This window comes from Streptomyces sparsogenes subsp. cuspidosporus (genome assembly GCF_039532705.1).
Classification (GTDB): domain Bacteria; phylum Actinomycetota; class Actinomycetes; order Streptomycetales; family Streptomycetaceae; genus Streptomyces; species Streptomyces sparsogenes.
Map to the genome: position 1 here is coordinate 1 of NZ_BAAASD010000031.1, position 108946 is coordinate 108946.

The window sequence follows — 108946 nt, forward strand, 5'->3', positions numbered from 1 at the left end:
ACCACTGCATCGAACACGTACAGCGATACGCCGACATGGGCGTCGACGCCCTCGTCCTACGCGTCGACAGCCTCCCCCACCACCAACTCATGCGCTCCATCGAACTCTTCGGCAAGTACGTGATCCCCCACTTCAAAAACCCCCGCAACGTCGTCCGCCCCGCCGACGACGTACTCGCCGACATCCGAGCCGCACGCCCCGCCCACCAAGAAGCACTCCGCCAGTTCAACGACACGCACAACCTCGCGCAGAAGGAGACGGTTCGATGAGCGACCTCTACCAGCACGGCACGGGTGACATCCTCGTCGAACGCAAGGACAACGGCGTCCTCCTGATCACGATCAACCGGCCCGACCGGTACAACTCGCTCACCCTGCCGATGTTCGAGGAGATGAACCAGATCTGGGCCGACGTGGAGCGCGACGACCAGACCCGGGTCGTCGTCATCACCGGGGCCGGCAAAGCCTTCTGTACCGGGATGGACGTCGCTCAGCCCGATCCCACGCCCCAGGACGCGCTCGCGATGCTGGAGACCGAACGCAAGCGAGTGGCGACGATGTTGCGCATCGAGAAGCCGATCATCTCCGCGATCAACGGTCCCGCGGTCGGCTACGGGCTGTCGACCGCGCTTCTCGCCGACATCAGCATCGCCGCGGACGACGCGGTGCTGATAGAAGGCCACACCAAGGTCGGCGTGACCGCCGGCGACCACGCGGCCCTCATCTGGCCGTTGCTTGTCGGCATGGCCAAGACCAAGTACTACGTGCTCACCTCCGAGAAGCTGACGGGTGCCGAGGCCGAGCGGATCGGGCTCGTGAGCCTGTCCGTTCCCCGCGAGCAGGTGCTGCCCCGCGCCCTGGAGGTCGCCTCCCAGCTGGCCCGCGGTCCCCAGCAGGCGCTCCGTTTCACCAAGCGTGCGCTCAACGCCTGGCTCACCAACGCGGTGCCTCAGCACGAGCTGTCCGCGGCACTCGAGATCCTCGACTTCGCCGGTGCCGACTACGCCGAAGCACGCCAGGCATTCCGGGAGAAGCGCCCCGTGGACTTCCCCTCCGCCCGCGCCGCCGGCGGACCGGCGAACTGAGGGAAGGCGAGCATGAGCATTGCCTCGCACAGCACAGCGCCCAGCGCTGTGCAGGTGTCCGACGAGGTGGACGGCGTGGTGGTACTCACCCTGAACCACCCGCCGGCGAACGCGCTCAGCAACTCGCTCGTCAGCGAGCTGACAATGACGCTGGAAACCCTTGCCGGCGGCCCCCGCACCCCCGCGGTGGTCTTGACGGGAGCTGGTGAGCGCTTCTTCTGCGCCGGTGGCGACATCAAGGAAGCCGTCGGCTTCGGGGCCGATTCGATGGTCGAGCGGATGGCGTCGTTTCACGCGCTGCTCTGCGCGCTGGAGGACTTCGCCCGGCCGCTGGTGTGTGCGGTCAACGGCTGGTGCGTCGGTGGTGGCATCGAAATGGCGCTGTTCGCCGACAGGGTGTACGCGTCGACCGAGGCACGTTTCGTCTTCCCCGAGATCAACCACGGGATGCTGCCGGCCGTGAAGGGGATCACTCGAGTGCGCGAGGTCCTGGGCGACCGCGCGGCCCGGCGCCTCCTGCTGAGCGGAGAGCCCCTCGACGCGTTCGACGCAAAGACGATGGGCATCGTCGACCAGGTGGTCGAGCAGGACGACCTGCTCGCGATCGCGATGGCGGACGCGCGGGCGGCAGCGGCGAAACCACCTGCCGTGTTCGCGGCGCTGAAACGGGCCCTTCACTCAGGAACTTCCAGTTGGCCGGTCGAAGAGCAGCTCCGCGTCACGGTCGCCGACGCGCGCACAGTCTTCCTCGACCCTGCCGCCCGAGCCGCCCGCGAGGGATTTCATGGTTGATCGACTTCAGGGGCTGGACCCGGCCGCCTTCCGCTCGGCGTTGGCGCGCTTCCCTTCAGGCGTGACGATCGTGACGACGCGAAGCGCGTCAGGGACGCTGCACGGGTTCACCGCGAGTTCCTTCGCGGCGCTGTCGCTCGATCCGCCGCTCGTCCTGGTGTGCCTGGACCGAGGAGCGGACTGCTCGCCCGTCTTCATGGCGGCCGAGCGGTTCATCGTCAACATCGTGACTCCCGCGCACGCCGAGTTGGCGATCAAGTTCGCGACAAAAGGTGAAGACAAGTTCGCGTACGGATCCTTCGAATTCAACGAGAGCGGTCACCCACTACTGCCCGATGCTGCGGCAGTCATCCATTGCGAACTGGAGCAAGCCGTACCCGGCGGAGATCACGTCATCCTCATCGGCCGCGTACACGACGCGCGGACAGGCAGCGGCAAGCCGGTGACGTGGTACCGAGGTGACTTCCTGCACCTCGGGGAGAGCGCCGCATGAATCTCATCGGGCCTGGGCTGGTCGGCTCTGGAAGAGAGGCCTTGTCATGGATCTGACCAATTTCGAGCCGACCCGGACGCTACCGGGGCTGCTGCTCGATCGCGCGAACAGGGAACCCGACGCCGTCGCGCTGCGCTACTGGCGTGACGGGGTGATGCAGACGATCACGTGGCGGACGTACCGGGATCGGGTGCGAGATCTCGCGCTCGGCCTTGTCGCGCACGGTGTGCGGCACGGCGATCGCGTGGCGGTGATGAGCAGCGCACGCCCGGAGTGGGTGTTCGCCGCGCTGGCCGTGCAGAGCGTCGGCGGGGCCGTGATCGGCGTCTATCCGACCAACTCACCTGCCGAGATCGAGCAACTCCTCGAACACAGCGAGGCCGTCGCCTTCATCGGCGAGACGACGACGGAACTCGGCAAGGTGGCGGAGGTCGCCGCACACACACCGAAGCTGCGGCTCGTGGTCGGAATCGAGGCCCCTCCGCCGGAGCTACCCGAGGTGATCAAAGGGACCACGTGGGAAGCGCTGTGCGAAGAAGGAACACAGTACGCCGACGACAGCGCCGATCCTCTGTCCGCGTTGGTCGCCGGCGGATCCCTCGACGATGCCGCCGTGCTGTTCTACACGTCGGGTTCCACGGGAGTCCCGAAAGGCGTCACGCACTCGCACCGCACGCTGCAGCACTCGGTTCAGACGTTCATCGGCCTCTACCCGCAGATCCTCAGCCACGAGCACGACGTCGTGGGCTTCCTGCCGCTGGCCCACGTGGCGCCGGCGCTGGTGTCGGTGTTCGCGCCGCTGCTCTCACGGCTGGTGGTCACGTACTGCCGCATTGGTGACTACGAAGATGTGCTGCGCTTGGTGCGGCCGACGGCAGTGCTCTGGCCGCCGCGGTTCTACGAGAAGATCGCCGGCGAACTGATCTCACAGACGGAGGCCTGGCCGCGACTTCGGCGCTACGCCTATGACGCCGCCATGTGGGCCGGCCGCAGGGTGGCCGAACGCCGCTGGTCCCGTCGCCGGCCCTCGGTACTGTTGCGGATCGCGTACGCTGCCGCGCTTCGTTGGGTGTTCTTGCCACTGCGGGCAACCGCCGGAATGGATCGCATCCGGGTTGCCTACACCGCGTCTGCCGCGATGCCCGAAAGCGTCATCGCGATTTGGCAGATCTGGGGGCTCGATCTTCGCGAGAACTACGGTCTCACCGAGACCGCCGGGTGTCCCATAGCCCATTTCGACCAGCCGTTCCCTCGTCCGGGCTTCATCGGCAGGGAATTCCCGGACCCACGGTTCCAGGTGAAAGTCGCGGACGACGGCGAAATGCTGCTCCGCGCGCCGTTGCTCTTCGCCGGATACTGGCGCAACCCGGCGGAGACCGAGGCTGTTTTCGAGGATGGCTGGTTCCGCACCGGTGACCTGATGGAGCGCACACCCCAGGGGGACATCCGGCTCATCGGCCGGAAGAAGGACGTGATCATCACCCGAGGCGGCAAAACGATCCATCCTCAGCCCATCGAAACCCGACTGAAGGAGAGTTCGCTGATCAACGAAGCGATCGTCGTCGGCGACGCCCGCAAGTACCTCACCGTCCTGCTCGAGCCGAGCACAACCGCAGGCGCTCGGTCGGCAGAGGTGCTGGCCGAACGCCTGCGAGCGGAGGTCGCACGGGTCAACGCGGACCTCGCGCGGGTAGAGCAGTTGAAGGACTTTCGCGTTCTGCCGCGGTCCCTGGAAGCCGAGCGCGGCGAGCGGACTGCGAACGGCAAGATCAAGCGCAATGCCGTCGTGAGTTCGTTCGCAGCGTTGATCGACGACATGTACGGCGCGAACGACGACGTGGCGATCGCGAACCATGTGCGCTCGAGGCCGAACTAGGTGGTTGATCACGTGGAGATCGCGTGAGGTGAGATCGGTCCGCAGGCGTGGGAGGAGGGCGTTCAGCTTGATGTGTGAGCGAAGAACCGAACACCCTTCTGATGGCACTCCACGTGTTGATCAGCGACCAGGTGGTCGTATCCCGTGCCTGCCGTGGCCGTCAGCCGTTGTTGCGTCCACCCGAATGTACGGCAAAAGGTGGAGCCATGCCGGTGCCTGACCTGACGCTGCAGCAGCTTCGCGCAGTCCGGACACTCGCCGCATCCGGCAGTTTCACGAAGGCAGCCGCAGCAGAGCACATCTCCCAGTCGGTCCTCAGCAGAAGGATCAAGGAAGTCGAGCGTCTCCTGCGGGTGCGGTTGTTCGACCGAACCACTCGGCAGCTCGACATGACGGCCGCGGGGCATGCCTTTCTCCTCATGACGGGCGCCGTCCTCGACGACATCGACATGCGACTGAGCCGCTTCATGTCCTACGTAGCGGCCCAGTCCGGAACCATCGCTGTAGCCGCGCTTCCATCGCTCGCAGCGGCTGTGCTGCCGGACATGATGCGCGGCTTCATGCTGGATCACCCCGAGGTGGAGTTCGACATCATCGACGGGGCCGCGGATGAAGTTGCCGAACGCCTCGTAGGTGGGACTGTCGAACTCGGCCTGACCGCCCACGGTGACCTGCCGGACGGCTTGTGCTTCACACCACTCCTGCGGGAACAGTTCTACGGCGTCGCGCACCACAGCCATCCTTGGTCGGCGCGGAGTTCCATCTCGTGGGCGGACTTCAACGGTGAGACCGTGGTCGCAACGCGGCCCGGAACCAGCATCCGAGCGATCACCGACGCTGCGTTCAACAGGTACTCGGTCTCGGTGAGCCCCCACTTCAATGCCTGTAGCGCGGCGACAATCCGCGGGCTGCTGAGGGCCGGCGTGGGCGTGGCAGCTCTGCCGGCCTTTGAGTTGCAGGGTTTCGCTCTGGATGATCTCGTCGCGGTGCCCGTGGACTCTCCGGGAGCAACCAGGGTCACCGGCGTGATGTACCGCTGCTCTCAGGATCTCTCGCCCGTAGCGGCTCGATTTTTGGATTTCATGCACACGACCGAGATCAATACCCCGCGAGGAGTGTCCCGCGTCCCCGAAGGCCACACCGGCGGACTGCCGGGTGGCCTTCGGCGGGCATGAAGGGTGCCGGTCTCCCGATCAGGCTGCTGAGCTGGGCGTTTCCTGTCGATGGTGCATACTCATCTGGCTCACGACATGATCTTTCGGCTTGCTCCAGGGCACCATGGTGCTCAGCGCGTGCCTGTGCATCGCAATTCGGTAACAGAGGCTCTTTCGTCTGTGTCCGCCCGTAGGGTGATCAGCCTCGCCGGGACCAATAGGGGGGTGCCCGGCACGAATCATGGGGGGCTCATGACCCACGCCCGTACTTTCGCCTGCGCTGTCGCCGTCGCCGCGGCCGCCGGCCTCGCTCTGCTGCCGGCCCAGGCTCAGGCCGCCGGCTCGGTGCACCTCTACAAGATCTATTATGACTCGCCCGGCTCGGACACCCGCTCCAACGCGAGCCTGAACGCGGAGTACGTCCAGATCAAGAACAGCACCTCGCGTGGTGTCAGCCTCAAGGGCTGGACCGTCTCGGATGCCGGCAACCACCGGTACACCTTCGGCTCCTACACCCTCGGTGCCGGGAAGACCGTGACCGTGCGGACCGGCAGCGGATCCGACACCACCTACACGAAGTACCAGGACCGCCGCGCCTACGTGTGGAACAACACCGCCGACACCGCCACCCTGCGCAAAGCGAGCGGCACCAAGGTCGACACCTGCTCCTACAACAGCAGCCGGTACGACTACAAAATATGCTGACACCGTCGAAAGCGCGCGGCGCGGCGCCCAGCCCGGCACAGGGCCAGAACACCGCGCCGCCTGCTGAGCCTTCTGCCACGGAGCGCCCGGCGCCGCCGGCAGCGTGTCTTGGTGTAGGCCCAGGCGTTGTCGGTCAGGACCCGCTCGATGACGATGCCTTGCTGGGCGAACCAGGCGGTTGCCCGTCGTAGGAAGGCTGCGCAGGTGGCGGCCTTCTCGTCGGGCAGGTCCTCGGTGTAGGCCAGGCGGGAGTGGTCGTCCAGGGCGGTGTGCAGGTAGGCGTATCCGGTGCCGTTGCGGCGGTCTTGGTTGGCCCGGCCGGCCGCGCGGCCCAGGACCTTGTGACCGCCGCCGTCGGGGATGCGGCCGAGCTTCTTGACGTCGACGTGGACCAGCTCGCCGGGCCGGGAGCGTTCGTAGCGGCGGACGGGCTCGCCGGTGGCCCGGTCTGTGGAGGCCAGAGCGGGCAGGCCGTGCCGGACGAGGATGCGGTGGGCGGTGGAGGCGGCGATGCCGGTGCGGGTGGCCAGCCGCACCGGACCGATCCGGTGCTCGCGCCGCAGCCGCACGACCTGCTGTTCGACCCTGGTGGGCGTCTGGCGCGGGCTGTGGTGCGGGCGGCTGGAGCGGTCGTGCATGCCCTCGGTGCCCAGCCGCCGGTAGCGCCCGGCCCAGCGTGCGGCAGTGGTGTGGCTGACCTGGAAGCGTTCCGCGGCCCGCCGCAGCGGCCAGCCGTCATCCACGACACACCGGGCCAGACGCAGCCTCCCGGTCGGTGTCAGCGGGGCATTACGGTGGGACGCGAGGGCCTCCTGCGGTCGGGCGTAGATGTCGCAATCCACACCGAACCCAGAAGGCCCTCACCTGTTCAAGCACCCAGCACGCGTGTCACCAACGTCCCGGGACAGCACACCTAGCCAGCTCGGGAGTCCCGAGGGTCTGCGCCGCGGCGCCGGGCGATGAGTTCGTGCTCGATGCGCCGGAGTGTGGCGTTGACGGTCTCGATGGTGGCGGGGTCGTCGACGATGCCCCGGAGGGCCTGGGCCCAGTTGTCGCGGAGGTATTGCAGATTCTGGTGGGCCTTTTCCGTGGGGTACAGGCACACGCCTCGCGCGTTGCTGCTGTCCACCACGCGGTCCACCAGGCCCCTTTTCTCCAAGCCGCGCAGTACGCGGCTGAAGTTGCTCGACGGCAGCAGGGCCGCCTCCGCCGCGGCACGCGCCGAGGTGCCGGGGTGGTGGTGGATGTACCGCATGACGCTGATCTCGATCGGCGTGCACGGCTCGAACGAGGGATCGGTCGGGGGCCGCAGCTGTCGCCCCACGGCGAAGATCAGGTCGGCCAGCTCGTGGAGGCCGGCGGCTTCGACATCGCTCATACCGTGACGACGCCCTCCCTATTGCGTGATAGCTATCGCATGATAGTGTCGATTCGACGGTGAGTTTACCGAACGATCTGGTGCCATAGCCATCGCTTCTTCCGGGAACCCCCGGTCCACAGAGGAGCAACCGTTCATGGACATCAACGGAGCCGTCGTGCTGGCGACCGGAGCGTCGTCGGGCATCGGGGCGGCCACCGCCCGAGCCGCCTCCCTGGCCGGGGCGCGAGTGGTGCTCATCGCACGTCGCGAGGAGCGCATCCGGCAGCTCGCTGCGGAACTGGGCGAGGACGTGGCCCTGGCGGTGCCGTGCGATGCGACGGACCGAACTCAGGTCGAGGCGGCCGTACGCGCAGCGACCGGGAAGTTCGGGCGGATCGATGCGCTGGTGAACAATGCCGGCCAGGGGCTGCAGGCCACTGTTGACGCCATCGACCCCGTCGACTTCCGGGCTCTCCTCGAGCTCAATCTCATCGCGCCCCTGGTGTTGATGCAGGCGGTCCTTCCGCGGATGCGCGAGCGGGAAAGGGGAGCCATCGTCAACGTGAGCTCTGGCATCACCTGGTCGACACTGCCCGGATCCGGTGCGTATGCCGCATCCAAGGCGGCTCTGCAGAAGCTCTCGGCCATCGCCCGCGCCGAGGTCGCAGACGCCGGCGTCGCCGTGTCGTTGATGTTCCCGTCGATCACCAAGACCGAGTTCGTCGGGACGGTCCGCGGCGGCGTCGAGGACGCGCTGCAGATGGAAGCCTCCAGTGGACTGCAACCGCAGTCGCCCGAGGGTGTTGCCGACGCGATCCTCGACCTGATCGGAAGCGGCGACGAGCAGGCCGACTTGGTTCCGGAGGAGTTCGGCGGCACGGTCAACAGCTGACCCGTCGCGAGCCGGAAGCACCCTCAGCGGACGACAGAGGCGCGGTGGGCCGCGCCCGCGGCCAGGCGGATCGTCCGCCTCGCCTGCTGCTGACGCAGCGCGCCTGTCAGCAGGGGCGGGCGGCATCACATCCACATCACGTTGGCCGCGGCAGCCGGGGCCACCGGACGCATCCGGTTGGTCACCAGCGTGCTCGGCGACCACGCCCACACATCGCTCGCTCGCGCCGTCAGCGACTACTACGCCTTCGCCGGCCCCGACTGCGTCCGGCACGTCATCGACACGGCGGCCACCACCCCCGACCAGATCCGCGCGACCATCGCCGCCTACGACGCAGCCGGACTCGACGAACTCGTCTTCGTGGGCAACGACGTCAACCCCCCGGCAGATCGACCTGCTCGCCGCCCTCCTCGGCGACGAACGCACATCCCGGATCCCCCCAGTGCACACAGGCTGACCCCCGGCACCCCAGAGGCCCTCGGCCCTCGCTCACCCCGCGTCGCGACTGTTGACGTACCCAGGGCGTAGCCGGTAACTGTTTACGGGTCACTTTCAAACCGGTTTAGGAATCGGTGTGCACCAAGCCGAAGCCATGACCGAATCGGCACCCGGAAGGCCTCGTCAACCGACGCACGCCCCCACGGCAACGTTGTCAGGATCTGGGTGCGCCCAAAGGAGTCCGCATGACGGAAAATGGAGTGGCCCCCATGCCCGATCGACGTCGCGTCCTACTCGGGGGCCTCGGGCTCGCCGCCGGTGTCGCCGGACTGACGCTGTCAGTGCCGGCTCTCGCTCGGGCTGCCGAAGCCAGTGGGAGTCAAGCGGCGACGGATGACATTCAGCTCATCATCGGACGCCTGCAACAGCGGTTTCTTGCCCAAGGTGACCAGGTGAGAATCGCCAACGGCATCTTCCTCGCCCGTACGTCCGAGGCCCTGGCCTATGTCGAGTCCCTGCGCGCCGACGGCTCGTGGCCCAATGTGGACTACGGTGACACCACCAGTTCCGCCAACGGCCGGGTCTGGTCGCCCTACCACGCGCTGTACCGCATGATCGCGATGGCTCATGCCTACCGTGACCCGAATGCCGCGGGCTACGGCAAGCCAGAGCTGATCGAGGCTCTGAACCGCGCGCTTCTCTACTGGGACAGTGTCAAACCGACCAGCACGAACTGGTGGGAAGTCGAGATCGGCAAGTCGATGGCCATGGGCCGAGTGTCGATCTTCGTCGGTGACGAGCTCAGCAGCGAGGCGCGGGAGGTGACGTACGCCCACAACACCGGCCGCCTGGACCCGGTCGGGGCGAACGGCTCCTGGAGGACCGAGAACTACCTCTATGAGGTCGTCGCGAAGCACGCGACCGCCGACATCGAGCAGGGTTACGCCACCATGTCGCAGACGGTCGCCGTCGACAGCAGCGGTAAGGTCACCGAGGCCGTGCAGGTGGACTCGTCCTTCTGGGCGCATGGGGCGCAGCTCTACAGCGAGGGCTACGGCATGGCCCTGTTCACCATCGTCGCGGCCTGGGCCGATGTCGCGCGCGGCACCAGCTTCGCCTTCTCGCCCGAGGACATCGACGCCATCGCCTTCTACATCCTCGACGGGACCCGCTGGCTGATCCGCGGGGAGATCGGGATGATGTACCTCGGGTACCGTCCCCCCAACACCATTGACGGCATCACGAGTTACGCGGCCGACTTCCTCGAGCCGCTCGACCGGATGGTTCGGGCCGATGAGAGAAACTCGGCGGCATATCAGCGGCTTGCCGACAATATCCGCGGGAAGCGCCGGGGGAACGGCGTCATCGGGCATAAGTATTTCTGGCGCTCGGAGTTCTCCTCGCATCTGCGGGAGGCGTATGGAATCTTCACCAGGGTCAATTCCCCCCGTATGAAGGGCAGCGAGTACCGCTCCACCTTCCGGCCCCAAGTCGGCAACGAGATCGACTGGAACGCGGCGGGAGCCACCTCGATCCAGGTCACGAACCGGGAGTACGACGACCTCGTACCCGCCTTCGACTGGTTCCACTACCCGGGTGTCACCGCGCCTTACACCAAGGTGACGACGCAGTCGAGCCCCGCCAACCGCGGCAGTTTCACCGGCGGCGTCTCCGACGGGCGCTACGGGGCGAGCGTCTTCACCCTGGACCGGTTCTCGACCACCGGGCGCAAGAGCTACTTCTACTTCGACGACGAGATGGTCGCGCTCGGCGCCGGGATCAGTTCCACCTCGCAGTACGCCGTCCATACGACCGTCAATCAGGGAGCTGCCCGGTCCAATGCCTCCGTCGGCGGCAAGGCCGTACGCCCGGGGACCGATTCGGCTGCCACCGGCGCCTCATGGGCGTACAACGACGAGATCGGCTACGTCTTCCCGGAGGGCGGGCCGTTGAAGGTCTCGAACAAGGAGCAGACCGGGAGCTGGCTCGACCGTGATCCAGTGAAGCGGAATGCCTTCACCCTCTTCTTTGACCACGGAATCAGCCCGGACGGAGCCACGTACGCCTACGTCCTCCTGCCCGGCGCGACACCCGAAAAGGTCCGCTCCTATGCGGCCAGGCCGGTCGTCAAGATCCTGCGCAACGACGAGCAGGTCCAAGCAGTCCGCCACCCGCGGCTGCGGCTGACGATGGCGACCTTCCATGCCGCGGGCTCCCTCGACCTGGGATCAGGTCGCACGCTGCGGGTCGATCAGCCGGCCATCATCATGCTCAACGAGGACGGTGGCTCCGCCGTGGTGAGCGTCGCCAACCCCGACCAGCCCGGCCTGACGGTCTCCGTCACCCTTGCCGCACCCGGCCGCACCCGTCGCGCCGCCTTCCCGCTGGGCGCCGGCCCGAACCTCGGCAAGACGGTGACACAGCCCCTCAGGTGACGCGAAGCGCAGACGTAGACCGGCTTGCGGCCGACGGCTTCTCGCCGTCGCCCGCAAGCCGGTTCAGGTCAGAGGCGTCAGTCGGCGGTCCGCTCCAGGGCGGCTACGCCGATCGCGCTGTCCGCCATCCCGTAGAACACATAGACGGTCCCCGCGATGCGCTCGACCGCCGTCGGGAAGACAACGTTGCCAAGCGTTCCTACCGTCTCCTCACGGGTCTCCGGAGACAGCCACGGCTCCTGCGAGCGTGCCAGCACCCGCGCCGGATTGTCCGGGTCCAGCAGCATGCCCCCGGCCCGGTAGACCGCGCCATGGCTGAGCTCGAAGCCCCTCGCGACCGGGCCGGTCACCCCGTGGTGGATGAGCAGCCAGCCCTCGGGCACCCGCAGCGGCGGCGGACCCGCACCGATCTTCGCCACCTCGAACGGCATCTCCGGAGCGGCCACCGGAGCGGAGTGCCGCAGCGAGGTCAGCGCCGACAGATCGCGGCGGGCCGCCTCGGCGTCCACGTACGCGATCCAGATCGACGGGCGGCCGTCGGCCACCCCGGCCGGGGCCGGGGCGCCCTCCCCCGGGCGCAGCCAGTCCAGGTCCCACATCGGCCGGTGCAGCATCGCGAAGCTCGCACGGCCGTCGGGGCCGGGCACGATCTCGGGGAAGAAGACGAGGTCCTTATTGGGGAAGAAGTTCAAGTCGGTGGACAGGTGCGGCTGATACGTGAAATGCAGGGGGCCCAGACGGCGCCAGCTGATCGTGTCCGTGGACACGGCCAGCGCGGGCCGCGGGCCGAGCGGCCCGTAGGCGACGTACGTCATGACGTGCACGCCCAGGTCGCGGATGAAGGTGATGCGGGGGTCCTCCACACCGGCATTGTGCGCACCCCGCTCGAAGCCTTCGTCCGGGGACAGCACCACGCCCTGGCGCTCGACGCCGACCGGTACGCCGTCTTGGATCACGACACGGGCGCGGCCGATCCGGGAGACATTGCCTGCCGCGACCATGCGGGGGAAAAGATAGAGCTCGCCGTCGGGTCCCCAGGCGGTGGCCGGATTGAGGACGCCCTCGGCCTCCAGGGGGTCGCTGGGGTCGGCGTTCATGAGCACGCCGACCCGGCTCAGTGCGTACGGGAGCGCGCTTTCGGTGTTGAGCTGGGTCATACCTAGCCTTTGATCGCGGATCCGAGGTTGGCGGAGGTGAAGTGGCGCTGGAAGAGCAGAAAGAGGACGGCGGCCGGCACCGCCAGCACGCAGGCACCGGCGAGCACAGCACCCATGGGATTGGCCTGGAAGGTGGAATTGGCCTGCGAGAAGTTCGCCAGGCTGACCGCGAGGGGCTGCATCCCCTGGTCCTTGGTCACCAGGAACGGCCAGAGGAACTCGTTCCACGGGCCGATGAAGGTCACCAGCATGGCTGTGAGAATCGCCGGGCGCACCAGTGGCACCGCCACAGAGCGCAGGATGCGCAGCTCACTCGCTCCGTCCATACGCGCCGCGTCGAAGATCTCGCGCGGGATCTGGAGGAAGTACTGGCGGAAGATGAGCACGGCGACGGAGTTGATGGCGAACGGCAGGATCATTCCGGCGTAGCTGTCGGCGAGGCCGAAGTAACGCACCACCATCACGTACAGCGGGATCATCAGCAGCTGGAACGGGATCGCCTGGACCAGCAGGACGAGCGCGAACACCAGGCCGCGGCCGCGGAAGCGCAGGATCGCCAGGGCGTAGCCGGCCAGCAGGCCGAAGACCAGCGTGCAGGCCACCACCCCGGCCGTCATGATCAGCGAGTTGGCCAGGGCGCCCAGCAGGCTGAACGAGTCGTCGATACCGGCGAGGTTGTCCAGGGTCAGGTTGCCGGGCTTCGGCAGCAGGCCGCCGAGGCCGGTGTCGCGCTTCTTCTGCAGCGCCCCGATGAGCATGTAGTAGAACGGCAGCAGCGCGGCGACGGCGCCGAGGCCGAGCGTGGCGTAGCGCAGGATGCGGGCGATGCGCGGGATGCGGGCCATATCAGTCCCTCTCCATGACGCGCCGGGCGACGGTCGCGATGATGAGCACGCCGGTGACGAGAATCAGTCCGATGGCTGCCGCGGCATCCGGCTCGCCCTCCTCGATGCCCCGCTGGTAGACCAGCAGCGCGGGGGTGAGCGAGGCGCCGCTCGGGCCGCCGCCGGTGAGCAGGAACGGCTCGGTGAAGATCTGCCCGGCAGTGATGATCGACAGCAGGATGACGAGCGAGGTAACGGGCCGGACGGCCGGCAGGGTGACGGCCCGGAACGCCTGCCGGCGCCCGGCTCCGTCGGTCAGTGCCGCCTCGTGCAGCTCCTTGGGCACGTTCTGTAGCGCGGCAAGGTAGAGCAGGATGTAGAACCCGAGCTGCTTCCAGGTGACGTAGACGGCGATGAGCGGCATCACCAGGTGCTTGTTCGCCAGCCAGGACGGGTCCGGGGCCCAGGGGCCGAGGACGTTGTTGACGGCACCGGAGCCATTGAACAGAAACAGCCAGACCGCCAGCGTGGCGACCGAGGCCGTCACGTACGGCACGTAGTACGCCACCCGGAAGAATCCGCGCCAGTGAGTCGCGGCATTCAGTGCCGACGCCAGCGCGAGCGCCAGCACCACGGTCAGCGGAATGTTGATCGCCATGAACAACCCGAGGTTGGCGAAGGCGCGCTGGGTCTTCTCCTCGCCGAGGACCTCGGTGAAGTTGTCGAATCCGACGAACGGGTGCGGCACGGAGACGCCGGGCGCGGTGAAGAAGTAGTCGTGGAAGGCCATCCATACGCCGACCCCGAACGGGATGATGAACACGACCAGGACGTAGGCGGTGTACGGCGCGGTCAGGACGAGCCCGAGCGGGTTGTTGCCCAGCCAGCGCTCGAGCCGCGAGGCGCCGGGCCGGCGACCCGGGACACGGCGTTCGGGCGCGGCTGCCCGCGGTGCGTGGCCGGGCGATGGCCGGGGGTGCCCGCCGCGGGGCGGATCACCTGCGGCCTGGGTTCCGTCGCGGCTGTCGCGGAGTGATTTCATGGTGTGCCTCGTCAGCCGGCGATCTGGTCGTCGATCTGCTGCGCGGCCTTGTCGAAGGTCGACTTCACATCGCCCTTCCCGGGCAGCACCGCGTCTTCCCAGGCTGTGCGGAACGTCTTCCACACCTGGGTCGAGCCGGCGATGTTCGGCACGTCCACCGCCCGCGGCACCGCGTCGGCGAAGGGCTGGTAGAAGGGATTGTCCTTGAGGTAGCCGCCCGCGATGGCGGCCACGTCACCGCGAGTGGGGAACTGCCCCGTCTTCTCCAGCAGTGCCGCGTCGTTCTTCGCGCTCATCGAGAACTTGGTGAATTCCCAGGCGGTCCGCTTGTGCTTGCACGAGGTGAACAGACCGACGTTCTTGGAGTCCGCGAACGTCGATGTCCTGTCGGCGGGTATCCCCTCGGCCGTGGGCAGCGGCACCACGCCGTACTTCACCTTGCCGTCGAACTGTCCCTTGCCCCACGGCCCGGCGATGCCCATGGCGGCCACCCCGTCGGCGAACGGGCCCGCCCACATGTCGCCGCTGTACGCCTCCGGGGACGAGTAGCCGTTGGCGTACATCTGCTGCCAGAAGCCGAGGGTCTGCCGTCCGGCATCGGACGTGAAGGTGGCCTTCTTGTCCTTCACCAGTTGCGTGCCGCCGGAGTTGGCCAGGTACAGCGGATAGAAGTCGAACAGCGCATTGGTGTAGTCACTGGTCGCCGGCGGATACAGGGTGAACTTCGCCGCCTTACTGCTCTTGATCTTCTTCGCCGCGGCCAGCACATCGTCGTACGTGCTCAGCTTTGGATTCTCGGCGTCCAGGCCGGCCTTTTTGAAGACGTCCTTGTTGTAATAGAGCATGAACGGGTTTGTTTTCCAGGGCACTTGATACAGCTTGCCGTCCGGGGAACGGAAGCCGTCCGCGGCACCGCCGGAGCGCTTCTTGATGAAGGACTCGGCATCGCCGAAGGTGTCCGAGAGATTCACCAGGCCGCCCTGCTTCTGGAATGCGGCGACCGCCGCCGGAGCGGTGTTGTAGACGAGGCACGGGGTGTTGCCCGCGGTGATCGCGGCCCCGATGACGTCTTCGGTGGACTTGCCCGACGGAACCGCTTTGGCGGTGACCTTCTCCTTGGGGTGATCGGCGTTCCAGGCAGCCACTGTGGCCTTGGCCCAGACCTGCTCCTGCTCGTTCGTCGAGTACCAGATGTCGATCGGTCCCGAGGTCGGCTTGCCGCTGTCGGCGTCGCCCGAACCGCAGGCGGACAATGGCAGGACAAGCGCTGCGGCGGCGGCCAGCACCGATACGCGCGGCAAACACCTCATTGCGCCCAACTCCCTTCCATGCGGGTGGTTGAGGGTCCGAAGCGACTCCCTTCCCGTCGCTGCCGGCCCGCCCCGTCAGAATGATCACCGCGGGGTTACGAGCGTCATCAAACCGGTTTAATATCTAAGCGTCAAGGACGGGTGCGAAAGGTTTCGGTGACCCGGGTGGCCCAGTTCTGCCACCCAGGAGCCGTACGTCCCGAATCACTGGAAGGCGAGGCGGTATGGTGCGGGGCCAGGACAAACCGGGTGGATCGGCGGACGCTTCCCGCCGGGCGACGTCTCGCCCGCCACGCCGGGGCGGGGGCAGTCGGCCGACGATCGGTGATGTCGCCGCGCTGGCCCAGGTGTCCAAGGCGACGGTCTCCTTCGTCATCAACGACCGCCCCGGGGTCAGCCCGCAGGCGCGCCGGCGGGTCCTGGAGGCGATCGACCAGCTGGGCTGGCAGCCCAACGCCGGCGCCCGAGCGCTCTCCACCAAGCGGTCCCAGACCCTCGGCCTGGTGATGCGCCGACCGCCGGAACTGCTGAGTACCGACCCGTTCTTCCCCCAGTTCGTCGCCGGCATCGAGACCGGCCTCGCGCCGCTCGGCTACGCGCTCGTGCTGCAGGTCGTCCCCGATGAGGAAACCGAACGGCAAGCGTATGAGCGGCTGGCCCGTGACGGTCGGGTCGACGGCGTGTTCCTCACCGATCTGCGCACCGACGACCCGCGGCCCGCACTCATGACGGAGCTGGGCATCAGCGCACTGATCGTGGGACCACCGCAGCACGGCGGCCGGGTGCCGGCCATCGGGGTCGACGACGGCAGCGGGGTGCGGCGTGCGGTCAGCCATCTGCGCTCGCTCGGCCACCGGTGGATCGGACACGTCTGCGGCGCCGCGGGGTATGTGCACACCGAGGCCCGGTGCGACGCCTGGCGCGGTGCCCTGGCGGATGCCGGTCTGCCCGAGATCCCGCCCGTGGCGGCGGACTTCACCGGTGCGGCCGGCGCCCAGGCCACGCATCGGCTGCTGGACCTGGACCGGCCACCGACCGCCATCGTGTACGCCAACGACCTGATGGCCATCGCCGGGATCACCGCCGCGACCAGCCGCGGGCTGCGGGTCCCCGAGGACCTGTCGGTGGTGGGCTTCGACGACATCCCGCTGGCCGACTGCATCGCGCCGCCGCTGACGACGGTGCGCCAGGATGTGCTGACCTGGGGGCGCATCGCCGCGCAGGCACTGGTTTCGCTCACCGAGGGAGGAAAGTTCCAGGCTGCCGAGCTCCCGCCGGTGGAATTCGTGGTGCGGGCGAGCACCGCGCCACCGCGGACTTGAGCGCGGGGCGGGAAGCGGGGCCGCAGTCGCGTCCCGCGCCCCGCCCCGCGCCCGAGCGCGGGCGCGGGGCGGGGCGGGGCGGGCAGCACCTCTCAGCTTCGGCCGGCCGGTCCCGTCGACGTACGCACTACGAGCGAGGCGGCCAGAACCCAGCTCATGGGAGACCAACTCGGCCCAAAAGGGCACTGCTCTCTTCGCGGGCAGTGCCTCATGCGACACCTTCTGCCACATTACGCCCCCGGAATCGCCACTCCGACGCCCCTGTCGCGACCCCGGCCGAGGCGACCCAGCCCCCTGCTCTGTATCCAACCCTGTCAGGTCGACGCTCTGGCTTTATCGTGCCCCGCATGAGCAAAGGATTCACCGGCTGGCCAGAGCGAGCCATGGACGTGTTGCTGCACCTGCAGGGCGAGCCCTCACACGCAGTGCGTGAGCAGTACCGCGCGGATCGCGAACGTCTGGTCCGGCAGCCGATGATCGCACTGCTGAATGATGTGGCAGACGCCGATCCCCGGTACGAGGACTTCTCCGTTTGGCACTACCGCACGAACTCCTGGTGGTGGCAGCATCAGGGCGCGGTGATCCGTCTCGGCCGCAAGATCGAGATCGGTCTGCGGTTCGACCTGGACGGCCTGCGGGTCCAGGGCGCCTGGTGGTATCCGGACCCCGGCCAGGTCGCCACGTTCCGCAAAGGCGTCGCCGCCGAGGGCAGCGGCCGCGAGCTCGCCGCCATCATCGAGGACTTGAGAAAGAAGGGCTACGACATCTCCGGGGACGTGATGAAACGGGTCCCGCGGGGATATCCGTCCGGCCACTCTCGTACGGACTTGCTGCGCCACCGCTCACTGATCGCTGCCCGCCCCCTCGGCTGCGACGACTGGCTGCACACCCCGGAAGCCGTCGGCAAGGTCCTCTCGGCCGCCCATGACCTCGACGCCATGCTCACGTGGCTGGTCCGTTACGTGGGGCGCTCCGCGTGACTCAGGCAAGAGGAGCCGGCGTCGACGGGGTTGCCGCGTCCAGGCAGGAGCGATCCGGTGAGGCCGGAGAGGAGCTGCGACACCTGGCGCGCGGTCGACTCGCCGACCGCTGGGTCGCCGATGCCGGCCCGACCGGCCCTTGACCTTGCCCCCGGGGGCAAGGTTTGGCGTCGGCCACCTCGCCACCCGCCGGGCTTCGGCGGCCTGCCCGGCCGGGTACGCGGGCCGGCAGGCCGCTCGGCTCCGCAGCAACCGGTTGAAGAAGGACCGGCCTGGCGTTCCTCCACTTCCTTCTCCCCCCAGGAGCGGCTCTCCCGCCTCCGCGGCGGCCTTCCCCGCAGCGCCCTGCTCGCCCCCGTCCCGGCGTCCGGCACGGTGGTGGTGGTTTCCCGCACCGGCTCGCGCTGCCGCATCCTCCTCACCGCCGGGGGCGGTCAGGGACGTCGCTTCTTCCTGTTCCGTGGTGGACGCCGCCTCGCCGCCCGGGGGCCCCGGCTCGGCGGCCTCCGGCGCTGCCTTCGGCCCCCTCTCCCCTCGCGCCCTCCTGAGCATGCCTGAGGAATCGACGTGCCTTACTGGACCGCAGGCACGCACCGGCGGCGATGACGATCGCCGCGGTGCCGTAGGCCCATGCCTGGAGGGGGAAGCCGGGCAGGAGCCGGTCGCCCAGGTAGAGGGTGGTGCCGGCGAGGGTCACGGTCAGCCATTCCCAGCGGCCGTCCATGGCGACGAAGGCGACCACGAGCAGGGAGTACCAGGGATAGCTCGGGGAGAAGAGAAGCAGGGCCGTGCCGGTGAGCAGCAGGGCGCCGCGCCACGGGCGGGCCGGATCGCCGCGCCACCATACGGCCAGACCGATCAACGCGAGCAGTACGGCCGCGGTCGCGCCCGCGGCGGCATCCGGCAACAGCAGGCGCAGCAGGGCGAAGCGGCGCACGTGGCCGGTGTCGTAGCCCTCCTCCCGGAGATAGCCGGGCAGGTAGCCCAGCACCTTCGCGCCGGAGGCGACGACGTAGGGCAGGTAGGCGAGAGCGACGGCGGCGACGCTGCCCGTGACAACGCGCAGGACGCGGGCCGGGCCGCGCTGCCCGGCCAGGGCTCCCGGCAGGGCCAGGACCGGAAGGACCTTGACGGCGATCGCGGCACCGAGCAGCGCGCCACGTCGGGTCCCCGCGGCGGCGGTGCCGAGCGCGAGCACGGTGAACAGGACGCCGAGCGTGTCGATGTGCGCGTTGTTGACCGCTTCGAGGGCGACGGCCGGGCACCAGGCCCACAGGGCGGCCCTGGCGGGGGCCTGCCGCGGATCACCGCGCCGACGCAGAACGCGGAGCAGGGCGGCGGTGGTGCCGAAGGCCAGGACGGCGCCGCCGATCTGGAGCGGCTTGTGGCGGCTGTCCGGAGGGGACACCGCATGAACGGCGAGATACCAGCCCTCGGCGAGAGGGGGGTAGATCGTGGGTACGGTAGGCCGGTTGATGCGGGCGCAGAGGCCGTTGCCGGGGCGGGCGATCCCCCATCCCTTACAGGCTTCTCGTGGGGGGAACAGCCAGTCGTCGCGCAGGCGGGTCAGTCGGGGCGCGGCGGGTGGGTAGGCGTAGGGGGAGATTCCGGCGGCCTGGACGCGGCCGTCCCAGGCGTAGCGGTACATGTCGGTGCTGGTGCGCGGCTGCGTGGTGAGCCCCGCCAGGGCGATGACGGCCGAACCTGTCAGCACGAGGGCGGTCGCTGCGCGGGCGGGGACTTTCCGCACGGTCCACACGGCGGCGGCGAACAGGGTCCACGCGACGGCGTATCCCGCCAGCAGCCGGCCGGGGGCGCTGTGGTCGTCGCCTGCCCGGAGGGTGCCCGCGACGACCGCCGCGAGGGCGGCCAGGAGGAGGGCGGTGACAGCGACGCGGGTTCGGGCCCCGTGTCCCGTCGGTTGTGTGGAACGGACCGAGGACGGGGGCGCGGGGGAGGTTTCGGGGTCCTGCCGGTGCGGGGCGGCGGTGCCGGTCATGAGCGGTCCGCCCGTCCGTCAGGCGTGGGGTTCGTGGCGCCGGGCCCGGTGGTCGGACGGTGAAGTCGCAGGAAGGGCCGGTCGTCGGCGGTCCACCGGCCGGTGGGGATCCAGCCCGTGGCGCGGGCGGCGCGCAGCAGGGCGGTGGTGCCGGCGCGGGCCCAGGGGAAAGGGCGGCCGTGGCTGCCTTCCGCGTCCTCGACGCGAGCCATGAGGCGTTCGTCCACCTCCTGGGGGGAGGCTTCGGCCAGCAGACACCCGCCGGGTCGCAGAAGGTCACGCAGGCGGGCGAGCAGGGCCGCCGGGTCGCCGCCGATGCCGATGTTGCCGTCCATCAGCAGGGCCGTCTCCCAGCGGCCCTCGCTCGGCAGCCGGTCGAAGACGGACCGCCGCAGGGCGGTTCCGCCCAGGCGGCGTGTCCGGGCGACAGCGGCAGGGCTGAGGTCCACTCCGAGCGCCGGTATCCCCCGGGCGGCCAGGGCGGCCACCATTCGTCCTGGTCCGCAGCCGATGTCCAGGACGGGCCCGGTGCAGCGGCTCAGTATGCCCGTGTCGGCGGCGTCGGGCGCGGCGCAGAAGCGTTCCACGTCCAGGGGCAGCAGTTCGGCCGCGCCGTGGGCGTGGGGTGTCAGTCGGCGCAGGTACAGCGGGCCGCGGCCGGCGCGCAGGGCACGATCGTACGGGTCGTTCGTCCAGGGCTCCCCGGGCTCGACGGCGGTGGACCGGTCGGCGCGACGCACCGGTGCGCGGGACGGGGAAGCGAGCGTGACGGGCGGGAAGTTCTCTTCCGCCGGAGGTCGCTCCGCCGGCTCGGTCCGTCCGGCGACGGCGGTGCGCGTCCCGTGTGCCGCGCCGCTCACCGGACCGTCTCCGCGAGCGAGGCCACGGTGGCGGCGAAGCGGGACCGGGGCGGGCAGCAGGCGGCCACCGAGGCGGCGTCCGCCGCGGTGTCCACGTCGCGCAGCAGCGCCAGGTCACCGACCGTGAGGCCGGCCTCGGCAAGTCTTCGGCGCTGGACGTTCCCGGTGTGGTCGGTGGACATCGGGACACCCCGGACGAGCGACCCGGCACCGGCCGGGTCGGCGAAGCCCAGGGCCCAGAAGCCGCCGTCGGCCGCGGGGCCGAACCAGGCGTCACTCCCGTCGCGGCCGACACCGACCAGGAGGTCCGGGGTGACCTGCGGAGTGTCCATGCCGAGCAGCAGCGCCGGACCGTCACAGAGCTCGAAGGCGGCGGCGATCCGCTCGTCGAGGCCGCCGGACACCTGGGGCACGACCTCGAAGCCGTGCGGCAGCCAGGGACCCGGGTTTCCGTCGAGCACCAGCGTCCGGCGCCGCGCGGGGGTCCGGAGCATCGCGTGGAGCGTGTCGGTCAGAGCGGCGTCGGCCAGGGCCGCCGCCTCCTGCGGGGTGTAGGGCGGGGTGAGCCGGGTCTTGACCCGCCCGGGGACCGGCTCCTTCGCGATGACCAGGAGGGTGACCGCGTCCGCCGCCGTGGCGGGGACGCTCATCGGCCGTCTCCCGCGAGGCTCGCGCCGACGGCCGCGGCAGCGGTCGGCTGCTCGGCGAGGACGGCCCGCATGTCCCGCACGGCCTGCCAGGTGCCGCGCCAGGTGCCGGTGACCTTCGAGCGGCCCGTACGAGGGTGGTAGGGCACGTCGGTCTCCGCCACCCGCCAGCCGGCGTCGGCGGCGCGGACCACCATCTGCAGCGGATAGCCGGAGCGCCGGTCGGTCAGGCCGAGGGTCAGCAGCGCTTCCCTGCGGGCGGCGCGCATGGGGCCCAGGTCGCGCAGGCGTACGCCGGTGCGGCGACGGACGAGACGGGCGAGCTCCAGATTGGCCAGCCGGGCGTGAGCGGGCCAGGCTCCGCGGGCGGTGGGCCTGCGGCGGCCCAGGACCAGATCCGCGACGCCGTCGAGGACGGGTCCGGAAACGGTCGGCAGCGTCCCGGGGTCGAGGGAGGCGTCGCAGTCGCAGAAGCAGACCACGTCGGCCGTGGCGACGGCGAGACCCGCGTGGCACGCGGCGCCGAAGCCGCGCCGCGGCTCCAGGACCACGTACGCGCCCAGATCGCGGGCGATGTCGGCGGAACCGTCGGTGGAGCCGTTGTCGACGACGATCGCGCGCCAGCCGGGTGGGATCCGTTCCAGCACCCAGGGCAGGGCCTCGGCTTCGTCGAGGCAGGGCAGCACGACGTCCACGGAAGAAGGGGGTGTCTTGGTCACCTCCCTCACCCTACGAACACATAACAGACATAAGGGATATCGCATCCTTACGGATCGCTGACGTCGTTCGCCACCTCCGTCAGCGGCGGGATCCGGTGCAAGACTCGGTCATGTGAAACGCGTACTCGTCGTGGACGACGACCCGACCGTCTCCGAGGTCGTCGCGGGGTATCTGGACCGGGCGGGCTTCGTCGTCGACGTGGCCGCCGACGGCCCCACCGCCGTGGCCCGGGCCTCGGCCCGGCCACCCGACCTGGTGGTGCTGGACCTGATGCTGCCCGGCATGGACGGCCTGGAGGTCTGCCGCCGCCTCCGGGCGGCCGGACCACTCCCGGTCATCATGCTCACCGCGCGCGGCGACGAGGAGGACCGCGTTCTCGGCCTCGAGGTCGGTGCGGACGACTACGTCACCAAGCCCTTCAGCCCCCGCGAACTGGTGCTGCGCGTGGAGTCCGTGCTCCGCCGGACCGGCGCGCCACCAGCCGCCCTCGCCGAAGTGGCCCAGCCGTGGCTGCGGGCCGGCCCGCTCGCCCTGGACCCCACCGCCCGGCGCGCCACCCGGGACGGCACCGAACTGGCCCTCACCATACGGGAGTTCGACCTGCTGGAGTACTTCATGCGACATCCCGGGCAGGCCACGAGCCGGGAACAGTTGATGCGGCGGGTCTGGGGCTGGGAGTTCGGCGACCTGTCGACCGTCACCGTGCATGTGCGGCGCCTGCGCGGGAAGGTCGAGGAAGACCCGGCCCGCCCGCGCCTGATCAGCACGGTGTGGGGTCTCGGCTACCGTTTCGACGCTCCCTCCGGACAGGAAACCGCGGTCGGCCGTGATCGGTGACATGTTCCTCATCGCGCTCTACGCGGCGATGGGCGCGGCAGGCGCCGGGCTGCTGGGGGCCGTGGCCCTGCGGGCCCTGCGGAAGCGGTCCGTCGCCGCGTCCCTGGCCGTGGTCGCCGCCGTCACCGTGGCGGCGATGCTCGCCGGGACACTGCTGGTGTCCTGGGCGATGTTCCTGTCCGACCACGACCTGTGGGTGGTGACGATGGTGTGCGCCATGGCCACCGTCGTCTCGCTCGTCGTGGCGCTCCTGCTGGGCCGCAGCGTCGTGAAAGGAAGCCGGGAGTTGGCCGAGGCCACCCGCGCCCTCGGCGACGACGGCAGCTTCATCCCGCCCGCCGCCGCCCCGACGGCCGAACTTGCCGAGCTGAGCCGTCAGTTGGCCGCCACCAGCGCCAAGCTCGCCGCCTCCCGGGAACGCGAGCGGACCCTGGAAGCCTCGCGACGGGAACTGGTCGCCTGGATCTCCCACGATCTGCGCACCCCGCTGGCCGGCCTCCAGGCCATGACCGAAGCCCTCGAGGACGGCATGGTCGACGACCCCCGCGACTACCACGCCCGCATCCGTGCGGAAGTCGGGCGGATGAGCGCCATGGTGAGCGACCTGTTCGAACTCTCCCGCATCCAGGCCGGCGTGCTCGCCCTGTCCCCTGCCCGGATGTCGGTCTACGACCTCGTCGGCGACGCCATCGCCGGCGTCGACGCCTTGGCCCAAGAACACGGCGTACAGCTCGTGGGCGATGGGGTCGAACCCCTGCCGGTGGAGGTCGACGGCCGCGAGATGTCCCGCGTCCTGGCCAACCTGCTGGTCAACGCGATCCGCCGCACACCCGCCGACGGCACCGTCGCCGTCTCGGCCCACCGCGAGGCGGACCGGGTGGTGCTGTCGGTGACCGACGGCTGCGGTGGGATTCCGCCGGAGGACCTGCCCCGGGTCTTCGACACCGGCTGGCGCGGCACCCACGCCCGCACCCCACCGGCCGGGGCGGGGCTCGGTCTGGCCATCGTGCGCGGCATCGTAGAGGCCCACCAAGGGCGCGCGGCGGTGCACAACGTCCCGGGCGGCTGCCGGTTCGAGGTGCACCTGCCCGCGGCGGTCTGAGACGGCCGGCGATCCCGGAAGCCGAGGGCTCGGGACCGGGTCGGCGACAGAAGACCGGGCCGGCCCTGGCGCTGTCGCAGCGGGACCGGACGGGATCACCCCGCCCGCAGCGGCGCCGCCGCGAACTCCGCCATCCCTTCGGCGAAGGCGACCTGCGGCTTCCAGCCCAGCTCGGCGCGCAGCCGCTGCGAGGAGGCGGTGATGTGGCGTACGTCGCCCAGCCGGTACTCCCCCGTGACGACCGGCGCCGGCCCGCCGTACGCCGCGGCCAGCCCGGCGGCCATCTCGCCCACGGTGTGCGGCTCTCCACTGCCGACGTTGTACGCCCGCGAGCCGCCCTCCGGCAGACCCTCCAGGCCGTCCAGCGCCGCGAGGTTGGCGTCGGCGACGTCCCGGACATGAACGAAGTCCCGCCGTTGCCCACCGTCCTCGAAGACACGCGGCGCCTCGCCGCGCGCGAGCGCGGACCGGAAGAGGGAGGCGACACCCGCGTAGGGGGTGTCCCGCGGCATCCCGGGGCCGTACACGTTGTGATACCGCAGGGCGGCGACCCGCCCGCCGGCAGCCCGCGCCCACGCGGCGGCCAGGTGCTCCTGTGCCAGCTTGGTGGCCGCGTACACGTTGCGCGGATCGGCCGGGGCGCCCTCCCCCACCAGGGCGGCGGTCAGCGGCTCACCGCAGCCGGGGCACGGAGGCTCGAAGTGTCCCGCCTCCAGGTCCGCCACGCGGCGCGGCCCGGGCCGTACGGTGCCGTGGCGCGAGCACTCGTACCGCCCCTCGCCGTAGACCACCATCGAACTCGCCAGCACCAGACGGCGCACCCCGGATCCGGCCATACCGGCCAGCAGCACGGCGGTGCCGAGGTCGTTGCAGCTCACGTAGTCCGGCGCGTCGGTCAGGTCCTTGCCGAGACCGACCATCGCGGCCTGGTGGCAGACGGCATCGGCGCCCCGCAGGGCATCGGCCACGGCTTCCCCATCGCGGACATCGGCGTGCCGCCAGTCCACCCCGTCGGGGACCGGCGGGGCAGTGCGGTGTGCGGCGGGAAGCAGCGCGTCGAGGACGCGCACCTCGTGCCCCGCGGCGATGAAGGCGGTAACGATGTGCGAGCCGATGAAACCCGCACCCCCAGTGACCAGAATCAACATGCCACCGACCGTAGAAGCGCGCACCCGGTGGCGGATCTCTCGGCGCGAGGACGTCAGGGGTTCGTAAGCCCCTGTGCCCCCGGGACACCACCAGGCGGTACCCCTCGGCGGTGATCCCGTCGGCCGCCGCCGCGGCAGCGGTCGTGTTGACCGGCAGCGCCTGCGGGCCCTTGTCCGGGTGACGCGGCGCGAACACCAGGAACTCCTTCAGCGGAGTGAAGGACTGGCCCACGGTGGTCAGCGTGACAACGAAAACGGCCAGGGATCCCACTGAGCCGTGTTCAGCAGCCCGGTCGCCCCAACTCGAAAAGGGCACCGGCCACCAGCACCGCCACCGACAGCCGCTCCAGGGCGTGCCTGAGCGACCGCAACGGCGGCCACTCGAACAACCGCGGATACGCCACCCACAGTTTCGCCGGCGGCAACGGGACCGCCGCGCTGCCGGAGGCGACGTAAAGCCCCTGGGTGAGCCGACAACCCCACGCCGGACGGGCCGGGGCGGTGGCGGAGTCGGCGGGATCAGCATCGTGTGCTGACCGGTGGCGCGGCCGGGGACCGGGCCGCCGCCGAGGACCGCTCGCTGCGGAACGGCCGCCCGGCACCACCCGCCCCGCTGACCTCGCAGCAGATGTACGTCGTGATGGGCAGGCTCACCGGCACGCCATAACGGGTGCGGACGCCTCAGGGAGCGGAAGGACTGAAGGGTGTCAATAGGCCGTTCGCCGGTGGCGAGGAGGCGATCGGTGCATTCCGCGCGGGTGCGTATCCCTCGTTCGGCGAACGCGTTGGACCGCGGGCTCTGCGGCGGAGTCGGTATGACGACTGTGCCGTTGCCCGCGAAGACGGCGTCGAACGCGGCGGGGAACTTGCGTGTGGGCCTGAGCGCGGAGGAACGAGCGCCAGGTCTGCCGGGATGCACGCCGAGGCCGACGACCGCCAGCCCAGGTGCAGGCTTCCGACCAGGGCGGATGACATTCTCGGCAAGCGCGACTACGGGTACGTCACCCCGCTCGAAACGAGATCGATGCTCGGGCAGAACCTCGTCCCGGCAGCGTAAACACCCGCTGCCCAGTTCGCGGGGGGGAACTTCACTCGTGTGACATGTGGCTACACGGTATTTGCACAGTGACAAGAAGGCCGCCGGCTGGTCGCGCGGTCACGCCCAGGGGCCAGCTGTGTCGCTCCGCAATGTGGGCGACCAGCGCGGCGCCCAGCCCGCGTCCAGTTCTGCCGGTGACACTGACCGTACGGCCCTCGACTCGGTAGAACGGCTGGGTGACCTGGGCGGCCTGTTCGGGAGAGAGGGCGGGTCCGGAGTTGCTGATGCTGAAGAGGGCCTGCTCGGCGTCGACCGTGAGACTGACGTCTACCGTTCCCGGCTTCGTGTTGTGCTGGATGGCGTTGCTGACGAGATTGTCCAGCATCAGTCGCAGGAGTACCGGGTCGGCCTTGACCGGGGCCGGAGGGGTTGGGGTAAGTCGTAGCTCGACGTCCACGACAGCCGCTTGGGGCCGTTGTTCACTCAGCACCTGCTGGATCACGGCGTCCAGCGCGACCGTCTGCCGGTTGAGTTCGCCGTCTTCCGCTGCTGCAAGATCGAGGAGTGCCGTCACTGTCCGTGTGCTGCGGGTGCTGAGCTGGCGGAGATCAGTGAGCAGGTCGTGCATATGGCCCAGATTCGGGTCTCCCAGCGCGACGTCAATAAGCGCCTGGCTGGCCGCGAGCGGTGTCTGGAGCTCGTGCGAGGCGTTGGCGGCGAACTGGCGCTGGGTGTCGAAAGACCGCTGCAGTCGGGCCAGCATCCCGTTGAACGTGCGGGCCAGGCTGGTGACCTCGTCGGGCGGGCCCTCCACGTCCACGCGGGAACTGAGGTCGCCCGCGACCGCGCTGCGTGCCGCGGCGTCGATTTCGGCGAGGGGTGCCAGAGCACGGCCGACCGCTACGCGCATGAGCAGGGCACCGATCACGATGACGACGAGAAAGGCGAGAGAGGAGAGGATGGCCAGGAGGCGCAGGAAATCAGCGGGGCTCGACACGGTGGTTGGAACACTGGAGGACCTGGCCGAACTCGGTGCCTGACCCGGGACGAGCGTCACATCGACCGGGGTGAGGGTGTACCGCGGCACGTAGGCCATAAGAACCACCACCAGCACGATGAGCAGGGCGGCGCTGATGGTAAGCAACGCACCGAACACGATAGTGACCCGCGCCTTCACCGAGAATCGCCGAGAGGTCACCGGGCGGAGTCCTGATCTTTCTGAGGACACGAGGCCTGCTCGGTGATGATGCGGTACCCAGCGCCGGCGATGGTCTCGATGGGCCAGGGGTGGCCGAGCTTGCGACGCAAGGTGGAGATCACCACCCGGGGAGAGTTGGTGAACGGATCGGCGTTCCGGTCCCATGCCTTGGCAAGAAGTTCCTCGGCACTCAGCACTCCGCCGCCTGCGCGCAGGAGCTGCTCGAGGACGGCGAATTCCTTGTTGGTCAGGCTCAGCGGGACGCCGGAGCGAGAGACCTGGCGGGTGAAGGGGTCAAGGCTCAGGTCACCGGCCCGGAGCAGCGTAGGGAGTCGAGGCCCCGTACGTCGCGAGATCGCCCGGAGCCGGGCAATGAGCTCAGGAAACTCGAAAGGCTTGGCCAGGTAGTCATCAGCACCGAGTCGCAGACCCTCCACGCGGTCATCCAGCCGACCAGCGGCGGTCAGCATCAGCACCCCTACCTGCGGGTACGCATGAACGGCGCGACGGCACACCTCATCACCATGCACGACCGGGATATCACGATCGAGAACCATGGCGTCATAGTCGTTGAGCTCCAGCATCTCCAGAGCTGATCCGCCGTCACCGGTCGCGTCGACCGTCATCGAGTCTCGTCGCAGACAGATCTGCAGCGCCTTCGCGAGCAGAGGCTCGTCCTCGACCACAAGGACTTTCACGTCCCTGCTCCTCTCGTCCCCCGCACCACTTCCGGGCTCTCCCCTTCGTAACGGGCCCCAGCAATAGCTTCGCAGACCGTCATACCCAGTGCCGGGGCGGCCGCCCCGGCACCGAGCTACCTCAAGCAACGCAAGATCAGGGGCGGTACGTCTCGTCTCCCGCAGGCGTACCGGGGCGGTCCCCCTCGGGCAGCGGGTACGCCTGGGAGTCACCCGCCGGGACGCCTGGGCCGTCACCCTCAGGCAGAACTACCGCAGGCTCGTCCCCGCCGTTGTGGGAGGAGGCGCCGGACGCAGCACTGGCAATCGTCGCCCCGCCGCCGATCAGCACTGCGGCGGTGACCAGACCGATGCCCCAGCTTCGCCTGAATTGCATGATGATTCCTCTCTGCGGACCCCGGGTGGGCCAGCTCCTGCAGTCAAGCCGGAGGGATGTTGCGAGAGTTTAAAGAGGTAGCCGCGCCTCTCCGTTGCGAAGGACGCCCCGCTGACCTGGGCAGGACACGCGGCAAGCCCCGTCGGCCCCTCCGGCTCCGCGTCGAGGATTCCACCGCCCACAGGACGTCGGCGGGGACGGCCGTGTCGCCCCGCCACCACGCGAGGGAGTACGGACGCCTCATCCAGCACTCCGAAACCCTCATCACCTGGGTTGCCATTAGTGACGGAGGGCCTGGGGCAGCGAACGAGAGGTCTTGTCCCTGTCGGGTCTCCTGGAAATGCCGGAATGCCCGGGGCACGTGACCTGCCCAGGCGGCGCCATGCCGCGACCCGCGTACCCAGACGACGCGGACGCCCACGCACGATCCGCTCGATCCGCTCGATCCCCGCCCTGGTCCCGCGCCTGGCCGGGGAGAATGCCTCGTAGGGGTATCGCAGGATCCACGGCGAACTCGCGGCGCCGGGTATCAAGGTTGCCGCCTCCACCGTCTGGGAGATCCTCCGCGAGCACGGCATCCCACCCGCACCCGAACGGCAGAGCACCACCTGGACAGACTTCCTCCGCAGCCAGGCCGAGGCCCTCCTCGCCTGCCACCTCTTCGAAGTCCGCACGCTGACCGGGGCGCGCCTGTACGTCTTCGCCGTCATGGCCCTGTCCTCCCGAAGCTACGGCAAAGTGACAAGTAGCTCTCTGTAGCGGATCCAGGTTCGAGCTGGACATGAACTCCCACCTCGCCCTCGCCGCGGCGTCCATGGTGCCCGGACCCCGAACCCCGCCCGAGACGGGAACCGCCCGATCGGCGGCGGGCGGCTCGGCAAGGTCGGCAACCTGAAATCCGGTATCCCCGACGTCGCCCCAGAGGGCTGGATCCGGTGGGGTGCATTGCCACGCCATCCGGTCCCGCGGGTCGGACTGGGAGAGGTCGGCTGCGCTGTCGGCGCATGTCCCTGGCGGGCTGCCCGGCAGCGCGGCACGGATCAGCCGGATGCCGTCAGTGCCGCGCGCGCGGTGGTGAGGATCTCCTCGGAGAGCGGGGAACCGTTGGTGGCCCGGGCCAGGACGAGTGCGCCGAGCATGGTGCACAGCCGGGTGATGCCGTCCTGGTCCTCAGTGGTGAGCCACTCGGCGAAGTCGCCCACGCCTTCGGTGTAGATCCGGCGGGCTTCCTGGACTTCGCCCTCGCGCGCCATGTCGGTGACGAGTGCGGCGACGGGACACCCGTCCGCCGGGCTGTCGCGGTGTCCAGGGGAGAGGTAGGCGTCGATCAGTGCCCGCTGGGCGGCGCCTCGCTGCCCGTCGTGCTGCTCGAGTCCGTCCTTGTGGCGTCGGGTGAGTTCGTTGAATGCGTGGGCGGTGGCTTCGTCGATGAGTGCCTCTTTGGAGGCGAACTGCTTGTAGAAGCCGCCGTGGGTCAGTCCGGCCGCCTTCATGATGTCGGCGACGCTGGCGTGAGTCCCCTGTTCCCGGAACAGGCGAGACGCGGTTTCCACGACCCGTCGGCGGTTCTCCTCGGCCTGCGCCTGCGATACGCGGCCCATCGGCCACCTCCTGCTTGGATGTCGACTGGCATCTATCCTAAATCAGTGTTTAGATTGTGGTTGTCATCTAATTTAGTGCCGCCGGCCGCTCGCCGACGGCCGTAACGCTGGAGTGGGCATGGAACTGAAGGACGCGGTCGCGGTGGTCACCGGCGCCAACCGGGGGCTCGGACGGCATCTGGCCGCCCAGCTCGTGGAGCGTGGCGCGAAGGTGTACGCGGCGGCCCGGCGCCCCGAGACGGTCGACGTGCCGGGTGTCGTCCCGCTGCGGCTGGACGTCACGGACGAGACGTCGGTGCAGGAGGCCGCCCGGATGGCGTCCGACGCGACACTGTTGATCAACAACGCGGGCGTCTCCACCGGCGCGGCACTCATCGGAGGCGACCTGGCCGAGGTGCGCCGGGAGATGGAGACCAACTTCTTCGGCCCGCTCGCCGCGACCCGCGCCTTCGCCCCCGTGATCGAGGGCAACGGCGGCGGCGCCGTGCTCAACGTCCTGTCCGTCCTGTCCTGGTTCCACCCGGCCGCCCTCGGCTCCTACGCCGCGTCCAAGGCCGCCGCCTGGGCTCTGAGTGACGCGATCCGTGAGGAATTGGCACCGCGCGGGATCGCCGTCTCGGCTCTGCACGTCGGCTACATGGACACCGACATGGCCGCCGGCGTGCCCGCCGATCAGAAGGTCGCCGCCGACGACGTCGCGGCCCAGGCCCTTCACGGCATCGAGACCGGCCTGCCCGAGATCCTCGCGGACGAGGCCAGCCGGTACGTCAAGCAGAGCCTGTCCGCGGCACCCCAGCCGAACGCAGGCTGACGCCGCTCCCCCCCACCCCGGCGCGACCATCTCCACACCCCTCAGACAAGGACATCTCATGCGCTACACGACCTTCGGCCACCGGACCGGACTGCGCGTCTCCGAGTACGCGCTCGGCACCGCGAACTTCGGCACCGGCTGGGGCGCGGGCGCCGAGCCCGACGAGGCCCGGCGGATCTTCGACCGGTTCGCCGAGGCCGGCGGCACCTTTCTCGACAGCGCGGACGGCTACCAGTTCGGCGAGTCGGAGGAGCTGACCGGAAAGCTGATCTCCGCCGACCGCGACCACTTCGTCCTGGCCACGAAGTTCGCCCTCGGCGCCGCCCCGCAGCCGGACATCTCCAGGACCGGCAACAGCCGCAAGAACATGGTCGCCTCGGTCGAGGCCAGCCTGAAGCGCCTGGGCACCGACTACATCGACCTGCTGTGGGTGCACTTCCCCGACGAGCTCACTCCGATGGAGGAACTCCTGCGCGGACTCGACGACCTGGTGAGCGCCGGCAAGATCCACCACGCCGCGCTGTCCAACTTCCCCGCCTGGCGCGTCTCGCGCGCGGTCACCCTCTCGGACCTCAAGAACTGGGCCCCGATCGTGGGCGTCCAGCACGAGTACAGCCTCGTCGAGCGCACCGCCGACCGTGAGCTCCTGCCCATGGCCGAGAGCCTCGGGCTCGGCGCAGCCCTGTGGTCCCCGCTCGGCGGCGGACTGCTCACCGGCAAGTACCGCAGCTCCGCCGAGGGACGCCTGAGCGACCTGGGCGCGGTCGTCCACACCGAGAGCACCGGCCAGAAGACCGCCGTCGTCGACACCGTCCTGGCCGTCGCCGAGGAGACCGGCGTGACGCCCGCCCAGGTCGCGGTGGCGTGGGTGCGCGAGCGCGCCGCCCGCTCCGTGGCCGCGCTCGTCCCGATCATCGGCCCGCGCAGTCTCTCCCAGCTCGACAGCTACCTCGGCGCCCTCGACGTCCAGCTGACCGACGAGCACTACACCCGCCTGGCCGAGGTCAGCGCGGTGCCGCTCGGCGTGCCCCACGAGGGGATCGCCGCCTCCCTGGACCGCCTCCAGGGAGGCGCCGCCGACCACGTCACCGCCCCGGTCGTGCCGGTGGCCTGACAGGTGAACGCGGCCGAGGACGCGGTACGCCCGCGCCGCACCCAGAAAGACACCACAAACTAGTTCGCACTGGGACAAGCCCGGGCGAGCGGAGACCCCGACCTTCCACGGACGGGACACGGAACGGAGACGACGGTGAAGGCTTTCATGGTCGAGAAGTACGGCGACCAGGCCGGGATGCGCGCCGCCGAAGCGCCCGACCCCCAGGTGGGCGCCGACGACGTCCTGGTCAAGATCCACGCGGCGGGCGTCAACCCGCTGGACCTCAGGATCCGCAACGGAGACTTCAAGACCTTCCTGCCCTACCGCCTCCCGCTCATTCTGGGCAACGACCTCGCCGGGACGGTCGTCCGCGTCGGCCCGTCCGTCACCCGCTTCGCGGTGGGCGACGAGGTCTACGCCCGGCCCGACAAGGACCGCATCGGCACCTTCGCCGAACTCATCGCCGTTCACCAGGACGACCTGGCGCCCAAACCGGCCACCCTCACCATGCCCGAGGCCGCCTCCCTGCCCCTGGTCGCCCTCACCGCATGGCAGGCACTGGTCGAGCGCGCCCGCGTGCAACCGGGCCAGAAGGTCCTCATCCACGCGGGCGCCGGCGGCCTCGGCTCCATCGCCGTCCAGCTGGCGAAGGCGCTCGGCGCACACGTCGCCACCACCGTGAGCACCGCCAAGGTCGACCTGGCCAGGGACCTCGGCGCGGACGTCGTCATCGACTACCGCACCCAGGACTTCGAAGAGGTACTCGACGGCTACGACGTCGTCCTCGACAGCCTCGGCGGCGAGAACCTCGCCAAATCCCTGCGCGTACTCAAGCCCGGCGGCACGGCCATCAGCGTCGCGGGCCCGCCCGACCCCGCCTTCGCCCGCGAACTCGGCGCGAACCCGGTCCTCCGCCTGGCCATGACCGCCCTCAGTTCCAAGACCCGCCGCCAGGCCAAGCGCCTGGGCGTGACGTACTCCTTCCTGTTCATGAAGGCCAGCGGAGACCAACTGCGCGAACTCACCCCTCTGATCGACACCGGGAAGGTCCGACCCGTCGTCGACCGCGTCTTCCCGTTCGACGAAACCCTTCAGGCCATGGAGTACGTCGAGAAGGGACGCGCGAAGGCCGGGAAAGTCGTCGTCTCCATGACATGAGCGCGGGCACAGCCCAGCCGGACGCCGAGGCAGCCCGTCACAACGAGAAGCCCAACCCCTCACCCCCCACCGCACACCAGGACCCGGCCATGAGCGCATCGTCCAGCTCCCCCACACCCACCCCGTCGTCGTACAAGAACGCGCCGACCCGCTCCGTTTCCGTACAGGGCATCAACTTCGCCTACCGGCAGCTCGGCCCGGACGACGGCGTACCGCTGATCCTCCTCAACCACCTGTCCGCGGTTCTGGACAACTGGGATCCACGGGTCGTCGACGGACTGGCCGACCGACGCCGCGTGATCACCTACGACAACCGGGGCGTCGGCGCGTCCGGCGGCTCCACACCCGACACCATCGAGGCGATGGCCCGCGACACCGTGCTGTTCATCCGAGCCCTCGGGCTCGACCGGGTCGACCTGCTCGGCCTGTCGATGGGCGGCTTCATCGCCCAGGTCATCGCGGCACAGGAACCCGCCCTCGTACGCAAACTCATCCTCGCGGGCACCGGCCCCGCCGGCGGACCCGGCATCGACAAGGTCACGTCCCTCACCGTCCAGGACATGCTGAAGGCGACGCTGCGGCGCAAGGACCCGAAGCACTACCTCTTCTTCACCCAGACCGAGGGGGGCCAACGGGCGGCGCGCGAATTTCTGGCGCGGCTGAAGGAGCGCACGGACGACCGCGACAAGGCGATCTCGGTGCAGTCGTTCCGCGCCCAGCTGAAGGCCATCAAACGCTGGGGCCGCACAGCACCGCAGGACCTGTCGCGCATCCAGCAGCCGGTCCTGGTGGCCAACGGCGAGAGCGACCGGATGGTCCCGAGCGAGAACACACTCGACCTGGCCGCGCGGCTACCCCGAGGTGAACTCGTCCCCCTCTACCCGGATGCCGGACACGGGGGCATCTTCCAGTACCACGACGAATTCGTCGCACGGGCGCTTGGGTTCCTGGAATCGTAGCCTCCCCAATCGACCGGTCGGACGCGGACGACGTCGAACAGCACGCCTGTCCGAAGTGTGACGCGCAACCCGGCTCGCCCTGCCGCTCGCGCGGCGGCGCGGTCGCCTCCGCCTACCACACCCGCCGCTTCACCATCGTGCCCCGGCTGAAGAAAACGCTGCGGGTGCCGACCCCAGCCGACCGCGGCCCGGGCCGGCCGTGGCGGCCGGGCACCCCGCCGCCGGCGCCAATCGACCCGGACCTGCCGAGCGCGGACATCCGCATCGGCTACGCCCGCTGCTCGACCCTCGGCCAGGAACTCGACTCCCAGCTCGACGCGCTCAGCAAGCACGGCATCCCCCGGGACAAGATCTTCAGCGAGAAGATCGGCACCCGAGTACGGGTCCGCCCCCGGTTCGAGGAGGCCCTCCGTACGGCGCGGGAGGTCAAGACGCACGCCCCGCACTGCCGGGTCATCTTCACCGTGTACGAGATGAAGCGCCTCGGCCGCCACGCCGCCGAGCTGACCGCACTCGCCGACCACCTCACCGCCCACGGCCTGGTCCTGGAGATGCTCGCCGGGCCCCTGCCCGGCATCTACGACCCCACCGGCCCCGGGAAGCTGCTGTTCGCGTTCTTCGCGGCGATGGCGGAGACGGAGCGGGAGAACATCCGCGAGTCGACGCTGGAGGGGCTGGCCACCGCGGCCCGCAAGGGCAAGCACGGCGGCCGACCGCCGGTCATCACCGACGACATGCTGCACACCGTGCTGCGGCGCCGCGCGCTCGGCGAGTCCGTCGAGCAGATCCAGCCCGACCTGTTCATCCCCACGGGCAAGCGCAAGGGACAGAACCCGTCCGTCGCCAGCTAGTCGGTTTGATCGCGATCGGCGTCCGTCCCGCTGCGCCGGGCTATGAGTTCGTCCTCGATACGCCGGAGCGTGGCATTGACGATCTCGATGGTGGCGGGGTCGTCGATGATGCCCCGGAGGGTCCGGTCCCAGTTGTCCCGGAGGATCTGGTGATTCCGGCGGGCCTTGTCGGTGGGGTACAGGCGCACGCCTCGGGCGTTGCGGTCGTCCACGACGCGATCCACGAGCCCTCTCTTCTCCAGGCCGCGCAGTACCCGGCTGAAGTTGCTCGACGGAAGCAGGGTCGCCTCCGACGCGGCTCGCGCGGACGTGCCGGGGTGGTGGTGGATGAACCGCATGACGCTGATCTCGATCGGCGTGCACGGCTCGAAGGCGGGGTCCGCCGGGGGCCGAAGCTGCCGCCCCACGGCGAAGACCAGGTCGGCCAGCTCGTGGAGACTGGCGGATTTGACGTCGCTCATGCCACGAGAGTACCTTCCTATCACTCGATAGCTATTAGTTGATAGTATTTAATCGTGGGCGCCCCCGCGCCTCGAAGGCCGTGGCGCCGCTCAGACAATCCACCGACTCATGAATGAGGAATCCCCCATGGACATCAGCGGAGCCGTAGTACTCGTGACCGGAGCGTCGTCAGGCATCGGAGCTGCCACCGCACGCGCCGCCTCCCGCGCCGGAGCGCGTGTGGTGCTCCTCGCCCGCCGCGAGGAACGCATCCGACAGCTCGCCAAGGAACTCGGCGAGTCCGTGGCCCTGGCCGTGCCATGCGACGTGACGGACCGGGCCCAGGTCACGGCGGCCGCAGAAGCCGCGATCGAGAAGTTCGGGCGGATCGACGTCCTGGTGAACAACGCAGGCCAGGGGCTACAGGCGACCGTCGACGCCATCGACCCCGAGGACTTCCGCGCCGTCCTCGAACTCAACCTCCTCGCACCCCTGACCGCGACGCAGGCCGTCCTTCCGCAGATGCGCAAGCAGGGAGCCGGGGCCATCGTGAACGTGGGCTCCGGGATCATCTGGTCGTCGCTGCCCGGATCCGGCGCGTACTCCGCCTCCAAGGCCGCCCTCGCCAAGCTCTCGGCCATCGCCCGCGTCGAGCTCGCCGACGACAACATCGCCGTGTCGATGATGTTCCCGTCGATCACCGAGACCGAGTTCGTCAGGACGGTTCGCGGCGACGTCGCAGGCGCGCTGAAAATGGAGGGCTCCAGCGGCCTGGTACCCCAGTCGCCCGAGCGCGCCGCCGACACCATCCTCGATCTGATCAGGAGCGGCGCCGAGCAGGCCGACCTCGTCCCGGAGGAGTACGGCGGCACGCTCAAAAGCTGAGCCACCGAGAAGGAAAATACCCCGACGCACGTCATGAGGCCGGGCGGGCAACGCCTCCCGCTGCTGTCGACGAAGCACAGGCGGCAGCGGTGGAAGGACACGCACCACCCGGTCCGTTACCGAAGGAAGAGACACGGCACATGGAGATAGGCGTAGGGCTGCCGGGCCATGTCACCGGAGTTGAGGAGCGTACGTTGGTGACGTGGGCGCGGCGGGCCGAGGAGCGGGGATTCGCCTCGCTGATCGCCAGCGACCGCCTGGCCTGGTCCACTCCGGACCCCCTGATCACACTGGCCGCGGCGGCCGGGGCCACCGAACGCATCCGGTTGGTCACCAGCGTGCTGCTGGCCCCGCTGCACACCAACCCCGCATTGTTCGCCAAGGCCGCGGCGACCTTGGACCGGATCGCGGGCGCCGGACGGCTGCATCTCGGTCTCGCTCCCGGAGCCCGCGAAGACGACTACCGGGCGAGCCACCTGGACTTCAGCACCCGAGGGCGTGCCCTGGACACACTGGTGGAACGCGTCACCGCCATCTGGCGGGGTGAAGAGGAGGTGGGTCCGGCCCCGGCCACCCCCGGAGGGCCGCCACTGTGGTTCGGCGGCGCATCGCAGGCGACGCTGCGGCGTATCGCCTCCCACGGCACCGGGTGGATCGCCGGAACCGGCGGAGACATCGACGAGTTCCTCACATTCACCACCCGCCTCCACAGCCGCTGGAAGGAGGCCGGCAGGCAAGGACGTCCGCGCACCAGGGCCACGGCGATGTTCGCCCTCGGCGGCCACGCACACCGATCCCTCGCCCGCGCCGTCAACGACTACTACGCCTTCGCCGGCCCCGACTACGTCCGGACCGTCATCGACACGGCGGCCACCACCGCCGACATGATCCACGCAACCGTCACCGCCCACGAAGCAGCCGGACTCGACGAACTCGTCTTCGTGGCCAACGACACCGACCCGAACCAGATCGACCTGCTCGCCGACATCCTCGGGGACACACTCACCTGAGGTGACCCCGGTGGTGTGGACACTCTGACAATGGATCTCGCAGATCCCAGGAAGGGTGGCCTGGTGGGACGTAGGTCTCCGGATCCGGAGGAGTTCAGGAACGATGCCGTCGCGTCACAGGGGCAGCCTTGCTGTCACCCGGACCCTCGCCCCGCGACCAGCGAAGTACGTGCGAGAGTGGGGCGATGAAGACCATCGGATTGATTGGCGGCATGAGCTGGGAGTCGACGGCCGAGTACTACCGGCTGCTCAATGAGGGGGTCCGGGAGCGATTGGGCGGCCTCCACTCCGCCAAGTGCGTGCTGTATTCGGTCGACTTCGCCGAGATCGAGCGGCTGCAGGTGGCCGGGCTCTGGGATGAGGCCGGCGAAGTACTCGCCGACGCCGCCCGGTCCCTGCAGGCGGCTGGTGCGGGCCTGCTGCTGATCTGCACCAACACGATGCACAAGGTCGCCGACCAGGTGGTGGCGGCGGTAGACATTCCGCTGCTGCATCTGGCCGACGCGACAGCATCTGCGGTGCGGACCGCAGGTCTGCGCCGAGTGGGGCTCTTGGGCACCGCGTTCACCATGGAGCAGGACTTCTACCGCGACCGTGTGGCCGGGCACGGCCTGGAGGTCCTGGTGCCTGACGCGGACGGCCGGGCCGTCGTCCACAGAGTGATCTACGAAGAGCTCTGCCTCGGCATCATCCGGGAGGAGTCCCGAGCGGCCTACGGTGAGGTGATCAGCCGGCTTGTGGCTTCTGGCGCGGAGGGCATCATCCTCGGCTGCACCGAGATCGAGCTTCTCATCAGCCCGGAGCACAGTCCGGTTCCTGTCTTCGCCACCACCCGCCTGCACGCCGAGGCCGCCGTTAACGCGGCATTCGCGTCCGGACGGTAACCCAGGCCGCTGGTCATCAGCCCGGCGACCACCGCCAAGACCCACATCAACCAGGCCGTGGCCGAGCTCCACGCCCGCGTGCCCCGACCTGTCCGCCGTCCCCGTGAATGCCCAGGCCCGCAGCGGCGGGGCGGCTGTCGTGTTCGCGCTCGAGCCCGCCGCATGATGGCGATGAACTGCGATGCCACCGGCTAGTACCACCGACGCCCGCCTTGCGCGGGACGTGTACGGGTGCGGCGGCGTTCGCCGTGCCGTCACCCCGGTGACGTGCATGAGCCTGTGCTCCATGCGGGCGGGCTCCTTCAGCTGCGCGTGCCTTCTCGCCCGTCAGGGGGCTGATGCGCTGCCGGATGGCAGCGAGCACACCTGACCGGCCCCGGCGGCCCGGCGTCAGCCAAGGACTGTGCCCGTGGATGCGGCCGGCCGGCGTCGGCGTGAGAAAGCACCGAGGTCGATGGGCTGGCCGGTGTGTTCGCAGGTGTGCGTGAGCGCACTGCGGTCGTGGTCGTGCCCGCCTTCGACACCCTGGATCAGGGTGGTCATGAGGCGGCCCACCAGAGGGGCGTTTTTGAACTGATTGCCGCTGGTGCCGATGGCTACGTAGAAGCCGGCGAGTTCGGTTCGGTCGTATACGGGGGTCCAGTCGTCGGTCACGTCGTACACGCCTGCCACCCCTTTGGGCTTGTTGGGAACGCGCAGACCGGGCAGTCGGCGAGCCGCCCGCGTCACCTGCGTTCTGAACTGCGACACGGTCGGGAGGGGGCTCCCGTCGTCCGGATCGTCGAGCCATTCCAGCGGGTCGCACTCGGGTTCCGTGCCGCCGACGAGCAGGAACTCCCTGCCCTCGGGCCGTATGTATGTGCCGAGGTCCATATCGACCAGCACCGGTGCCTGACGGTCGCCGCCGACGTCGTGGTAGCCGGCGGGGGCCGCTACATGGTGCACCTCCTGGCGAAGCGGCCGCAGACCGACCGTGAAGTCGCCGCCCACTCCGGCGAGCCGGTTCAGCTGTCCCGACCATGGGCCGGCCGAGTTGACGACCACCCCGGCGGACAGTTCGGTTCCCTCCTCGAGGCGCACCCCGCGCACGCGTCCCCCGCGCCGCATCACCGCGGTGACCTCGGTCTTCCAGCGGAAGGTGGCTCCGTGCCGCTGGGCGGCCGCGGCAAGGTTGCGCGCGGCGAGTTGCGGGTCGTCGACAAAGCCCCCGTCGGGTGTGTGGAGAGCACCGAGCCGAGCGGACGCGTCGGCGAAGAACTCGTCGTCATCCACGGGGCGGGGCGGGAAGTACCGGCCGGTGTCCACGGCGGGCAACCGCTCGGACAGCTCCTGTGCATCCCATTCCTCGTACGGGACACCGACCTTGTCGAAGTGGCGCGTGAACAGGCTGCAGGGTGCGAAGTCCACGTCCAGCAGGGTGACGCCGCAGCGGTTGAACGCTGCGAGGGGTTCACCGGCGGGTGCTTGGAGATGGTCGCGCCATGCTTCCCAGCAGTGAAGGGACTCCCACGCGGCCTTGACGCCCGCGATCGTGGGATAGGTGAAGCGGACCACGGCGCTCGAGGCGCTGGTGGAGCCGTTGCCCGCGCCGCCGAACTTGTCGACGACGACCACCCGCAGGCCGCTTCGCGCCAGTTCGAGAGCGATGGAGGATCCGATGACCCCGGCCCCGACGACGACCACGTCTGTGCTCTCAGTCACGTTTCAGCTCACCTTCTTATCGCCGGACCAGACGGTTCCTGCGGGGGCGCGGCGGGGCGCCGCTCCGCCGTTGTCCGCGCCGTACGCGGGTAAGAGGCCATGCTCCGGCGACCGTTGTCGTCACCTTCCGTCGCCATACCCCACCGCTGTCGCACAGGTGCGCCGGTGCTCAGCTGTGGGGGCCGAAGGCCGCTCAACGTTCCGGACATGATCGTGGAGCGGGTCGGCCCTCGCGCATGCGCAGGATCAAGGTGACCGCGTCCTCCCGGCGGGTTCCGGGAGTGAGGAGTTCCTGCAGGAGGAGGCCGCGAATCGCGGCAACGGTGACGGTGGCCACATCCCGCGCTTCCCTCGCCTCGAGCCCTTCGCGTTCCGCGAGTGAGGACAGCATCGCGGTCAGGTCGCCGAGCGACTCCACGAACTCACGGAAGTCCTCGGGGCCGTACGCGGCCAGTCCGACGACGTAGAAGAAGCCGCGGACACGCGACAGCTGCTCCGGCCGGGTGTAAGTACGCCAGATCGCCCTGACGAAATCGTCGAAGGTGCCCTGCTGGGCGGCCTCCAGAAGTGCCTCGTTGTCACGGGATCGCTGCGCCTTGAGCATGGCGGCCAAGACGCCCCAGAGTGACCCGAAGTGGTAGCGCAGCAGGGCGTGGCTGGTCTCGATTCGGGCGGCGATCTCACGGAGCGACATCTCCGGCGGGGGCAGGGTCTCGCCGAAGGCGTCGAGAAGCCGTGCCAGGAGTCGCTCGCGCGCGCTGCCGTTGCGTTGCGAGGTTGACAGGATCACTCCCACAGTTTATCCATTGGAAAAGAAGATTCGCAACGGCGAAGGATCGACGATGAGACCTGCTCATGTGGCCGGCGCGACGGTCATCGACGGAACGGGGCGCGACCCCTGCAAGCTCGGCCTCACGATCGAGAACGGCCGCATCACCCGTCTCGGGGCCTCCAGCGCGCACGGCGAGCGTCTCGATGCCGAGGGATTGACGATGACGCCCGGCCTGATCGACGCTCACGTCCACCTGGGCCTGTCGAGCCCGATCCAGCCGCACTTCTCGTTTCGGATCAGCGCCGCCGAGATCGCGGCGGACATCTTCGCCACGGCCGGCGCGGCGCTCGACGCCGGCTTCACCACCGTTCGCGACACCGGCGGGATCGACGGCGGTGTCGTCACCGCGATCGCGAAGGGCAAGGTCAGAGGGCCGCGCGTCCTGTCGTGCGGACCTGTTCAGTGCCAGATCGGCGGGCACGGCTACTACGGAGCCGAATGGGAACCCACCGAGCTGTGGAACAGCCACCACATCGCGGGCCTGTGCGCCCTCTCCATGATGGCGGGCAACGCGGACGAGCTGCGGCACAACGTCCGCGAAGCCTTCCGTCGCGGAGCCTCCTTCCTGAAGCTCTGCGTGACCGGCGGAGTGGTGGGCGCACATGATCGACTGAGCGACACCCAGTTCACCGTCGAAGAGATCGCTGTCGCAGTTCAAGAAGCTGCGGCACGGAACACCTATGTGACCGTTCACGCCCACAACAACGAAGGCATACGAAACGCGGTCGAGGCCGGGGTGCGCTGTGTCGAGCACGGCACCAGCCTCGACGAATCCACAGCGGCCCTGATGGCCGCTCGCGAGGTCGCCCTCGTGCCCACGTTCGCTGTCGTCGAGCAACTGCTGCACGACACCGCCGGAGCCGGTCTCGCCGAGTCGACCCGCGACCGGGCCAAGGGCGTACGCGAGCAGATGACACAGGCGCTCGCTGCCGCCAAGCACGCCGGAGTACGGATCGGGCTGGGTTCCGACCTCATCGGTCCGGCCCAGGACCGTCGTGGCAAAGAACTCAGCCTGCGCGCGGCCCTCGAGACGCCGATGGAAGCGCTCGTGGCGGCGACCCGGACCAACGCCGAGATCCTCGGCCTGTCCGGCCAGGTGGGTGTCATCACTCCCGGCGCGCAGGCAGACCTCGTTCTGTGGAACGGCAACCCGCTCGAAGACCCGGAACTGTTCTCCGACCCCGCCAACGCCGTCCTCGTGATCCAGGCCGGCCGAATCGTAAAGGACCTCAGATGAGCACCATGTGGCAGGGCTGCCTCCCCCACACCGACTACTTCGAGATGCGCTCCAGCGGGGGGCACGACTACGGCGTCTGGGTCACCACGCCACCGGGCTACGACCCTGCCGCGGCGCAAGCGCCTGTCGTGTACGTGCTCGACGGCAACTGGGCCGTGGGCATGACCGCCCCACTCATCGTCACGCAGCTGGACCCCATGCAGTCGATTCAGCCCTACGTCCAAGTCAGCGTGGGTTACGCGGGCGAGGAAGCGGAGCACTGGTCGCGGTTGCGCAACCGCGACCTCGTGCCCCCCGGCGAACCCATCGCGCAGGAGTACATCGACGCGGTGGAGATGGGGATCGAAGCGGGGACGATGACTCGCGAGCAAGCCGACGCCTACCTCGCTGAATTGAGCGACAGCCGCGGGGACGTGTTCCTGGAGTTCCTCACCGACGACCTGCACCCGCGGATCGAACGCGACTACGGCACAGCCCCGAGCGGTCACGGCCTCTTCGGCTATTCGTACGGCGGACTCTTCAGTCTCTACGCCTGGCTCACCAAGAGCACGTTCTTCGAGAGCATCGGCGCGGGCAGCCCCGGCATTGTCAATGCAGACAGTCAGGTCTTCGCTCGTCTTCAAGCAATGGGTGACACCCTGCCCGCCACCAAGCTTCACGTGACCTTCAACGACCGCGAGCTGCTCGGAGAGCTGGCGGTCTACCAGAGTCTCGCGAAGAACGCGGCCACGTTCCTTCACCGCCTCACCTCACGCGGCGGATCCGTCACCAGCGCACTCATGCACGAAACGCACGTGACCGGGTTGCAGGCATCGTTCCTCAGCTACCTCAGGACCTGCCGCGCCCAGTGAGCCTGGATGCCGCAGCTCTCGTTGCGTCCCATGTGACCGGCGTCGGTGACGCAGGATGTCCGGGACCATGCTCACGCATGTAGGGGATGGCAGGTCGCGGATCGCAGGCGCCCCGTGCGGCGCTGCCCGACGACGTATCGGAGAGCGATCAGTGGCACTGGCTTGATCACGTCGCTCGCCCGCTCTCGGCATCTCCTCACGGACAACCCACAGACACCTCTCCCCCGTCCTAGGTGGCGCGAGAGGCGCCCGGGACGGACGGGACGTCTGCGCACGGGGTTTTGAGGAGAGGATCATTGATCCGTGCCCGGCGAATAGGTGTGACCGCCTTGGCGGTGCTGGCGGCCCTGGCGGGCTCACCCGGACTGGCACAGGCCGGACAGCCGCGCCCATCCGGGCAGTTGAGCGCGACGGCCGACAACCAACTCCCGCCGGGGTGGCGGATCGACGGGGAGGGCGGGGCGCGTGAGCTGGTCTGGCGCGCGCCGAAGGCCGTGCCCATGGGGGATGCGCGGGTCGAGTTCCGTACCGGGGGCCGGCTGCTCGGAGTGCCGAAACCGGCGAGGGATGGGCGGACCTTCCGGCTCGTACTCGGCACGACGCGGCCCGAGCGGCTGACGGCCCTGCGCGTGACGGCCGCGGGGCGCCGGCTGGACGCGGCGGCCGACGACACGCACAGGTCCGGGCCGCGCGTGGCACGGAGGCCCGCGCAGGCGCCGGCGAACGGAGTCGATCCGGGCAAACCCGGCTCGTACCGCACGGTCACCGGGGAGTACGACCTCGCCCCGGTGCGCCTGCCCGGGTTCGACACCCCGGTGGAGATGACCGCCGAGGTGGTGGCGCCGAAGGGGGCCACCGGCAGCCGGCCGCTCGCGCTGTTCCTGCACGGCCGCCACGAAACCTGCTACAAGCCGGGCTCCGAGGACGGCGTGACCGGCGACTGGCCCTGTGCGGACGGTTTCAAGCCGATCCCGAGCCACCTGGGCTATCTGCGCGACCAGCGACTGCTGGCCTCACAGGGCTATGTGACGGTGTCGATCTCGGCGAACGGCATCAACGCCCAGGACTGGCAGGCCGAGGACTCCGGCGCGCAGGCGCGTTCCTCGCTGGTACGGCAGCACCTCGCCCACTGGGCCGACTGGACCGCCCATCGCTCCTCCGCCCCGGCCGTCGTACGCAAGGCGGCGAAGGCCGACCTCTCCCGTGTCCTGCTCGTCGGCCACTCGCGCGGTGGCGAGGGCGTCAACCGGGCCGCCATGGACAGTCTCTACCCGCCGCCGGCCGCCGAGGACGGCTACCGGGGTCCGGTGCGCTGGAAGGTGCGCGGGACTGTGCTCATCGGACCGACGATCTTCGGCCAGAATCCAGTCGCCGACGTGCCGTCCGTGACGCTGCTGCCGGGCTGTGACGGCGACGTGTCGGACCTGCAGGGCGAGAACTTCGTCGACGGGACGCGCGGGATCAGCCGGGGTACGGCACTGCACAGCGCGGTCTACCTGGTCGGCGCCAACCACAACTACTTCAACAGCGAGTGGACCCCGGGCGAGGCCGCCGCACCGGCCATGGACGACTTCGGGACCGACCCGGAGCAGCCGGATCCGGTGTGCACGCCGGGTGCCGCGACCCGGCTGACCGCCGCCCAGCAGCACAAGGCGGGCGCCACATACATCGCCGCCGCGGCCCGGCTCTTCCTCGTCGGGGACGATCGGGTGCGTCCGCTGCTCGACGGGTCCGGCAAGCGGGCCCCGTCCGCGGACCCGGCCCGGGTGCTGACCCACGCGGTCGGCGGCCGTCGCAGCGGTGGTTTCCTGCCGGACGGCGGGGTAAAGGTGACCGGTGCCCGGCGGTGTTCGGCGGTCGACCCCGACCCGGCAGTGGCCTGTCTGAACCCGGAGGCCCCCGGATCGTCACCGCACTTCGCGTGGTGGGAGGCGGAACCGGAGACCGGCCGCGGCGCGGTGGCCCTGAAGTGGTCCGCGCCGGGCACGGCCGCGCATATCACTCCGGCCAAGCCGCTCTCCCTCCGCGACTCCCAGAAGCTCGCGCTCCGGGTCTTCGTACCGCCGAACACGACCGGCACGAAGTTCGACGTGTCCGTCACCGACTCCTCCCACCGTCGGGCGACACTGGGCTCGGTCCAGGTGGACGGGCTCCCGGGCTCCGCGAACACCGCCTCCTACTGGGCTCAGGAGCTGCGGGTCCCGCTGTCGGCCGCGACCCGGGCCGGGCTCGATCTCCGGCATGTCACGTCCCTTGAGCTGACGCCCCGTTCGCAGTCCGGGCAGGCCTGGCTGATGGACGCCTGGGGCTGGGCGCCCGGCACGTGGCCGGTGAAGGCCGCCGCGCTGCCGCGCGTCGACGTGGGCCGCACGGTCGTCAAGGAGGGCGACTCGGGCACCCGCACCTACCGGATTCCGGTCGAGATCTCCGGGCACGGCAGCGGGCAGGTCCGCGTGTACGTCCTCGACCCGGACGGTGGCCGGGCCGAGAACCGGCTCGTGACCGTACGGCCCGGCAGCGACGCGATCGACGTGCCGGTCGAGGTGAACGGCGACACGGTCTACGGTGACGACGTGGCCCACGACATCGCCGTGAAGGCCGTCCACAACGCCGTCGTCGGCAAGCACCGGGGCGGGCTCACCGTCGAGAATGACGACCCCGCGCCGGTGATCACCCTCTCTCCGGTCGCGGACCGGGTGCCCGAGGGAGAGACGCTGACCTGGCGGTTGTCCCTGGACGCGCCCACGGCGGTGGACATCTGGCAGCCGGTGCGGGTACTTCCGGTCGCCGAGGGCGCCGAGCTGTCCACCAAGGACGTGGACCCGCAGTGGCTCAAGGACTGGTCCGGTGACGCGCCCGACCCCGAGCGGCCGCTGTCCGACGCGGACCTGTGGGTATGGCTGAACATCCCGCCCGGGAGCACCAGCGTGGACTTCGCCGTACCGACCGTGCGGGACCACGTGGCCGAGCCGACCGAGTCGATGCGCCTCGAGCTGACCGACGACAACGCCGAGCCGCTGCCCGGCAAGCCGGTGCTGACGGGGACGGTGCTCGACAAGCCGTAAGCACCAGGTACGACGGATCGTGAGCACCCTCTTGCGCGGGGTCCGGCCTGTCCGGGCCCCGCGCTTCACAGGGCCGCGCGGATCCCGACCGCCCCGTCCCGCCCCCGTCGGGGCGGGAGTGGATGTCCACCGCCCGGCCGGCCCTGCCGATCGGGGCGAACGCGCTGCGCGTCGCCCCGGCTCTCGAGCGGGCGGCCAAGGACGGCTGAACCGCCGGGGGCACGGCCGGGCCGGTCACCACGCCGAACGCTGCCGGCCGGCCAGGGCGCGGACGCGTTCGGCCGCGCCGTGAAGGGTGCGGGCGAAGACGGTGTCGCCTTCGGCGGTCTCGATCAGGGCGGCGGCGACGTCACCGAGGTGTCCGTCCTCGGGCGCGAGCAGGAGGTGCACACCGGCGCGGACGGCGGCCACCGCGGTCCGGGGGGCGGTACGCCCCCCGGAGCGTGGCAGGGGCATCGAGGTCGTCGCTGACGATCAGGCCCTCGAAGCCCAGGTCCCGAAGGAGCGCGACCGTGGCGGGGGCTCCTCACCCCTGAGCAGCGGAGTGGCGTGGCCTGGCACCGCTTCCTCGCCTTCCCGAACATCTGGTACAAGCACGACGCCCGGTGGGGCAACCCCGACGTGCCCGACCTCGACGCCAGCGGCGAAGCGTGGTCCACATCGCTTCGATCGACAACCTCGCCAAGCGGGTAACGGACCAGACCGTACCCGCCTGGCGAGGGACCGCCGGCATTTAAGCCGACAAGATTCTAAAGAAAGGACCTAGCCTGCGAGCGGCCCGGGGTTGAGGCGGAGATCCGATTCTGCAACGGCTCCCACGACGATGGGGACATCGCCGAGGCGGGCACTTGGCGGGATGGGAGATCCTTTGCCGAGCCCGCCAGGAATGTCGTTTTCATCGAGAACCACAACGTCCGCGATGACTGCAGTGACGTTATCAGGGCCACCACCGCGCAGTGCCAGTTGTATCAGTTCCTGAATCGCCTCTTGCGGAACCTGCCGATCAGCCAGCACCTCAAAAATAGACTGGGGGCCAACAACGTTCGACAACCCATCCGAGCAGAGGAGGTAGCGGTCCCCGGGATGGCATTTACGGATGGAGGCATCAGGCACCATGTCGACACCATGTTCGGGCTGCTGTCGCAGCGTCGAGCGGAAGAACTGCTGGCAGCCGGCCGAACAGGTCGGCCGTGCCCGGCCCGAGCCGATGCAGCGTCTGCTGTGCTACGTCCGCTGGGACGCCGAGTCGGTCCGCGACGAGGTGCGTGCCTACGCCGCCGAACACCTCGGCGCCGACGGAAGCGTTCTCGTGGTCGACGCAACCGGTCCACCGGCGAACTCGCCTTCTACCTGTGCGGGTCACCCACCGAGGGGCCCCTGTCCGCACTGGTCCACGTCGCCGGTTTTCGGTGGAGCGTCGAGGGGTGCTTCCAGGCCGCCAAGGGCCAAGTCGGGCTCGACCACTACGAGGTCCGCAACTGGGCCTCCTGGCACCGGCACATCACGCTCGCCATGCTCGCCTGGCCTTTCTGACCGCCCTCGCCGCCGAAGGGGCCCCGAACGGCCCGTCGATGCGTACCACCCCGTCCGGGCGGCGCGGCGGGACGTGTGGCAACCGCGGCCCGACCCTTCTCGGCAGCTACCGGCGCATCGGCGAAGGCCCGTACGCCGGGTCTGGTCAGCCCGGCGGACGGGTGTACCGGTTGCGCAGGTTCGTGATCAACCCATCGGTGTCGACGGTCGCGTGCTCGACCCCGGCCGCGGTCATCAGGCTGCCGTCGGCCCGGCGCGCCGCGACGACCCAGTGTGACTCGATCGTGCCGTCCTCGAGAATCGTGGTTGTCCAGTAGTGCTTGCTCTCGGCCACCGCCGCCACGAACACCCGGTAGAACTCCATGATGGCGGGCATGCCGGTCACCGGCTCGTCGCGCAGCCTCACGGTGGCGTCCGGCGCGAAGATCGTGGGGAGCTCCGCCAGCGCCGAGGGGTCCCGCACGGCGCGGTCGGCGAGCTCCATGTAGCGGTCGAGTGCTGTGTGCGTCATCTGGCCCGTCACGTCGTCTCCGTCATCGTGTACTCCTGCCGGATCCGCTCCTCCGGCACACCGTTGACCCGCGCCGCGCGAAGCACCAACGCCGGTGCCATCAGCGACGCCGGATGGGCGGTCATGAACCCCACCGCCCGCAGGGCCGTGCCGACCTGCTCGTCCCGGCCCGCTGCCTCCCGCACCTGTCGCAGGGCCCACGCCTGCCGCCGCCCCTGATCGGTGGCCGGTGGCGTTGCCAGGCCCAGCCGGATGGCGTCGCCGGCCGTGGACGTCTGCCACGCGGCTTCGACGACGACCTTTTCCAGCTCGAGGAAGTGCCGGGCCGGGGCGTCCAGGTCGGGGCCGGAGCGCAGGTACTCCGACAGGCAGGAGGCGTGGAGCGCGGCCGAGGACATACCTTGCCCGTACAGGGGGTTGAACGAGGCGACGGCGTCGCCGAGGACCGCCAGGCGGGCGGGGAAGCGGTCGAGCGCCTCGAAGTGGCGCCACCTGCTGTCGGGGTGGCGGTACGGGACGACCTCGCCGACGATTTCGCCCTTGACGGCTTCCTGGAAGATCGGTGGCAGCTCACGGCACCGGGCGACGAACTCGTCGGCCGTGCGGCTCTCGGCGCCGTTGCCGAAGTGGGCGAGCATCACCGCCCACTGCTGGTTCTCGATCGGGTTGACCGCCGCTCCGGCGATGTCCTTCGGGAAGTGCGGGCTGTAGCGGGAGATGCCGCTGAGGGGGCCGTCCCAGTCGGCCGAGCGCGTGAAGCGGGCAGACAGGTAGCGGATGTCGGCCTGGAGCCGTTGCGTCTCCGGTCGGGGCCAGCCGCCCTGCTCCAGCCAGTCACTCAGCCTGCTGCCGCGGCCGGAGGCGTCGACGACGAAGTCGGCTGGGACGACGACGTGGTCGCCGCCGACCGCGTAGCGCACCGACTCGACGGCGCCGCGCGCGTACCGCAGCCCAATGACGCGTCCACTCACCAGCTCGACGTTGGGCAGTGCGAGCGTGCGCCGACGGATCAGCGACTCCAGGAAGGGGCGACTGCTCCCCACGAACTGCGCGTTGGGCGTGGCGATCTGCTCGACGTCGTCGAGGTAGGTGGCGGTGCGCTCCGGACCGCACGAGACAGCACCCCCGGCAAGGGCCTGTGTCACGACACCGGGGAAGAAGCGTTCGAGCTGCGCGCGACCGCCGGGCAGCAGGAGGTGCACCTGGGAGCCCTGCGGGACGCCGGGACGAGCCGCGCCGCTGGGCGCGGCTTCCGGCTGGTCGGGCTCGATGATCACGACACGGTTGGCGTGGTCCGCGAGCACGCGGGCCGCGACCAGGCCGGCGACGCCGCCGCCGAGCACGCAGGCGGTGCCGAGACGAACCTCGGTGCGGACCGGCGGGACGGTGGTGGTGAGCCGCTCGAAGACCGCGGCGGGAGAGTTCGGCATGGGATCCCTCATGCGTCGTGGACGGCGTCTCGATCGAGGAGACTTGGCAGGAAAGCCTCCCGCACGAGACTGACGGGCACGGTTCCACGGCACAGCAGTGCGGTGACGGTCAGCACGGGAGCGTCGGCGTCGCAGGGCGGTCGCACGGCGGGTTCGAGGCTGGTCGGTTCGGACGTGACCATCACGCGCCGCACTCCACCGCCCGCCGCCAGCACGGGCCCCAGCGGTGCGTTGGTGGTGCTGAGCACGGCGCGTTCCTCGGGGCTTATGCGGTCGAGCGCCACGACGGCGCTCGCGGTGACGACCTTTTCGGTCCCGGCGCGCAGGTGAACGGTGCGGAACTGCACACGGGCACCCGTCGAGAGCCGCATCAGTTCGGCCACCCGCTCCGGCGGCAAGAAGGGGTCTCCCTCCGCCTGCGCCGAACCCCCGCCGAATGTCCGCCCGGCAGGCGGGACGGGTAATTGGCCATCCGCGCGGTGGCGGATCTCCGCGGTGACCGGAGCACCGCACCACTCCTCCAGCACCTCGGTGGCCAAACTCGCCGGCTCCCGCAGGAGCGCCACGAACTGGGCCAGGCTCCGCGACTCCGTGCGCACGGACCAGGGGCCTGCAGACATGTGTTTCCTCCGCCGTCACTCCGGTGCGACCGCGTGGCCGCGCCTCAAAAAACGCTCCCCGCAACGATGGCGACGAGCACGAGCCACCCGAAGAAACGGTTTGCCATGAACTTGTCCCGGCAGTCGGCAGGGTTGTCGATGTCCACCGTCACCACCTGCCAGGCCAGGTGCGCCACGCCCGGCAGAAACAGCGCGTAGAACGTCCAGTGCAGACCGGCGACGGCTCCGGCGGCCACGATCCCGACCACGGTCGCCCCGTAGAACCCGGCGACCCAGGGCCGGGTCGCCCTGCCGAGGCGCAGCGCGAGGGACTTCACCCCCACCTGCACGTCGTCCGCCTTGTCCTGGTGGGCGTAGATCGTGTCGTACCCCAGCGTCCAGAAGACACCGGCGACGAAGAGCAGGAGCGCGGGAGTCTCGATCCTTCCGGCCACCGCGAGCCAACCCGCGAGGATGTAGCAGCCGAACACCATCCCCAGCCAGGCCTGCGGCCAGTAGGTGATCCGCTTCATGAACGGGTACGCGACCACCAGCGGATAGGAGGCGGCCACGAACACCGCCGCCGGAACGCTGGCCACAGCCAGCACGAGCAGCCCCGCCACCGCCTGCACCACGGCGAAGACAAGGGCTCCCGTGACCGTGACCGTACCGGCCGCGAGCGGCCTCGCGACGGTACGTGCCACCCGGGCGTCGAACTCGCGGTCGGCAAGGTCGTTGACGACGCAGCCGAAGCCGCGCACCAGCACCCCACCGACCGTGAACAACAGCACCTGCCGCCAGTCGGGCAGCCCCGCCGAGGCGAGCGCGATCCCCCACAGGCCGGGGAGGAGGTACAGCCAACTGCCTATGGGCGCGTGCATACGCGCCAGTTGCAGATAGGGGAGGACGGCCTTCGGCGCACGCGGCACGACTGACGCCGCGATGCTCGGCACGACAAACCGGTATGGCGTGCCCTGCTGTGAGGGTTGAGCGGAAATATCCATCACCTGACCGTGCGAGGACTATTTTCGTGACTCTCGCAGAAAGCCCACCTCGGCTGAACACGGCTTCCCCGTGATCTCGGACACTGGTGATTTCCTTATGGGCCATCGATTCGTTGGCGGCGCAGTGAGCCGTTGCGTGAACCCCGCCTTGTCCTCACGGTGTTGGCCGAACCGAGTGTTCACGTTCGAGGCGCATTCGACTCCGGACAGTGACGATGGGGCTGGACGAACTCGTCGCCCTGTGCGCGGAGTACCCTGCGCAGCACTTTGCCGTTGCCGTTGCGGGGCAGTGTGTCCAGCCATACGACGTCCTGCGGAACCTTGTACCAGGACAGGGTGGATCGGGCGAGCTCGACCAACTCGGCGGCGAGCGCGTCGTCACCCCGCACCGGCCCTTCGTCGGGCGAACCGGGTGCCGCGGCGGCGACGACGTAGGCGCGCAGGCTCGTGTCCCCGGCCGGGCGCCGCACGGAGCTGACCGCCGCCTCCAGCACGCGCGGGTGGCTCTCCAGCAGGCGTTCGACCTCGCTCGGCACCACGTTCTGTCCGCCGATCACCTCGACGTCGTCGAGCCGGCCGTGCGCGTGCACGACACCGTTCTCGTCGATGGAGGCGAGGTCGCCGGTCGGCCACCACACGTCGGTCAGGATGTCGGGTCCGAGGCTGCCGCGGGCGACGCCGCGGGTGGCGACGGGGACGCGGATGTGCAGCTCGCCCCTGCCGCCCGTGGGCAGCTCCTGTCCGTCGGCGTCGACGACACGCACCGGCCTGCCGGGCAGGGGCGGACCGACCGCCGACGGCACGTCGTAGACCGCGGGCGGGCCGACGGCGACGCCACCGGCTTCCGTCGTGCCGTAGGTATTGAGCAGCCGGGGGCCCATGATCGGGACCAGTTGCTCGCGCAGTCGCGCGGTGAGCACTTCCCCGGCGCAGAAGGCCTGACGGACGTTGCCCAGTACCTCGGCATGGCCGGGTTCGAGCAGCAGCCGCGCCAGGAAGCTCGGCTGCGCGAACAGGACGGTGACGTTGTGGCGGCGCATGAGTTCGACCGCGGCGGCCGGGGTCGCGCGGGGCCGCGACAGCACGGCCACCTGTCCGGTTTCGAGGGTGGTGAACACCGACGCGCTCAGCCCGCCCACGAAGTACATGCGCGACACCGAGAGCCCGACGGTGTCGGGTCCGCTCACCAGGCCGGGCGCGCGTGGGGCGCCGAGGTCGCGATGGCGGAAGAAGCACAACTTCGGCGCCCCGGTGGTGCCGGAGGTGAACACGGCCAGCGCGGCGGCGTCCCCGCCCGCGGCGAACACCTCCTCCGGCTCTGCCGCCACGAGCGGACCGACCTCGCTGGTGGGAGCCGGCCCGCTGTCCCGGAGCCACCCGGCGGTCTCCGGGTCGACCACGACAAGCGCCGGTTCAGCCGTGACCACGTCGCGCGTCAGATCCTCCCGGCTCATCTGGACGTTCACCGGCACCGCGACGAGACCCGCCTGCCACGCGCCGAGCAGACACCACACCATCTCCACACTGTCGGGCAAGGCGAGCAGCACCCGGTCACCGGTGCGCAGACCGTGCGACCGGTATCCGGCCGCCACCCTCGCCGCCCCGTCGAACACCTCCGCGAAGGTCCACGCCCGGCCGTCGGCATGGAACGCGGTCCGTTCGCTCCACCCCTTCTCGCGCACATGATTCGCCCAACGGCGCGTCAAGTTCTCGGGTATGTCCACCCGATGCTCCTGTCTCATCCGGGAAACGTCGCCCCATTATGGCTGGCGCGAATTGGCCGGTCTCCGGCGTCTCAGGGGGGTTCGGGCGGCGTCAGACCGTTTCCGCCGGCTCTTGGACCGTGTCGCGGGCCCGATGACGATCAGGGTGCCGCGCTGCGGCGGGGTGTCCGGTACCAGGCGGGGCATGCGGGACTCCACGTCACAGGTGGAGAAGCGGGGGCCCGGCAAACCTGTGACACGCCACTCGCATTATCAAGAGTGTCGCCCCGGCCGCCCGGCCGCCCGGCCGCCCCGGCTGATCAGTCGATGGGCTCGGCCACGATGAGCTGGAACCGCTCGAAGGACAGCTTCACGGTGTTGTGCTGAGCAGTGGCAGTTCCGAGTGACTTGCCGGTGAACGGGTCGGTCAGGCGGTACCGCGTGCGGTCCAGACCGCGCAGCTCGACCGTCCCGTCCCACTGGTCGGCGTAGAAGGCGTAGTGGAGGGTCCGCTTCTTGGCCACGACATGCGCCTCGGGCTTGTCGAAACCGATGTCGTACAGCTCACCGCGGTACTCGCCGGTGGACAGCATGTTCTTCTCGTACAGGGACACCCACTTGCGCCAGAGGACCTCCTTCTCCGGGGTGAGGTCGGTCGCCTTGTCCGGGGCTCCGGTCCCGGGGAGGGTGAACTTGGTCGACAGGACGGCTCCGACCCCGTAAGAGGACGCGAAGTCGTTCCCGCCGTCGCTCAGTTCGACGTGGTCGCCGGCGTAGCTGCTGCCCGCGCCCATCAGCGCCTTCATCGACTTGCCCTTGCTCCGGACCTGGTAGGAGGACTCCGGGTCCGAGCTGGGGTACTGGTCGACGTAGGGCAGGTTGTGGAAGGCGAAGGCGGTGCCGCAGGGGCATAGCTCGACGAGGGCGTCGGGGTTCGCCTCGTGCGCGGCTTCGTGGATCGCCTTCCAGAACAGGGCCACGCCCTCGGTGGATTCCTCGGGGCGGGCGTGCCGGTGCTTCGGGTTGTAGCAGGGCGCGACGCTGTTGAGGTGCTGGCCGTCGATCTTGAGCCCCTCGTAACCCCAGTCGCCGATGAACCTCTTCGCCTGCTCGACGAAATAGTCCACCGTCGGCTGGTAGGCCGGACAGAGGGTGTAGGCGTCCCACCAGGTGACGTCCTGCTTGTTGCCGTCGCGGTCCAGCAGCAGCATGTCGGGCCGGTCCCGGAACAGGTTGCTGTCGGGGTCCGCCGCCAGCGGGGCCCACCACAGGCGCGGCCGCAGACCGGCGTCCCGTATCTCCTTGGTGAAGGCCCGCATGTCCGCTTCGCCGCGCGGGAACTTCGCCGTGTTGATGTCCCAGTCGCCCTCGTTGCTCTGCCAGCCGTCGTCGAGCACGGCCCAGCGCAGACCGACCTCGTGCGCCTTCGGCAGCGCTCCGGTGATCTGCTCGATGGCGAAGTCGCGCTCGTAGCCCCAGGCACACCAGATGGGCTCGAAGGCCGAGGCGGGGACCTTGGGGGCGCGCTGGCCGATGTCGCTCATGTAGTCGCGGTACCGCTGGAGCGGCACGAAGTGGTCGCCCGGGAGGGCGGTCAGGAACGTGGTGTCGGTGCTGAGCCGACGGCCCGGCTTCAGGGTGCGGGCGGTGTCGTCCTGGATGGCGATGCTCGCTCCGGCGTCCGTCTTGCGGACCGGCATGCGCAGGACCGTCGCCACGGGCTCGACATGTCCGACGGAGAGACCCGCGCCCCGGCGCCAGACGGTTGCCAGCGGGGTGCCGCCGCCGTAGTCGGAGGAGTCCATCCCCAACGAGTTCTCCTGGACAAAGCCGTCATTCACCGGCATCACCCAGTCGCGGCGGTCCGTGTACGTGGTACCGGAGAAGGTGTAGAAGCCGTCCGGAGTCTCCAGGAGTTCGTGGGCTCCGTTGCGCCACCCGGTCACCTTCAGCGCGGTGGAGGACCTGTTGGTGTAGGTCACCTTCATCACGATCATGCCGGTAAGACGCTCGAAGGAGGTCAGCACGACCGTCTTCTGTACGCCTTCCTTGGACGTGCCCTCGATGGTCACCCGGACGCCCGCGCCGTGGCGGGGGTGCCGGATGCCGCGGGTCCGGTGCCCGCGGTAGGCGAACGCCTCGATGGCCTTGCCGCCCACCAGCAGGGCTTCGCCGGCGTCGAAGCGGGTGAGGTCGACGCCCTCGAGCGCCACCCGGCTTCGCAGTTGGTCGTCGAACTCCAGGGTGATGGAGGTGTCGCCGACTCCGACGAGGTCAGGATCCGAGTTCGGTGCGGCGGCCGCGGGTGAGGCGCCCATGGCCACGGCGGGGAGGGCGGCCAGGCCGGCACCCCCCAGCGCCACCTTCAGTACGCTTCGCCGGTTCATGTCCGTCATGTCGAACTCTCTTTCGGTCGTGCGTGCCCGACTGGGGCAGCCGCCTTTTGTCCGTCGTTGTGGATCGTCGAAGTCGAGCCGCACGCTCGCGACGAAGCGACCGTCCGTAAGGCTGGTCGATGCCTGGTCTACTACCGGTTTTCGCAGGGGGTCGGCTGGGGTCGGGGGAACGGCTTATCGTCCGAACGGGTGCCCCAGCGCGAGGTCGCCTCCGGCGGCAGCGGGCGGGCACCCGCGGTGAGCTGCGACAACGCTGCGTCGATCACCGGCGGGTGCCCGGGGCACGGCGAAACGGAAGGTCGCTCACGGGCGACTTCTTCATCTCGTGTGGTCTGCTTCGAGAACGTAAGCGGTATGCGAGTGGCATGTCAACGGGTGGGGCCTCCTCGACGAGCGTTCGGGCTATCGATCGGATTGGTATGCTTCTGGTATGACAGATGCGAGACCGTCGATGCCCAGAGGCCTGTTCGGTGACGACGTCCTCCCGTTGTACGAGCGCACAGCCACGCAGTTGCTCGACGACCTGCGCGCCGCTGCCGCCCGCCCCGGTGACCGGCTGCCCTCCGAGCGGGCTCTGGCCGACCGGTACGCCGTGTCGCGCGTGACGCTGCGAGCGGCCCTCGCGCAATTGGAGTCGCGGGGCATCGTGCGGCCGTCGTCGTCGCGCGGGTGGTTCGTCGCCGAGCTCGGCCTGCCCCCCGAGGCGACGACGACGTCCGCCTCGGCGGCCCCGCAGGTCCAGGGATTCGCCGACTATGCGCAGGTCAACGGCTTGACCGCGGCCGGCAAGGTGCTCTCCGCCACCGTTCGCCCGGCCACGGTGTCCGAGGCCGAGCAGCTCCGGATCGCTCCGGGCGCCGACCTCTTCGACCTCCACCGACTACGCTTCCTCGACGGTCTGCTCGTCGCGCTCGAGCACAACCGGCTTCCGTTGGCGGCCTGCCCTGCCCTGGCCGAGACCGACTTCAATACGGCCTCGCTCTACGCCACCCTGCGCGCCGCCGACCCGCCGCAGCTGCCCCGCATCGCCGACTATTCGGTCGAGGCCCGCCACCCGACGCCACGGGAGATCGAGCTGTTCGAGATCGAGGAGACCATGCCGATGCTCGTCGCGACCCAGCTGACGTCGAACCAGGAATCACGCCCGATCGAACTGACCGTCCAGGTCTACCGGGGGGACCGCTACCGGTTCCGGGCCTCCATCACCAACCAGACTTAAACGGTCACCAGCCGGACTTGGACGATCGCCGCGGATCTACCGGCTCGACTGGGCAATACCAGTTGCATGCCAGAATAAGACTATTGACGACCCCAAATAAGACCAGTACTGTCCGAAATGAGCCGCGGGCCATGACGGCACATTGGCTTGAGATGCACATTGAGTAAGGGGTTGGCAATGCAGAGCCCATTGAGCGAGGTGGTCCGGCGTCAGAAGGCCGGACAGCCGCAGGGCATCACCTCGGTGTGTTCGGCTCATCCGCTGGTCATCGAGGCAGCCGTGGTGCAAGCACGGGAGACCGGCGGTCATGTACTGGTGGAGGCGACCTCGAACCAGGTCGACCAGTACGGCGGTTACACGGGCATGCGGCCCGCGGACTTCCGCGACCTCGTGTACGGCATCGCCGCCGAAAGTGGTCTGCCACTGGACCGCCTGATTCTCGGCGGCGACCACCTCGGACCGAACCGGTGGCAGTCCCTGACGCCCGACGAGGCGATGGAGCGGGCCGACGCCCTGGTCGCCGCCTACGTGGCGGCGGACTTCACCAAGATCCACCTGGACTGCAGCTTCGCCTGCGCCGGTGACCCCGTGCCGCTGACCGACGACGTGGTCGCCGAACGCGCCGCGCGGCTGATCCGGGTGGCCGAGGAGACGGCCGGTCCCGAGCGGGCCGAGCGGATCCGGTACGTGATCGGTACCGAGGTGCCCACACCCGGCGGCGCGCACGAGACGCTCGCCGCGCTCGCCCCGACCACGCCCGAGGCGGCACGCACCACTCTGGAGCAGCACCGCAAGGCGTTCGCCCAGCACGGCATCGACGAGGTCTGGCCGCGTGTCATGGCCCTCGTGGTCCAGCCGGCCGTCGAGTTCGACCATGCGCAGGTCGTCGACTACCGGCGCGAGCTGACCGAGGAGCTGCGCAAGGTCCTCGACGACGAGCCCACCATGGTCTACGAGGCCCACTCGACCGACTACCAGACCGCCGAGACGCTCACCGCGCTGGTCGAGGACCACTGGGCGGTCCTCAAGGTGGGCCCCGGGCTGACCTTCGCCCTGCGCGAGGCGCTGTTCGCCCTCGCCGCGATCGAGGACGAGCTGGTCCCGGCCGCCGAGCGGTCACGCCTTCCCGAGGTCGTCGAGGAGCGGATGCTCGCCGAGCCCGCCAAGTGGGAGGGCTACTACCCGGGCAGCGCTGCCGAGCAGCGCCTCGCACGCCGCTACAGCTACAGCGACCGGATGCGTTACTACTGGCCCGACCCTGAGATCGAAAAGGCCCAGGCCCGGCTGATGGACAACCTCTCGGCCGTGGACGTCCCCCTGCCGCTGCTCAGCGCCCACCTCCCACTCCAGTACGCCCGCGTCCGCCACGGCGAGCTCGCCGCCCGGCCGCGCGACCTGGCCGTGGACCACGTCCGCGACGTTCTGCGCGACTACGACCGCGCCTCCCACCCCCACCTGATGGAGCACGTGTGACCACGCCCTCCGGCACCCTGTCCCTGGACGACGGCGCCGCCCACACCGCCCGCGAGATCGCCCAGCAGCCCGCCCTGTGGCGGGAGGTCGACCGGATCGTCGCGGGCTCCCGGGAGTCGCTGGACGCCTTCGTGCGTCCGCTCGTCGCCCGCGGTGACCTGCGCGTCGTACTCACCGGTGCCGGCACCTCCGCGTTCGCCGGCCAGGTGCTCCAGCCCGCCCTGGCCCGGCGCCTGGGACGCCGCGTCGACGCGGTCCCCACCACGGATATCGTCGCCGACCCCCGCGGCTGTCTCGCCGAGGACGTTCCCACGCTGCTGGTCTCCTTCGCGCGCTCGGGTGACAGCCCGGAGTCCGTGGCCGCCACCGCCCTGGCCGACCAGGTCCTCTCCGAGGTGCACCACCTCGTGATCACCTGCAACGAGCAGGGCCGCCTGGCCCGCGAGCACGCGGAGCTGCCGAAGTCCCACGTGCTGCTGATGCCGGCCGCGTCCAACGACCGCGGTTTCGCCATGACGTCGAGCTTCACGTGCATGACGCTCGCGGCACTGCTCGCTCTCGGCGGCAGCGCCTACGACGGGGTCGCCGAACGCCTCGCCGAGGCGGTCGAGTCGATCTGCGAGAGCGACGCCGTGGACCGCACCGTCGGCGCCCTCGTGGCCCGCGTGCCCGAGCGCATCGTCTTCCTGGGCAGCGGCCCGCTGAAGGGCCTCGCCGAGGAGTCGGCGCTGAAGGTGCTCGAACTCACCGGTGGGAGGCTCATGGCCGTCTCGGAGACCTCGCTGGGATTCCGGCACGGCCCCAAGGCGGTGCTCAACGACCGTTCGGCCGCCGTGGTGTACATGTCGAACGACCCCTACACCCGCAAGTACGACCAGGACATCGCCGCGGAGCTGCGCGGAAATCTTCCCGCCGGCAGCGTCGTCACAGTCTCCGCGGGCCCCGACGCGGAAGCGGACGGCAACGACGCCTGGCCGCTGCCGGGCCTCGATGGCGTCGAGGACGTCGCGCTGGCGCTGTCCGCTGTGGTGTACGCCCAGCTCATCGCCCTGCGCGCCTCCCAGGCCCAGGGCCTGCGGGCCGACAACCCGTTCCCCTCGGGTGAGGTCAACCGCGTCGTGCAGGGCGTGACCCTGCACTCCTTGCACCACTGATCAAAGGCATCAACGGCGCGGATCCAGGGCGCCTGACGGAGGTACAACGATGTTCCTAGGTGTCGACGGTGGCGGTACGAAAACCGCATTCTGCCTGGTCGACCGCGGCGGACAAGTCGTGGCGCGAGCGCAGGCGGCAAGTTCGTACTACTTCTCCCACGGCATCGAGCTCGTCGAGCGTGTGCTGGGGGAAGGCGTCGACGCTGTCTGTGCGGCGGCCGAGCTGACCCCCGCCGACATCGAGTACGCCTTTTTCGGCTTGCCCGGTTACGGGGAGGCGGCCCGCGATCTGCCCGTCCTGAACGCGATCCCGCGAGCCGTGCTCGGGCACGACCGCTACGCCTGCGACAACGACATGGTCTGCGGCTGGGCTGGTTCACTGGGCGCGGTCGACGGCATCAACGTCATCAGCGGCACCGGCTCCATGACCTACGGCGAGCGGCTGGGCCGGAGCGTGCGCGTCGGTGGCTGGAGCGAGATGTTCGGCGATGAGGGATCGGCGCACTGGATCGCGGTCCGCGGCCTCAACGCCTTCTCGCGGATGGGCGACGGACGGCTCCCCGAGGGCCCCCTGGCCGAGGTGTTCCGGCGCCACCTGGATCTCGCGTCCGACCTCGACGTGATCGACGTCGTCCACAACCAGTGGCAGGGCGACCGCGGCCGGATCGCCGCGCTCAGCCGCTCGGTGGCCGAGGCGGCCGGTCTGGGCGACGAGGCCGCCTCGGCGATCCTCGCCGAGGCCGGCCGGGAACTCGCCCTGCTCGTCGAAGTCACCCGCGAGCGGCTGGAGTTCGGCCCGGACGAGACCGTACCGGTCTCCTGCTCGGGCGGCACCTTCGGCGCGGAGGCGGTTCTGGAGGCGTTCGCCACCGGACTGAAGAGTCGTTTCGCCCACTACGACCTGCGACACCCTCTGTACGAGCCCGTCGTAGGTGCCGCCCTGTACGCGGCGAAAATCGCCGGGATTCCGCTCGGCCAGCCCGCGCTCGACGCGCTGCGCATGGCCTCCGGGATCTCCGCCTCAGGAGGGGAAGACCGATGAACAGAGGCACGAAGAGCTGGATCCCGTACGCGTCGCTGCTGGTCCTGTTCTGGGGTGTGTGGGGCGCCTTCTCCAGCGAGCCGAACAGCAGGTACGGCTACCCCAACGAGATGATCTACATCATCTGGGCCTTCACGATGCTCATACCCGCGTACTTCGCGATGCGCGGCCACACGTTCGACCGCCGGCCGATCGCCGCCGTGTACGGACTGATCGCGGGACTAACCGGCGCCGGCGGCCAACTCCTGCTGTTCCACGCGCTCGCCAACGGCCCGGCGTACCTGATCTTCCCCCTGGTGTCGCTCTCCCCGGTGGTCACCGTCCTCATGGCGATGGTGCTGCTGCGGGAGCGGATCAACCGGCTCGCCCTCGTGGGTGTCGTCGCGGCGCTGGCGGCGATCGTGCTGCTCAGCATTCCCAGCGGCAAGGACGACTCGAACTCGCACGGCCCGTGGCTGCTGATGGCCATTCTGATCTGTGTTGCCTGGGGCGTGCAGGCGTTCTGCATGCGCAAGGCCGCGCTGGTCGGGGTCAACGACGCGACGACCTTCGGCTGGATGACCATCAGCGGACTGCTGCTGGTTCCGGTGGCGTTCGCGATGACGGGCGAGTTCCCGTCCGACGCTCCGTGGCAGGCGCCGGCACTCACCGCGGTGACGCAGGTCCTCAACGCGGTCGGCGCGTTGTTCCTGGTCATGGCGTTCAGCCGGGGCAAGGCCACGGTCGTCGCCCCCATCACCAACGCGCTGGCCCCGGTGCTGACCATCGTGCTGTCCCTGGCGGTCTACCGGACGCTCCCGAACGTGTGGGGCGCCCTCGGTATCGTGCTGGCCCTCGCGGGCTCGACCCTGATGGTCTACAGCGACGAGAAGAGCGGCGAGAACTCCGTGGCCCCGGGCGCGGCGGACGACAGCGCGGACGTGAGTCCGGCCCCGCAGAAGTCCTGATCGCCCACATATCCGTACCGGCCGAACCACGTAGCGGTACGGGCCGGCACCGGCCCGTACTCACCGAACCGACATGAAAGCGAGGGGACACCTTTATGCCCCTGGTTCCCACGCGCGAACTCGTCTCGAAGGCCGCCGCCGCAGGCCGGGCCGTCGCGGCGTTCAACGTGATCACGCTGGAGCACGCCGAGGCGATCACCGCCGGCGCGGCCGCCGCGGGCGCCCCGGGGGTGATCCTGCAGATCAGCGAGAACGCCGTACGGTTCCACGGCGGCCGGGTCGAGCCGATCGCGCGGGCCGCGGCCGAGGTCGGCAAGGCCTGTGACGTCGACATCGCACTGCACATGGACCACGTGACGGACATGCGGCTGCTGCGCACGGCGGCCGACGCGGGGTTCTCCTCCGCGATGTTCGACGCCGGGGCGCTGCCGTACGCCGAGAACCTCGCCGCCACCCGCGCCGCGACCCAGTGGGCCCACGGCGCGGGCCTGTGGCTGGAGGCCGAACTCGGCTATGTGGGCGGCAAGCCCGACGCTCCCGCGAGCGCCCACGCGGCCGGGGTGCGCACCGACCCGCAGGAGGCGGCGCGCTATGTCGCGGACACCGGCGTGGACGCCCTGGCCGTCGCCGTCGGCAGCAGCCACGCGATGACCGAACGCTCCGCGACACTGGACCACGCGCTCATCGAACGCCTGCGGGAGGCCGTGCCCGTACCTCTGGTGCTGCACGGTTCGTCGGGCGTCGGCGACGACGATCTGCGACAAGCCGTTCAGGCGGGCATCGTGAAGATCAACATCGGTACCGCTCTCAACGTCGCGTTCACCGGCGCGGTCCGCGAGACGCTGGCGGAGCGCCCCGACCTGACCGACCCCCGTCCCTACGTCGCCCGGGGCCGGGAGACGATGGCGGAGACGGTCCGGGTCCTGCTCGGTGTGGTGAGTGGCTGAGCGGGACCGAAGCTTTCCGTCAACTCGAAGGCGTGCTCTGAAAGTTCTGTTCGGGCGGCCAGTGGCGGGAGATGCCGCAGGAGTTCGGGCTGTGGTCGACGGTGTACGACCACTTCCGGCAGTGGCGTGACGCTGGGGTGTTCCAGGCTCTGATGGACGCGATGATCACGGAAGCCGCCAGGCGGGGCCAGGTGGATCTCTCCTTTCCAGTCCCCACCTGACGCCTCTTACGGCGCCTTTCCTCATCGCTCACCACGACGGTCTTCAGCCAACGCAGCATGAGGCGGTTTGGAGCCTCCCCCCGCAGGGCGACTCCGAAGGGCCAAACCTTCATCTCTCGCACAGCACCATTTCCAGAAGCTGTCCTACTACCAACTCCCTTTTCATGTTCAGGACACAAGACCGGCAAGATCCTCAAGCGGGAGATCACGTTCGTGGACGTCGGGTGGTAGCTGGTTGCGGGCCAGGTGGGGTCGGTATTCGTTGTAGTGCCGCTCATAGGCCGCGAGGACGTGGCGGGCGTGGGCCCCGTTCATGATGAGGACGTGGTCGAGGGCTTCGCGTCGGATGCTGCCGATGACGCGTTCGCGGTGCGCGTTCATGCGGGGAGCCTGTGGCGCACTTGTGAGGATCTCCGTCTCCTCGGACTGGAAGACAGCATCGAAGGCCTCGCCGTACCTGCCATCGCGGTCGCGTGACAAGAAGCGGATCCGGTTCAGGTCCGCAGAGAGGTCCGCGAGGGTTTCGATGAGGTCGGTGAGTGCGGCATCGGCGACCTCGAGGCCCTCGGCCCTGAGGAACACCCGGAAGCTGCGGCGGCCTGCCGGGTCGAGGACGCGCTGGATCAGCCCGGCGGCTTCCAGACGGTCCAGGCGCTTGGTCGTGCCCGCCCGGGACATCATCAGCTCCGCCGACAGGGCCGATAGGGATGAGGCTGTAGAGCGCACCCTGTCTGCGCAGCGTGGCCGGCACGTCGAAGTCGCCTTGTTGATGCCGTGGGCTTCCACCGCCTTCGCCCCTGCGGGTGCGAGCGGTTCTCCGCGACGACGAGCAGCCGGCCCACCACGGCCAGCGCGGTCACGTCCAGGTCGGAGCGCTCTCGTGTCCGGGCGGCTTCCCGAGCACGCGCCCAGCCTCCTGTGCCCGCGAAGCGGGCTGCACGCCAGAACATGCCACCGACCGTAGAGGCGCGCACCCGGTGGCGGACCTCTCGGCGCGAGGACGTCAGGGCTTCGAAAGCCCCCGTGCTCCCGCTCGTCCTCGCCGGGTGCGGACACCGCCGTCAGCAGGGCGAAGGCCACCGCGAAGCCAAGCGTCGTGAACACGTCTCTCGGTCAGAAGCCATGGCTGTCGACGAACGGCCGCCAGGCGGCGAACAGGACGGCGGCGCCCGGCAGCCGTGGTCGACCACCGTGCCGGTTGTGCCGGAGCTTCGGGCCCCGACTTCCGGTAAGAGGCGCCGGAACGCGCCATCGATGTCGCCGGCCGCATGGGGCGTCGGGGCCCGCCTGGCCCACGAGCAGCGCGCGGGGCTACGAGGCGCCGTCCCGGTCCAGGTGCTCGCGCAGCCACTGCTCGGTGGTGCTGACGTGCATGAGGGCGGCGGCCTGAGCGAGGGCGGCATCGCCGGCGGCCAGCGCGTGGTAAATCGCCTTGTGCTCGGCCAGCGTGCGGCCGGCGGCATCCTCGTCGACCAGTCCACGCCAGACACGCGCGCGCAGTGTCCGGCTCGCGATGCCCTCCAGCAAAGTGGCGAGCGTCGCGTTGCCCGTGGCCGCGATCACCGCGCGGTGAAACGCGGCGTCGTGCTCGTTGAGCTCCTCGACATCCTCGCGGGCCGCCTGCATCGCCTCCAGGTGTCGCTCCACCTCCGCGAGCCCCTCGGCCGAGATGCGGCCGGCGGCCAGGCCGGTGGCGACTGGCTCGAACAGTCGGCGGACCTCGGTGAGTTCCAACAGAGTGTCGCCGCGCAGCAGCTCCACCGCGGATCCGATGCCGCCCAGCAGCAGTTCGGGTTCCAGGCTGGTCACGTACGTGCCGTCGCCGCGCCGGATCTCCAGCACCCGGGAGACGGCCAGCGCCTTGACCGCCTCCCGCATCAGATTGCGGGACAGCCCCAGCTCCGCGGCGAGCTGCTGTTCGGGCGGCAGCTTGGCCCCCGGCGGAAGCTCACCCGACTGGACGAGCTCCCTGATGCGGTGGATGGCCTTGTCGGTCAGTGACATACCGGCTCTACCCCCTGCTCCTCCCCGGGCGTCGGCAGCGTACCAACACCTCGCGGCCGCCGCGTCCGTCCTGGTCACAGAGGTGCGAATGTCCACAGCAGGGTTTTCACCGGCGCTTCACGGTCTCGGTCCCGGGCGTCGTGTGCTGCCGGTCGGCGGGAGGTGGCGCCCCGCAGGTATCGGCCGGTGATGAACACGGGGCCGGTGGCGAGGTCGGCCGGGTGTGCCCTGGAAGACGATGGTCCCGCCGTTGAATCCGGCGCCGGGCCCGATGTCGATGACATGGTCGGCGTGGGCGGTCACGCGCTGGTTGTGCTCGATGAGAACGAGGGTTGCCCCGGCGTCGACGAGGTCGTCGACGAGCGCGAGTAGTCGGTCGACATCGCTTCCGTGGAGACCGGCGGTGGGTTCGTCGAGGACGATGCGGAGGTGGTCGGCGGCGCCGGTACGATCCTCGGCCGCATAACGGAAATGATCAACCAGGAGAAGGACCTGCGTGACCGTCTGGCGCAGGACAGCATCGACCAGTCGGCAGAGCACGCGCGTCTGGCCCGGCTGGAGGCCGAACTCGATCGGTGCTGGGATCTGCTGCGGCAGCGGCGGGCTCGGGTCGCCGCAGGTCAGGACCCGGAAGATGCGCGAGTGTTTCCCAGCTCTCGTCCGTCCCGTGTGCGTCGGCTCGCCATCGGCCCGACAGCCGCCTCCCGCAGGCCGGCGAGTCGGCCGCAGCCAACGCAGCCCGCGCCGCCCGGTCAGCCGCGCCGCACGGTCGACCTCGGCTGCCTCTCTCCGGATCCGACCGGGAGACTGTCGCGTCATTCGCGGACGTCACCCGCCTGCGCTCGTGGATCGTCTCAACCATCCATTCCTGGAGGTCCACAGCGCTGACCCAGAACGCTCGGGTGGGGCCGGGCCGGCACCGAGCCGCGCCCGGCCCGGTTTGTCAGTTCACCAGGCGCCAGTGCTGGTTGGCACCGCCCGTGCAACTCCACAACTGGACTTTCGTCCCGTTGGCGGTCCCCTGGCCGCTGGCGTCCAGGCAGAGCCCCGACTGCACCGCTGTGATGGTGCCGTCGGGGTTGACGTTCCATTGCTGGTCCGCCTGCCCGTTGCAGTCCCAGATCGCCGCCGGGGTGCCGTTGCCCGCCGCCTGGCCGACTCCCAAGCACTTGTTGCCGTAGACGACCATCTGCTTTCCGGCGGTGTAGGTCCACCGCTGGTTGGAACCACCGTTGCAGTCCCACAGTTGTGCCTGCGTGCCGTTGGCCGTGGTGGAGTTGTTGATGTCGAGGCAGCGCCCGGACTGCTGCCCCACGATCTCCTGGTTGCCGGAGGACGGTGGCGAATTGGAGTCGAACTGTGTGAGGAACTGCCACACCACTGCCGACGTCCAGGTGCGCCAGCCGCCACCGGTGGAACCGTCTATGGGACCGGGGTCGTGACCTCCGTCGAACGCGGCCCAGACGACGGGATATCCGGACCTGCATCCGGAGTAGGCGGTGATGATGTGCGTCAGGCTTCCGTAGGCCGGCTCGGGCGGGTTCTGCCGGGTGCAGCCGTTCGCCCGGACGAAGGTGTCGCGCAGTTCCCGTCCCGACGAGATGGGCAGCACGTTGTCCCTGATGCCGTGCAGACCCATGTAGGCGACGGGCTGAGTGCCGCCGTTGCACCCGCTGAGGTTCGCGCCGGAGTAGACCGCGACCGCGCGGAAGACCGTCGCCCGGGAGCAGGCGAGGGCGTACGACATCCCGCCGCCGTAGCTGAAGCCGGCGGAGAACACCTGGGTGGTGTCGACGCACAGACCTGATTCGATCTGGTTGACCATGGCGTCGACAAAGGCCACGTCCTGACCGCCGGAGTTGGCCCAGCCGTTGCCGATGCCCTGGGGAGCGACGAAGATCGTGCCGTTGTTCGCGCTGTCCGCCAGGCGCCTCAGGCCGTAGTAGGACCAGTTGTACCCGTCCGTTCCGCCCGAGTCGACGTCCCCCGCCGTGCCGCCCCTCCAGTGGAAACCGAAGATCAGCCGGTAGGGGTGGTTGCTGTCGTAGCCGGCGGGAACTCGCAGGATGTAACTGCGCGTCTGGCCGCCGCTCTGCATCGTGTGGGTACCACTCGTCAGGGTGGGGGCCTTGCCGCAGCCGGCGGTCCCCCGGACGGCGCGGGTGTCCGTGGCCGAGCCCGACGCGCCGAGGCCGCTGCTGAACGCGATGCCCGCGTCTGCCAGGACGAGAAGTATCGCGGCCGCGATGGACATGAAGAGCCGTTTGCGTTTCATGCACTCCTTCTTCCGTGATCCGGGGTGGGCGGGGAGCGCCGGTCGACCGGGTACGGGTGCTGTGTGGTTCAGACCGCGGTGATGGTCCATTCGTTGTTGGTGCTGGGGTTCGGCGTCCACATCACCGTGGGGGAGCCGACCGTGGTGGTGCCGCTGCCGTCGAGGGCGGTGCCGGTGCTCCGATTGACGATCTGGTAGCGGTTGTCGCCGACGCTGTTGAGGGACCACTGCTGGTTCTCGCCGCCGTTCCACGCCTGCTGGCGGGCGGGAGCGCCGTTGGCGGAATTGCCCCAACTGTCGGCAGCCATGCCGTTGGTGCGGTTCATGATGCGGTAGTAGCCGTTGCCGAGGTCGATCAGTTGCCACTGCAGGTTGGCGCTCCCGTCGTAGTTCCACTGCTTGAGGCTGGATCCGGAGGCGACGTTGCCCCCGCTGTCGAGCGCCAGTCCGCTGGTCACGTTGGCGATCTTCACCCAGGTCGTGGAGCCGGCCGGCGCGCCCAGTGCGGGGATCTCACCGGAGAAGGTGAGCTTGACCGTGTACGCCAAGGCGCTGAACGGCGGGTTGGACGAGGGCATGGTGAGATGCAGGCCGGAGGCGTCCTGGGTCGGTGCGGGCAGGTCGATGTAGGCGCCGGCTGTGTTGTTCAGCAGTTTGGCGCCTGTCAGGCTGCCGAGGTTGATCCGGTTCGAGTTCAGTGTCGTGATGGTCATCGTGCCGCCCTGCCAGCCCAGCGCGGTGGCGTAGAGGACCTTGTTGTCCCGGCTGCGGGTGAACCGGATGTCCTGCGGCTTGCCGGCCACCGGTCCGCTGAACGAACCTCCGCCCATCTTGGTGGGGCCCTCGCCGTAACTGGCCCAGGAACGGGTGTTGTAGACCGCCTCTCCGAAGCGGCCGAGCCAGTCGCCCATGGCGAGCAGGATGGACTGCTGCCCGGAGGGGATGGTGCCGTCGGCCATCGGAGCGATGTTCAGCAGCATGCTGCCGCCCTTGCTGACCCGGTCGATCAGCGAGTGGAGCAGTGCCTGCGTCGAGTAGTAGCCGATGCCCACCGTGTAGCACCAACTGGATAAGGAGATGCTGTCGTCGGTCAGCCAGTAGGGGGTGAGCAGCCCTGCCGGGCCGCCACGCTCGAAGTCGAACACCTCACCCTTGTTGTTGAGGCCGTCCTTGTAGGTCGCGACCACGTCCTTGTTCCACGCGACCGCCTGGTTGTAGTAGTGCGCCAGAAACTGGAGCCGGTAGGACTCCTGCACCAGGTGCAGGTCGAAGTCCTGCCAGACGAGGTCCGGCTGGTAGCCGTCGATGATCTCGATCAGCTTGTCGTACCAGAGCTTGTTCTCCGCGGCCGGGCCCTGCTGGCCGAAGAGGACGCGGAGCGTCGGGTCCGACTGGGACGGCACGTGGTCGTAGAAGCCGTTGAAGTGATAGGCGTGGTGCAGCGAGGCCATGAACTTCAGTCCCTGCCCGCGGATGGCCCGCGCGTGCAGCCCCACGAGGTCGAGCCGGGGGCCGTGCCGGACCGAGTTCCACGGGTTGGAGCGGCTGTTCCACATGGAGAAGCCGTCGTGGTGTTCGGCGACCGGGCCGGCGAACCTGGCGCCGGCGGCCTTGAAGAGCTTGGCCCAGGCGTCCGGATCCCATGCGCCGCCCTCGGAGACGAGTCTGGGGGCGAACTGCACGTGGTTGCCGGCCTTGTCACGGGCGCCGTCGATGAAGTTGTTGTACGGCCATACCGAGGGGTCGCCATAGGTGGCGATGTGGTGCCGGTTCTCGGCCGATCCGCCGATGTACATGTTGCGCGGATACCACTCGTTGCCGAACGCGGGGACGCTGAAGGCGCCCCAGTGGTAGTAGATGCCGAACTTGGCGTCCTGGAACCAGGCCGGGGCCGGGGGGTGCTGGTCCACGGAGGACCAGCTCGGGGTGTAGCTTCCGGGGCCGTCGGTCGCGGCGGCCTCGGGGGCGAAGCGCAGCAGGCCGAACGCCGCGGCCGCGCCGGCCGCCGTCAGCAGTCGGCGGCGGCTGAGCGGTGAGGAAAAGGAGGACATGTGGGGGCCTCTCGGGGGAATTGACGGAGGTGGTGCGGGAGTCGGTGAGCGTGGCCGTCACCGGCTCAGCCGCGCGTCCACTTCTGGTTGCTCCCGCCGGTGCAGGTCCACAGCTGCAGCAGGGTGCCGTTGGCCGTTCCCGCGCCGGTGGCGTCCAGGCACAGGCCGGACTGGTCACCGGTGATCGTGCCGTCGGTGTGGAGCGTCCACTTCTGGTTGCCGCCGCCGTTGCAGTCCCAGATGTCCACCTTGGTGCCGGGGCTGGTGCCCTGGCCCGCCGCGTCCAGACAGTAGCTGCCGTAGACCCGCAGCTCACCGGCCGGGGTGTCCGTCCACTGCTGGTTGCCGCCGCCGTTGCAGTCCCACAGTTCCACCTGGGTGCCGGCCGTCTGTGACTGGTTCGGAACGTCCACGCACCGGCTGGAGGCGACCCCGGTGATCGTGCCGGTCGTGCCGCCGTCGTTTCCGCCACTGCCGGGGGTGATGGACAGATTGTCGAACTGCGCCGTCTCCCCCTGGCTGGTCCCGTAGCCGACCTGTCCGGCGGCCCAGGTCCGGTCGTTCACCGAACCGACCGTGGCACCGTCGATGACGGCGGTGATCGTGGTGCCGGAGAAGGTGAGGGCCAGGGTGTGCCACCGGTTGGTGCCCAGCGTGGCGGTCGTGCCGCGGGCCAGGGTGGAGACGTTGCCGCCGGTGTTCGTGTTCAGGATCGACCAGGCCCCGGTGTCGCTCACCCGCAGGCGGTAGGCGTTCTGCCCTCCGGTGCGGTCGTAGTCGTGCCCGCCCGCGCGGCCGATCAGCTCGGCGTATCCGGACTGTTCGAGCATCACGTCCGACGAGACGGTGTAGTTGCCCCAGCCCACGTCACCGAGCAAGGCGTGCGGGTCGGTCAGCGTGTCCCAGGTGATCGGCTTCTGCGGGCTCATCTGACGCACGCACGTGCCGCCGCGGCCGCCGCCGCAGCCCACCGCCTCGAAGGCGCCCTGCCAGTCCATGAGGTACTTCGCCTCGCGGCCGGTGGCGTAGCCGTCGAAGGAGTCGCTGTACGGCAGCTTCAGGGCGCCCCGGGCGGGGCCGGTGGCGGTGCCCTTGCCCTGTCCGGTCGTGGTGGTCAGGGTGTACAGGTGGCCGGGCTGTAGGGTCAGGCTGAACCCGCTGCCGGACGGGGTGATGTCCGTGGTGTGCACGAAGTGGTCGGCGGGGTTGCCGGACGTGACGTCGGTGGACCAGACGTGGACGGTTCCGGCGGACAGCCCCCCGGTGACGTTGAAGTTCAGCGTCTGGGCGCTGCCGGCGTCCATCGTCTCGATGACCATGGAGTAGTCGGAGTTGTTGGTGGATTTGAGCGAGACGTAGCTCCCGTTGTTGCGGTTGCCGCCGATGTAGCCGCTGGAGGCATCGAGGTACCGCCACCCCGGGGCGGTGAACTGGCTGGTGTGTGCCATCACCCAGGTGTTCTTGCCGATCGAGTAGGAGCCGGACCACGGCTGCGAGGCCAGGGCGAGCCCCATGGTGGGGTAGGGCAGGTTGGGTGTGAGGGCGGCGACCACCGGCCAGTTGAGGTACGCGGTCATCCGTCCGTCGATGTATCCGCGGTTGATGCCGCGGGCCATGGCCTGCGCTCCCCCGTTGTAGTCGTCCGAGCCGTTCTCGCTCGCCCACAACGGCTTGCCGGACGACATGGCGGCCGACGGCACCGAGCAGTTGGACTGTGACGACCGGTAGCCGCAGGGATAGTGCGTGCCGATGGCGCTCACGGAGGAGGCGAACGCCGGGTTGGAGTTGATGTCGCCCGCCACGGACCAGTCCGAGTCAGCCGCGACGATCTTGACGTTGCCGTAGCCTTTGCTGTTGAGCGCGGCGCGAAGCTGCTGGTACCAGGAGACGTTGTAGCCTCGCTCGTTCCACCCGCCGAGGTAGTCGATGCTCAGCCCGTGCTGCCTGGCGCAGCCGAGCCACGAGAGCACATAGTCGACCATGTCGGTGGACCAGAAGTTCCCGCCGCCGATCCAGCCGGGCGCGCCCCAGGCGAGCCCGTACAGCTTGATGTCCGGGTTGCGCGCTTCGGCCTGCTCCATCAGCCACCATTCGTAGCCCCGGTCGCAGTTCAGGTCGGATCGGGTGTGCTGGTGGCTCGGCTCGGCCCCCGAGGTGGAGTTGGTGTCACCGCCGATCTCCGCTTTGAGGATCTGCAGGGAGGCGCCGTAGCCGGGCCGGAACAGGTAGTCGAGGATCTGGCCGCGCTCGGGCTCGGGATAGTCGATCAGGAGTCTGCTGTTGCCGCCCCCGCCGCTGATGGCGCCGACACCGTCGAAGGTCCGGCCGCCGGACGCGCCGTTGATCGTGACGGAGGTGGCGGCCTGGGCCGGCGCGGCGGTCGTGCCCACGATGCCGCCGGCGGTCAGGAGGAGGCCCGCGAGCACGGCCGTTGAGGCGCGCAGGCGCCGTAACAGCCGTCCGAATGCTGACACGCTGGGTTCCTTTCGCAGGTCGGAGGTGTCCCGGGGTCGGTGGTGGCGGGTCCGGCCGCGGGGCCGAGTCATCCCAGCGTCCACCGCTGGCTGCCGCCGCCGTTGCAGGTCCACAGCTCGGCGAGGGCGCCATCAGCCGTCGCCCCTCCGGTGACGTCCAGGCACAGTCCGGACTGGACGCCGGTGATCGTGCCGTTGGAGTTCCGTGTCCACTGCTGGGGGCCTGGCCGTTGCACTGCCAGGTCACCACCTTCGTACCAGGGGTGGTCCGGTTGTCGTTGGCGTCCAGACACATCCGGCGGCTGCCGGAGCAGACGGTGAGCTGGTTGGACGTGGAGTGCGTCCATGTCTGGTTGGCGCCGCCGACTGATGGTCGCCGTCGAACCCGTCTCGTTGAACAGCGCCACGGACACGTCACCGCCCGCCAGCGGCTTGGCCGACACGTCCAGGCTCCCCGAGGAGGAGACCATGGTTCCCTGCTGCCCAGGGGGTCCTGGTCGACCGCGATCACCCGGGAGTTGGTCAGCGTGGACAGGGTGTCCGCACTGCCCGAGGGGATGTCGGTGCCCGCGATCAGCGGCGCGGCCATCTCCGCCCACAGACTGAACTCACTGCGCCTCTCGGTGGCCGTCAGCGAGCCGTTGCCGACCTCCAGCATGTCCGGGTCGTTCCAGTGTCCGGGGCCGGCGTAGGAGGCCAGGCCCACGTTGCTGTGGAATGTCGACAGCATGCTGGCGAAGCTCGCGTTGATGGTCCCGGTGGGGCGCCGGCTATGGCCCACGTCCGCGCCCCAGGTCCACACGTTCTCCTGGCCCCGGTTGCACAGGCTGAACAGGATCGGCCGGCCGGTGGCCGCCGGGGCGTCACGCATCGCGGTGGAGCGGGTCCGCGCCGACACGCCGGTGTTGTTGCGGTCGTCGTACTTCGGATAGTCCACGCCCCACGCCGCGAAGGACTGCGCGTCCGTGGTCTCGTGACCGAGGCTGCCCGGATACCCCGCACCGGTCGCGGTGCCCGCGTGCTCGTAGATCCCCAGCTCATCGCACGGGCCCGACCCGCTGGGCGGAGCTGTCGGGCTGCTCCACTTGTGGTTGCTCTGGTCGTTGCAGGTCCACAGGATGACCGCGGTGCCATTGGCCGTGCCCGCCCCGTTGACGTCCAGGCACCGCCCCGACGCCGAACTCAGCAGGGGTACCGCTGACGTTGACGCCGACCATGTCGGCGCGGTCGCCAGCGACAGGGCCAGCAGTGCTGTCACGCATACGACGGCAGCCGGTAAGCGTGGTCCATGGGCCGCGGGGCTCCGGGGCGGAGCGGATGAAGGCTGCATTCTGTTCCTCGCATATGCGGGGGAAGGGGACAGAGAGCGCCGTGCCTGCCACAGGATGTTCAGAAGGGGCGTCGACCGCTCCCGTCAGCGGGCCCAAGAGCGCCCACAGGGAACACTCAGACATCCCATGTCACATAGTGATCCCACAGGGTCATCACCCTGTCAATAGAGACGTATCGACGATCAGAAACTCGATCCATCCCATGTTTCACCTTGATCATATCGGCATGAGGGCATGCCGGAGCCCGCGTCCGGCGACGGACGCTGCGCCGGCCGCGAGCGGCGGGGAGGCCGTGGAGACGCGCTTGATGAGTTGCTGACGGCTGCAACAGAAGGCTGTCCAGCTATGTCGGGCCCTGGCAGGGGCGAAAGGTCGCGCTGATCACGACGGTTCCGAAGGTTCTTCCAGCAGCCGTGTCCGGCCCGCCAGGGAGTCGAGTATCCGGGCGGTGATCTCATCGACCGGCCCGAGGGCGGGGACACTCAGCAGGATGGACGCGTAGTGGTCAAGAAGCGGGGCGGTCTGCTGCCAGTAGACGCGCTGCCTATGACGTATGACGTCCTCGGCGTCGTCCAGGCGGCCCCGACCCAGCAGCCGAGCGAGGAGGACGGCCTCGGGGGCCGTGAGCTCCAGTACGGCGTCGAGCGTGGCACCGAAGCCGGCCAGGACGCCGGTGAGTTCATGCGCCTGGGGCACGGTTCGGGGGAAGCCGTCGAGGAGGAAGCCCGGGCGGGCATCGGGTTGTTCCAGACGCTCACGGACCATGCTGCTGGTGAGGTGGTCGGGTACGAGTTCACCGGTGTCCAGGTAGCGCTGGGCATCGCGCCCGAGGGAAGTTCGGCGGGAGACGTGGTCTCGGAACAGGTCCCCGGTGGAGATATGGGGTACGCCCAGCTTCTCACTGAGGACGGCGGCTTGGGTGCCCTTGCCCGCGCCGGGCGGGCCGATGAGGACGAGGCGCATCTGCGGGTGGACCTTTCTTCGAATCGGGCGAATGGTGCGTGGGGGCGAACACCTCTGGGCTCGGGTGCCTCGGCGCCGGTCAGTCGGCCTGTCGGGTCTCCCGGACGAGACCGGCGTTGATCAGGTCCATCACGGAGGCGTCGGCCAGCGTGGTGACGTCGCCGACCTCGCGGTTCTCTGCGACATCGCGCAGTAGCCGTCGCATGATCTTGCCCGAGCGGGTCTTGGGCAGTTCGGGGACGGTGAGGATCCGGCGGGGCTTGGCGATGGGACCGATCTCCTGTGCCACGTGCTCGCGCAGCGCCGCGACCACGCGGCCGGCGTCCGCCTCCCGCGCTGTGGCGCCACCGCGCAGGATGACGAAGGCGACGATGGCCTGTCCCGTCGTGGTGTCCGAGGCGCCGACCACGGCGGCCTCGGCCACCGTGGGGTGCGACACGAGCGCCGACTCGACCTCGGCGGTGGAGATCCGGTGCCCGGAGACGTTCATCACGTCGTCGATCCGGCCGAGCAGCCAGATGTCGCCGTCCTCGTCGTAGCGGGCGCCGTCACCGGCGAAGTAGTAGCCCTGCGCCGGGAAACGGGACCAGTAGGTCTCACGGTAGCGATCGTCGTCGCCCCAGACACCGCGCAGCATGGACGGCCACGGCTGGTCGAGCACCAGGTAGCCGCTCTCCCCCTTGCCGACCTCCCTGCCCTGGTCGTCGACCACCTTGGCGGAGATCCCCGGCAGCGGTGTCCGCGCCGAACCGGGCTTCGCGTCCGGCCTGCCGGGCAGCGGCGCGATCATGACCGCGCCGGTCTCCGTCTGCCACCAGGTGTCCACCACCGGCGCACGGTCGCCGCCGATGTGTCTGCGGTACCAGCGCCACGCCTCGGGGTTGATCGGCTCGCCGACGCTGCCGAGCACACCGATCGAGGACAGGTCGTAACGGGCAGGGATGTCCTCGCCCCACTTCATGAACGTCCGGATGAGGGTGGGGGCGGTGTAGTAGACGGAGACGCCGTAACGCTCGATGATCTCGAAGTGACGTCCCTCGTGCGGCGTGTTGGGCGTGCCCTCGTACATGACCGAGGTGGTGCGGTTGGCGAGCGGCCCGTACACGATGTACGAGTGCCCGGTGATCCAGCCGATGTCGGCGGTGCACCAGTAGATGTCGGAGTCGGGGTCCAGGCCGAAGACGGCGCGGTGGGTGTACGCGGCCTGGGTGAGGTAGCCGCCGGTGGTGTGCAGGATGCCCTTCGGCTTCCCGGTCGTGCCCGAGGTGTAGAGGACGAACAGCGGGTGCTCGGCGTCGAACGCCTCCGGCCGGTGGGCTGCGGACTGGGTGTCCACCAGGTGGTGCCACCACAGGTCGCGGCCCTCGGTCCACGGCACGTCGGCTCCGGTGCGCCGGACGACCAGGACGTGTTCGATGCTCGGCGTGTACCCGGTCGCCTCGTCGGTCAGCGCCTTCATCGGCTCGGCCTTCCCCCGGCGGTACTGGCCGTCCGAGGTGATCAGCAGCCTGGCGCCGGCGTCCTCGATCCGGGACCGGAGGGCAGCCGGGGAGAACCCGCCGAAGACCACGCTGTGCGGCAGGCCGAGCCGCGCGCAGGCCAGCATCGCGAACACGGCCTCGGGGATCATAGGCAACTGGATCGCGACCCGGTCACCTGCGCGAAGTCCCAGCGAGAGCAGGGCGTTGGCGGTCTTGCAGACCTCGCTCCGCAGCTCGGCGTAGGTGATGGTCCGGGTGTCGCCGGGCTCGCCCTCCCAGTGGAAGGCCACCTGGTCGCCGTGGCCGGCTTCGACGTGCCGGTCGACGCAGTTGTACGCCACATTGAGCCTGCCGCCGGTGAACCACCGGGCAAAGGGCGCGCCCGACCAGTCCAGGGCCTGGTTCCACCGGGTGTCCCAGTGCAGCCTCTGTGCCTGTTCCTCCCAGAACTCCAGCCGGTCGTGGTCGGGGGACAGGGACATGGGGGATCCTCCAGCGGATCTTGACAGCGGACGAGGGACAGACGGCGGGATCAGGCGGCACGGTGGCCGGATCGGGTTGCGGGAGCTGCGAGCAGTGCGATTACGGCCTGGGAAACGCCGAGCAACCGACTCCCCTGCGGTGTGCCCGACGGCGCGGTCGGCACCGGCTCATGGCCTGGGCACGGATCCGGTCGGCCCTCACCGCGGGCGCACCAGGATCTTGACGTTCTCCTCCTTGTTGTTCACCAGTTCGTCGAAGCCGCCCGTGACAATGTCATCGAGACCGATTCGGCCGGTGATGAACTGGTAGGGGTCGACGCGGCCGCTCGCGACCAACGCGATGGTCGCCGGGTGGTCGTTCGCGTAGGCGAGGCTGCCGACCACCTTGACCTCGCGGAACACCAGATCGTTCAGTGCGACCTTGGCCTCGTGTCCCCAGATGGCGACGTTCACGCAGGTGCCGCCCGCGCGTGTGGAACGGATCGCCGACTTGAGGACCGCGTCGATGCCGGCGCATTCGAAGGTCACATCGGCGTTGCGGCCCTTGGTCAGCTCCGACACCGCAGTGGCGATGTCCGTAGTGGTTGGATCGAGTACGTGATCGGCGCCGGCCACGACTGCTTTGGCCTTGCGTATGTCCGCCGGCTCCACGACGATGACCGACTCGATGCCGACCGCCCGCAGTACAGCCGTGGTCACCAGGCCGATCGGTCCCGCACCGAACACGATGGCACTGCCTTCGGGACGGACTCCGGACAGCCGTACGGCGTGGTAGGCGACCGCGAGTGGCTCGATGAGAGCGCCCACGTCGGTGCCGAGTTCGCCGAGCGGATGGATCCAGCGCCGCTCCGCGACGACGAACTGTGAGAATCCGCCTCCTCCCCCGGAGAGGCCCACGAACCCCAGCGACTGGCAGACGTTGTACATGCCACGCCGGCAGGGGTCGCACCGGCCGCATACGAGGTAGGGCTCGACAACGACCCGGTCGCCTATGCGCAGGTCTTCGACGCCGTCACCGAGTTCCCGGACCACTCCCGCGAACTCGTGACCGAGAGTGATGGGCACGGTCTCTTCCGTGAGGGGGTGCGGCGCACCTTTGGCCGGCGCGAAGATGGGCCCTTCGAGATACTCATGGAGGTCGGTACCGCAGATGCCGCACCACTCGACCTCGACCTTGACGGTGCCCGGCCGTGTCGCCGGTTCCGCGACATCGTCGATCCGGATATCGCCTGGACCGTAGAAGCGCGCTGCCTTCATCCTCAGCTCCCTTGCTGGCGGATAGCTCTTGCAGTGGTATAGCGGGGGGCGCCCTTGGAGGCGGTGGCCGTTTTATCGGCCAGAGGCCGTGAAATCGGCGTTGAGGAACCCGAGGTTGAACCGTGACCGGGTGACGAATAGCCGTGCCCAGAACAAGGCGGCATTCACGCCGATTACATGTCCTGCCGGGCGGGCCCGCCAGGGTTGCAGGGAATTGCATGGAGTTGTTGCACGGCGGTAGCGCTTGGTTCATACGGCGGATACGCTCCCCCCGACTGGCGCGAAGGTACGGGAGGTGCGGTGGTCGTGAGCGTGCACAGTGCGATCCCTCAGGGCCGAAGCTTGCCTGATTACGCCCGGGACCTGGTCCGAATGCATGAAGCCGTCATCGGCGGAAACCGCCCCCCGCTGGCGCCACGCCCGCTCGTCTCCCGGTCCTGGACGCGCATGCTGCGGATGGGCCTGGCGGTACAGGGCGGGAACCCGCGCGCTTCTGTGACGGAAGAAGAGATCGCACGCCGGCGGTACGAATCACCCATGCGGAGCGCCGCCCAAGAATTCATGCACATATTCGCAGCGAATCCGGACGCCTCGCACATGCTTCTGGTGGTCGCGGACGCAGATGGTGTTGTGCTCTGGCGGGGAGGCGCGGCATCGGTGCGGCGCCGTGCCGACACGCTCGGTTTCACCGAGGGCGCGGTCTGGACGGAGGCACAGGTAGGCACCAATGCGATCGGCACCGCGCTGGCCGAGGTCGCACCCGTGGAGTTGCTCTCCGGTGAACACTTCGAGCAGGACCAGCACACGTGGTACTGCACCGCCTGCCCGGTCCACGACCCCCGCACCGGGGATCTGCTGGGCGTCATCGACATCAGCGGCCCTGCGCTCACGCTGCACCCGGCGATCGGCGCGCTGGCCGAGACCGGGCGCCGTCTCATGGAGGCCCAGATCTGGCGGTGTCACCAGGAGCATCTTGAGCGGCTTCGGCAGTCGGCCGAACCGCTTCTGGCCGCCACTTCGGGTCCGGCGCTGGTGGTCGACGATCACGGGTGGGTCGCGCACAGCTCCGGCGTCGCCGTGGGCGCACGGATTCCCGCACCAGCGGCCAGGCAGACCCTTGCTGTGCCCGGTTATGGCGTCTGCGTGCCGGAGCGTCTGCCGAACGGCTGGCTCGTCCGGCCATACAGCGGCGGACGGAAGGTGCTGCTCGAACTCGACGTGTCCAGCACCCCGTCGCTGCAGGTACACGCCGGTGACACGGCCTGGCGTCGGCTCGTCACGAAACGGCACGCCGAAATTCTCGCGCTCCTGCACCGTGCGGGTCCCGCCGGCATGTCGGCCGAAGCGCTCAGTCAGGCATTGTTCGGCGATACGGGTCACCTCATTGCGGCGCGGGCCGAGGTGTCGCGCCTTCGCCGCCGGCTCGGCGGGATTGTGGCGACCCGGCCCTACCGTCTCGCCGACGGCGTCCGGCTCACCGTCACGCACGGCGACAACGGGGAGCCGTGACACCGGGGCCCGATGCTTCCACGGTGGGGGGCCGGACATGACGTCCTGTCCCCCACCGTTCGCCTCGCCCTGGGGGACTCATCCGGTCAGGCGTGCGTGTGGAGTGGCGTGCCGGCAAGGGCGAGGTGCGCCTCGCCCAGGGCCTCGGACTGGGTCGGGCCCGCGAGGTCGTACGTGAGGGTCCTGATACCGGAAGCCGCGGTGTGCGAGCTGCGGGCCTGCCACGATGTCACCTACGGCATACACGTCGGGCGGGTTGGTCCGTAGCCGCTCGTCGGTGGCGACGAATCCGCGCTCCAGTTTCAACCCGGACTCCTCATAGCCGTGGCCGGCGGTGTTGGGGCCGCGGCCCACCGCCACCAGCAACACGTCACATTCGAGCGTGTCACCGGATTCCAGTGCGATGCTCACGCCGCGCTCGACCTGTTGGGCCCCGGCCCTCGACGCCGATGAAGCCGCCGCCGCGCACGACGACCTTCGCGGGGACGTGGTCCAGCCGTAGTGCGTCCTCGCCGGTGATGACCCTGCCGCCCAGCTCCGGACCGGGCAGGGACTTGACGTAGGAGCCGGTGGCGGGGACGAGGCTCTGGCCGGTGTAGGGGGTGCCCTCGAGATCGACACTGGCCCCGCCGACGAAGGTGCCACGCCCCTGGACCACGGTGACCTTGTGGGCGTCAGCCAAGCCCCGCAGGCCCTTGTAGAGGCGGGAGACGACCGAGAAATATCACGGACCGGCCCAGCTCAGCGGCCCGGAAGGCCGCGGCACAACCGCCTGACCCGCCACCGAGGATCACCATGTCGGCAGTGGTCACTTCACTTCTCCTCTCACTTCGCTTCACTTCTCCTTGTTCGCTTCCTGCGCCTGCCGGTAAAGCCGTCCGGCCCGGTAGGAGGAGCGCACCAGCGGGCCGGACATCACCCCCGCGAACCCGATCCCGATCGCGAGGTCACGGAGTTCGTCGAACTCTTCCGGCGGTACCCACCGGGCGACAGGGTGGTGCCGCACCGACGGCCGCAGGTACTGGGTGATGGTCAGCAGCCGGCATCCCGCCGCGTGAAGGTCGCGCAGTGTCTCCACGGCCTCCTCGCCCGTTTCGCCCAGCCCCAGGATCAGATTCGATTTGGTCACCAGCCCGGCCCCCCGCGCCCGTGCCAGCACGCCGAGCGAGCGCTGGTAGTCGAAACCGGGACGGATGCGCCGGAAGATCCTCGGCACCGTCTCCACGTTGTGCGCCAGCACCTGTGGACCTGCTCCGAACACCTCGTCGAGGAGATGCGCCGCGCCGTTGAAGTCCGGGATCAGCACCTCGACCGCGGTGCCCGGGTTGTGCTGGTGGATTCGCCGCACCGTCTCCGCGTACAACCACACACCGCCATCAGGCAGGTCGTCCCGTGCGACGCCGGTGACGGTGGCGTATCGAAGCTTCATCGCGCGTACCGACTCGGCGACGCGCAGCGGCTCCGCGGTGTCCGGCTCGGCCGGTTTCCCCGTGTCGATCTGGCAGAAATCGCAGCGGCGGGTGCACCGGTCACCGCCGATCAGGAAGGTGGCCTCCCGATCTTCCCAGCACTCGAAGATGTTCGGACAGGCCGCCTCTTCGCACACGGTGTGCAGTCGCTCGTGGCGCACGAGCTCCCGCAGCTTGGTGTATTCCGTCCCGGTCCGTACGCGGGTCCTGATCCAGGGAGGCTTTCGCTCGACCGGGACCGCGCTGTTGCGGACTTCCAACCGCAGGAGCCGCCGTCCGTCCGGTTGCACACTTGTCATCGGCCCACGGTCGGATCACCGCGCCGTACACACAAGGCGTTGCGCCCGATTGCACTCACCGCCGCGTGCAATGTCTTGCAACCCTGTCCGGCTGAGCGGGTTCCGCAGTCCCATGACACCCGTGGCCGGATGACGCCGGTCACACATCGGATCGTGAAGGGGCCCTGCGGCATGACTGCGGTGGGCATTGTGGCCAACCCGGCCTCCGGCCGGGACATCCGGCGGCTGGTATCCGGCGCATCGGTCTTCCCGACAGCCGAGAAGGCCAACATGGTGCAGCGCATGCTCACGGCGCTGGGCGCGGTCGGCGTCGAGACGGTACTGGTATCCGTCGATCTCGGAGGGATCTCCGCGGCCGTACTGAAAGGTGTGCGGAACCGGCCGGCGAGGAAGACGCCATGGCCGCACGTCCGCTTCGTCGATGACGATGCCATCACCGACAGCGCTCAGGACACGGCCAACGCGGTCCGCCGCATGATCGCGGCCGGCGCGAAGGTGATCATCTGCCTCGGTGGCGATGGAACCGCGCGTGTGGCCACGGCGGCGCTGCTCGCCGGCCCCGGGTACGACGTGCCGTTGCTGTCCCTCTCCACGGGTACCAACAACGCCTTCCCACAGATGCGTGAGGCCACAGTCGCCGGCCTGGCGGCCGGGCTGGTGGCCACCGGGGCCGTCGACCACGGCATCGCCACCACCCGGGCTCACGTACTCGAGGTACGCACCGGGAACCGGACCGAGCTCGGGCTGGTCGACGTCGCGGTGTCCCAAGAGCCCTATGTCGGCTCCCAGGCACTGTGGCACCCCGACGCCCTCACCGAGCTGTACTGCGCCTTCGCCGAGCCGGGCGCGACCGGCTTGTCCTCCATCGCGGGTCTGCTCAGCCCCAGTCCGCGGGACAAGCCCGAGGGCGTCGCGGTGCGTCTGTGCCCGGCGAAGCAAGCACCCACCGTGATCAACGCGCCGATCGCTCCGGGCCTGGTGCTGCCGGTCGGGGTGGCCGCCTGGCGGCCCCTGCACACCGGCGAGCAGGTGGAGATCAGCACCACCCGCGGCGTGGTGGCGTTCGACGGCGAGCGCGAACTGGAACTGGTGGGCACGACGGGTGCCACGGTGCGGCTCAGGGAAGACGGGCCGCTCTGTGTCGACGTCACGGCCGTGATGAGCCAGGCGGCACGAGCCGGCCTGTTCCGCAGTGATCACACCGTGGTCTGAGGACGACCGGACCGACAAGAGCCCTTGAAGAAAGGATTGTCAACGATGACACCCACTCAACCGGCCAACGCCACATCGGGGCTCGACGAGAAGGCACTGCTGGAGGCATATCGCACCATGCGCACCATCCGCGAGTTCGAGGAGCGGCTGCACCTCGAGTTCGCCACGGGTGAGATACCGGGGTTCGTGCACCTGTACGCCGGCGAGGAAGCCTCGGCCACCGCGGTGTGTGCCCACCTCGACGAGCGCGATTCGATCGCCAGCACGCACCGCGGCCACGGGCACTGCATCGCCAAGGGCGTGGACGTCAAGGAGATGATGGCCGAGATCTACGGTCGTGTCACCGGGTCCTGCCGGGGCAAGGGCGGCTCGATGCACATCGCCGACCTGTCCAAGGGCATGCTCGGCGCGAACGGCATCGTCGGCGGCGGTCCGCCCCTGATCTGCGGCACCGCTCTGGCGGCCAAGCAGCAGGGGACCGGGGGCGTCGGCGTGGCGTTCTTCGGTGACGGGGCGAGTAATCAGGGGACCACCCTGGAAGCGCTCAACCTCGCCTCCGTGTGGAACCTGCCCGCGATCTTCGTGGCGGAGAACAACGGCTACGCGGAGGCCACGGCCGCCACCTGGTCGGTGGCCTGCGACAACATCGCCGACCGTGCCGTCGGATTCGGTATGCCGGGTGTGATCGTGGACGGCTTCGACTTCTTCGCGGTGTACGAGGCCGCGGGTGAGGCGATCGAGCGGGCCCGCGAAGGCGGGGGGCCCACGCTGATCGAGGTCAAGTTCACCCGGTACTACGGCCACTTCGAGGGCGACCAGCAGACCTATCGCGCCGATGAGGTGGCGCGGGCCCGCACGTCCCTGGACTGCCTCAAGCAGTTCCGTGAGCGTGTCACCGCTTCCGGCCGGCTCGACACGGCCGCACTGGACGGTGTCGACCAGGAAGTGGTCGGTCTCATCGAGGACGCGGTGACGGAGGCCAAGCAGGCCCCGACGCCCACCGCGAACGACCTCACCACCGACGTCTACGTCACCTACTGACCCCGAGACTTCCAGGAGCACGGTCATGGCACGCACGATCAGCTATCGCGAGGCGGTCAACGAGGCGCTCAGGCAGGAGATGGAGCGCGACGGGTCCGTCATCATCATGGGCGAGGACAACGCGGGCGGCGCGGGCAGTCCGGGTGAGGACGACGCATGGGGCGGTGTCCTCGGCGTGACCAAGGGGCTGTACCAGCAGTTCCCGGGACGAGTGCTGGACACGCCGATTTCGGAATCGGCGTTCGTCGGCGCCGCGGTCGGCGCCGCGACACGTGGCCTGCGCCCGGTGGCCGAGCTGATGTTCATCGACTTCATGGGCGTCTGTTTCGACCAGATCTTCAACCAGGCCGCCAAGTTCCGCTACATGTTCGGCGGCAAGGCCGTCACACCCGTGGTGGTGCGGACCATGTACGGAGCCGGTCTCAACGCCGCCGCACAGCACTCCCAGTGCCTGTACCCGCTCTTCACCCACATCCCCGGCCTCAAGGTCGTCCTGCCCTCCAGCCCGTATGAGGCCAAGGGCCTGCTCATCCAGGCAATCCGCGACAACGACCCGGTCATCTTCTGCGAGCACAAGGCGCTCTACGACATGACCGGCGAGGTACCCGAGGACAGCTACACCATCCCGTTCGGCGAGGCCAACGTGGTCCGTGACGGTGACGATGTCACCATCGTCGCCCTCGGCCGCATGGTCTCGATGGCCGAGGAGGCGGCGGTCGAGCTGGCGCGGCAGGGCATCCAGGCGGAGATCATCGACCCGCGCACCACCAGTCCCCTCGACAGCGAAACGATCCTCGAAAGCGTCGAGAACACCGGCCGGCTCGTCGTGGTCGACGAGGCCACCCCACGCTGCGGCATGGCCACCGACATCTCGGCCCTGGTGGCGCAGGAGGCATTCGGCGCCCTGCGGGCGCCCATCGAGATGGTCACCGCCCCACACACTCCGGTGCCCTTCGCACAGCCCCTGGAGCAGCTCTACATCCCGGACGCGCAGAAGGTGGCCAACGCCGTCAAGAAGACGATGGACTGGAAGAAGTGACGGACCCTGTGAGCACCCAAGACACCATTACGCAGGTCACCATGCCCAAGTGGGGCCTGTCGATGAAAAGCGGCAAGATCACTCACTGGTTCGTGGCCGAGGGCGACGAGGTCGCCGAGGGCGACGAGCTGGCCGACATCGACACCGACAAGATCACCGGGGCGCTCGAGTCGCCGGGATCGGGTGTCGTGCGGCGGATCATCGCCGAGGTGAACGAGGACGCCCCCGTCGGCGGCACCATCGCGCTGATCGCTCCGGCCGACGTGCCCGAGGAACTGATCGACGAGGCCGCCCGCGCGGCGCGCGAGGGACTGGACTCCGGCGCGGTCGACGAGGTCGCCGGGCCTGCCCTCGGGGCAGTGCGGGTGGACGGCCGTACCCTCTCCTACGCGACCCGCGGCACCGCGGAGGAGACCGTGCTGCTCGTGCACGGCTACGGCGGCGACAAGAACTCCTGGCTCTTCGTACAGGAACCGCTGTCGGCCCGTGCCACCGTTCACGCGATCGACCTGCTCGGCCACGGCGAGTCCACCAAGGACGTCGGTGACGGTTCCCTCGACACCCTCGCCGGTGCGCTGGTCGGTTTCCTCGAACAGCAGGGCCTCGAACACGTCCACTTGGTCGGGCACTCACTCGGCGGCGCCGTGGTCACGGCTGTCGCCGCGCGCGAACCTGGCAAGATCGCATCGCTGACCCTCGTCGCACCTGTCGGCTACGGCGACCAGATCAACGCCGACTATCTGCGCGGATTCGCCCGCGCCTCCTCACGGCGGGAACTCAAGCCGTATCTGACCCATCTGTTCGCCGACCCGGGACAAGTCACCCGGCAACTCGCCGACGACCTGATGAAGTACAAGCGCCTCGACGGCGTACAGCAGGCGCTCGACAGCCTGCTCGGCACGCTTCTCGATGGCGACCGCCCCGGAATCGACGCCGCCAGTCTGCTCCAGCAATTCGCGGGCCCGGTAAGAGTGGTGTGGGGCCGCGCGGACCAGGTACTGCCGGCGGCCAACGCAGTTGCTTTGGAAGGCCGCGCCCAGGTCACCTATGTCGACGCCGCGGGGCACATGGTGCACATGGAACAGCCCTCTGCCGTGGTCGACGCCGTGGCCGGGGCCCTGGACGGCTGAGGATACGAGTCATCGTCGTCTGCCGGAGGAAGATGACATGCCTCCGGCAGACCCCCGCATCACCCTCGGTACTCCGCAGCAAGACAGCCCGAACGCGCCCCAGCGCCAAGCGACCACGCCCTGGACCGGCGCTCTGCCCTCCGGGTCTGACGAGACGACCCTGGACATTACGGAGTCGACCACCTTCGGGCCCCCGTGGCCCCCTCGGGCCGGGACCCGGCTGACCGGACCAGCACCCGGGGAACTGGTCGCGGCGGCACATCCGTCGTGCTCCCGCGTGCAGTTGTCCGCGCTGCCGGGGCCGTCACAGGGGCACTCGGCCGGCTCGGTCAGCGATCAGGCGCCGAATGAGCCGCTCCGGTCCACCGCCCGCACCGCAGCGCAGCGCGCATCCCAGCAGACTTGGCGCCCGTTCGTCCGCTCGCAGGCCCGTACGCTGCTCGCTTGCGACTTCCTGCACGTGGAGACGATCTTCCTCAGACGTCTCTACGTCTTCTTCGTCATGGAGACTGCCACGCGGCGCGTCCCTGTCCTGGGCGTCACCGCCCACCCGACCGGTCGCGGTCAGGACCGCCGCCGCCTTGCCGGTCACCGCCGGCGATGGTCCCCCGAGCCAGCGCATCGGCGTGCTGTCCGCGATGCTCCGCGACGGCACCTTCCACGAACCAGGAACCCCGCACCTCGCTTGACGAAAGACATAGCCCCCCGTCACACCAGGGCGTCGGCACCGGCCGCACCGCTGCCGACGGCGCGCATCGGACCGTACCCGCACCATCACACACTGTTCGCTCTCGTCGATCCGGACGCCCGGCCCCTGCCCCGCGTCATGGCCGGCCTGCGCAACCTCGCCCTAGGCACCCATCGCCAGGAGGGCCACACCGACATCGCCGCCGCACTCCGCCGCACTGCCCGCGACTACCGGCCGCCCTCGGCCGCCCTCGGCCGCCCTCGGCCGCGTCGGCTGCACCGTGGCGGTTTTGGTCGGACCACATGGGATGTGTGACATAGTCGTGCCAGGACCTTTGGCGAGAGAGGGAAGTACCTCATGGCCGTCGAGTGGGAGCCCGTCCGGCAGTCCCGTACCCACGAACTGGTGCTCGAGCGCATCGAGGCACGGGTGGTGGCCGGTGAGCTCAAGGCGGGTGACCGGTTGCCGCCCGAGCGGGAGCTGGCGCCGGTGCTCGGCGTCAGCCGGTCCGCACTGCGCGAGGCGCTGCGCGTGCTGGAGACGATCGGCGTACTGGTCGCCCAGTCCGGTCGAGGACCGGACGCCGGGGCACGGATCGTGCGCCATCCCGATGACGCGCTCGGCCGACTGCTGCGCCTGCATTTCGCGTTGGGCAGCTACAGCCTGGAGGACGTGCTGGAGGCGCGGGTCACGCTGGAGCGTTCCAGCTTCCAGGCCGCCGCCGACCACGCCTCGGCGAAGGATCTCGAGGAGGCGGAGACCCTCCTGTGGAGGATGCGGGCGCCCGGCGTCGAGGTCGCGGAGTTCAACGATCTCGACACCCGGTTCCACGTGCTGATCGCCCGAAGCTCCGGCAACCGACTGACATCCACCCTCACCGCGGCCGTGCGCGAGTCCGTGCGTCCGCTGATTCTGCGGGCCCTGGAGACGGTCGAGGACTGGCCGGCCGCGGCGGCCGCCCTGAACGACCAGCATGTGGAACTGCTGCGTCTGGTGCGGGCCGGCCAGGGCGCGGAGGCGGCTGATCTGGTCGAGAAGCACATCCGCGGATTCCACGGCACGCTGGTCGACGGAACCAAGCCGGAGCGCGGCGGCGAGTAGCGCGGCGGGAAGCTCCGCCGCCGCACAGGGCCGTGGTGCGTGTGGGGGCCGGGACGCGACGCCCCCACGCCTCAGGTGCTCCTACGGCAGCATCCAGGAGAGAACCGGCAGCGACTGCAGGTAGACCAGCAGTCCCAGCACCGCGAGCATCGCGACGCTGTAGGCGACGACCTTGCGCAGCAGGATCCGTTCGGAGCCGGGCTGTCCCACCGCGGTCGCCGCGATGGTCAGGTTCTGCGGGCTGACCAGCTTGCCGACCACGCCGCCTGAGGTGTTCGCGGCCACCAGCAGGGTCGGGTCGATGCCCGCGCTCTTGCCCGCGGTCTGCTGGAGAGTCGCGAACAGGGCGTTCGCCGAGGTGTCGGAGCCGGTGACGGCGGTGCCGAGCCAGCCGAGGGCGGGCGAGAGGAGCGCGAAGATTCCGCCGACCGTGGCGAGCCAGGTGCCGATGGTGACCGTCTGACCGGACTGGTTCATGACATAGCTCAGTGCCAGCACGGTGGCGACCGTGGCTATGGCCGTGCGCATGTTTCTGACGGTGCGACCCGCGGCGAGCAGTCCGGCGCGGGCGGACATCGGGAACCGGTCGCCGTCGCTCGCGCGGCTGTAGACGAGCGTCACCAGAAGGCCGGAGACGATCAGCAGGGTGCCCGGGTTGCCGAGGACCTCCAGCTTGTAGACCGCGCTGGCGGCCGGGGAACCGTCGCCGGCGAGCAGATTGCCGTACAGGCCGGGCCACTGGAACTCGACCTTGACCTCGCTGAGCAGCGCGGGGACGTCGAGCCCGCCGGCCTTGAGCTTGGCCAGCGCGAAGACCGCGATCACCAGGAGGTACGGCAGGACGGCCAGGCTCACCCGGCGCGGGGTCAGCGGCTCGGGCTCGACCTGGGAGCGTTGGTCGTCGGGGGTCTTCGGCGTCCAGAACCGCAGCATGATCACCGCGGCCGCGAAGCCGGCCAGCGCGGAGACCACGTCGGTGAGTTCGTAGGCGAAGTGCGACGCGCACCAGAACTGGGCCGCGGCGAAGACGAGTCCGGTGACCAGGGCGATGGGCCACAGTTGCCGGAAACCGCGCACCCCGTCGACGAGGAAGAGCAACAGCATCGGGACGAAGACGGCGAGCAGCGGTGTCTGCCGGCCGACAACCGCAGCGATGTCCTCGGGCGCGATGCCGGTCAGGTTGCCGGCCGTGGTGACGGGGATGGCCATGGCGCCGAAGGCCACCGGTGCCGTGTTGGCGACCAGGACGGTCATGGCCGCCTTGAGCCTGGGCAGGCCGATCGCCATCAGCATTGCGGCGGTGATGGCGACGGGCGCGCCGAAGCCGGCCAGTGCCTCGAGGAGGCCGCCGAAGCAGAAGGCGATGAGCATCGCCTGGACGCGCAGATCGCCGCGGCCTATCGCGCTGAAGGCGCGGCGCAGGTCCTCGAACCGGTTGCTGACGACGGTGAGTTCATAGAACCAGATGGCGGCGACGACGATCAGCATCACCGGGAACAAGCCGAAGGCCATGCCCTGGGTGGCGGACAGGACACCGAGCCCGACCGGCATCCCGTAGCCGAGCACCGCGGTCAGCAGCGCGGTGAGCAGGGCGCCGAGGGCGGACTGGAGCGCGGAGCGCTTGGCCGCCATCAGCAGCAGAAAGAAGACCGCGAGCGGCACGAGACCGAGCAAGGCGGTGGCGGTGAGACTGCCCCCGACGGCGGTCACGTCAGGGGTGTAGGCCGCGAGGACGGCCGGTGGCGCTGTGAACACGTACGTGCTCCTCCTTGAGTACGGGTGTTGCGGGGCCGCCGCCGTCGGTGTCCCGTCCCCGCCGGCCATGCCCATGGTTCTGCCGAAGCGGCATCAGTAGGACACCAATGACCTCGCATGTCAATAAGGTCGGACCGAAGTATGGCCAAGGAATCGGTCTGTGCCTACTATGGTCGGACCGAACTAGGAGGCTCCATGCGCGTCGGACTCTTCGCCACCTGCCTGGGGGACACTCTGTTCCCCGACGCGGTGAAGGCGACCGCGGTGCTGCTCGTCAGGCTGGGCCACGACGTGGTGTTTCCGCCGGAGCAGACCTGCTGCGGTCAGATGCACGTCAACACCGGCTACCAACGCGAACCGGTCCCGCTGGTGCGGGGCTTCGCCGAGCAGTTCGGCGACCCGTCGATCGACGCGGTGGTCATGCCGTCCGGATCCTGCGCGGGCTCGGTGCGCCACCAGCACGAGATCGTGGCCGAGCGGTACGGGGACGCGGCTCTGCGCGCCGGGGTCGCCACCGTCAAGGCCAAGACCTACGAGCTGTCGGAGTTCCTCGTCGATGTGCTCGGCGCGACCGACGTCGGAGCCTGGTTCCCGCACCGGGTGACCTACCACCCGACCTGCCACTCGCTGCGGATGCTGCGGGTGGGCGACAGGCCGCTGACTCTGCTGCGCGCAGTCGACGGCATCGACCTGGTGGAGCTGCCCCAGGCCGACGCCTGCTGCGGCTTCGGCGGCACCTTCGCGGTCAAGAACGCGGACACGTCCAGTGCCATGCTCCAGGACAAGATGCACAACGTGCTGTCCACCGGCGCGGACGTGTGCACGGCAGGCGACTCCTCCTGCCTGATGCACATCGGCGGCGGCCTGTCCCGCATCAGGGCCGGGACCCACACCCTGCACCTGGCGCAGATCCTCGCCTCCACCCGCACCTCGCCCTGCCTGCTCCCGGAACCGGAGGCCGCCCGATGAGCAGCACCTTCCTCGGCATGCCCACCGCCCCGCCCCGCTCCCCGTACGGGACCGGCAATCTGCGCGGCGACCGGAAGTTCCCCCGGGCCGCCCACGACGAGCTGCGCAACGAGCAGCTGCGCGGCAACCTCCGCAGGGCCACCCACACCATCCGCGCCAAGCGGCTCGCCGTCACTGGTGAACTGCCCGACTGGGAGCAGCTGCGCGACGCGGGCTCGGCGATCAAGACGGACGCCATGAACCGGCTGCCCGAGCTGCTCGAACAGCTGGAGCGGAAGGTCACCGAGCACGGCGGCACCGTCCACTGGGCGCGCGACGGTGTCGAGGCCAACGAGATCGTCACCCGCCTGGTCCAGGAGACCGGCAGCGACGAGGTCATCAAGGTCAAATCGATGGCCACCCAGGAGATCGGCCTCAACGAGCACCTCGCCACCCATGGCATCACGGCGTACGAGACGGACCTCGCCGAGCTGATCGTGCAGCTCGCCGACGACAAGCCGTCGCACATTCTGGTCCCGGCGATCCACCGCAACCGCCACGAGGTCAGGGACATCTTCCGCGCGGCCATCCCGGGCGTCGACCCCGATCTCGACTCCGTACCGGCCCATCTGGCCGCCGCGGCCCGGGCCTATCTGCGTCAGAAGTTCATGACGGTCCCGGTGGCCGTCTCCGGCGCCAACTTCGGCATCGCCGAGACCGGCACCCTGTCGGTGGTCGAGTCAGAGGGCAACGGCCGCATGTGCCTGACGATGCCCGACACCCTGATCACCGTCATGGGCATCGAGAAGGTGCTGCCGCGTTACCAGGATCTGGAGGTCTTCCTGCAGCTGCTGCCGCGCTCCTCGACCGGTGAGCGGATGAACCCGTACACCTCGATGTGGACCGGCGTGACCCCGGGCGACGGCCCGCAGGCGTTCCACCTGGTGCTCCTCGACAACGGGCGCACCGCGGCGCTCGCCGACCGGATCGGGCGCGAGGCACTCAACTGCATCCGCTGTTCCGCCTGCCTCAACGTCTGCCCGGTGTACGAGCGGGCCGGCGGTCACGCCTACGGATCGACCTACCCAGGACCCATCGGCTCGGTGCTCACCCCGCAGCTCGCCGGGATGCACGCTGCGAAGAACGACCCGAACAGCTCGCTGCCGTACGCCTCCAGCCTGTGCGGCGCCTGCTTCGACGCCTGCCCGGTGAAGATCGACATCCCGTCTCTCCTGGTCGAGCTGAGGCACCAGCACACCGCGCGGACCGGCACCACGGCGGAGAAGCTGGCGATGAAGGCCGCAGCGGCTGTCATGAAGCGGCCCGCACTGTTCACCGCCGCACAGAAGGCCGCCGGACCCGTCGGCAGGCTGGTGGCCGGACGGGACCGGAAGATCTCGCGGCTCCCGGCCCCGTTCGACGGCTGGACCGAAAGCCGGGACATCCCGGCCCCGCCCAGGCAGACCTTCCGCTCCTGGCTGGCGTCCGAGGAGGGCGAGGCCACCCTGCGGGCCGCCGCCGACGAGGGTGCCCGACGGGGAAGAGACTCCCGTGAGGAGGAGAACCGGTGACCGCTGCCGCACGTGAGACGGTGCTCGGACGTGTCCGGGACGCCCTCGCCCTCTCCACCCCGGCGGAGGCGACGGTCCCGCGTGAGTACCGCACCGGCCGTGCCCTGACCGACGACGAACGACTCGCGCTCTTCGTGGACCGCCTGGCCGACTACAAGGCGCGCGTGCGCACGTGCACTGCCGACCGCACCCCGGCTGTGATCGCCGAGGTGCTGTGCGAGCGCGGAGCACGCAGGACCGGTGTGCCCGCCGGCCTCGACGCGGCCTGGCTCGCCGCCTACAACGGCGAAGTCCATTGGGACTCCGTGGAAATCCCGGCCCACCGACTGGGCGAACTGGACGGGGTGGTGACCGCGTCCGCGGTCAGCTGCGCGGATACCGGCACGATCTTCCTGGACGGCTCCCCCGATCAGGGCCGGCGCGCGCTGTCTCTCGTCCCCGACCTGCACGTCTGCGTCGTCGACCTGTCGTCGGTGGTGGCCGGTGTGCCGGAGGCGGTCGCCCGGCTGGTCCCGGAGCGCCCGACGACGCTGATCAGTGGGCCGTCGGCCACGTCCGACATCGAGCTGGAGCGCGTCGAGGGTGTGCACGGCCCGCGCACCCTGGTGGTGGTGATCCGCACCGACGTATGAGTCCCGGCCGCTCGCTCCCGCCCGGCAACCGTCACCTCGCGCCCGGCGCGCCTGAAGGGTGTCAATACCGGCAAGGACGCCGAGGTCCTCGCCCTCCGCCACCGGATCACCCTGCTGGAACGCCAACTCGGCAAGCGGAGAGCCCGGTTCACCCCGAGCGACCTGGCATTCCCGGCGGCGCTGCTGCACTGGCTGCCACGGCAGGTCTGCGGATGTCACGGCTGCTCGTACGTCCCGACGCGGTACTGCGTTGGCACCGCAACCTCGTCAAACGCCGCCATGCCGCCTCCTGCCTGCCCGAACGCCCGGGACGACCACGCGCGTGCGCTCCCTCCGCGCCCTGGTGCTGCGGCTGGCGAAGGAGAACCCGAGCTGGGGGTGCCGACGCCTGCATGGCGAGTTGCTCGTGCTGGGGGCGAAGAAGGGCAAAGTCAGACGAAAAGCGCGGGCAGGCGGACAAACCCCCTCGGAAACAACGCCGGAGTGTGACGGCCGCACCGGGCCAGGGAAGCGGCGGACACCCGGTCCGCCGCCCCAGGGCTTGCTGACGCGCGGTCAGTCGCCGTCGGGCGGCAGTGGCACGTCGTACGCATTACGGAGGGGACGCGGTCACCACGATGCGCAGGGTGCCATCGGCCAGTACCTTCGCCGGGCGGCCACCCACCGAAGTCGATCGGCTCTGCCGCCACTTGGCCGACCCGGACGGATCGTCGGAGTCCTCATCAGAGATTGCGTCGGCAAGCGCCGCCGGAGTCAGCCGGGACAGCTCGGCCAGGCCGGTCACACCGTGCGGAGGGTCGGCCACCCAGGTGTTCGCCAGCGCGTCGGCGCTGCCCGGCTCGTGCCCGAACCACCACTGCCGGTTGCCGCGCAGAAGGGTTCGCTCCGGGCTGACCGCGAGCTCCGCGAGCGCCCCCGAGTCACGGCTCAGGGTTCCGTACGCGGTGCCGTCGCGGGCCACCGTCAGACGGAAGTCGGCGATCGCGCCGTTGCCGTCCACCGTGGTCCCCGCATAGGTGACCCCACGCCAGGCGCGCAGGCTCTTCGTGGCCGCAGAGGCCAGCTGCGGGGGTGTCTTCTCCTCCTCCCGCGGCCAGAGCACAAAGGTCGTCAGACCCGCGATGAGCACCACGACCAGTACCAGGACGCCCCAACGCCAATCACGGCGGAGGGAGTGCATGAGCCGGGTACCCGCTCCGCCCGGCCGGGACGCCTGACTGTCCGGCGGCGATTGGGAGGGGTGCGGCGCCTGCGGGGGGCGTGGGGGCACGGGGGCAGCGGTGGTGGTGGGGTCGGTTGGTCGGAGGGTGCTGATGCGCCGTCCCTGTCCCTTGCGTCCACTGCCCCCCAGTCCCGGGACCCCGGCGATGCCACCTGGCCCTGGCATGATGGTCAATTTCCACGGCAGCGGCACCCTGGGCCTCGACTCAGCACACGCCCGCGCAGTCCTGGCCGCAGCACCCACCCCAGCGGCGTGGCCTTGTGGGAGCGCCAGGGATCCCGGCGGCGGCCGCGGGGACCCACCCCAGGTCAATCCTCCAGCATCGCCGCTCCGTACCCCACCGGCGCCGACAGGAACAGGAAGAGCCAGTCGCGGTCCTGGGCCTCCGTTTTGAACAGGCGCGCCGCCCCGCTGGTGTCGCTGGTGAAGAGGTGCCAGGCGTCGCTGAAGTCACCTCCGTACCGAGCCACGGCGATCAGACAGAGGCCGAGGAGCGTGCCCAGGTAGGTGCCGAGCGGGGTGGCCAAGGCGCAGGTGACGGCGACGGACTGGCTGTGGTTACTGTAGTTTCCGGCGATGAGGCCGGTGACTCCGGCCATCACCAAGGCGCCCCACGTCATCAGCTGTGCCTGGTCCTTGATGACATAGGCCCAGACCAAGGACAGGCCGACCGTCATGCCAAGTGCGATCAGGATGCCTGTGCCCTCGTCGTCGTTGCTCGACTCGCTCATCCCGTCCCCCTTGAGATGCGGCGTCCTCTGCAACCAGGGGCGCGCCTGTGACCGCGCACCAGCATAGACAAGGACCTGGGCTTGAGCAGTTCCCCGGAAGAACAAGGGCTTCAGAGGCGGCCGGCCCGTCAGCCACGATTCCGGTCTCTACAAGGAGCGGAACACCGTCGAGGTGCTCCGGCCGTCGCGGCGCAAGGCTTGTCGCCGGGGGCGCATCCGACTTTCGGGGCGAGGAACGCCCGTTCGCGGCGGCCGGCGAGCGCCCGGCCCACCGGTTCCGCGTTGGTGTGGGGACCGTAGGCGTCGGCGGTGTCGACGAGGTCGGCGCCGATGTCGAGGGCGCGGTGGACCACGGCGATCGAGGCGTCGTCGTCGCGGTCGCCGGGGTCGTAGGCGTATGACATGCCCGTGCGGCCCAGGCCGACGACTCCCGTCGAGGCGCCTTCCGGACCGATCCGCAGGGTGCGCAACGCGCGTCCTTCCTGTGACGAGGGGACGCAGGCGTGGGGGTGTTGCTGAGGGTGCCGGACTGAGGGTGGCGGAGGGCGCGGGCAGATGCCGGACAGGGCGGTCGCCGGCCGGCCCGGGCTCCCGGGCGTGGCCCGGGGGCCCGGTGGGTGCGATCCGGCCCGTCGGCGTGATCAGCGGACGGCGCCCTCGGTCCAGGCGCGCTTGAGGATCTCGTCGACGGTCTCGTCGACCGTCTGGTGCGAGGTGTCGAGCCACAGCCCGATGGGGGGCGTACCGTCCCGGAGCACCTTGTCCAGGTCCTTGGGCTGCCAGTCAGGTCCGTAACCCGTCTTGGAGCGCTTCTCCTCGCGCAGGGCCACTACGTCCGGGTCGGGGGCCAGCACGACGACGGCCAGCGGGCGGCTCCGGATCATCCGGGTGATCTCGGCCAGGTGCTCACCGAGGAGGACGTCCTGCAGCACGGCCGTGAACCCGGCCTCGGCATAGGCGTCCGCGCACGTGGCGGCCAGCCTGTGCCGCAAGCGGAGTTGGGCGACGGCCTCCGGCGGGGCCTCGGCGGTCATGTGCGCCTGGCCGTTGACGATCATACGGCGGAAGGTGTCGCCGCGTACGTGCGCCGAACGGGGCAGGCGCTCGGCGAGGGCCTGCGCGACAGTGGACTTGCCCGCCGCGGAGATGCCCGAGACGACGATGACGCCGGGGGTCCCGTCATCGGGGGCGGCGGGGCTGGTGTTGTCGGTCATGGACGGATGGAATTCCTCTCGTGTGCGTGGAGTGGGCGCCGGGCGCCCGGCGACGCCGAGCCGCAGGCGCTTTCGGGGACCAGCAGGTCCATCGAGGCCGGGCGTCGTGGGGAAACACCCCAGGTCCCCGGGCGGGGTCCCACTTCCGCCGGGCCGCAGGACCCGGGCGGACCCCGCCAGGTAGTTTTCCATCTCGACCGGGAGCGGATGGCTGATCAGCCCCCAGCGCGGCGACGTCGAAGGCCGCGTCGTCGGCGGGGAAGCGGCTGGGAGACCCAGCGGCACCGCCTCGGCGTACACTCCGTGTTCGGGCAGCGCGGTCAGCGGGGGGCGGGTGAGAACCGGTCCGGTCACGACAACTCTGTCCGCGCCCACGGCGCGTCAGTCAAGGCCAACGACCAGGTGATCGGAGAGAAACGGCCTGACTCCGGCTGTATCCCGGGGCGTCGTCAGCAACGGGTCATGGTGACCGTCATCGGCTCCCTGCGCCACCCGATTGCGGTGTCGGCGGCGGCACCGGGCTGAAGAATCGTCGCCGACGTGCGGGGAGGCGTTGAACTCGGCGACCGGGCAGTGCGGGTCCGATACATCATCCGCGCAGCTCAGCTCGGAGGTGGTGTCGAACACGACCTGGAAGGCGGTCGCCGGCTTCGCCGACGCCCGCTCCACCCGCGGCAGCGTCTTCAGCTTCCCCTTCGCGCTCTCGCGCTCCGCCCTGGCCAGCAGCTTCGTCGGATCAGCACCTCCAGCAGGTCCAGCGTCGTCCACCGCCCGCGAGGTCAGGTAGACGGTGGTGGCCAGCAGCGTCGCCAGCCGGCGGGCGCTGGAGTGCCGGCGCAGCAGCGACGCCTTGCCGTCCACCCCGTAGCGCGACAGCTCCGCCAGCCGCCCCGGCGGTATCCCCGGCACGTCCACGGCGCCCATCCCGAGGGCGGCGATCTCCTCCACCCGCTCCAACGCCCGCTTCATCTGCGGGCCCGACACCCGCACCGGCCCCCGGCGCAGCCGGTCCAGCTCCGAGACCCGTTCACCCGGCGGCACGGTCAGCAGGGAGTCCGGCACCGCTCGCTGCCCCACGCTGAGCATCCCGTACAGGGTGTCCCACAGCCGCTGGTTCGCCGCCTCCCGCACCGACCCCACCAGCCGGGCCAGACGGCTGGCTCCCGGCAGCAGCACCCGGCCCTCGCGCAGCCGCCCCGCCGCCGCGCCGAACAACGCCTTCGGCCCGTCCCCCGTCGTCCACGCCCGCGCGTCCAGCCAGCCCGTCAGCTCCTCGCGGACCTCCGCGAAGTCCCGCCAGCCCCCGGCCTCCTGGATTTCACCGGCGTGCGTACGGGCCGTACCGTCCCGCTCGCCGTAGAGCTTCAGGCACGAGGCGTCCTCGATGTCCAACTGCCCGGCCAGGTACTCGGCCACCTCCGCCGGCACCTGCCGCGGGTCCGGCATGAACCGGCCCCCACGCTCGCCAGAGCGTGTCCGGAAACCGAAGTGTCGTCCTTGAAAGCCAGGACGGGCTCCTGTTCGGAGCCGAGCAGGGGTAGCTCCGGAGTAACGTCGTATCGGCGTACAGAAGGAGCTATGACTTCTCGTGGTCGATCGTTGCCGTTGGCGTTGACGATGTCCCAGGTGTCTCTGTAGCCGGTCAGGGCAAACCGGCCGCCCTTGGCGTCAAGGACCGTAGTTTCGCACGAGGTGTTGTCGGATCGGTAACTGCGTAGGATCCGCCGATCCGCCACTCGTATCGTCTGGTACAGGGCTTTGGTCGAGGACTCGCTCTCCCCTCGATGGCAGGTGATGGCCACGGTTCCGTCCCCCGACACACCACTGTATTGGCCATCCCCTCATGGGCCGTATTCGTCGCCATCGAGCGGCACCCGGAACGCGGCGCCCGCCTCCGGGAACTAGAGCGGATTATCGATACGGCCGAACAGGACCCAACGGCGGCCATCCACGAAATTCAGCAGATCCGCAAGACCGCGGAGGCCGAGGCGGGGCTGTGACCGACTGGATCTGGGAGTACAACCCGAGCGAGGAGTACGTCGCCGACGGACTTGCGCCAGGCGTCGTGGCAGAGGTCGAGCGGTTGGCGACCGAACTCGCCGCGCTGGGAGTCGACGCGGCGAAGGTGGGTCGACCCTTCTGCAACATCACCTGGTACGGATGAGCTTCCCGTCGTCCGGGCCGGCCACCGAAACCAGAGGCCCTGCGGCAACTGGTCGTGCGTCTGGCGCGGGAGAACCCCGGGTGGGGATACCGCCGCATTCACGGAGAATACGCGCCGTGGGTAGAGGTCCACGAACACACCTGCGGGTGTCGAGCTGACGAACTTCGCCACGGCCGCGGTACCGGCTACGAGCCCCGCTTGCCCTGCCGAACCGCTGGTTTTCAGGATAAGCAAGGGAACCGCGATGGTCAGCAGGTAACTGCCGATGTTGGATGCCGCCGCGCCCAACCACACACCTGGTAGTCACGGCGGCAGCCAGTGCTTGGCGCCCTCGCTGCCGTCACCGGCCCACAGCCCAAGAATCTCCCGCCGGCCCTCGGTGGTGACGGCGAGGGCCACGTAGACCGGCCGGTTGGCCACCGCACCGTCGCGGATCTTCACGTGGATGGCGTCGATGAAGCCACCGGATGGACAGCGTCCAGGGGCCGACTCTGCCATGCGGTCATGCCCTCCAGCACCTTGTCGGTGATGGTGGAAATGGTCTGGCGGGAGACCTCGGCCAGGTGGGCCTGGACCTCGCCGGTGGTCAGGCTCCAGGGCGGACTCCGGCAGCCGCCTGTCGGTCAGGCGTGCGCGAAGTCGGTCCGCAGCTCTTCGGGCCGCTGGGGTGCCCAGAGTACGGCTGCGATGGCGACAACGACGCCGAAGATGAGGAAGGCGAAGGCCGCGGCGAAGGAAACGTGGTCCGCCAGCAGGCCCATGATGAACGGTGCGACAGCACCGGCGAGCTGGCCGCCCATGTTGATGAGTGCGCTGGCGCGGCCGACGACGCCGCGGGGCAGCATCCGCAACGGCAGTCCGAAGATCGGCATGAAACTCAGGAAGAGGACGAGCATGGCGAACGACTGATAGGTGATGAACATGGTCGTGGACGTCGCGTATGCCATGAACAGCAGCAGCACGCCGCCGATCGCGCAGGACGGGATAATCAGCAGCCGGTGTCGTCCATAGAAGTAGCGGTCGAAGAGGACGCCTCCAACGATCATGCTGACGGTTGCGCAAAAGTTCGGAATCGAGGCGAGAGCTCCAGAAGCCGTGACGGATACTCCGCGTTCCGTCTGCAGGTAGCTGGGCACCCAGGAGAGCAGTCCCCAGACCACCAGGTCGAAGCCGCCGAACAGGAGGGTGAACCGCCACAGTGCTCCGCTGCGCAGAAGCTGCGCCGTGCTGACGTCTGTGGTGGCAGATGTCGTCAGGACGCGCTCGCCGTCGCCTTCCGCGACGGTCGGCTCGGGGAGTGGGGCTGGCAGGGCCCACCAGATGACCACGGCCATGAGGAACCCGGCTCCGGCCACGGCGAGGAAGGTGTGCCTCCAGCCGACGGCGGTGATCACTGGAGCGGCGATGAGCGGGGCGAGCGCGGCTCCCAGCGTATTGGCGCTGGTGACGATTCCGTTTGCGGTCATCCGGTTGTGCGGTTGTGTGCGTTCGGCGACTGCCTTCATAGAGGCTCCGGGGTACAACCCCTCAGTGACGCCGAACAGTGCCCGCACTATCAGAAGCATGCCGAAAGAGGACACCAGCCCGGTCAATCCGGTGAAGAGGGACCAGGCGACCATCGCGCCGATCATGGTTCTCTTTGCCCCGATCCGGTCTGCCAGGAACCCGCCGGGCAGCTGGAAGAGGGCATATATGGCGAAGAAGACCGTGAGGATCAGGCCCTGCTGGGTGTGGTCAAGGCCGAATTCTTTGGCCAGGCTGGGGAGAGCGGTAGTGATCGCGAGCCTGTCGACGTAATTAACGATCCAGGCGACGAACAGGATCGTGACAGAGACGGTGGTGATGCGCTTGGCGTTCAGGGATGGCCTAGCGGCGACTGCGGGGGATGCGGACATGGCCGTTTCTCCATATGACTGCGGGGACTTTACCGAAGCGGCTCACTGGCGCTTCCGAGGGCTTGGGCCGGCGCGGAAACAGGCGTCCTGGCTCTGGGAAATGGCGGTGGCGGAGTGGTACGCGTGCCGTGTGCCGACCGCACACCGGCGCCGGGGGGCCGTGATACAGGTTTCTGGTGTGTTTCGGTTGGAGCGGTGGCTGGCCTGACCCAGGAAGCGCCGCCCAGGTCAGGCTGCAGGGGTGAGGCGGCGTCCACGCCGCGGACCGAGGTAGGAATTGTCCGCCACGGTCACGTGTCCCTGCTGCATGACCCAGGAGATACCGCACGGGGGGCGCACCGGGTCACGGTAGTCGGTTTCATGGTTGATGGAGCCGGCATCGAAGGCGACAAGGTCGGCGATGTAGCCAGCACGAATCAGCCCGCGTTCAGGGATGCCGAACACTTGGCAGGGCAGCGAGGTCATCCGGCGGATCGCCTCGCCGAGTGGAAGCACGTGGTGCTTGCGCACGTACTCGCCAAGGATCCGTGGGAAGGTTCCGAACATCCGCGGGTGCGGCTTGCCCCCAGTGCCGGGAGGCAGGCCATCGGTGCCCACCATCGTGTCGCGGTCCGCGAAGGCCGTACGAACGTCGTCCTCATCCATGGCGAACAGCACCATGGTGGCCTGAAGGCGTTCCTCCCGCAGAATACGCACGTAGGTATCCAGCGGGCTGCAACCCTCGGCACGGGCGATCTCCCCGAGGGTGTGGCCGTCGTACCGATGACTCTGAGAGTGGGCAATCATGATCCCGTCCCAGCCGACCGCCTCTGCATTGCTCTCCCAGCCGGGCACCCCTGACTTCATGAGTGCGGCCAGCCGCTCGCGCTCCGAGGCGGATTCGAGCCGAGCCAGGACACCTTCGTTGCCGTCGGCGAGGAAAGGCGGTGGCAGCAGCGCGGTAAGCATCGTCGAACTCGCTGCGTAGGGGTAGATGTCCTTGGTCACCCGTACTCCCCGGTCGGCGGCGTGGTGGATACGCCCGAGTGCCTCGGACATGCGGCCCCACTGCGGGCGGCCCATGGCCTTCAGATGCGAGATGTGCACGCGACAGCCGCTCTGCTCACCGATGCCGAGCGTTTCGTCGATCGAGGAGAACAGAAGGGAACCCTCACCGCGCATGTGGGTGGCGTAGGGGCGGTCGGGACCAAGACACCGGGCCAGTTGCACCAGCTCGTCGCTCTCGCTGAAGACAGCCGGTGGATAGATCAGTCCCGTGGACATCCCGAATGCTCCGCCTTCGAGTGCCCGCTCCAGTTCCCGGCACATCGTCCGCATCTGCGCGGCATCCGGAGTGATGGCGGCCGTGCCGAGGACGGCGATGCGCAGGGTGCCGTGGCCGACGAGCGGGGCCACGTTGGTGACGTAACCACGGCCGTCCGTGACGGCGGTGAACTCGTCCCAGTCAGACCAGGTGAAGTCCATCCGTGGGTAGATGCGCCGGGTGAACGATGCAAAATCCTGAGCGGAAGCGGGTCGAACGGGGGCCAGTGAGAAGCCGCAGTTGCCGGTCACCTCTGTGGTGATGCCTTGAAGGATCTTGCTGGTGTCGTCCTCGGCGAGCAAGGGGGCGTTGTCGGCGTGAGAGTGGACGTCGATGAAGCCAGGTGCCACCACGAGCCCGGACGCATCCAGTACGGGAACGTGATCGACGGAGATCCTCCCGGGAGCGTCGACAGCCGTGATCCGGCCACTGCGTATCAGCACGTCTGCGGGGACCGGCTCAGCGCCCGTTCCATCGGCGACGGTCCCTCCCCTGATCAGCACGTCTCTGGCCTGCATGGTGGGCACCTCCATGGTGCGCGTGGACGGAAGTACGTGAACAGCCGCTGACAGCGACGTGTCATTCGCGGGTCACGTGAGGTGTGGCCAAGTCTGAGGGCCCCCGGGCAAGGTGTCTTTTGCCGTGCAACAAAAAGGACGCGTTGTGATTGTCGCTCACGCCAAAGGCTGTGCGACTACCTCGTTCAGCCGCAGCTGCAGGTGAGCCAGGAGCATCTGGTCCGCGTCCTCGAAGTCCAGCCCCGACACTTCACGGATCCGCCGCAGCCGGTAGCGCAGTGTGTTGACGTGCACGCGCAGGTGCAGGGCCGCCTCGTCGGCCACCGATCCCGCGGTCAGAAAGGTGGCGAGAGTCCTGGTGAGGACGCCGTCGGGGCCGTCATGGGCGGTAAGGCGGCGCAGCGGACCAGTAACCCGTGGGAGATCAAGTGACTGTGCGATGTCACCGAGGTGCTGGAGCATCACCGGCAGCGCCATGTCCTCCACGGTGGCCACGGAGCGCAGGGGCTCCGCCTGGCCCAGCGCTCGCAGCACCGCATCAGCCTGAAGCCGTGCGACAGGGATGTCCCCTGGTGCGGCAGCGGGCCAGGCGGCGGCCGCCAGGTAGCCCGGACCGGGGCCGGCAGGGGAGCGTGCGAGGAAGTCCTCCGCCAGGGACCGGGCCGCCGCCAGGGCCTCTTCCGCCCCGAGCCTGGGCCAGGCGGCCAGCACGTACACAGCCCTGTCGCCCCGTACTGCCAGGGCCGAGGGGTGCACGGCAGAGAGATAGAGGGTCAGCACCTCCTCGAGTCTGCGCAGGTTCGCGGCAGCGGCGGCACTCTCGGGGGAGGCGGTCTCACCCGCTGTGGGCGAGGCGCTCTTCCGCGGCCGCAGGCCCACAGCGAGCACACAGAACGGACCCTTCTCCAGCCCCGCCTCGCGTGCTGCGCCGGCCCCGGCTGCGCCGCCCGCGAGCATGGCGGCGGCGAGTTCGCGGCGCTGCTGGCGGGCCCAGGGGGAGCTGTCCGCGCGCATGTTGGCCAGGTGCAGGGCGACAACCGGTGTGAACAGCTCCAGCCAGCGAGCGTGCTCCGTGGGCAGGGGCCCATTGGTCACCGCCCAGACATAGCCCAGAACCTCGGAACCCGCGCGCACCGCGACAGCGACCCGCGGCAGCATCGTCGGCTCATACGGTTCGACATACACCGGCGCAGTGGAGGCATTGAGCCGCTGGAAGACGCCGCTGTCGGCCAGCTTGCGCACCCGCCACGGTCGCACCGCACGACCCAGGATGGTTTCCACCCGGGACTCGTCGGCCTTCTCCTGCCCCGCTGACCAGGCAAGGACGGCAGAGGTAGCGTCCTCGATGGTGACCGGGGCGTGGATCACCATGCTCATTGTGTTGGCTATTGCAAATAGATCGCTGGTGGCCCCGGCAGGTTCCCATTGTGCCCGCGCGAAGTCCTGGATCCGCTGGCGGATGATCGTTGCGACGTGCATCCAGGAGGCGTCCCGGTTCACCTCCACGACCGGCACCGGGCAGTCGACCGCCTCAGGCGGCAGGGGCGACTTCACCGCCAGTCCGCACACACCGGCACGCCGGGCTTCCCGTCCGAGGCTGACAAGCTCACTCCCCGACACCAGCCCGACACAGAGCACCAGACAGCCCGCCTCCAACCCCACCGTGTCGGATGGATCGTGGATCAGCACCCCGGTCAGAGGCTCTGCTGCTTCATTGCGATCGACGGCAAGGCGCAGCAGCGGCTGACCGATGTCCGCTATCAAGCGCTCCAAGGTCAGGTTGTTCTCCATGTCCGGAAAGTACTGCACTTTGTCCCCAGGACCCAACGACCGAGGCGAACTTTGCTCTGCCCGACAAAAGATCGGAAGACTTGGTCCGGCAGGCTACGTAGCATGGTCGTGAACGTGGACATGCCGGAACAAACGGCGACGAAAAGCTGCGGGCGGCACGTCACCGCTGTCGGGTGTGCACCCACCCAAGCCGGGGCCCGGGACGGTGCGCCGGCGATAGGTCAACGGGCGCGACACCACAGTCCCTCGGCGTCGTCAGGCGCTGTGCTGCGTCCGCTCGACGCCCCACTGAGATCCTCGGGACGCACGGCCTTGTCGACAGCGGCCACCCACTCCAGGCCCTCAAGGCCGTTCAGGCATGCGCGGCTCCGCGTAACCCCTTGACATACGAATGAAAGGCCACCATGTCTTCTGCTGTCCCTCGCCCACTGATCGCCGTCACCTTGGGACACGACCTGCCCGAACAACCGGCCACCCTGCGACTGCCCAGAAGCTACGTGCGGGCACTGGCGAGAGCAGGTGCGACACCGATCGCCGTCCCGCCGGGCGTCGACGGTCCATGTACCCGTCAGGTGATGGAGCAGGTCGACGGTCTTTTCCTCCCCGGCGGAGTCGATCCGCATCCGCGATCATTCGGTGAAGAGGTGCACCCGAAGACCACCATCGACGAAGAGCTTGATGCTCTGGAACTGAATGCGATCACCTGTGCCGTGAGCATGGGCATGCCCATCCTCGGAGTCTGCCGGGGAAGCCAGATTCTCAATGTCGCCTTGGGCGGCAGCCTGATACAGCACCTGGAACCAGGGACGATCAACCACTACCGCCCCGACCTGCCGTTGTCCACGGAGGTGCACGAGGTGCGCCTGGCAGACGACTCGCGCCTGGCCAAACTGTCGGGCACGCAACTGCTGCGCGTGAACAGCCTGCACCATCAGGCAATTTCCAGGCCGGCACCGGCACTCCGAGTGGTGGCCCAATCGGAAGACGGCCTCGCCGAAGCCGTCGAGGCCCTGGACCCAGCACGATGGATGATCGGCGTGCAGTATCACCCGGAAGAACTCCTCAACCACGAGGCGCACAGCAGCCTTTTCGACGACTTCGTCTCAGCCTGCTCCGAGTTCGCAAGCAAACGCCGCGGAACCGCCTGACGTCCGCAGTCGGCGCTTTCCGCGACCTTGGCCACCCTCCAATGAGAGGGAGCGGGTTGCCGATCCGACGCAATCGGAACCATGCCACGCACTCGGTCGCGATCAAGGACTGCCTCCAGCCACCCCCACCTCTCCCCCGCTTACCACCCTAGGAATTGACAATGACCAAAACACAGTCGGCGAGGCGTCGCGAGCTGATTCTGCGAAGCGCAGTACAGCAACGACTCCTCGAGCCCGACCACGCCGTGCTTGCCGGCTTCGTCGACCTGGACGGCGTCCTCGCCAGCATCACCAACCTCCACGGCGCCTTCCCGGCCTCCCTGAACGTCATGCACACCGTCGCCGCGAAGGCGAACTGCCTCGTCCCCGTACTGGAAGCGTTCTCCCGCAACGGAATGGGCTGCGAAGTGGCGAGCCCAGGTGAGCTCGCCCAGGCACTTGCCGCCGGCTTCGCCCCGGAACGGATCGTCTATGACTCCCCGTCAAAGACGCGCGCCGAACTGGCTCAAGCTGTCGAATTGGGCGTCGCTGTCAACGCAGACAACTTCCAAGAGCTCGAGCGCATGGACAGCATCCTTGCCGGCCGGGCCAGCGACTCACGCATCGGAGTACGGATCAATCCGCAGGTCGGTAGCGGGGACATCGCCGAGATGAGCACCGCCACCCTGACCTCCAAGTTCGGAATCGCCTTGGAAGACGACGGAAACAGGCGACGGCTCGTACAGGCATTCCAGGACCGCCCATGGCTTACATGGCTCCACGCCCACGTAGGATCACAAGGATGCCCACAGGAGCTGATGGCCGAGGGTATCACCAAAACGGTGGCCCTGGCCGAGGAGATCAACGCATCCCTAGGGCGTCGTCAAGTCGTCGGCATCGACATAGGCGGCGGACTGCCCGTCAACTTCACCAGCGACGACACCGCTCCTACCTTTGATGAGTACGTAGAACGCCTGCGTGCCTACGCCCCTGCGCTGTTCAGCGGGGCATACCAGATCATCACCGAATTCGGGCGGTCCCTGCTCGCCAAGAACGGATTCACCGCCGCGTACGTCGAATACACCAAGACCTCGGGCGGGCGTCGCATAGCCATCACTCACGCCGGAGCCCAGGTCGCCGCCAGGACCGTCTTCATGCCTGACTCCTGGCCGATCCGGATCACCGCACACAACCCGTCCGGGCACCTCAAAGAGGGAGCGACAGCACCCCAGGACATCGCAGGACCGTGCTGTTTCGCGGGCGATGTCGTGGCTCAGGCCCGGTTGCTTCCCGTTCTTGAGCCCGGAGACATTGTGACGCTCCTTGACACAGGCGCTTACTACTTTTCAACTCCTTTCCATTACAACAGCCTTCCCGACCCAGCTGTGTACGCCGTGCGCACCAATCCAGACGGCGAGGTGAAGTTCGATCTCGTCCGACGCGCAGAGAGCATCCAGGAGCTTCTTGACCGAACCGGTGCGCACCAGATGTAAAGGACAGAGTGGAAGCGGGGGCGGGCGATACCGAGGGCTTGCCGCGGCGAGGACGACACCACGGTGACCGAGGGACTGCGCCGCGCCGCCGGGGAACTGCGCGCCCTGCTCACCGACCTGCCGCTGCCCACCGATTCCGCCAAGCAGGCGCTGGCCGCCACTCAGCCCCGGTTCTCCTGCGTCGGGACCGGCGCCGATGCGGCCACCGCGCTGACCGGCGCGCTGATCGCCAAAGAGGCCGGCTCCGTGGCGGCCGAGGGTTATGCCTGCGGCGCCTTCCGGCACGGCCCGCTGGAACTCTGCGGGTCCCGGCCTGACCGTGCTGCTCTTCGGCACCGGCGACAACCGCGTCCTCCCAGGCCCTCAGCGCGGACCTCGGCGCCGGACCGGTCTCGGACCGCGTCGACCGACCGGCACAGCTCGTCACCGGTCTACCGCCATGCTGGTCGACGGCTGTCCGGTACCTGGTCTGGACGGGGCCCACCCCGAGGGCGGCCATCTTCCGATAACCGCCGACCCGGCCGTCTGCTACTGCGGTTGACCGGTTGCTGGGAGCAGGCCGCCTCCCGCAGCGCCTTGCTAACGATGCTCCGCGCCCGCCTCGGCGAGGACCATTGCGGGTGCCGATAAATCATCCACGCAGGTCGAGGCCTGATCACGGATCTTCGGCGCTCCCACCCCGGGGGCTTCACCTACGCAGGGCCCCGGCGGCATCATGATCTGTCGTGCTGCTGCGTCCGGCCTACCTCGCCCCTACCAACGAACTTTCTGTCACGATCCCGGATGAGGAACTGGAAGCACCCAGCTCTGTCCTCGAGGTCCATGAGCAGGTTGCGGGCGAGCTGAGTGACCCATGCGCCCGTAGGGCGGGCGGTGAAACCCAGGACATGAACGCGCCGAGTCTTGATCTGCCACCTGTGACTGCGGGCCGGACCGCCTCGCGGGCAGGGCTCAGCCGGTGGGCAGCATCCGCAGGCGCGGGCCACGCCGGCCGGGCCCGGCGCAGTATGCCCGCGGCAACGAAGCCGGGCGAACCATCCGTGCCCTCAAGGGCTTGCGCGTGGTGGCCATGCGACAACGGGGGCTAGCTACGCTAGGCGGGGCCCCGGTCGCCGCGCACCTCGTTTGTGAGCCGGTGAATCCCCACATCGGGTCAGCCGCCGACGCCACCCCGCGCCCCGCGCCCCGTGCCCAGGCGCAACAGCTTCAGCCGTGCCGGGCCGCCCGCCGGTACGCCGACGGCGTGGTCGCGAACAGATCGGCGAAGGCCTGCCGCAGCGTCTCGGTGGTTCGCAGTCCGCACTGGCGGGCGATGGCGGTGAGCGGCAGGCTGGTGGCGGCCAGCAGCTGGGCGGCGGCTTCGGCGCGCACGGCGCGCACGTGCCGGGCGGGCGTGGTGCCGAGCTCCGCGGCGAACAGCCGGGTGAGGTGACGCGGGCTCACCCCGGCGAATCGCGCCAGCGTGGCAGCGTCGAGGTCGGCGTCCAGGTGGGCGGTGATGTGTTCGCAGACCTCCCGGACCAGCCGGTGGTCGGGCGGCGGCGCCGCCACGTGCATGCTCACCTGCGCCTGGTTGCCCGGCCGCTGCAGGTACGCGACCAGCAACCGGGCCACCTCGCGGGCCAGCGCCGGGCCGTGGTCCTGCTCCACCAGGGCGAGCGTGAGGTCGATCGCGCTGGTGACGCCCGCCGAGGTATGGACATTGCCGTCGGAGACGAACAGCGACGCGGGGTCCACGGTGACGGCCGGGTACCGGGTGGCCAGCTCCGCCGCCCACGTCCAGTGCGTGGTCGCCCGGCGCCGGTCCAGCAGGCCGGCCGCGGCCAGCAGGGTGGCGCCCGTGCACACCGAGACCACCCGGCGGCTGAGCCCGGCCAGCCGGCGCAGGTGGACGAGCAGCCGGGCGTCCTCGGCAGCGGTCTGATGCCCCGGCCCGCCCGCCACCACCACGCTGTCCAACCGGCCGCCGACCCGCTCCAGGGCGTCGGCGGCGAGGGTGAGGCCGCAGCTCGTCCGCACCGGCAGGCCACCGAGCGAGACCAGCTCGACCCGGTATCCGGGTTCCGCGCCCCAGCGCGTGGCCGTGTCGAACACGCCTGTCGGGCAGGAGATGTCGAGCAGCTCGGTGTCCGGGTAACCGATCACGACCACACGGCGCATCAGCGACTCCTGGCGTCCGGAAGACAGGAATCACAGGATTCCAGACACGGTCCCCGCGACGGCCACTCACCCCGGCAAAGCTGGTGGCATGACAACGACCAGGACCATCGCGTTCGTGCTCTACCCCGGCCTGACCGCCCTCGACTTCGTCGGGCCGCTCCAGGTCATCAGCGCCTTGCAGGAACTCGGGCTCGGCTTCGAGGCCGTCACGGTGGCAGCGGCCCGCGAGCCGCTGCCGACGGACAGCTCGGTGTCCGTAACCGCCTCCCACACCTTCGAGCAGGTGCCCGCGCCGTACGGCCTGATCGTCCCGGGCGGCGGTGCCCCGACCTTCGCCGCCCTCGCGGACGAACAGCTGACCGGCTACGTCCGGCAGGCGGCCCGCGACGCCGAGGTGGTGGCCTCGGTCTGCACCGGCTCGCTGATCCTCGGGGCCGCCGGTCTGCTCGAGGGCCGTGAGGCGGTCACCCACTGGGCTGCCATGCCGATCCTGCGCGCCTTCGGCGCGACGCCCGTGTCCCGGCGCTGGGTCGCGGACGGGCGCGTGCTCACGGCCGCCGGAGTGGCGGCGGGCATCGACATGGCCCTGCACCTGGTCACCGAACTGGTGGGCGAGGATGCCGCCCGGATGATCCAGGCCGCCATCGAGTACGACCCGCAGCCGCCGCTCGGCCCGATCGACTGGGATCGCGTGGACCGCGCGTTCATGGAGTCCGTGATCAGGTCGGCGGCCGAGAAGGGCCTGGCAGACCATCCGGAGCTGCTCGCCCGCCTCACTACGGCCGACGGGGCCCGGAGCGTGTCCCCCTGATGGCCCGGTGTTCCATGTCTCGCGCTCCGCGGCCGGCCGTCACGACGCCTTGAGCACCGCCGCCACGATCGGCCCCGCCGAATCGACGCCGTGGCCGCCCTGAAGGACCAGGCCGGCGGCGGCCACGCCGCCACGGTAGGCGGTGAACCAGCCGTTGGGTGTGGCCTGGCCGCGACCTCGGCGGAGCCGGTCTTCGCGCCGCACGCGCACACGGCCGGCGTTGACGAACTCCTCGAACGGCTCCGAGCCGTCGGCTGAGGCTCCGCCACCGACTTCCGGCTCCTGCTTGCGAAGTTCGAACGGATGGCCGTGAATGTGCCCCTGTGGGTGCCGGAAACGCTGTCAACCTATGCAACCTGCTTGTATTCGCGGATGAGGCCACCAAGTCGATCGCGCCGGGAGACCGATGTGGAGGCGCTGGCTGGCCGCGGTTCAGGTGTGATCAGCGGGTCTGGTGGCCGTTGGCCGAGGGATCGGTGTGGCCGGTGTCTGTTGTAGTGCTCCGCGTACTCATTGACGACGAGGCGGAGATGTCGCTGTCCGGTGATCAGGATGCGGTCGGTGGCCTCGCGGCGACATGATCCGATCTAGCGCTCTGCGATTGAGTTCATCCGGGGTGCCTGGGGCAGTGTCGGGATGACCCGCACGCCGACCGCTTGGAAGACGGCGTCGAAGCTGTCGGTGAAGTACGCGCCGCGGTCCTGGATGAGGAACCTGATCGACTCGGCGCGGTCGCCGAGGTCCATAAGGTAGTTGCGTGCCTGCTGAGCTATCCACGGGCCGGTCGGGTGTCGGGTGATGCCGGCGATGTGCACCCGCCGGGTGCCATGGCCGATGAAGAACAGCACGAACCAGCGCCGCAAGAAGGCGGTGTCGCTGTGGAAGAGGTCGGTGGCCACGATCGCGGAGGCCTGGGCCTTGAGGAAGGTAGCCCAGGAGCGGTCCGTGCGCTGCGGCGACGGGTCGATCCCGGCCTCCTTCAGGATCGACCAGACGGTCGAGGCGGCGACTTCGCGTCCCAGGCCGAGGAGTTCCCCTTGGATGCGGCGGTATCCCCATGCGGGGTTCTCCCGCGCCAAACGCACGACCAACTGCCGCAGCGCCTCTGGTTTCGGTGTCGAGCCGCGAAGGGAGCTGTGCGGCACTGGAGTTGTCCCCCGTGAGAGCTACGTGCAGGTGTCCACCGTGAGGTGACGATTCGCGGGGCGCGGATCCATAGCGTTCTGAGCAGCCGCGGCGCTCCGGTCGCGGGTCCGGTAGGAGTCGTCATGAAACTGGTGTGGCAGATACTGGCTGTGGTGGCGGTCAGCGCGGTCGGTGGTCAGAGCGTCAGCGCGGTGCAGGACAACCCGTGGCTCTCGCTCCTGCTGGGCGGCCTGACAGCGGTGCTGGCGGTGTTTGTCTACCGGTGGGTTGTGGGCCGCACCGAGGGGCGTCCGGTCACGGAGCTGGCCCGGGAGGGCGCGCGGGGGTCGCTGTTCTGGGGGATGGGCATTGGCGTCGTGCTGTTCGGGGGCGTCATCGCGAACCTCGCCTTCCTCGGGGACTACGACGTTCACGGCTTCGGCTCGCTGACGGGTGCGATCGGATTGGGCGGCTTCATGGCTGCCGCCGCCGTGACGGAGGAGGTGATGTTCCGCGGCCTGCTGTTCCGGCTGGTGGAGCGAGGCTTGGGCACGTACGCGGCGTTGGCACTGTCTGGTGTGCTGTTCGGCGCGATGCATCTGTTCAACAAGCATGCAACCCTGCTGGGTGC

Annotated in this window: 92 protein-coding genes and 16 pseudogenes; 55 read left to right on the forward strand and 53 right to left on the reverse strand. The window is 69.4% G+C overall.

All coding sequences use genetic code 11. From position 1 onward, the window contains the following. From ABFY07_RS29040 to ABFY07_RS29070, 7 genes and pseudogenes are all read left to right on the forward strand, one after another. Nucleotides 1-269, forward strand: a pseudogene (locus tag ABFY07_RS29040) (hypothetical protein); the annotation flags it as partial. Beyond that, nucleotides 266-1084, forward strand: coding sequence for an enoyl-CoA hydratase/isomerase family protein (locus ABFY07_RS29045; protein WP_346177343.1), 819 nt, complete (start codon nucleotides 266-268; stop codon nucleotides 1082-1084). The pseudogene ABFY07_RS29040 and the gene ABFY07_RS29045, both read left to right, overlap by 4 nt. A 12-nt stretch (nucleotides 1085-1096) precedes the next feature. Beyond that, the gene (locus tag ABFY07_RS29050) at nucleotides 1097-1876 is read left to right on the forward strand and encodes an enoyl-CoA hydratase/isomerase family protein (RefSeq protein ID WP_346177344.1); all 780 of its coding nucleotides are present in this window, start codon (nucleotides 1097-1099) and stop codon (nucleotides 1874-1876) included. Beyond that, entirely contained in the window at nucleotides 1869-2369 is a 501-nt protein-coding gene (locus ABFY07_RS29055) for a flavin reductase family protein (RefSeq protein WP_346177345.1), read from the forward strand. Before ABFY07_RS29050 ends, ABFY07_RS29055 begins: the two co-directional genes overlap by 8 nt. Before the next feature lie 46 nt (nucleotides 2370-2415). After that, the gene (locus ABFY07_RS29060) at nucleotides 2416-4245 is read left to right on the forward strand and encodes an AMP-dependent synthetase/ligase (protein ID WP_346177346.1); all 1830 of its coding nucleotides are present in this window, start codon (nucleotides 2416-2418) and stop codon (nucleotides 4243-4245) included. 74 nt (nucleotides 4246-4319) lie between these two features. After that, a complete protein-coding gene (locus ABFY07_RS29065; RefSeq protein WP_346177347.1) occupies nucleotides 4320-5420 on the forward strand; it encodes a LysR family transcriptional regulator in 1101 nt (366 codons plus the stop codon). Nucleotides 5421-5651: 231 nt separating this feature from the next. After that, entirely contained in the window at nucleotides 5652-6104 is a 453-nt protein-coding gene (locus ABFY07_RS29070; protein WP_346177348.1) for a lamin tail domain-containing protein, read from the forward strand. Between the two features lie 95 nt (nucleotides 6105-6199). Here ABFY07_RS29070 and ABFY07_RS29075 read toward each other — a convergent pair. Beyond that, nucleotides 6200-6934 (reverse strand): annotated as a pseudogene (locus ABFY07_RS29075) (IS481 family transposase); the annotation flags it as partial. Between the two features lie 83 nt (nucleotides 6935-7017). Next, complete coding sequence (locus ABFY07_RS29080) at nucleotides 7018-7482, reverse strand: MarR family winged helix-turn-helix transcriptional regulator (protein WP_346177349.1); 465 nt, start codon at nucleotides 7480-7482, stop codon at nucleotides 7018-7020. Nucleotides 7483-7618: 136 nt separating this feature from the next. On the opposite strand from ABFY07_RS29080, the gene ABFY07_RS29085 reads away from it, so the two are divergent. The 3 genes from ABFY07_RS29085 to ABFY07_RS29095 all read left to right on the forward strand — a co-directional run bounded on the left by ABFY07_RS29085 (nucleotide 7619) and on the right by ABFY07_RS29095 (nucleotide 11229). Continuing rightward, nucleotides 7619-8356 (forward strand): SDR family oxidoreductase, encoded by a 738-nt coding sequence (locus ABFY07_RS29085; protein WP_346177350.1) that lies wholly within the window; start codon nucleotides 7619-7621, stop codon nucleotides 8354-8356. A 141-nt stretch (nucleotides 8357-8497) separates the two neighbouring features. Continuing rightward, nucleotides 8498-8884, forward strand: a complete 387-nt coding sequence (locus ABFY07_RS29090) for a hypothetical protein (protein ID WP_346177351.1) — start codon at nucleotides 8498-8500, stop codon at nucleotides 8882-8884. Between the two features lie 179 nt (nucleotides 8885-9063). Further along, entirely contained in the window at nucleotides 9064-11229 is a 2166-nt protein-coding gene (locus ABFY07_RS29095) for a polysaccharide lyase family 8 super-sandwich domain-containing protein (protein ID WP_346177425.1), read from the forward strand. Between the two features lie 77 nt (nucleotides 11230-11306). Here the strand turns inward: ABFY07_RS29095 and ABFY07_RS29100 are convergent, their stop codons facing one another. Genes ABFY07_RS29100 through ABFY07_RS29115 form a run of 4 tightly spaced genes read right to left on the reverse strand, consistent with a single transcriptional unit; the run spans nucleotide 11307 to nucleotide 15538 of the window. Next, nucleotides 11307-12386: a glycoside hydrolase family 130 protein gene (locus tag ABFY07_RS29100; RefSeq protein WP_346177352.1), complete on the reverse strand. Its 1080-nt coding sequence runs from the start codon at nucleotides 12384-12386 to the stop codon at nucleotides 11307-11309. A gap of 2 nt (nucleotides 12387-12388) precedes the next feature. Continuing rightward, nucleotides 12389-13231, reverse strand: coding sequence for a carbohydrate ABC transporter permease (locus ABFY07_RS29105; RefSeq protein WP_428837026.1), 843 nt, complete (start codon nucleotides 13229-13231; stop codon nucleotides 12389-12391). A 1-nt stretch (nucleotide 13232) separates the two neighbouring features. After that, nucleotides 13233-14252 (reverse strand): carbohydrate ABC transporter permease, encoded by a 1020-nt coding sequence (locus ABFY07_RS29110; protein WP_346177353.1) that lies wholly within the window; start codon nucleotides 14250-14252, stop codon nucleotides 13233-13235. 11 nt (nucleotides 14253-14263) lie between these two features. Then, nucleotides 14264-15538 (reverse strand): extracellular solute-binding protein, encoded by a 1275-nt coding sequence (locus tag ABFY07_RS29115; RefSeq protein WP_346177354.1) that lies wholly within the window; start codon nucleotides 15536-15538, stop codon nucleotides 14264-14266. Between the two features lie 248 nt (nucleotides 15539-15786). Between ABFY07_RS29115 and ABFY07_RS29120 the strand changes: the two genes are divergently transcribed. Together ABFY07_RS29120 and ABFY07_RS29125 are read left to right on the forward strand one after the other, a co-directional pair. Further along, complete coding sequence (locus ABFY07_RS29120) at nucleotides 15787-16884, forward strand: LacI family DNA-binding transcriptional regulator (RefSeq protein WP_346177355.1); 1098 nt, start codon at nucleotides 15787-15789, stop codon at nucleotides 16882-16884. A 347-nt stretch (nucleotides 16885-17231) separates the two neighbouring features. Next, nucleotides 17232-17864: a DUF2461 family protein gene (locus ABFY07_RS29125; protein ID WP_346177356.1), complete on the forward strand. Its 633-nt coding sequence runs from the start codon at nucleotides 17232-17234 to the stop codon at nucleotides 17862-17864. A 418-nt stretch (nucleotides 17865-18282) separates the two neighbouring features. On the opposite strand, the gene ABFY07_RS29130 is transcribed toward ABFY07_RS29125, so the two are convergent. Genes ABFY07_RS29130 through ABFY07_RS29145 form a run of 4 tightly spaced genes read right to left on the reverse strand, consistent with a single transcriptional unit; the run spans nucleotide 18283 to nucleotide 22098 of the window. Further along, nucleotides 18283-19863 carry a glycosyltransferase 87 family protein gene (locus ABFY07_RS29130; RefSeq protein ID WP_346177357.1) on the reverse strand — a complete coding sequence of 527 codons (1581 nt, stop codon included), beginning with the start codon at nucleotides 19861-19863 and terminating at the stop codon, nucleotides 18283-18285. Further along, nucleotides 19860-20723 carry a methyltransferase domain-containing protein gene (locus ABFY07_RS29135; RefSeq protein ID WP_428837027.1) on the reverse strand — a complete coding sequence of 288 codons (864 nt, stop codon included), beginning with the start codon at nucleotides 20721-20723 and terminating at the stop codon, nucleotides 19860-19862. Before ABFY07_RS29135 ends, ABFY07_RS29130 begins: the two co-directional genes overlap by 4 nt. Next, a complete protein-coding gene (locus ABFY07_RS29140) occupies nucleotides 20720-21373 on the reverse strand; it encodes a TIGR04282 family arsenosugar biosynthesis glycosyltransferase (protein ID WP_346177358.1) in 654 nt (217 codons plus the stop codon). Before ABFY07_RS29140 ends, ABFY07_RS29135 begins: the two co-directional genes overlap by 4 nt. Further along, nucleotides 21370-22098, reverse strand: a complete 729-nt coding sequence (locus tag ABFY07_RS29145; protein WP_428837028.1) for a glycosyltransferase family 2 protein — start codon at nucleotides 22096-22098, stop codon at nucleotides 21370-21372. The genes ABFY07_RS29140 and ABFY07_RS29145 overlap by 4 nt, the downstream gene beginning before the upstream one ends. Before the next feature lie 103 nt (nucleotides 22099-22201). Between ABFY07_RS29145 and ABFY07_RS29150 the strand changes: the two genes are divergently transcribed. Continuing rightward, nucleotides 22202-22927, forward strand: coding sequence for a response regulator transcription factor (locus tag ABFY07_RS29150; protein WP_346177360.1), 726 nt, complete (start codon nucleotides 22202-22204; stop codon nucleotides 22925-22927). A gap of 1 nt (nucleotide 22928) precedes the next feature. Then, nucleotides 22929-24029 carry a sensor histidine kinase gene (locus ABFY07_RS29155; RefSeq protein ID WP_428837031.1) on the forward strand — a complete coding sequence of 367 codons (1101 nt, stop codon included), beginning with the start codon at nucleotides 22929-22931 and terminating at the stop codon, nucleotides 24027-24029. Between the two features lie 95 nt (nucleotides 24030-24124). Here the strand turns inward: ABFY07_RS29155 and ABFY07_RS29160 are convergent, their stop codons facing one another. Together ABFY07_RS29160 and ABFY07_RS29165 are read right to left on the reverse strand one after the other, a co-directional pair. Then, a complete protein-coding gene (locus tag ABFY07_RS29160) occupies nucleotides 24125-25177 on the reverse strand; it encodes an NAD-dependent epimerase/dehydratase family protein (protein WP_346177362.1) in 1053 nt (350 codons plus the stop codon). A gap of 82 nt (nucleotides 25178-25259) precedes the next feature. Beyond that, nucleotides 25260-25674: pseudogene (locus ABFY07_RS29165) on the reverse strand (hypothetical protein); the annotation flags it as partial. Between the two features lie 32 nt (nucleotides 25675-25706). On the opposite strand from ABFY07_RS29165, the gene ABFY07_RS29170 reads away from it, so the two are divergent. Then, complete coding sequence (locus tag ABFY07_RS29170; protein WP_346177363.1) at nucleotides 25707-25844, forward strand: hypothetical protein; 138 nt, start codon at nucleotides 25707-25709, stop codon at nucleotides 25842-25844. A 421-nt stretch (nucleotides 25845-26265) separates the two neighbouring features. On the opposite strand, the gene ABFY07_RS29175 is transcribed toward ABFY07_RS29170, so the two are convergent. Beyond that, nucleotides 26266-27414, reverse strand: coding sequence for a sensor histidine kinase (locus ABFY07_RS29175; RefSeq protein WP_346177364.1), 1149 nt, complete (start codon nucleotides 27412-27414; stop codon nucleotides 26266-26268). Further along, complete coding sequence (locus tag ABFY07_RS29180; RefSeq protein WP_065968542.1) at nucleotides 27411-28112, reverse strand: response regulator transcription factor; 702 nt, start codon at nucleotides 28110-28112, stop codon at nucleotides 27411-27413. The genes ABFY07_RS29175 and ABFY07_RS29180 overlap by 4 nt, the downstream gene beginning before the upstream one ends. 736 nt (nucleotides 28113-28848) lie before the next feature. Between ABFY07_RS29180 and ABFY07_RS29185 the strand changes: the two are divergent. Beyond that, nucleotides 28849-29214: pseudogene (locus tag ABFY07_RS29185) on the forward strand (integrase); the annotation flags it as partial. A 314-nt stretch (nucleotides 29215-29528) separates the two neighbouring features. Here ABFY07_RS29185 and ABFY07_RS29190 read toward each other — a convergent pair. Then, the gene (locus tag ABFY07_RS29190) at nucleotides 29529-30089 is read right to left on the reverse strand and encodes a TetR/AcrR family transcriptional regulator (RefSeq protein ID WP_346177365.1); all 561 of its coding nucleotides are present in this window, start codon (nucleotides 30087-30089) and stop codon (nucleotides 29529-29531) included. Nucleotides 30090-30207: 118 nt separating this feature from the next. Between ABFY07_RS29190 and ABFY07_RS29195 the strand changes: the two genes are divergently transcribed. The 6 genes and pseudogenes from ABFY07_RS29195 (at nucleotide 30208) to ABFY07_RS29215 (ending at nucleotide 34964) form a co-directional block, all read left to right on the forward strand. Continuing rightward, complete coding sequence (locus ABFY07_RS29195) at nucleotides 30208-30900, forward strand: SDR family oxidoreductase (RefSeq protein ID WP_346177366.1); 693 nt, start codon at nucleotides 30208-30210, stop codon at nucleotides 30898-30900. A gap of 58 nt (nucleotides 30901-30958) precedes the next feature. Continuing rightward, the gene (locus tag ABFY07_RS29200) at nucleotides 30959-32014 is read left to right on the forward strand and encodes an aldo/keto reductase (RefSeq protein ID WP_346177367.1); all 1056 of its coding nucleotides are present in this window, start codon (nucleotides 30959-30961) and stop codon (nucleotides 32012-32014) included. A 135-nt stretch (nucleotides 32015-32149) separates the two neighbouring features. Next, on the forward strand, nucleotides 32150-33154 hold the full coding sequence (locus ABFY07_RS29205; protein ID WP_346177368.1) for an NADP-dependent oxidoreductase: 1005 nt from the start codon (nucleotides 32150-32152) through the stop codon (nucleotides 33152-33154). Beyond that, nucleotides 33151-34113 carry an alpha/beta fold hydrolase gene (locus tag ABFY07_RS29210; protein WP_346177369.1) on the forward strand — a complete coding sequence of 321 codons (963 nt, stop codon included), beginning with the start codon at nucleotides 33151-33153 and terminating at the stop codon, nucleotides 34111-34113. Before ABFY07_RS29205 ends, ABFY07_RS29210 begins: the two co-directional genes overlap by 4 nt. Nucleotides 34114-34121: 8 nt before the next feature. Beyond that, a pseudogene (locus tag ABFY07_RS43230) lies at nucleotides 34122-34271 on the forward strand (zinc finger domain-containing protein); the annotation flags it as partial. A 6-nt stretch (nucleotides 34272-34277) separates the two neighbouring features. Continuing rightward, nucleotides 34278-34964, forward strand: a complete 687-nt coding sequence (locus ABFY07_RS29215) for a recombinase family protein (RefSeq protein WP_346177370.1) — start codon at nucleotides 34278-34280, stop codon at nucleotides 34962-34964. On the opposite strand, the gene ABFY07_RS29220 is transcribed toward ABFY07_RS29215, so the two are convergent. Beyond that, on the reverse strand, nucleotides 34961-35425 hold the full coding sequence (locus ABFY07_RS29220; protein WP_346177371.1) for a MarR family winged helix-turn-helix transcriptional regulator: 465 nt from the start codon (nucleotides 35423-35425) through the stop codon (nucleotides 34961-34963). The two genes, ABFY07_RS29215 and ABFY07_RS29220, sit on opposite strands and share 4 nt — an antisense overlap. A 127-nt stretch (nucleotides 35426-35552) precedes the next feature. Between ABFY07_RS29220 and ABFY07_RS29225 the strand changes: the two genes are divergently transcribed. The 3 genes from ABFY07_RS29225 to ABFY07_RS29235 all read left to right on the forward strand — a co-directional run bounded on the left by ABFY07_RS29225 (nucleotide 35553) and on the right by ABFY07_RS29235 (nucleotide 38184). Next, complete coding sequence (locus ABFY07_RS29225) at nucleotides 35553-36290, forward strand: SDR family oxidoreductase (RefSeq protein WP_346177372.1); 738 nt, start codon at nucleotides 35553-35555, stop codon at nucleotides 36288-36290. A 140-nt stretch (nucleotides 36291-36430) separates the two neighbouring features. After that, the gene (locus ABFY07_RS29230) at nucleotides 36431-37300 is read left to right on the forward strand and encodes an LLM class flavin-dependent oxidoreductase (RefSeq protein ID WP_346177373.1); all 870 of its coding nucleotides are present in this window, start codon (nucleotides 36431-36433) and stop codon (nucleotides 37298-37300) included. Nucleotides 37301-37485: 185 nt separating this feature from the next. Then, on the forward strand, nucleotides 37486-38184 hold the full coding sequence (locus ABFY07_RS29235) for an aspartate/glutamate racemase family protein (RefSeq protein WP_346177374.1): 699 nt from the start codon (nucleotides 37486-37488) through the stop codon (nucleotides 38182-38184). A gap of 390 nt (nucleotides 38185-38574) precedes the next feature. Here the strand turns inward: ABFY07_RS29235 and ABFY07_RS29240 are convergent, their stop codons facing one another. After that, nucleotides 38575-39885, reverse strand: coding sequence for an NAD(P)/FAD-dependent oxidoreductase (locus tag ABFY07_RS29240; RefSeq protein ID WP_346177375.1), 1311 nt, complete (start codon nucleotides 39883-39885; stop codon nucleotides 38575-38577). A gap of 193 nt (nucleotides 39886-40078) precedes the next feature. Continuing rightward, a complete protein-coding gene (locus tag ABFY07_RS29245) occupies nucleotides 40079-40681 on the reverse strand; it encodes a TetR/AcrR family transcriptional regulator (RefSeq protein WP_346177376.1) in 603 nt (200 codons plus the stop codon). A 10-nt stretch (nucleotides 40682-40691) separates the two neighbouring features. Here ABFY07_RS29245 and ABFY07_RS29250 point away from each other — a divergent pair, with 10 nt between their 5' ends. From ABFY07_RS29250 to ABFY07_RS29260, 3 genes are all read left to right on the forward strand, one after another. Next, the gene (locus ABFY07_RS29250; RefSeq protein ID WP_346177377.1) at nucleotides 40692-41954 is read left to right on the forward strand and encodes a metal-dependent hydrolase family protein; all 1263 of its coding nucleotides are present in this window, start codon (nucleotides 40692-40694) and stop codon (nucleotides 41952-41954) included. Next, nucleotides 41951-42805: an alpha/beta hydrolase gene (locus ABFY07_RS29255; RefSeq protein ID WP_346177378.1), complete on the forward strand. Its 855-nt coding sequence runs from the start codon at nucleotides 41951-41953 to the stop codon at nucleotides 42803-42805. The genes ABFY07_RS29250 and ABFY07_RS29255 overlap by 4 nt, the downstream gene beginning before the upstream one ends. 320 nt (nucleotides 42806-43125) lie before the next feature. Continuing rightward, complete coding sequence (locus ABFY07_RS29260) at nucleotides 43126-45870, forward strand: alpha/beta hydrolase (RefSeq protein ID WP_346177379.1); 2745 nt, start codon at nucleotides 43126-43128, stop codon at nucleotides 45868-45870. A 234-nt stretch (nucleotides 45871-46104) separates the two neighbouring features. Here ABFY07_RS29260 and ABFY07_RS29265 read toward each other — a convergent pair whose 3' ends face one another. Together ABFY07_RS29265 and ABFY07_RS29270 are read right to left on the reverse strand one after the other, a co-directional pair. Further along, on the reverse strand, nucleotides 46105-46326 hold the full coding sequence (locus ABFY07_RS29265) for a hypothetical protein (protein WP_346177380.1): 222 nt from the start codon (nucleotides 46324-46326) through the stop codon (nucleotides 46105-46107). 306 nt (nucleotides 46327-46632) lie between these two features. Then, entirely contained in the window at nucleotides 46633-46986 is a 354-nt protein-coding gene (locus ABFY07_RS29270) for a PP2C family protein-serine/threonine phosphatase (RefSeq protein ID WP_346177381.1), read from the reverse strand. Nucleotides 46987-47250: 264 nt separating this feature from the next. Here ABFY07_RS29270 and ABFY07_RS29275 point away from each other — a divergent pair. Continuing rightward, nucleotides 47251-47400: pseudogene (locus ABFY07_RS29275) on the forward strand (IS701 family transposase); the annotation flags it as partial. Nucleotides 47401-47548: 148 nt separating this feature from the next. Here the strand turns inward: ABFY07_RS29275 and ABFY07_RS29280 are convergent. The 6 genes from ABFY07_RS29280 to ABFY07_RS29305 all read right to left on the reverse strand — a co-directional run bounded on the left by ABFY07_RS29280 (nucleotide 47549) and on the right by ABFY07_RS29305 (nucleotide 55046). Continuing rightward, complete coding sequence (locus ABFY07_RS29280) at nucleotides 47549-47926, reverse strand: nuclear transport factor 2 family protein (protein WP_245738536.1); 378 nt, start codon at nucleotides 47924-47926, stop codon at nucleotides 47549-47551. Then, nucleotides 47923-49344: an FAD-dependent oxidoreductase gene (locus ABFY07_RS29285; protein WP_346177382.1), complete on the reverse strand. Its 1422-nt coding sequence runs from the start codon at nucleotides 49342-49344 to the stop codon at nucleotides 47923-47925. The genes ABFY07_RS29280 and ABFY07_RS29285 overlap by 4 nt, the downstream gene beginning before the upstream one ends. Nucleotides 49345-49352: 8 nt before the next feature. Next, nucleotides 49353-49883 carry a hypothetical protein gene (locus ABFY07_RS29290; protein ID WP_346177383.1) on the reverse strand — a complete coding sequence of 177 codons (531 nt, stop codon included), beginning with the start codon at nucleotides 49881-49883 and terminating at the stop codon, nucleotides 49353-49355. Nucleotides 49884-50008: 125 nt separating this feature from the next. Beyond that, the gene (ubiA, locus tag ABFY07_RS29295) at nucleotides 50009-50947 is read right to left on the reverse strand and encodes a 4-hydroxybenzoate octaprenyltransferase (RefSeq protein WP_346177384.1); all 939 of its coding nucleotides are present in this window, start codon (nucleotides 50945-50947) and stop codon (nucleotides 50009-50011) included. A gap of 179 nt (nucleotides 50948-51126) precedes the next feature. Continuing rightward, the gene (locus ABFY07_RS29300) at nucleotides 51127-52689 is read right to left on the reverse strand and encodes a class I adenylate-forming enzyme family protein (protein ID WP_346177385.1); all 1563 of its coding nucleotides are present in this window, start codon (nucleotides 52687-52689) and stop codon (nucleotides 51127-51129) included. A 281-nt stretch (nucleotides 52690-52970) separates the two neighbouring features. Continuing rightward, nucleotides 52971-55046 (reverse strand): glycoside hydrolase family 36 protein, encoded by a 2076-nt coding sequence (locus ABFY07_RS29305; RefSeq protein WP_346177386.1) that lies wholly within the window; start codon nucleotides 55044-55046, stop codon nucleotides 52971-52973. A gap of 430 nt (nucleotides 55047-55476) precedes the next feature. On the opposite strand from ABFY07_RS29305, the gene ABFY07_RS29310 reads away from it, so the two are divergent. From ABFY07_RS29310 to ABFY07_RS29340, 7 genes and pseudogenes are all read left to right on the forward strand, one after another. Then, a complete protein-coding gene (locus ABFY07_RS29310) occupies nucleotides 55477-56265 on the forward strand; it encodes a GntR family transcriptional regulator (protein ID WP_346177387.1) in 789 nt (262 codons plus the stop codon). Between the two features lie 177 nt (nucleotides 56266-56442). Next, on the forward strand, nucleotides 56443-57738 hold the full coding sequence (locus ABFY07_RS29315) for a D-tagatose-bisphosphate aldolase, class II, non-catalytic subunit (protein ID WP_346177388.1): 1296 nt from the start codon (nucleotides 56443-56445) through the stop codon (nucleotides 57736-57738). After that, nucleotides 57735-58892, forward strand: a complete 1158-nt coding sequence (locus ABFY07_RS29320) for an SIS domain-containing protein (RefSeq protein ID WP_346177389.1) — start codon at nucleotides 57735-57737, stop codon at nucleotides 58890-58892. Before ABFY07_RS29315 ends, ABFY07_RS29320 begins: the two co-directional genes overlap by 4 nt. Nucleotides 58893-58941: 49 nt before the next feature. Next, the gene (locus ABFY07_RS29325; protein WP_346177390.1) at nucleotides 58942-59934 is read left to right on the forward strand and encodes a BadF/BadG/BcrA/BcrD ATPase family protein; all 993 of its coding nucleotides are present in this window, start codon (nucleotides 58942-58944) and stop codon (nucleotides 59932-59934) included. Continuing rightward, nucleotides 59931-60881: a DMT family transporter gene (locus ABFY07_RS29330; RefSeq protein WP_346177391.1), complete on the forward strand. Its 951-nt coding sequence runs from the start codon at nucleotides 59931-59933 to the stop codon at nucleotides 60879-60881. The genes ABFY07_RS29325 and ABFY07_RS29330 overlap by 4 nt, the downstream gene beginning before the upstream one ends. Nucleotides 60882-60976: 95 nt before the next feature. Then, on the forward strand, nucleotides 60977-61828 hold the full coding sequence (locus ABFY07_RS29335; RefSeq protein ID WP_346177392.1) for a class II fructose-bisphosphate aldolase: 852 nt from the start codon (nucleotides 60977-60979) through the stop codon (nucleotides 61826-61828). 59 nt (nucleotides 61829-61887) lie between these two features. Continuing rightward, nucleotides 61888-62049, forward strand: a pseudogene (locus ABFY07_RS29340) (transposase); the annotation flags it as partial. Between the two features lie 168 nt (nucleotides 62050-62217). Here the strand turns inward: ABFY07_RS29340 and ABFY07_RS29345 are convergent. Continuing rightward, complete coding sequence (locus ABFY07_RS29345) at nucleotides 62218-62835, reverse strand: integrase core domain-containing protein (RefSeq protein ID WP_346177393.1); 618 nt, start codon at nucleotides 62833-62835, stop codon at nucleotides 62218-62220. 525 nt (nucleotides 62836-63360) lie between these two features. Next, nucleotides 63361-64053 carry a FadR/GntR family transcriptional regulator gene (locus ABFY07_RS29350; RefSeq protein ID WP_346177394.1) on the reverse strand — a complete coding sequence of 231 codons (693 nt, stop codon included), beginning with the start codon at nucleotides 64051-64053 and terminating at the stop codon, nucleotides 63361-63363. Nucleotides 64054-64242: 189 nt separating this feature from the next. Here ABFY07_RS29350 and ABFY07_RS43235 point away from each other — a divergent pair, with 189 nt between their 5' ends. Continuing rightward, complete coding sequence (locus ABFY07_RS43235) at nucleotides 64243-64425, forward strand: hypothetical protein (protein ID WP_428837029.1); 183 nt, start codon at nucleotides 64243-64245, stop codon at nucleotides 64423-64425. Nucleotides 64426-64524: 99 nt separating this feature from the next. Then, a pseudogene (locus tag ABFY07_RS29360) lies at nucleotides 64525-64713 on the forward strand (DUF2630 family protein); the annotation flags it as partial. A gap of 283 nt (nucleotides 64714-64996) precedes the next feature. Here ABFY07_RS29360 and ABFY07_RS29365 read toward each other — a convergent pair. The 7 genes and pseudogenes from ABFY07_RS29365 to ABFY07_RS29400 all read right to left on the reverse strand — a co-directional run bounded on the left by ABFY07_RS29365 (nucleotide 64997) and on the right by ABFY07_RS29400 (nucleotide 76367). Next, nucleotides 64997-66307, reverse strand: a complete 1311-nt coding sequence (locus ABFY07_RS29365; RefSeq protein ID WP_346177428.1) for a ricin-type beta-trefoil lectin domain protein — start codon at nucleotides 66305-66307, stop codon at nucleotides 64997-64999. 89 nt (nucleotides 66308-66396) lie between these two features. Then, entirely contained in the window at nucleotides 66397-68379 is a 1983-nt protein-coding gene (locus tag ABFY07_RS29370; protein ID WP_346177395.1) for an alpha-L-fucosidase, read from the reverse strand. Nucleotides 68380-68444: 65 nt separating this feature from the next. Continuing rightward, a complete protein-coding gene (locus ABFY07_RS29375) occupies nucleotides 68445-70853 on the reverse strand; it encodes a ricin-type beta-trefoil lectin domain protein (RefSeq protein ID WP_346177396.1) in 2409 nt (802 codons plus the stop codon). Nucleotides 70854-70921: 68 nt separating this feature from the next. Beyond that, a pseudogene (locus tag ABFY07_RS29380) lies at nucleotides 70922-72183 on the reverse strand (ricin-type beta-trefoil lectin domain protein). 382 nt (nucleotides 72184-72565) lie between these two features. Continuing rightward, a complete protein-coding gene (locus tag ABFY07_RS29390; protein WP_346177397.1) occupies nucleotides 72566-73147 on the reverse strand; it encodes an adenylate kinase in 582 nt (193 codons plus the stop codon). Between the two features lie 79 nt (nucleotides 73148-73226). Beyond that, entirely contained in the window at nucleotides 73227-75110 is a 1884-nt protein-coding gene (gene acs, locus ABFY07_RS29395) for an acetate--CoA ligase (protein ID WP_346177398.1), read from the reverse strand. Nucleotides 75111-75308: 198 nt separating this feature from the next. Then, a complete protein-coding gene (locus ABFY07_RS29400; protein ID WP_346177399.1) occupies nucleotides 75309-76367 on the reverse strand; it encodes a 2,3-butanediol dehydrogenase in 1059 nt (352 codons plus the stop codon). 372 nt (nucleotides 76368-76739) lie between these two features. Here ABFY07_RS29400 and ABFY07_RS29405 point away from each other — a divergent pair, with 372 nt between their 5' ends. Further along, nucleotides 76740-77876, forward strand: coding sequence for a sigma-54-dependent transcriptional regulator family protein (locus ABFY07_RS29405; RefSeq protein WP_346177400.1), 1137 nt, complete (start codon nucleotides 76740-76742; stop codon nucleotides 77874-77876). A gap of 258 nt (nucleotides 77877-78134) precedes the next feature. Here ABFY07_RS29405 and ABFY07_RS43240 read toward each other — a convergent pair. The 3 genes and pseudogenes from ABFY07_RS43240 to lipA form a co-directional block, all read right to left on the reverse strand. Further along, nucleotides 78135-78287 (reverse strand): annotated as a pseudogene (locus tag ABFY07_RS43240) (FAD-dependent oxidoreductase); the annotation flags it as partial. Next, a complete protein-coding gene (locus tag ABFY07_RS43245) occupies nucleotides 78262-78558 on the reverse strand; it encodes an FAD-dependent oxidoreductase (protein ID WP_428837030.1) in 297 nt (98 codons plus the stop codon). The pseudogene ABFY07_RS43240 and the gene ABFY07_RS43245, both read right to left, overlap by 26 nt. 153 nt (nucleotides 78559-78711) lie before the next feature. Further along, complete coding sequence (gene lipA, locus ABFY07_RS29415; protein WP_346177401.1) at nucleotides 78712-79644, reverse strand: lipoyl synthase; 933 nt, start codon at nucleotides 79642-79644, stop codon at nucleotides 78712-78714. A gap of 39 nt (nucleotides 79645-79683) precedes the next feature. On the opposite strand from lipA, the gene ABFY07_RS29420 reads away from it, so the two are divergent. The 5 genes from ABFY07_RS29420 (at nucleotide 79684) to ABFY07_RS29440 (ending at nucleotide 85855) form a co-directional block, all read left to right on the forward strand. Further along, nucleotides 79684-80856, forward strand: coding sequence for an ATP-NAD kinase family protein (locus ABFY07_RS29420; protein WP_346177402.1), 1173 nt, complete (start codon nucleotides 79684-79686; stop codon nucleotides 80854-80856). A gap of 45 nt (nucleotides 80857-80901) precedes the next feature. Beyond that, on the forward strand, nucleotides 80902-81897 hold the full coding sequence (locus tag ABFY07_RS29425) for a thiamine pyrophosphate-dependent dehydrogenase E1 component subunit alpha (protein WP_346177403.1): 996 nt from the start codon (nucleotides 80902-80904) through the stop codon (nucleotides 81895-81897). A 25-nt stretch (nucleotides 81898-81922) separates the two neighbouring features. Continuing rightward, a complete protein-coding gene (locus tag ABFY07_RS29430) occupies nucleotides 81923-82936 on the forward strand; it encodes an alpha-ketoacid dehydrogenase subunit beta (protein WP_346177404.1) in 1014 nt (337 codons plus the stop codon). Nucleotides 82937-82944: 8 nt separating this feature from the next. Next, a complete protein-coding gene (locus ABFY07_RS29435) occupies nucleotides 82945-84066 on the forward strand; it encodes an acetoin dehydrogenase dihydrolipoyllysine-residue acetyltransferase subunit (RefSeq protein ID WP_346177405.1) in 1122 nt (373 codons plus the stop codon). 1045 nt (nucleotides 84067-85111) lie between these two features. Then, entirely contained in the window at nucleotides 85112-85855 is a 744-nt protein-coding gene (locus ABFY07_RS29440) for a FadR/GntR family transcriptional regulator (RefSeq protein WP_346177406.1), read from the forward strand. Between the two features lie 81 nt (nucleotides 85856-85936). Here the strand turns inward: ABFY07_RS29440 and ABFY07_RS29445 are convergent, their stop codons facing one another. Beyond that, nucleotides 85937-87610, reverse strand: a complete 1674-nt coding sequence (locus ABFY07_RS29445; protein WP_346177407.1) for an L-lactate permease — start codon at nucleotides 87608-87610, stop codon at nucleotides 85937-85939. Between the two features lie 195 nt (nucleotides 87611-87805). Here ABFY07_RS29445 and ABFY07_RS29450 point away from each other — a divergent pair, with 195 nt between their 5' ends. The 4 genes and pseudogenes from ABFY07_RS29450 to ABFY07_RS29465 form a co-directional block, all read left to right on the forward strand. After that, entirely contained in the window at nucleotides 87806-88579 is a 774-nt protein-coding gene (locus ABFY07_RS29450) for a (Fe-S)-binding protein (protein ID WP_346177408.1), read from the forward strand. Next, nucleotides 88576-90129 (forward strand): lactate utilization protein B, encoded by a 1554-nt coding sequence (locus ABFY07_RS29455; RefSeq protein WP_346177409.1) that lies wholly within the window; start codon nucleotides 88576-88578, stop codon nucleotides 90127-90129. Before ABFY07_RS29450 ends, ABFY07_RS29455 begins: the two co-directional genes overlap by 4 nt. Further along, nucleotides 90126-90761 (forward strand): LutC/YkgG family protein, encoded by a 636-nt coding sequence (locus ABFY07_RS29460; RefSeq protein ID WP_346177410.1) that lies wholly within the window; start codon nucleotides 90126-90128, stop codon nucleotides 90759-90761. Before ABFY07_RS29455 ends, ABFY07_RS29460 begins: the two co-directional genes overlap by 4 nt. 51 nt (nucleotides 90762-90812) lie before the next feature. Beyond that, nucleotides 90813-91182, forward strand: a pseudogene (locus ABFY07_RS29465) (integrase); the annotation flags it as partial. A gap of 171 nt (nucleotides 91183-91353) precedes the next feature. Here ABFY07_RS29465 and ABFY07_RS29470 read toward each other — a convergent pair. The 5 genes and pseudogenes from ABFY07_RS29470 to ABFY07_RS29490 all read right to left on the reverse strand — a co-directional run. Then, a complete protein-coding gene (locus ABFY07_RS29470) occupies nucleotides 91354-91941 on the reverse strand; it encodes a hypothetical protein (RefSeq protein ID WP_346177411.1) in 588 nt (195 codons plus the stop codon). 350 nt (nucleotides 91942-92291) lie between these two features. Then, nucleotides 92292-92714, reverse strand: coding sequence for a hypothetical protein (locus ABFY07_RS29475; RefSeq protein WP_346177412.1), 423 nt, complete (start codon nucleotides 92712-92714; stop codon nucleotides 92292-92294). Nucleotides 92715-92932: 218 nt separating this feature from the next. Continuing rightward, nucleotides 92933-93118: pseudogene (locus tag ABFY07_RS29480) on the reverse strand (aldo/keto reductase); the annotation flags it as partial. A 237-nt stretch (nucleotides 93119-93355) separates the two neighbouring features. Further along, nucleotides 93356-93928 (reverse strand): AAA family ATPase, encoded by a 573-nt coding sequence (locus ABFY07_RS29485; protein ID WP_346177413.1) that lies wholly within the window; start codon nucleotides 93926-93928, stop codon nucleotides 93356-93358. A gap of 606 nt (nucleotides 93929-94534) precedes the next feature. Continuing rightward, nucleotides 94535-95383, reverse strand: a pseudogene (locus ABFY07_RS29490) (DUF4158 domain-containing protein); the annotation flags it as partial. A 374-nt stretch (nucleotides 95384-95757) separates the two neighbouring features. Between ABFY07_RS29490 and ABFY07_RS29495 the strand changes: the two are divergent. The 3 genes and pseudogenes from ABFY07_RS29495 to ABFY07_RS29505 form a co-directional block, all read left to right on the forward strand. After that, the gene (locus ABFY07_RS29495) at nucleotides 95758-95928 is read left to right on the forward strand and encodes a hypothetical protein (protein WP_346177414.1); all 171 of its coding nucleotides are present in this window, start codon (nucleotides 95758-95760) and stop codon (nucleotides 95926-95928) included. Further along, nucleotides 95925-96092, forward strand: coding sequence for a hypothetical protein (locus tag ABFY07_RS29500; RefSeq protein WP_346177415.1), 168 nt, complete (start codon nucleotides 95925-95927; stop codon nucleotides 96090-96092). The genes ABFY07_RS29495 and ABFY07_RS29500 overlap by 4 nt, the downstream gene beginning before the upstream one ends. A gap of 6 nt (nucleotides 96093-96098) precedes the next feature. Next, a pseudogene (locus ABFY07_RS29505) lies at nucleotides 96099-96200 on the forward strand (integrase); the annotation flags it as partial. Between the two features lie 204 nt (nucleotides 96201-96404). Here ABFY07_RS29505 and ABFY07_RS29510 read toward each other — a convergent pair. The 4 genes and pseudogenes from ABFY07_RS29510 to ABFY07_RS29525 all read right to left on the reverse strand — a co-directional run. Further along, nucleotides 96405-96682 (reverse strand): annotated as a pseudogene (locus ABFY07_RS29510) (transposase); the annotation flags it as partial. Between the two features lie 33 nt (nucleotides 96683-96715). Continuing rightward, on the reverse strand, nucleotides 96716-97987 hold the full coding sequence (locus tag ABFY07_RS29515) for an MFS transporter (RefSeq protein WP_346177416.1): 1272 nt from the start codon (nucleotides 97985-97987) through the stop codon (nucleotides 96716-96718). A gap of 228 nt (nucleotides 97988-98215) precedes the next feature. Continuing rightward, entirely contained in the window at nucleotides 98216-99808 is a 1593-nt protein-coding gene (locus tag ABFY07_RS29520) for an N-acyl-D-amino-acid deacylase family protein (protein ID WP_346177417.1), read from the reverse strand. A 156-nt stretch (nucleotides 99809-99964) separates the two neighbouring features. After that, nucleotides 99965-101599, reverse strand: a complete 1635-nt coding sequence (locus ABFY07_RS29525; protein ID WP_346177418.1) for a PucR family transcriptional regulator — start codon at nucleotides 101597-101599, stop codon at nucleotides 99965-99967. Between the two features lie 404 nt (nucleotides 101600-102003). On the opposite strand from ABFY07_RS29525, the gene ABFY07_RS29530 reads away from it, so the two are divergent. Both ABFY07_RS29530 and ABFY07_RS29535 read left to right on the forward strand, forming a co-directional pair. Continuing rightward, entirely contained in the window at nucleotides 102004-102747 is a 744-nt protein-coding gene (locus tag ABFY07_RS29530) for a gamma-glutamyl-gamma-aminobutyrate hydrolase family protein (protein WP_346177419.1), read from the forward strand. Nucleotides 102748-102908: 161 nt separating this feature from the next. After that, nucleotides 102909-104219, forward strand: a complete 1311-nt coding sequence (locus ABFY07_RS29535) for a type III PLP-dependent enzyme domain-containing protein (RefSeq protein WP_346177420.1) — start codon at nucleotides 102909-102911, stop codon at nucleotides 104217-104219. A 761-nt stretch (nucleotides 104220-104980) separates the two neighbouring features. Here ABFY07_RS29535 and ABFY07_RS29540 read toward each other — a convergent pair. Further along, a pseudogene (locus tag ABFY07_RS29540) lies at nucleotides 104981-105130 on the reverse strand (integrase); the annotation flags it as partial. A 295-nt stretch (nucleotides 105131-105425) separates the two neighbouring features. Continuing rightward, nucleotides 105426-106379: a GlxA family transcriptional regulator gene (locus tag ABFY07_RS29545; RefSeq protein WP_346177421.1), complete on the reverse strand. Its 954-nt coding sequence runs from the start codon at nucleotides 106377-106379 to the stop codon at nucleotides 105426-105428. Between the two features lie 88 nt (nucleotides 106380-106467). On the opposite strand from ABFY07_RS29545, the gene ABFY07_RS29550 reads away from it, so the two are divergent. Continuing rightward, nucleotides 106468-107190 (forward strand): DJ-1/PfpI family protein, encoded by a 723-nt coding sequence (locus tag ABFY07_RS29550; RefSeq protein ID WP_346177422.1) that lies wholly within the window; start codon nucleotides 106468-106470, stop codon nucleotides 107188-107190. Between the two features lie 39 nt (nucleotides 107191-107229). Here the strand turns inward: ABFY07_RS29550 and ABFY07_RS29555 are convergent, their stop codons facing one another. The 3 genes from ABFY07_RS29555 to ABFY07_RS29565 form a co-directional block, all read right to left on the reverse strand. After that, nucleotides 107230-107394 (reverse strand): hypothetical protein, encoded by a 165-nt coding sequence (locus tag ABFY07_RS29555; protein ID WP_346177430.1) that lies wholly within the window; start codon nucleotides 107392-107394, stop codon nucleotides 107230-107232. 143 nt (nucleotides 107395-107537) lie between these two features. After that, nucleotides 107538-107777 (reverse strand): integrase core domain-containing protein, encoded by a 240-nt coding sequence (locus tag ABFY07_RS29560; RefSeq protein WP_346177429.1) that lies wholly within the window; start codon nucleotides 107775-107777, stop codon nucleotides 107538-107540. Next, nucleotides 107778-108281, reverse strand: a complete 504-nt coding sequence (locus tag ABFY07_RS29565) for a hypothetical protein (protein WP_346177423.1) — start codon at nucleotides 108279-108281, stop codon at nucleotides 107778-107780. A 177-nt stretch (nucleotides 108282-108458) separates the two neighbouring features. On the opposite strand from ABFY07_RS29565, the gene ABFY07_RS29570 reads away from it, so the two are divergent. Next, nucleotides 108459-108946 (forward strand): CPBP family intramembrane glutamic endopeptidase (locus tag ABFY07_RS29570; RefSeq protein WP_346177424.1); only part of this gene is annotated, 488 nt, incomplete at its 3' end.

Excerpts from the sequence above, each read along its gene's own strand:
- ABFY07_RS29535 (WP_346177420.1), top strand. The coding sequence starts at position 102,909 with ATGACCAAAACACAGTCGGCGAGGCGTCGCGAGCTGATTCTGCGAAGC.
- ABFY07_RS29475 (WP_346177412.1), bottom strand. The coding sequence starts at position 92,714 with ATGAGCGAGTCGAGCAACGACGACGAGGGCACAGGCATCCTGATCGCA.
- ABFY07_RS29160 (WP_346177362.1), bottom strand. The coding sequence starts at position 25,177 with ATGTTGATTCTGGTCACTGGGGGTGCGGGTTTCATCGGCTCGCACATC.
- ABFY07_RS29235 (WP_346177374.1), top strand. The coding sequence starts at position 37,486 with ATGAAGACCATCGGATTGATTGGCGGCATGAGCTGGGAGTCGACGGCC.
- ABFY07_RS29335 (WP_346177392.1), top strand. The coding sequence starts at position 60,977 with ATGCCCCTGGTTCCCACGCGCGAACTCGTCTCGAAGGCCGCCGCCGCA.
- ABFY07_RS29520 (WP_346177417.1), bottom strand. The coding sequence starts at position 99,808 with ATGCAGGCCAGAGACGTGCTGATCAGGGGAGGGACCGTCGCCGATGGA.
- ABFY07_RS29310 (WP_346177387.1), top strand. The coding sequence starts at position 55,477 with ATGACAGATGCGAGACCGTCGATGCCCAGAGGCCTGTTCGGTGACGAC.
- acs (WP_346177398.1), bottom strand. The coding sequence starts at position 75,110 with ATGTCCCTGTCCCCCGACCACGACCGGCTGGAGTTCTGGGAGGAACAG.
- ABFY07_RS29400 (WP_346177399.1), bottom strand. The coding sequence starts at position 76,367 with ATGAAGGCAGCGCGCTTCTACGGTCCAGGCGATATCCGGATCGACGAT.
- ABFY07_RS29425 (WP_346177403.1), top strand. The coding sequence starts at position 80,902 with ATGACACCCACTCAACCGGCCAACGCCACATCGGGGCTCGACGAGAAG.
- ABFY07_RS29070 (WP_346177348.1), top strand. The coding sequence starts at position 5,652 with ATGACCCACGCCCGTACTTTCGCCTGCGCTGTCGCCGTCGCCGCGGCC.
- ABFY07_RS29140 (WP_346177358.1), bottom strand. The coding sequence starts at position 21,373 with ATGAGCGTCCCCGCCACGGCGGCGGACGCGGTCACCCTCCTGGTCATC.
- ABFY07_RS29085 (WP_346177350.1), top strand. The coding sequence starts at position 7,619 with ATGGACATCAACGGAGCCGTCGTGCTGGCGACCGGAGCGTCGTCGGGC.
- ABFY07_RS29200 (WP_346177367.1), top strand. The coding sequence starts at position 30,959 with ATGCGCTACACGACCTTCGGCCACCGGACCGGACTGCGCGTCTCCGAG.
- ABFY07_RS29270 (WP_346177381.1), bottom strand. The coding sequence starts at position 46,986 with ATGGTGCCTGATGCCTCCATCCGTAAATGCCATCCCGGGGACCGCTAC.
- ABFY07_RS29120 (WP_346177355.1), top strand. The coding sequence starts at position 15,787 with ATGGTGCGGGGCCAGGACAAACCGGGTGGATCGGCGGACGCTTCCCGC.
- ABFY07_RS29265 (WP_346177380.1), bottom strand. The coding sequence starts at position 46,326 with ATGCCCCTGCCACGCTCCGGGGGGCGTACCGCCCCCCGGACCGCGGTG.
- ABFY07_RS29195 (WP_346177366.1), top strand. The coding sequence starts at position 30,208 with ATGGAACTGAAGGACGCGGTCGCGGTGGTCACCGGCGCCAACCGGGGG.
- ABFY07_RS29470 (WP_346177411.1), bottom strand. The coding sequence starts at position 91,941 with ATGCACTCCCTCCGCCGTGATTGGCGTTGGGGCGTCCTGGTACTGGTC.
- ABFY07_RS29405 (WP_346177400.1), top strand. The coding sequence starts at position 76,740 with ATGCATGAAGCCGTCATCGGCGGAAACCGCCCCCCGCTGGCGCCACGC.
- ABFY07_RS29125 (WP_346177356.1), top strand. The coding sequence starts at position 17,232 with ATGAGCAAAGGATTCACCGGCTGGCCAGAGCGAGCCATGGACGTGTTG.
- ABFY07_RS29350 (WP_346177394.1), bottom strand. The coding sequence starts at position 64,053 with ATGTCACTGACCGACAAGGCCATCCACCGCATCAGGGAGCTCGTCCAG.
- ABFY07_RS29050 (WP_346177344.1), top strand. The coding sequence starts at position 1,097 with ATGAGCATTGCCTCGCACAGCACAGCGCCCAGCGCTGTGCAGGTGTCC.
- ABFY07_RS29255 (WP_346177378.1), top strand. The coding sequence starts at position 41,951 with ATGAGCACCATGTGGCAGGGCTGCCTCCCCCACACCGACTACTTCGAG.
- ABFY07_RS29515 (WP_346177416.1), bottom strand. The coding sequence starts at position 97,987 with ATGTCCGCATCCCCCGCAGTCGCCGCTAGGCCATCCCTGAACGCCAAG.
- ABFY07_RS29440 (WP_346177406.1), top strand. The coding sequence starts at position 85,112 with ATGGCCGTCGAGTGGGAGCCCGTCCGGCAGTCCCGTACCCACGAACTG.
- ABFY07_RS29210 (WP_346177369.1), top strand. The coding sequence starts at position 33,151 with ATGAGCGCGGGCACAGCCCAGCCGGACGCCGAGGCAGCCCGTCACAAC.
- ABFY07_RS29450 (WP_346177408.1), top strand. The coding sequence starts at position 87,806 with ATGCGCGTCGGACTCTTCGCCACCTGCCTGGGGGACACTCTGTTCCCC.
- ABFY07_RS29055 (WP_346177345.1), top strand. The coding sequence starts at position 1,869 with ATGGTTGATCGACTTCAGGGGCTGGACCCGGCCGCCTTCCGCTCGGCG.
- ABFY07_RS29315 (WP_346177388.1), top strand. The coding sequence starts at position 56,443 with ATGCAGAGCCCATTGAGCGAGGTGGTCCGGCGTCAGAAGGCCGGACAG.
- ABFY07_RS29430 (WP_346177404.1), top strand. The coding sequence starts at position 81,923 with ATGGCACGCACGATCAGCTATCGCGAGGCGGTCAACGAGGCGCTCAGG.
- ABFY07_RS29325 (WP_346177390.1), top strand. The coding sequence starts at position 58,942 with ATGTTCCTAGGTGTCGACGGTGGCGGTACGAAAACCGCATTCTGCCTG.
- ABFY07_RS29225 (WP_346177372.1), top strand. The coding sequence starts at position 35,553 with ATGGACATCAGCGGAGCCGTAGTACTCGTGACCGGAGCGTCGTCAGGC.
- ABFY07_RS29525 (WP_346177418.1), bottom strand. The coding sequence starts at position 101,599 with ATGGAGAACAACCTGACCTTGGAGCGCTTGATAGCGGACATCGGTCAG.
- ABFY07_RS29305 (WP_346177386.1), bottom strand. The coding sequence starts at position 55,046 with ATGACGGACATGAACCGGCGAAGCGTACTGAAGGTGGCGCTGGGGGGT.
- ubiA (WP_346177384.1), bottom strand. The coding sequence starts at position 50,947 with ATGGATATTTCCGCTCAACCCTCACAGCAGGGCACGCCATACCGGTTT.
- ABFY07_RS29530 (WP_346177419.1), top strand. The coding sequence starts at position 102,004 with ATGTCTTCTGCTGTCCCTCGCCCACTGATCGCCGTCACCTTGGGACAC.
- ABFY07_RS29100 (WP_346177352.1), bottom strand. The coding sequence starts at position 12,386 with ATGACCCAGCTCAACACCGAAAGCGCGCTCCCGTACGCACTGAGCCGG.
- ABFY07_RS29110 (WP_346177353.1), bottom strand. The coding sequence starts at position 14,252 with ATGAAATCACTCCGCGACAGCCGCGACGGAACCCAGGCCGCAGGTGAT.
- ABFY07_RS29190 (WP_346177365.1), bottom strand. The coding sequence starts at position 30,089 with ATGGGCCGCGTATCGCAGGCGCAGGCCGAGGAGAACCGCCGACGGGTC.
- ABFY07_RS29285 (WP_346177382.1), bottom strand. The coding sequence starts at position 49,344 with ATGCCGAACTCTCCCGCCGCGGTCTTCGAGCGGCTCACCACCACCGTC.
- lipA (WP_346177401.1), bottom strand. The coding sequence starts at position 79,644 with ATGACAAGTGTGCAACCGGACGGACGGCGGCTCCTGCGGTTGGAAGTC.
- ABFY07_RS29060 (WP_346177346.1), top strand. The coding sequence starts at position 2,416 with ATGGATCTGACCAATTTCGAGCCGACCCGGACGCTACCGGGGCTGCTG.
- ABFY07_RS29230 (WP_346177373.1), top strand. The coding sequence starts at position 36,431 with ATGGAGATAGGCGTAGGGCTGCCGGGCCATGTCACCGGAGTTGAGGAG.
- ABFY07_RS29130 (WP_346177357.1), bottom strand. The coding sequence starts at position 19,863 with ATGACCGGCACCGCCGCCCCGCACCGGCAGGACCCCGAAACCTCCCCC.
- ABFY07_RS29080 (WP_346177349.1), bottom strand. The coding sequence starts at position 7,482 with ATGAGCGATGTCGAAGCCGCCGGCCTCCACGAGCTGGCCGACCTGATC.
- ABFY07_RS29155 (WP_428837031.1), top strand. The coding sequence starts at position 22,929 with ATGTTCCTCATCGCGCTCTACGCGGCGATGGGCGCGGCAGGCGCCGGG.
- ABFY07_RS29550 (WP_346177422.1), top strand. The coding sequence starts at position 106,468 with ATGACAACGACCAGGACCATCGCGTTCGTGCTCTACCCCGGCCTGACC.
- ABFY07_RS29105 (WP_428837026.1), bottom strand. The coding sequence starts at position 13,231 with ATGGCCCGCATCCCGCGCATCGCCCGCATCCTGCGCTACGCCACGCTC.
- ABFY07_RS29300 (WP_346177385.1), bottom strand. The coding sequence starts at position 52,689 with ATGAGACAGGAGCATCGGGTGGACATACCCGAGAACTTGACGCGCCGT.
- ABFY07_RS29545 (WP_346177421.1), bottom strand. The coding sequence starts at position 106,379 with ATGCGCCGTGTGGTCGTGATCGGTTACCCGGACACCGAGCTGCTCGAC.
- ABFY07_RS29095 (WP_346177425.1), top strand. The coding sequence starts at position 9,064 with ATGCCCGATCGACGTCGCGTCCTACTCGGGGGCCTCGGGCTCGCCGCC.
- ABFY07_RS29365 (WP_346177428.1), bottom strand. The coding sequence starts at position 66,307 with ATGTCCATCGCGGCCGCGATACTTCTCGTCCTGGCAGACGCGGGCATC.
- ABFY07_RS29455 (WP_346177409.1), top strand. The coding sequence starts at position 88,576 with ATGAGCAGCACCTTCCTCGGCATGCCCACCGCCCCGCCCCGCTCCCCG.
- ABFY07_RS43235 (WP_428837029.1), top strand. The coding sequence starts at position 64,243 with ATGAACACGGGGCCGGTGGCGAGGTCGGCCGGGTGTGCCCTGGAAGAC.
- ABFY07_RS29330 (WP_346177391.1), top strand. The coding sequence starts at position 59,931 with ATGAACAGAGGCACGAAGAGCTGGATCCCGTACGCGTCGCTGCTGGTC.
- ABFY07_RS29045 (WP_346177343.1), top strand. The coding sequence starts at position 266 with ATGAGCGACCTCTACCAGCACGGCACGGGTGACATCCTCGTCGAACGC.
- ABFY07_RS29485 (WP_346177413.1), bottom strand. The coding sequence starts at position 93,928 with ATGACCGACAACACCAGCCCCGCCGCCCCCGATGACGGGACCCCCGGC.
- ABFY07_RS29220 (WP_346177371.1), bottom strand. The coding sequence starts at position 35,425 with ATGAGCGACGTCAAATCCGCCAGTCTCCACGAGCTGGCCGACCTGGTC.
- ABFY07_RS29370 (WP_346177395.1), bottom strand. The coding sequence starts at position 68,379 with ATGTCCTCCTTTTCCTCACCGCTCAGCCGCCGCCGACTGCTGACGGCG.
- ABFY07_RS29390 (WP_346177397.1), bottom strand. The coding sequence starts at position 73,147 with ATGCGCCTCGTCCTCATCGGCCCGCCCGGCGCGGGCAAGGGCACCCAA.